Here is a 115,343-nt window from a genome sequence, read left to right on the forward strand (position 1 = left end):
GCCGGAGTCGTCGGCCACGGCGGGCAGGCCGGTCTCTTTGGCGAGGGCGTGGGCCTTGAGGAGGGCGTTCTCGGCGAAGGTGACGCCGGTTTCCTTGACGTCGGGGATGTGGGGGTAGGCGTCGGCGCCGACGAGGTCGATATCGAGCGCGGCGTCGGTGAGGATCGAGCGCAGCTCGGTGATCTTGTGGGCGTTGCGGGTGGCGAGGATGAGGCGCTTCATACGGCTGATTATCCGGGTCAGCCGGGGCTGCAGACCTTGGTGAGTTCCTTGGCCGCGTCGCCGACCGGTGACAGGTCGGGGTTCCTGTCTTCCTTGATCGCGACGCGCACGTTGTCGAGGGCCTTGTCGAGGTGGTCGACGGCCTTCTCGACGTCGGCGTTGTCGGTCCTGTCGCGGAGCTTGTCGATGTCCTTGTTGAGGTCGTCGAGGATGTCGTCGGCCTTCTCCGGGTTTTCCGCGGAGTCGGTGACGGCTTGTTGCAGGTCGTTGACGTCCCCCGAGATCGATACGCCCAGCTGCGCGCAGTCGATCGCCTTGTCGACGTCGTCGCATCCGGTCATCAGGGGCACGGCCAGTGCGAGGGCGGCGACGCTGACGGCGGCGGTCGTGAGGCGGCGCATGGCCATGGAACGGGTCCCTCCGCGGCGGGTGTGTACGAGTCCACGGCGGTGCGTGTGCCCGTACCTGTCACCTGACTAAACGCGCGCGGGGCCGTGCATGGTTGCTTCCTCCGCCGGGGTCCCTGTTGTTTCTCCCGGTCACTTCCCCGGGAACCCAAGGGAGGGCGTCCGTTCGCTTCCCCGGGAGCCCAAGAGAGGGCGTCCGTTGGGGAGATCGGGCGGGGACACAGCGGCGGGGGCGGGGCGGGTGTCACCGCCCCGCCGTGCGGCGTCAGTTGGTGACGGCCAGCGCTTCCCGCTGGAGGGCGGCGAGTTCGTCGCAGCCCGCCACCGCGAGATCGAGCAGCCCGTTGAGTTCGTCGCGCTTGAAGGGCTCGCCTTCGGCGGTGCCCTGGACCTCGACGAAGCGGCCGTCGCCGGTGCAGACGACGTTCATGTCGGTCTCGGCGTTCACGTCTTCCTCGTAGCGGAGGTCGAGGAGCGGGACGTTGTCCACGATGCCGACGCTGATGGCGGCGACGGTGCCGGTCAGGGGCTTGCGGTTGGCCTTGATCAGCTTCTTGCCCTGGGCCCAGCCGATGGCGTCGGCGAGGGCGACGTACGCGCCGGTGATGGCCGCGGTGCGGGTCCCGCCGTCGGCCTGGAGGACGTCGCAGTCGAGCACGATGGTGTTCTCGCCGAGCGCCTTGAAGTCGATGACGGCGCGCAGCGAGCGGCCGATGAGGCGGGAGATCTCGTGGGTGCGGCCACCGATCTTGCCCCGTACGGATTCACGGTCGCCACGCGTGTTCGTGGCGCGCGGGAGCATCGCGTACTCGGCGGTGATCCAGCCTTCTCCGCTGCCCTTGCGCCAGCGCGGTACGCCCTCGGTGAAGCTGGCGGTGCACAGCACGCGGGTGTCTCCGAAGGAGACGAGGACGGAGCCCTCGGCGTGCTTGCTCCAGGAGCGTTCGATGGTGACAGGGCGGAGCTGGTCGGGTGTGCGGCCGTCGATACGAGACATGCTCCGACCCTATCGGCAATGCGGCGGGCCTCGTTCCGTACGGAGTGCCCGGGTGCGGCTGTCCGTACGGAACGAGGCCCGTCGTGGTCTCGGCGAGTGGTGGCTCATGTCGCTGTGGTGGCGGGCCACTTGTGGTGGGCCGACGTCGGCGGCTGGGTGCCGTGCTGCCGTGGGCGTGTGGCGTCACCGGACGCGGGTGGCCGCCGGGTGGTGGGCGGCGGCCGGTGTGCGGCGGGCGGGCCAGGGCAGGTCAGGGGCTGAGACGCGCGGGTGAGCGGGTGCCGGGTGGGGCGTGGCTCACATCATGTCTTCGATGTCGGCGGCGATGGGGTCGGCGTCGGTGCCGATGACGACCTGGATCGCCGTGCCCATCTTGACGACGCCGTGGGCGCCCGCGGCCTTCAGGGCGGCTTCGTCAACGAGGGAGGCGTCACTGACCTCGGTGCGGAGGCGGGTGATGCAGCCTTCGACCTCTTCGATGTTGTCGATCCCACCGAGCCCGGCGACGATCTTCTCAGCCTTGCTGGCCATGTCCACTCCTGTTTTCTCGGCCCTTCGGCGGTCCCGCCGAGCGTTTGTCATACCGTAACGCACGTTTAGACCAACTTCGCGGGCATATGTCCGTTACCTAGCGAAGGATGGCGATCACCTGCCGCCACCGTCGGGCTCACCCGAACGGCGGCACAAGAGGTCTACACCAGTATGCGGCAAGCGTGATGGCCAACTGCCGCCGGGAGGACGGACATGAGCGTGAGCAGCGCCGCGGCACCACGGAAGAAGTGGACATCGGTCTTCTTCCAAGGGCTGCAGAAGATGGGCCGCAGCCTTCAGTTGCCCATCGCGGTGCTGCCCGCCGCCGGCATCCTCAACCGGCTGGGCCAGAAGGACGTCTTCGGCGCTGACGGGCTCGGCTGGGACAACGTGGCCAAGGTGTTCGCCGGTGCGGGCGGGGCGCTGCTCGATCCGGTGCTCGGGCTGCCGCTGCTGTTCTGCGTGGGTGTCGCGATCGGCATGGCGAAGAAGGCGGACGGCTCGACGGCGCTGGCCGCGGTCGCCGGATTCCTCGTCTACCACAATGTGCTGGCGCAGTTCCCCGAGGACGGTGAGCCGCAGAACCCGGGCGTCTTCGGCGGCATCGTGCTGGGGCTGTTCAGCGCGTGGGTCTGGCGGCGCTATCACCGGACGAGGCTGGTGGACTGGCTGGGTTTCTTCAACGGCCGCCGACTCGTGCCGATCATGATGTCGTTCGTGGGCCTGGTGTTCGCGGCGGCCTGCCTGTGGGTGTGGCCGCCGGTCGGTGACGCGCTGGTGGACTTCAGCGACTGGCTGACCGGGCTCGGCGCGGTGGGCTCCGGCATCTTCGGCATCGCCAACCGGGCACTGCTGACGATGGGGCTGCACCAGTTCCTCAATACGTTCGTGTGGTTCCAGTACGGGGACTACACGGCGCCGGACGGCAAGACCTACCAGGGCGACATCAACCGCTTCCTCAACGGCGACCCGAGCGCGGGCATCTTCACCACGGGCTTCTTCCCGATCATGATGTTCGCGCTGCCCGCCGCCGCACTCGCCATCGCGCACTGCGCGAAGCCCGAGCGGCGCAAGGAGATCGGCGGCATGATGCTGTCGGTCGGGCTGACCTCGCTGGTCACCGGCATCACGGAGCCGATCGAGTACTCCTTCCTCTTCGTCGCTCCCGCGCTGTACGCGGTGCACGCGCTGCTCACGGGCGTATCGATGGCGGTGACCTGGGAGCTCGGCGTGCACGACGGTTTCAGCTTCTCGGCCGGACTGATCGACTACGCCATCAACTGGGGCCTCGCCACGAAACCGTGGCTGATCATCCCGGTCGGGCTGTGTTTCGCCGTGGTCTATTACTTCCTGTTCCGTTTCCTGATCAAGAAATTCGACCTCCCGACACCCGGCCGCGAACCTGATGCGGAGGAGTTGGAGGAGGAGAACGTGAAATAGGGCGGCGGGGAGTGCGCGGAGGCGGGCGTGCGGGGAGGTGTGGGGCGCAGGGGTGTGAAACGGAGGGGCGTGAAGCGGAGGGGCGTGGCGACGCAGGGGCGCGGGCGTACGTCGGCGGGGTACAGCGGCGGCTGCCGGTGAGGGCGGGGCTCCGTCGGGTCCCTGGGCCCGGCCCTCGGGCGCGGGCTCGCTCGCTCCGGCGACTCCCAGAGCCTCAGCGATCACTGCGGCCTCAGCGGCCACTGCGGCCTCCACGATTCCCCCGCCTCTGCCGCCTCAGCGGCTTCTTGCGGCTTCTGCGGTTCCTGACGAGCGGGCCGCCGCCCCGCCCCACCCCCGCCCCGGTGCGGGCTCCGGCCGCGGCGGCCGGACATGCTCTTTCCTCGCAGGTCAGGGCATGGCTCGTACGATCTCGGGAGGCAGCCGCGGGAGATGATCACAGCCCACCCGGGCCCCCTTCTGATCGCCCATTTGCGCAACTCGGCGGACATGTGGTCCAGTCCACTGGCAGGAGAGGATTCCATTCCTCCGTAAGGCCGTGTTAAAACTGGTCTAAACCACTTGTGGTTTAGACCAGGCAGCGGGCCATTCCCCCTTTGAGAGCCCGCCTCACCAGGAGGAATCCGATGGGCACGGCCACCGCCAAGGCGGCTCCCGCAAAGAAGCGGGGCGCAGGCGCCATTCAGGGTATGCAGAAAATCGGCCGCAGCCTCCAGCTGCCGGTGGCCGCCCTGCCTGCCGCCGGCATCCTCAACCGGCTCGGTCAGGACGACGTCTTCGGCAAGACGGGGCTGGGCTGGAACAAGGTCGCCGAGATCTTCGCCCATGCGGGCGGCGCGCTCTTCGACAACCTCGCTCTCCTCTTCTGCATCGGTGTCGCCATCGGCTTCGCCAAGAAGTCGGACGGCACCACCGCCTTCGCCGCCGTCGTCGGCTTCCTCGTCTACAAGAACGTGCTGACCGGGTTCGTCAGCGACGTCACCGACAAGCCGCAGGACCCGGGCGTGCTCGGTGGCGTCGTGGTCGGCATCACCGCCGCCCTGCTGTGGGAGAAGTACCACCGCACCCGGCTCCCCGACTGGCTGGGCTTCTTCAGCGGCCGCCGTCTCATCCCGATCCTCATGTCCTTCGCGGGTCTGGCCTACGGCGTCCTCTTCGGTTACGCCTGGGCCCCGATCGGCGACGGGCTCAACAACTTCGCCGAGTGGCTCTCGGGCAACGGCGCGCTGGGCTCCGGCATCTTCGGCGTGGTCAACCGGCTGCTGATCCCGGTCGGCATGCACATGCTGCTGAACTCGTTCGCCTGGTTCCAGTTCGGTGACTTCACCGCCGCAGACGGCAAGACGTACAACGGCGACATCGCGCGCTACTTCCACGACGACCCGTCGGCCGGAATGTTCATGACGGGCTTCTTCCCGATCATGATGTTCGCCCTCCCGGCCGCCGGTCTGGCCATCGCGCACTGTGCACGCCCCGAGCGCCGCAAGGCCGTCACGGGCATGATGCTCTCCATCTCGCTGACCGCCTTCGTCACGGGCGTCACCGAGCCGCTTGAGTTCTCGTTCATGTTCCTCGCCCCGGTGCTGTACGGCATCCACGCGGTGCTGACCGGTGTGTCCATGGCCCTGACCTGGGCGCTCGGCATCCGCAGCGGCTTCACCTTCTCCGGCGGGCTCTTCGACTACCTGCTCGGGTGGTCGCACAGCGAGAAGGCGTGGCTGCTGATCCCGATCGGGTTGGCGTTCGCGGCGGTCTACTACGTGGTGTTCCGCTACGCGATCTTGAAGTTCAACATCCCGACGCCGGGCCGCGAACCCGAGGACACCCTCGACGACGCGGCCGCCGAGGACGCGGCGGAGGAGCTCAAGCAGGCCAAGAAGGCGGCGCGCGCCGAGGAGAAGGCGCGGGTTCCGGCGCAGGCCGGGGAGTCCCCAGCCGACTCCGCGGCGGACGGCAAGCCAACGGCCTGATCCCCGGCCCTGGCCGCCACGGCCGCTCACAGCGACGGCGACGGCGACGGCGACGGCGACGGCGACGAGTGACTGTCTGAAGCGACGAAGGTCCCCGTATCTACCGGATATCCGGTAGATACGGGGACCTTCTCTTGTATGTACCGCGCCCTGCTGCCGCATGTCGGCCCGGCTACGGGTCTCCGACGGATGGGCGATATGCCGGATGGGGTCCGTCCGCCACGCCAGGTGGTGCGCTGCGCGTTCCGCGCTACAGCTCGTACGTCGCGCCCGACTTGGCCAGCTCCACCGGGCCCTCGAACGCGGCCTGCGCGTCCCTGAGGTTGACCTGCGGGTCGGTCCACGGCGGGATGTGGGTGAGGAGAAGGCGCCCGACTCCGGCCCGCTCGGCGGCTTCGCCCGCCTGCCGCCCGTTGAGATGCAGTTCCGGGATGTCCTCTTTGCCGTAGGTGAACGCCGCCTCGCACAGGAAGAGGTCGCAGCCGAGGGCCAGCTGGTGCAGCGCCTCGCAGGGGCCGGTGTCGCCGGAGTAGACGAGCGACCGGCCGCCGTACTCGACGCGGAAGCCGAACGCCTCGACGGGGTGGCAGACCCGTTCGGTCCTGATGGCGAACGGGCCGACGGTGAAGGTGCCCGGGGTGAGGGTGCGGAAGTCGAAGACCTCACGCATGGACTTCTCGTCCGGCACGTCGTCGTACGCCGTGATCAGCCGCCGTTCGGTGCCCTCGGGCCCGTATACGGGGATGATGCCCGCCCGCCCGCCGTCATGCCGGTAGTAGCGCGCCACGAAGTATCCGCACATGTCGACGCAGTGGTCGGCGTGCAGGTGCGACAGGAGTACGGCGTCGAGGTCGTACAGACCGCAGTGGCGCTGCAGCTCGCCCAGGGCACCGTTGCCCATGTCGAGCAGCAGCCGGAAGCCGTCGGCCTCTACGAGGTAGCTCGAACAGGCCGATTCCGCGGAGGGGAACGACCCTGAGCATCCGACGACGGTGAGCTTCATGAAGCAGGAACCTCCTTGGGGGTTCGCCATACCGAAGTTCCCAGCCTTCGGCATGGGGAACCCCAGGGGGCGGAGACCGGGGGGTCATGCGATGCCCATGAGCGTAAGGCGCGCAAGGGCTGGTCGCTCCTCCGCGCACTCGCGTTGTGTGCGGAATCACCAGGACGGGCGGGCGGCTGTGAGACGCGTGTGCGGTCGGCCGACAGGCGGGCTACGCGCGGGGCGGCGGGGGCCGGTCGCGGCCATCACGCTCAGTTGGGGGCGGCCCAGGAGGAGCCCACGGGGGCGGTGCGGCTCAGGAAGGGGCGAGCCCGTGTGCTCCGGGCGGGCTGGGTCGTCCAGCCCGCCCGGAGCACACGGGCAGCGGCGCACGCGCCGGGGGGTTCGGCTGGGTGGGGGTTACGCCCAGAGCTGGCCGTGCAGCGTCTCGATGGCCTCTTCCGTGGTGGCGGCCGTGTAGACGCCGGTGGACAGGTACTTCCAGCCGCCGTCGGCGACGACGAAGACGATGTCCGCCCGCTCGCCCGCCTGCTGGGCCTTGCGGGCCACGCCGAGCGCCGCGTGCAGCGCGGCGCCGGTGGAGACACCCGCGAAGATGCCTTCCTCGGAGAGGAGTTCACGGGTGCGGGTCACGGCGTCCTCGCTGCCCACCGAGAAGCGGGTGGTGAGCACGGACTCGTCGTACAGCTCGGGCACGAAGCCCTCGTCGAGGTTCCGCAGGCCGTAGACGATGTCGTCGTAGCGCGGTTCGGCGGCGACGATACGGACGCCCGGGACGTTCTCGCGCAGGTAGCGGCCGACGCCCATGAGGGTGCCCGTGGTGCCGAGACCGGCGACGAAGTGGGTGATGGACGGGAGGTCGGCGAGGATCTCCGGCCCTGTGGTGGCGTAGTGCGCGCCCGCGTTGTCGGCGTTGCCGTACTGGTAGAGCATGACCCAGTCCGGGTGCTCGGCGGCCAGTTCCTTGGCGACGCGGACGGCGGTGTTGGAGCCGCCGGCCGCGGGCGAGGGGATGATCTCCGCGCCCCACATGGCGAGCAGCTGGCGGCGCTCCTCGCTGGTGTTCTCCGGCATGACGCACACGATGCGGTAGCCCTTGAGCTTGGCCGCCATGGCGAGGGAGATGCCGGTGTTGCCCGAGGTGGGTTCCAGGATCGTGCAGCCCTGGGTCAGCCGGCCGCTCTTCTCGGCCTGTTCGACCATGTGGAGCGCGGGGCGGTCCTTGATCGAGCCGGTCGGGTTGCGGTCCTCCAGCTTGGCCCAGACGCGGACCTCGTCGGAGGGCGAGAGCCGGGGCAGCCGGACCAGCGGGGTGTTGCCGACGGCCGCCAGCGGGCTGTCGTACCGCATCAGGCGACGTCGTCGCGGACGGAGGCCCCGCCCGCGACGGCCGGGAGGATGGTGACGCTGTCACCGTCGGAGAGCGGGGTGGTGATGCCGCTCAGGAAGCGCACGTCCTCGTCGTTGAGGTAGACGTTGACGAAGCGGCGCAGCTCGCCACCGTCGACGAGGCGGTCGAGGATGCCCGGGTGCCGCGACTCAAGGTCGGCGAAGAGCGCTTCGAGGGTGTCTCCGCTGCCCTCGACCTTCTTCTGGTCACCGGTGTAGCTGCGGAGGATGGTCGGGATGCGGACCTCGATGGCCATGGGGAAGTGCTCCTGTCGGAGTGCGGGACTGCGGGATGACGACTGATCTGCACGCGGCGGCGTGGGCGTGCTGCGGGGCGTGACCGCGTGGGTCAGGCGGCGGCGCGGTGCGGACAGATGGCGCTGGCGAGGCGGCACAGATCGACGTGCAGCCGCGCGACGAGCAGGATGCCCGGCGTCCTGGCTGGGTACACGGGGCTCACCCCCCGGGAGATCGCGGCGCTCACGTCATGGACAACCATGCGCTCATCGTATCGATTCCCGCTCTCGCTTCCGGTAGCCCGTCCCATATCCCGGACTTTTCTGTCGCACGAAGTGAGACGGAAGCCGCACCCCGGGTGCTCTAGTACGCGTCGACGACCTGGACGTCTTCCTCGGTCACGACGCCGTCCACGATGCGGAACGAGCGGAACTGGAAGGGCCCCGCGTCGTCGGTGTCGGCCGTGGAGACCAGGACGTAGTGGGCGCCGGGCTCGTTCGCGTACGAGATGTCCGTACGGGACGGGTAGGCCTCGGTGGCGGTGTGCGAGTGGTAGATGATCACGGGTTCTTCGTCCCGGTCGTCCAGGTCGCGGTAGAGCTTGAGCAGGTCGCCCGAGTCGAACTCGTAGAACGTGGGCGACCGGGCCGCGTTGAGCATGGGGATGAACCGCTCGGGGCGGCCTGCGCCCTCCGGTCCTGCGACCACGCCGCACGCCTCGTCGGGGTGGTCGGCGCGGGAGTGCGCGACGATCTGGTCGTACAGGGCCTGGGTGATGGTGAGCATGGCGACAGCATAAGAGGGGCGGTTCGCGCCGGGCCGGGGGCCTCGTGCCGATACGGTACGGCGCCCAGGCCGTCTCCGGCGGGGCGTGCTGGGGCGGCAGGGAGAGCCCTTGTCCGTGCGTCGCGGACCGCGGGTGCGTCGTGGGCTGTTCGCGCGGCTTTCCGCGCCCCTGGCGGGGCGCCCGCCGCTCATCGGCCGTGTACGACGCAGGGCCCGTCCGTATCGTGGCGGTACGGACGGGCCCTGCGCCGTTTCACTGGCCGCGAGGAGCTACGAGGGGCTGGGGTCAGCCCTTCGTGCCCTTCGTGTCGCCGTCGCTCTTGGTGAGCGGGTCAGCGGCGGCCTCGGGCTCGGAGTCACCCCAGTCCGCGTTCGCGGCGGCCATGGAGTAGTCCTTGCGCGCCACGGCCTCCGGGTTGCGGGCCTTGAGCACGTAGTAGCCGATGATCAGTATCAGCGCCCAGATCGGGGCCGCGTACAGCGAGACCCGCGAGTCCTTGTCGAAGCCCATCAGCACGATGACCATGAAGATGAAGCAGAGCGCGAAGACGCTCGTGTACGGGGCACCGGGCGCCCGGAAGCTGGACTGCGGCAGCTCGCCGCGGTCGGCCTTGGCGCGGTAGCGCAGCTGCGAGCAGAGGATCATGATCCAGGCCCACATGCCGGAGATGGTCGCGAAGGACACGACGTAGTCGAACGCCTTCGACGGCCACTCGTAGTTGATCCAGACGCCGACCATCATCAGGGCGGCCGAGACGCTGGTACCGAGCAGCGGCAGGCCGCTCTTCGTCAGCTTGACGAAGAACTTCGGGCCCTGGCCGTTGAGCGCCAGGTCGCGCAGCATCCGGCCGGTGGAGTACATGCCGGAGTTGCAGGAGGACAGCGCCGCGGTGAGGACGACGAAGTTCACGATGCCCGCGCCCGCCGGGAGGCCGATCTTCGCGAAGGCGGCCACGAACGGGCTGGTCTCAGGGACGAACTCGGTCCAGCTGACGACGGACAGGATGATGATCAGCGCGCCGAGGTAGAAGACGGCGATACGCCACGGCACGGTGTTGATGGCCTTGGGGAGGGTCTTCTTCGGGTTGACCGACTCGCCCGCGGTGACGCCGACGAGTTCGACGGCGAGGAAGGCGAACATCACGATCTGGAGGGTCATCAGCGTGCCGCCGATGCCCTTGGGGAAGAACCCGCCGTCGGACCAGAGCAGGGTGAAGGACGCGGTGTCACCGGCGTCGGAGAAGCCGAGCATGATCACGCCGAGGCCGATCAGGATCATGCCGATGATGGCGGTGACCTTGATCATGGAGAACCAGAACTCAAGTTCCCCGAAGAGTTTCACCGAGATCAGGTTCGCGGCGAACAAGATGACGGTGAAGACCAGCGCCGAGACCCATTGCGGGATGTCGTCGCGCCAGTACTGCACGTATTTGGCGGCCGCTGTGACTTCGGTGATGCCGGTGACGACCCAGAAGAGCCAGTACGTCCAGCCGGTGACGAAACCGAAGAACGGGCCGAGGAATTCGCGGGCGTACTCCGAGAAGCTGCCGGAGACGGGGCGGTACATGAGCAGCTCGCCGAGCGCCCGCATGATGAAGAAGATGACAAGGCCGGCGATGGCGTAGGCCAGGATGAGACTCGGACCCGCCTTGGTGATCGCCTTGCCGGCGCCGAGGAAGAGCCCCGTGCCGATGGCGCCACCGATGGCGATCATCTGAATCTGACGGCTGCCAAGCCCGCGCTGATAGCCCTCGTCCGACGCGACTTCCGTGGCCTCGCCGCCGTCGTCGTTTCGCGTATCGACCTGCGCTGAGGTCATGAGTGGTGCGCCTTTCTCCATACCGACCCGGATCGTCCGGATCGGGTCCCGATCCCCCCGGATGGAGTCCTGCACGCCGACGGTCGGCCGGCTCAGCGCTCCCGGCCGCGACAGGGGTGGCGTCGCGGACGGCAGGTCGTGAAGATTTATCACGAGGCGCCAAGTGATCAGTAGCGACGCTCGTGGCGCAGGCCACCCGAAAAATAGGACAAACATCGCGACATAGGCCGATAAGCACGGGCGCGGTAATGGGATCGTTATCCGGATTTGAGCGTCCGTTGAGCGAACGGCAAGTCAGGATGTATGCCGACTTGCCACCACACGGCTGCGGGGCGCGACCGGACCAGCACCTCCGCCGGGCCGACCGGCGAAGCGGCCCCCGTCGACCGGCGGGGGCCGACTGGAGTACCTCACCAACCGCACCGGACCGCGCGAGCACGGCGGACATCGCAGGCACAGCGGACATCACAGATATCCGCAGACACCGCAGACACGGGTGGGCGAGGGTGGGCGACGGGCATGGCGGGCGCAGCCGGGCACGGCGGGAGCGCGCGGGCACGACCCGGCCGGGGCTCACCCCACCGCCCGTCCGGCCCCGCCCGCTGCACCCGGCCCCGCACGGTTACGGCATCAGCGTCTCGATCAGTGTTTCCTGCATGCCGCCGAGCCAGAGGTACGCCATCACCATCGGCTTGCGCGGGTCGGGGTCGGGCAGTTCGTACAGCCCGCCGCCGTCCTCCTCGTCCGAGATCTCCAGCCGGGCGCCGATCGCCAGCCGGAGGTCGTTCAGGGCGCCGAGCCACTGCCTGGCCGTGTCCGGGTCCAGCTCCAGGACGGCGCTGCCCTTGCCGAGCGCGTCCAGGGCGTGCACCATCGCCAGCGCGTCCTCGCGCTTGCGGGTGCGCAGGTCGGTCTCCGTGTAGCGGCGGAACTCGGCGGCGGCGGCGCGGGTCGCCTCGTCGTCGGGGGCGTCGGGGCCGCCGTATCCGTCGGGGAAGAGCCTGGCCAGCGCCGGGTCCGAGGGCGGGCTGCTGGGCCCCTCGGCGAACATCGCGGCGAGCGGGTCATCGCCTTCCGCGGGCTCGTCACCGGGGCCGATCAGCTCCAGCAGCTGGACGGCGAGACTGCGCAGGATGGAGATCTCCACCTCGTCCAGGGCGACGGCGGCGCCGCCGCCCGGCAGCGGCTCGAAGTGCCCCGGCATCAGCGGTCCTGCTGAAGGGTCGCCCAGAGGCCGTATCCGTGCATCGCCTGCACGTCGCGCTCCATCTCCTCGCGGCTTCCGCTGGAGACGATCGCGCGTCCTTTGTGGTGGACATCCATCATCAGCTGGCGGGCCTTGTCCTTGGGGTAGCCGAAATAGCTCTGGAAGACATACGTCACGTAGCTCATCAGGTTCACCGGGTCGTTGTGCACGACGGTGACCCAGGGGACGTCCGGCTCCAGCACTTCGACGGGAGCCTCGCTCGACTCGGGGCGTTCGATCTCGGTGGGAGCGACGCTCAGCGCCGTGCGACGGATGGCACATGCGGGCGGAGACGGAGGGGCAGTCACCTTTCCCATGCTGCCACCCGGCGTGGCCCGGCGCACAAACGCCCCTAGAAATCGTCACTCTGACGAATAATGGGGGTAGCATCGCCTCAAGCCGCTTACCCGAGATGTGAGGTGCCCCGTCATGGACGCTGCTGTGAACCCCGCGGATGCTGTGAACACCGCAGACCTAGGGCTCCCGGTGGCCGTGCCGTCGACGGCGCTGTTCACCGACCGGTACGAGTTCACGATGCTGCAGGCCGCACTGCGGGCCGGCACCGCGCACCGCCGGTCGGTCTTCGAGGTCTTCGCCCGCCGCCTCCCCGAGGGCCGCCGCTACGGCGTCGTCGCCGGCACCGGGCGGGTGCTCGACGCCGTGGAGAACTTCCGCTTCGACAGCGGCATCCTCGGCTTCCTCGCCGATCACCGGATCGTGGACGGCCCGACGCTCGACTGGCTCGCGGACTACCGCTTCAGCGGCGACATCTGGGGCTACCCGGAGGGCGAGGTGTACTTCCCCGGCTCGCCCCTCATGCGGGTGGAGGGCAGCTTCGCGGAGGCGGTGCTGCTGGAGACGGTGATCCTCTCGATCCTCAACCACGACTCGGCCGTCGCCGCGGCCGCCTCCCGGATGTCGGTGGCGGCCGGGGGCCGCCCGCTGATCGAGATGGGCGCCCGGCGCACCCACGAGCTCGGGGCCGTGGCCGCCTCCCGCGCCGCCTACGTCGGCGGCTTCGCCACCACCTCCGACCTGGCGGCGGGCTTCCGCTACAACATCCCCACCGTCGGCACCAGCGCCCACGCCTTCACCCTGCTGCACGACAGCGAGCGCGACGCCTTCACCGCCCAGGTCGACTCGCTCGGCAGCGGCACCACGCTGCTGGTGGACACCTTCGACGTGACCGAGGCCGTCCGTACCGCTGTGGAGGTCGCCGGACCCGGCCTCGGCGCGGTCCGCATCGACTCCGGCGACCTGCTTCTCGTCGCCCACCGGGTGCGCCAGCAGCTGGACGAGCTGGGCGCGACCGATACCCGGATCGTGGTGACCAGCGACCTGGACGAGTACGCCATCGCGTCGCTGGCCGCGGCGCCCGTGGACGCGTACGGGGTCGGCACCCAGCTCGTCACCGGCAGCGGGCACCCGACCTGCTCGATGGTCTACAAGCTGGTCGCCCGCGCCGAGTCCCAGGACCCGACGGCGCCGCTGGTGCCGGTCGCGAAGAAGGCGATGGGCGGCAAGACCTCCATCGGCGGCCGCAAGTGGGCCGCGCGGCGGCTGGACGCCGACGGGGTGGCCGAGGCGGAGGTCGTGGGTTCCGGTGCCGTCCCCCCGGAGCTGGCGGACCGGCAGCTCCAGATCGAGCTGGTGCGCGGCGGCGAGGTCGTCGCGCGCGAGCCGCTGGACGCGGCCCGCGACCGGCACACGGCGGCGCGGGCGGGCCTTCCGATGTCGGCGACGCAGCTGTCCCGGGGGGAAGCGGTGCTCCCGACGGAGTACGTGTGACGGGTGCTGTCTGTGTGACGGATAGTGTGATCAACCAAGCTGTCGGTCGGCCCGGCCAAACCAGGCCCGCCCGGCGTTTGAGGGCGACAGGGCTACGGGGTCGGCACCTGGGGCGTATGCCCACTCCCGCAATGACCTCGCAGTGTCTACCCTCGGTTACATCGGGTCGGGGTGCGCACCGATCCCTCCTCGTCCCCAGCCGGAAGGCACGCGCCATGCACCGGGCACTGATCGTTGTTGACGTGCAGAACGACTTCTGTGAGGGCGGCAGCCTCGCTGTCCAGGGCGGCTCCGATGTGGCCGCCGCCATCACCGATCTGATCGGGCAGGCGAATCCGGGGTACCGCCACATCGTCGCCACCCGCGATTACCACATAGCCCCCGGCGATCACTTCTCCGACCAGCCCGACTACGAGCACAACTGGCCGGTGCACTGTGTGGCGGGCACCGAGGGCAGCAGCTTCCATCCGAACTTCGCGCCGGTCATCGGCGCGGGGTCGATCGACGCGGTCTTCGACAAGGGTGCCCACTCCCCCGCGTACAGCGGCTTCGAGGGCACCGACGAGAACGGCACGCCGCTCGCCGACTGGCTGCGGCAGCGCGACGTGACCGAGGTCGATGTGGTGGGCATCGCCACCGACCACTGCGTGCGGTCCACGGCGCTGGACGCGGTTCGCGAGGGATTCGCCGTGCATGTGCTGCTCGATCTGACGGCGGGGGTCTCTGAGCACACGACGGAGCGGGCGCTCAAGGAGATGCGGGAGGCTTCCGTGCATCTGAGTGGCAAGCCGTTGCTGGGGGCGGGGTAGGGGCGGGGGGCTTGGGCTCAGCCGCTGGTCGCGGGCGGGTCGTCGCGATGTCCTCAAACGCCGGACGGGCTGTTTTTTGCTGGGCGGGCCAGTTCTGCCGGGCGGCCCGCTCCGGCTGACCCGCTGTCCTCAAACGCCGGACAGGCTGTCTTCGCCGGACGGCCCGGGGTCGCGGGATGGGCCGGAGCGGCGCCCCGACGGGCTGGTTTTCCCACGCCGGGCCGCGCCGTCCGGCCGGAGCGGCCGACCGCTCCGGCCGCTCCGGTGGCTTCAGGACGGGGTCGCGGGTGAGCGGACGGTGGATCTCAGGAGGGCCCGGATCGGGTGCCAGGACTCGGTGTCGTCGTCGGGTGCGGCGCGCCAGACCAGGCCGTCGGGGTGGTGCAGGACCGCGGTGATCTCGTCCGGTGTCGGCGGTTCGGTGTTTCCGCGCAGGTAGACGGCGCGGAGCCCGAGGTTCCGCAGTCGGGTAAGCGCCCGCTGCCGGTTGGCCGCGAGGACCAGGATGCGGATGCGCGGGCCCATGGCGCCGGAGCCGCTGAGCGCTCCCGTACGAGGGAACGCGCTTGCTGTCCGGGCCGTCGCCGTGCCGCCGCCAGGGGCACCCGGGCTGCCGCCGCCCGCCGTGCCCGCCCCGTTGCCGAGCGTGCCGTAACCGCCGGTCGCCGTGGTGCTGCCGAGTGGGCTCGGCAGTGAGACCGCCACGACCACTTTGCCGCCTGGAAGCTTGGTGTATCCGCCACCGGCCATGCCGTTCATCGCCCCCGTGAGACGTCGCGTCAATAAGAACCTTGCAGGGGCATCTAAACGCGAACGGCCGCCGCCCGCTAGGGGGCGACGGCCGACAACGCTGTGACCTGCGGTGATGTCTTTACTTCTTCGAGGGGCCGACCCGGACGGTCACGGTGGACCCGTCCTTGGCCTCCTTAAGGATCTTGATCTGGGTGTTGGTGTCAGGAACCTTAACGCCACCGGTCGGGTTCGTGTCGTACCAGTAGGTGCCCTTCTTGTCGTCGAAGAGCGAGACACCCTTCTTCGACTTCACCTTCGTCGCCTTGCCGTCCTTGTGGACGGTGTAGCCGTCGGAGCGGAAGGTGCTGAACGGCGAGTCGTACGCCTGGAAGCGGTTGCGCATGATGCTGCCGTCCGACCACTTCTCCGGTTTGGCGTGCGCGTCGACCGGCAGGATCTGCCCGGAGCCCGGGTGCACGCTCACGTTGTTGTCCGGCTGCGAGGTGTCCCACAGCCACACCAGCAGACCGTTCTGGTACGGGAAGTGCTCGACCCAGTCCGGCTTCGTGGACGCCCAACCGAAGTTGTACGGGCCGACCTTGAGGGTCTTGTCGTACGACACGTACTGCCGGTTCTCGGCGATGTAGTACTGCGGGTAGCTCTTGGTGAAGGACTCGCCGATGCGCGAGAAGCCCTTGCTCGTCCACCCGTTGTCGTCGCCCTCGGCGCCGTCCTCGAAGAGCGGCTTGCCGTCGGCGCTGACCGCGAGGGAGTCGGCGGCGAAGCCGTTCTGCGCGGCACCGCCGTCGGTCTGGTAGCGGAAGCGGAGGTCGATCTTCTTGCCCGCGTAGGCGTCCAGGGAGTACGAGAGCTGCTTGTACGTCTCGGACTTGCCGTGCAGCGCGGGCTTGTCGCCGCCGTCGCGCGGGATCTGCTTCCCGTCGGCGGTGCCGTCCACCGGCGTCCAGTTGGCGCCGCCGTCCGTGGAGACCTCGGCGTAGAGGTAGTCGTAGTTCTCCTCGATGTCCCACCAGCCCTGGAGGTCCAGCGACGCCTTGGACTTGCCGGTCAGGTCGACCGGGCGGGAGAGGGTGTTCTTCAGGTCGTTGCCCATGCCGCTCCACCACTGCTTGGTGCCCGCGGCGGGCTTCACGATCGTCGTGGTGCTCTTCTTGGCGGGCAGCTCGACCATGAGCGCCTGCTTGTTCTTCGTGTTGTACTCGGCCACGCCCAGCTTGTGCGTGGACTTCTTCGCGGCCTTGGCCTTGCCGTAGTTGAGCCAGCCGAGCTGGAGCTTGTCCCAGGCGTTCATGTCGCCGGGCAGGTCACCGATGGAGTTCTTGCCGGTGCCGAGCCAGGAGCCGGTGGACATCAACGACCAGAAGGCGACCGAGGATTCGCCGCCACCGGTGGTGTCGTACTCGTCCGGCAGGCCCAGGTCGTGGCCGTACTCGTGGGCGAAGACGCCGAGACCGCCGTTCTCCGGCTGCATCGTGTAGTCGCCGACCCAGATGCCGGTCCCGGCGACCTGGGCGCCGCCCGCCTTGTTGCCGTCGGGACCGGTCTTGCCCGCGTCGCTGCCGTACGCGTACCAGCGGTGCGCCCACAGCGCGTTCGTGCCCTGCGCGCCGCCACCGGCCGACTCGTCCTCACCGGCGTGCACGATCTGGAAGTGATCGATGTAGCCGTCGGGCTCGTTGAAGTTGCCGTCTTCGTCGTTGTCGTAGCGGTCCCACACGTCGTACTTCGACAGGTCCGCCTTGATCTGGGCGTCGGTGCGCCCCGCGGCCTTCTGGTCCTTCGCCCACTGGTTGACCCCGTCGCGGATCAGGTCCCAGGCGTTGGCGCAGTTGGTGTCGCCGCAGTAGTTGGAGCCGTAACGGGCCTCGTTCGACTGGACCTTCACCCAGTCGGAGACCGCGCCGTCCACGGAGTAGCGGCCCGAGGACTGCTTCTCGTAGTACTTCTTGAGGGACTCCTTGCCCTTGGCCTTCGAGAAGTAGAGGTCCTCGAAGTGCTTCCGGTTGAAGTCCGCCTGCCAGGCCGTGCTGTTGTCCTTCGCACGGTCCGGCTTGACTATCTCGTTGTGCGCCGGGCCGGGCTCGCCGCCGTACTTCTTGACTGGGGGCTTGGGGCCGTCGGGGCCATCGGGGTCGAACATGGTCGTGTCGTCGACCGTGTCGCCGAACTCGACGAGGATCGTGAAGATCTTGTCGGTCTTCTCCCGGCCCAGCTCGACGTACTTGCCCTTGTCGAGCTTGACCACGTTCGAAGCGCCGCGCCGCTCGGCCTTCACGTCCCCGGAAATGAGCTGGCGCAGCGCGTCCTCGCGCTGCGCCTCCCGCTGCTCGCTGAACGGGCCCGCCAGGTCGTGGTCGACGTTCTTCTCCGGCGCCGCCGGGTCGTGACTCGCCGCCCCTGTCGCACCGTTGGCGGCGCTGCTACGGTCGTCGGCCTGTGCCGCCCCGACCGTCAATGCGGCTGCTCCGAGCGCTCCGATCACTGTCGCCACGGCGACGGATCTGAGTGCCCTCCGTTGAGTTTTCACCTGAGTACTGCCTCCCCAGTCAAATGAGTGTCGCTATTTGACCGGAGTTAATGCTGAAAAGACAGACCTTGACTCGAACACGGCAAGCCAGTACGTTTTTCGGTTTTCTAGTTCCGGATATCGGACGCCAACGGGCGCGTCTGTCTCGCCTGTTGGATGGCCGAATGAATCCGTGCGCCCCCCGTGCCGCGGCACCGTGCGTTAGGTCACGCTTACTTGAAGTTCCTCCAGGGCATTCAGCACCGTAGAGTCATTTTGCCGGTACGCACGTGTGTGACTTACTCCCCCAAATCGTCGCCATTGAGGACGGATACCGCCATGCCGCGTCCGACTCCAGCACAGCTCATATACGGTTCGGCCACCGTCGTCTTATCGACCCTCGCCATGCTCCTGCTGTCCGAAGCGACCTCAGCGACCGCGGTAGCGGTCGTCTCCGTGGCCGGGCTCGTCCTCGGCCTCCTCGTCGCGGCAACGGTGGCCCCGCCCCGCGAAAGCCGCATCTCCCACCTGGTGCGAGCGCATCAGCCGACGTCGGCGCCCTCCCTCCTCACGCGGGTGCCGGTGCCACGTTCCGAGCCCCGCCCGAGCGAGCACTCCCTGCGCAGCTGACACCCGGCCGCGCGCCCGTGCGGCGCGTCAGCCGACCCCGTTCCGGCCCGGAGACCCGGGCCGGTTCCGGTGTCTCAGGGCACCTCTTGCCCCCTGAACCCCCTGGTCCCCCGGCATGGCGTACGCCGATGGCCGCGCACACGGCGGGTGCGCGGCCATCGGCGTACGGAGACGAGCGCGGGCCTACACGGAGGCAGACGCGGAGGCAGACGGAGCCGAGCGGGTCAGCGGGCCTCGACGACGACCGTCTTCGCCACCTTGTCGTGCAGACTCTGGTGGAAGGGCTTGTCCCACAGCTGCCACAGCGAGTTCAGCAGCCAGAACAGCATGCCGAGCGTCGGGATGGCGCCGGGCAGCGCGTACACCGCGGCCCTGATCCAGCCCTTCGCGCGCGGCAGGTCGCCGTCGGCGAGCATCGCGACCCGGATGCGCGCGGCCATCTTGCCGAGCGTCTGCCCCTTGTACGCGAGCATCGCCCCCTCGTAGAGGAAGTAGAGGGGGAAGGCGATCACTGAGGCGAGCAGCGTCGGGCCCGGGTCCGGCTGCTCGCCGGGATGGTCCATGGCCTGCTGGAGCGCTCCCGTCGCGGTGAGAGCCAGCGTCCAGATCACGCCCAGCAGCAGGGTGTCGAGCAGCCGGGCCAGAAGGCGCTGGCCGGGAGTGGCCAGCGGGGCCATGCCCTCCGGGATTCCGGCGGGCTGCTGTGCGGAGTACGGGTGGTTCGGCTGCCCGTACTGGGGCGGCGGCTGGTTGGGGCTCATGCCCTGATTACATCAGCGCGCGCTCCGGCAGCCCAGTTCGGGCCGGAAGGTCACGCCGGGTCGTTACTCCGCGGAGACCACGACGGTTTTGGCCGCCTTGTCGTGCAGGCACTGCCGGTACGGCCTGTCCCCCGTGCACCACAGGACGTTGAGCAACCAGAAGACGAACCCGCAGCAGGGGATGATCTGTGGCAGCGCGTAGGTCCCGGCACGGAACCAACCGGGCTGACCCACCGGATTTGAGCCATTGTCGAGCATCGCGACGCGCAGCTTCATCAGCTTCTTGCCGACCGTCTGGCCCCGGCTGGTGAGCATGAGCCCTTCGTAGATGAAGTACACCAGCGCGTAGACGATCTGGAGGGCGCTCGACTTACCGGTGTCGTCGGCGTCGGTCGGGTCGTAGCCCCCCATGGCCACCACCATGATCACGGTGACGGGGACCGCGACGATCAGCCCGTCGATGATCCTGGCGATCAGTCGGCTGCCGAGCCCGCCGAGCGGCGGCATCCCGGCCAGCGGGTCGGCGGCGCCGTACTGGTCGCCGTAGGGGCTGCCGTACGAGGGCCCGCCGCCGGGCGAACCGTTGTAGGGGCCGCCACCGCCGGGAGCACCGCCGCCGGGACCACCACCGGGACCACCACCGGGTTCGCCGCCCGGGCCGCCGCCGTACGGGACGCCGGGTCCCGAACCGTACGGATCGCCCGGTCCCGCGGCGTAGGGCCCGCCCGGCCCCGCGCTGTGGGGCCCGGCGCCCGCCCCGCCGTAGGGCTCGCCCGTGCCGCCGCTGCCGTACGGATCACCCGCGCCGCCGTTCCCGTACGGCGGGGGTGAGGACGCCTCGTGCGGCGGCTCCTGCGGCTTCTTCCGGAACGGGTCGTCCTCCGGCGGTTCGCCGGAGCCGGGCGGAGGCTGGTCACTGCTCATGGCCCGAGTCGAACCCGCCGGTCCGCTACCCGCATCCGGCGAGCGCCGTTCGGGCGACCGGACTGGCCCGTACGGGCGCCGACGGCGGGCGCCCGCCCGCTTGAGCCGTCACCGGCCGGGGAGTCCCCCGGACCGGCCGGGCCGCCGCCGCGAGCGCGGGCGCCCGGGGTCAGCCGCTGTTCGTCGCGACGAACGTACGCGCCGCCTTGTCGTGCCAGCACTGCCGCCACGGCCGGTCGACGAGGCACCACAGCACATTCACCAGCCCGACGACCAGCACGCCCAGCAGCCCGTACACCAGCCAGCGGCGCAGCGCGGCGGAGAACGTCGGGGTGTCGTGGTCCTCGATGCCGAGCACCCGCACCCCGCACAGCCGCTTGCCCAAAGTGCGGCCCCACTTGGCGGTGGGCAGCGCCTCGTAGACCACTCCGAGCACGAGCAGGAGGACGAGCGCGAGCGCGAGGCAGGTGCCCGTGGTGCCGTCGAGCAGATAGACGGTGACGGTCTCACCGCTCTGCTTCGCGTTCTCCACCTTCTCGTCGATGTGGTCACTGGCCTTCGACCACAGCGGGAAGGCCCCGGCGCCGAACAGCGCACCGGAGACCAGCGTGTCGATCAGCCGCGCGCCGAGGCGGCGGCCGAGCGGGGCGGGCCTGCCCTCGGTCCGGGCCGACAGCAGGAACGGATTGTCGGCCGGCGGCTTCCACGGGATGACGTCGTCGGCGCCGGGTGCCGCGTTCCCGGGAGTGCCCGGTCCCGCGCCCGGCGCCGCGGGCTGCGCGAGGTCGTGGACGCGCTGCGCCCAGTCCGGCTGGCCCGCGCCGGGGCCCGGCGCGCCCGCCGGTGCGGGCGCGGGCGATCCGGGCGGGGCCTGCGCGGGAAGCCCGGCCGGTGCCCGTACGGGAACGCCCTGCGCGGGGATCTGGGTCCCCGGCACCGGCTGCGGATGCGCGCCTTCGGCGGGGACCGCGGGCGCGGGCCGGGCCGGTGCGGCGGCCTGAGCGGCAGGCGGCGCGGGCTGTGCCGGTACGGGCTGGGCCGGTACGACGGGCGGCGCGGAGGAGGCGGCCTGGGCGGCGTGCGCGGTGCTGTCGGCAGTGGCGCCGCGCACGACCGCACGAATCGTCAATGTGCCGTCCCGCTGTCCCCCGGTGGCCGGAGCGGGCACGGGAGCGGACCCACCCGCGGAACCCGCGCCGGACGCGGGCGCGCTCTGCCCGGTGCGCGGGGCGGCCGTCGCGGCCTGGCCTCCGTCGCGGCCACCGGTGCGCTGGATGGCCCGGATCGTCATCGTGCCGTCGCGGCCACCCGGAGCGCTGCCGACGCCGCCGCCGGGACCAGCGGCACCAGCCGGGGAGCCGGCTGCCGGAGCCGGTCCGCTCGCGTCGGCCGCACCGCCTTGCCGGGGTACGGCGGGGCCGTCGCCCACGGGGAGCGCGGCGCGGGGCTCGGGGCCCCGGTCGAGTTCACGGGCCGGGGCCGCGCCGTCGGCGGCGGGCGCGGGACCCGCCGCTGCCGGGTCGCCCGCGGTCCCCGAAGGGGGCGCGACGCGGGGGTCGGCGGGGGCGTCGCCCCATGCCTCGGCCGTCGCGGGCTGTCCGGCCGGGGCGTCTTCCTGGCCCCAGGAGACGCGCTGGTCACCGTCGCCACCGAAACCGGCCTGCCGGCCCGCGTCGGCGTGCCAACCGGAACCCGCGTCGGGGTGGCCGCCGTGCAGCCGCCTCGGGTCGTCCCAGTCGACGCCGCCGGGAGGCGGTGCCTCAGCGCCGGTTTCCGGTCCTGACTGAACGGCGCCCGGTGACCCCGGCCGTACGCCCACCTCGCCGCGCGGCCGCAGCTCCGGCAGCCCGCCGGACTCGCCCGGCTGCGGCTGCTCGTCGAAGAACATCGGCCCCGTGTCCTCCGGGACCACCCCCGCGATCTGGGTGGAGACGGAGGCGGGATCCCCGCGCTGCGCGAGCTGCGGGGCCGGGTACACGCCGGGCGGGGGCGTGGGCATGGCCTCCCCGTCGTCCGGGGCGGGCCGACTGGTGCCGGGCACCCAGGCGGCACCGTTCCAGTACCGGATATAGCCGGGGATGGAGGGGTCGGGGTAGAAGCCCTGCGTGGGGCTGCTGTCGCCGGACCCTGAGGAAGGCGCGCTCATGGTCTCCGATGTCCCGTATCCGCCCGGCCGGGTCCGGCCGGGCTGTGTGTGCGGTGAGTGGCGTACCGCAGTCTGCCGCACTCGCGCGGCGCGGTGTATAGCAGCTCCGCGGCCTCGCGGTACCAGCGCGACCCGGAACGCGGCCCCTAGGTCTACCAGACAGCCATCAAGGTCGTGCGCCGCATACCCACGCACCACCCTCACGCGCCGGGGTTCAGAAGAAATTCCGACTGATTGTGTGAAGTCGCGTAATGGTGCATGGGGTAGCGCGCTCTAACCCGTGCGGACCCGCCGTGCGCGGCCCGTGGTGAGCGAACAGAACCAGCGAGAAGCAGAGCAGAGAGGGCGCACCGCATGCACACCGTGGTGGAACGAGAACTGGAGCTGAACCTGGTGCTGTCGCCTGAGCGCAGCATCCCCGTCCCGGCCAGACTGGTCTACCGTACGGACGAGCCGTACGCCGTCCACATCACCTTCCACACCGGGTCGCACTCCCCGGTCAACTGGACCTTCGCGCGTGAGTTGCTGGTCGAGGGGGTGTTCCGGCCGTGCGGGCATGGGGATGTGCGGGTCTGGCCGACGAAGGTGGACGGCCGCAGCGTCGTCTGCATGGCGTTGAGTTCGCCGGATGGTGAAGCCCTGCTTGAGGCGTCGGCCCCGATCGTTTCGGCGTGGCTGGAGCGCACCCTGCGGGTGGTGGCGCCGGGGTGTGAGGGGGACCGGCTCGCGCTCGACGAAGCGCTGAACGAGCTGCTGGCCCCGACCCCCCGTGATGATCTGTGGCTGCGCGACCCGTGGCCTTCTGACGAGTCGCCGGAGGGCCACGGGGTGTGACGGCGCGTGGCCGGCCGCGGGGTGCCGCCGCGGGGCGCGGTGACACGGTCCGCGTCGGTGCGGCCAGGCGCGGCGGGCGCCCGCTGTGGGCGGTGACTCCCTTGTGGGGCCGGTCTCTTGCGGCCCGTGGTGGTACGGCGGCCGCCGCTCGGTCTCGGGCTTCCGCCGTACGCTCGCAGGTTCCCGCCCGCTCGCCGGTGGGCCGGAACGGGCGGAAGCCCAGCACTCACCCGAGGTGGGTGCTGGGCTTCAGATCAAACGCGGCTCACAGGCTACCCGGGATTCCGCGGTCGACGTAGACGTTGTCCTTGGCGAGCGACTTGTTGTGAACCTTCGAGTTCGTGGTGGCGTGGGACTTGTTGTGAACCTTGGTGTTCACACCGTCGTCGATGAAGCTGGGGGCGACGATCTTGGTGGGCGCTACGACCTTCGTGTAGACGTCGTCGACGTACGAGGTCGAGATCGAGTTGGCGTGGTCGCCGTGGTCGATGTCTGCGGACGCGGTGGTCATGGCACCAGCGCCGGCGATCAGCGCAAAGCTGGTGGCGGTTACAGCCAGGATCTGACGGATGCGCATTTTTCAGGCTCCTCGTCGAGGCGAAAGGGGAACGAGCCCACATAAACATCCCGGCCGACTGATAAAGACGCACAACACGACAGATCTCGCAACTTATGCTCGTTTGGCCTAACCGCCCGACGGCCCGCGTGCCCCGGCACCGTCCCGGAACCATTCCGGCGCCGTTCCGGCGAGGAGCCGCGTCGCACCGCGCCCCGTCGCGCCGCTTCGGCGCAACGACCGCCGATCAGAAGAGCTTTCCGGGGTTGAGGATGCCCAGCGGATCGAAGACGCCCTTGATCCCGCGCTGCAACTCAAGGCCGACCGGGCCGATTTCGCGGGCCAACCACTCCTTTTTCAGGACGCCGACGCCGTGTTCGCCGGTGATCGTGCCGCCCAACTCCAGGCCGAGGGCCATGATCTCGTCGAAGGACTCGCGGGCGTGGCGTGACTCGTCGGGGTCGTTGGCGTCGAAGCAGACGACGGGGTGCGTGTTGCCGTCCCCGGCGTGGGCGCAGACCCCGATGGTCAGCCCGTGCTTCTCGGCGATGGTGGCGGTGCCCTCGATCATCGCGGCGAGCTTGGACCTCGGCACGCAGACGTCGTCGATCATGGTGGACGACGTGAGGGCTTCCAGGGCGGGCAGGGTCTGCCGCCGCGCCTGGAGGAGGAGTTCGGACTCGGCGGCGTCGTCCGCGGGGACGACCTGGGTGGCTCCGGCGGCGGTGCACACTTCTGCGGCCGCCGCGAGATCGGCGGCGGGGTCGGGGGTGTCGAAGGCCGCGAGCAGCAGTGCCTCGGTGGTCTCGGGCAGGCCCATGTGGGTCATCGCGTTCACGGCACGGACGCAGGTGCGGTCCATGAGTTCCAGCAGCGACGGGGCGTGACCGCGCTCCATCAGCGCGCAGACGGCGTCACAGGCGGCGGCGATGGACGGGAACTCGGCGGCCAGTGCCAACTGCTCGGGCGGCGCGGGGCGCAGCGAGAGTATGGCGCGTACGACGATGCCGAGACTGCCCTCGGAGCCGACGAAGAGCCGGGTGAGGTCGTAGCCCGCGACTCCCTTGGCGGTGCGCCGGCCGGTGGTGAGCAGGCGGCCGTCGGCGAGGACGACGTCGAGGCCGAGGACGTATTCGGCGGTCACCCCGTACTTGACGCAGCACAGGCCGCCGGAGGCGGTGCCGATGTTGCCGCCGATGGTGCACTGCTCCCAACTGGACGGGTCCGGCGGGTAGTACAGGCCGTGTTCGGCCACGGCCCGCGAGAGAACCGCGTTGACCACGCCGGGCTCGACGACCGCGATCCGGTCGACAGGGTTGATCTCCAGCACCCGGTCCATCTTGGCGAGGGACAGTATGACGCAGCCGTCCGACGCGTTGGCGGCGCCCGAAAGGCCCGTGCGGGCGCCCTGCGGCACGACGGGGACGCGCAACTCGCTCGCGGTGCGCATGACGTGCTGGACCTCCTCGACCGTCCGGGGCAGGACGACGACGGCGGGGGTGCCCGCCACGCAGAAGCTCGCCATGTCGTGGGCGTAGGAGCCGGTGATGTCGGGGTCGGTGAGCACCGCGGCCGGCGGGAGTCCGGCGCGCAGTCGCGCCACGAGATCGTTCATGTACCCAGCCTCGCACCGGTCCCCCGCCTGTGGAAGGTGGCCGCTCATGGCGGCCTGCCGCGCTCCGGGGCGGCGCGGGAGACCCAGGTGCGGAAACGTTCGTGCCGGTCGGCGGCAGTGGCCTGCGAAGCGCCCTCTCTCATGGGGCGGCTACGTCTCACCGGCCGGAAGGTCACGCTGCCACACCCAGTTGGCGGGCAGAAACGGCGCTATGGGGTGAATGAGCCACCTCGCCGACAACTCCTGCCGAGCGCCGCAGTTAGTGACTGTGCTGGCGCCTCCACGGCGCCTCGTGCCCAACGCATACTAAGGAAGGTCACTTCATGAACGCCAAGAAGGTGCTCGCCGGCTCCATGCTCAGCCTCGCCGCTACCGGCATCGCCGTCAGCCCGGCGGCCGCCGACGATGATGAGCGCCAGGGTGCGTACTCCCAGAACATCCAGATCATCGACGACCTTTGCCCGACGATCCAGGACATCGACGTCATCGTCATCGTCGAGGCGCTGGATGAGGCCCGTACGAACCAGTGCAACAGCATCGAGGACCAGGCCGCCCAGGTCGACAACTCCGAGGCCCCGAGCCTGCCGGTCGGCCTCCTGGGTGCCGCTGACTCCTGACAGCGCTGAGCCGCCAGCGCTGTCTGCCCCCGAGGCCTCTGCCTCGGGAAGATAACTCCGGGCCCCGTGGATTCTCTCCACGGGGCTTGGAGTCTTTTCGTGCGTCTTGTCGTGTGCGCCGCGGCGGGTCTTCTCGTGACTCCCCGTGTGCGCCACGGCCCGTCCGCCGCCGTCCCCCGGGGGACGGCGGCCGGTGGGCTCAGAGGTTTCCGCGCCGCTCCTGCTCGCGCTCGATGGCTTCGAAGAGCGCCTTGAAGTTGCCCTTGCCGAAGCCCATGGAGCCGTGCCGCTCGATCATCTCGAAGAAGACGGTCGGCCGGTCCTGGACGGGCTTGGTGAAGATCTGGAGCAGGTATCCGTCCTCGTCGCGGTCGACGAGGATCTTCAGCTCGCGCAGGGTCTCGACCGGCACCCGGGTCTCGCCCGCCCAGTCACCGAGGGTGTCGTAGTACGAGTCGGGGGTGTCGAGGAACTGGACACCGGCGGCGCGCATGGTCCGCACCGTCGAGACGATGTCGTTGGTGGCGAGCGCTATGTGCTGGACGCCGGCGCCGCCGTAGAACTCCAGGTACTCGTCGATCTGCGACTTCTTCTTCGCGATCGCGGGCTCGTTGATCGGGAACTTGACCTTCAGAGTGCCGTCGGCGACGACCTTCGACATGAGCGCGGAGTACTCGGTGGCGATGTCGTCGCCCACGAACTCCTTCATGTTGGTGAAGCCCATGACCTTGTTGTAGAAGGCCACCCACTCGTTCATCTTGCCAAGCTCGACATTTCCGACGCAGTGGTCGATGGCCTGGAAGGTGCGCTTGGCCGGGGGCGCGACGAGGGGATTGGCGGCGACGAAACCGGGCAGGTACGGACCGTCGTAGCCGGAGCGGTCGACGAGGGTGTGCCGGGTCTTGCCGTAGGTGGCTATGGCGGCCAGCACGACGGTGCCGTGCTCGTCCTTGATCTCGTGCGGCTCTTCGAGGCCGGTGGCGCCGTGCTCGACGGCGTAGGTGTACGCGGCGCGCGCGTCCGGCACCTCGATGGCGAGGTCGATGACGCCGTCGCCGTGCTCGGCGACATGGTCGGCGAGGAAGCGCCCGTAGTCGGTGGCGGGCTTGATGACGGAGGTCAGCACGAATCGGGCGCCGCCCGAGGTCAGGACGTAACTGGCGGTCTCGCGGCTGCCGTTCTCCGGTCCGGAGTAGGCGACGAGCTGCATGCCGAACGCCGTCGCGTAGAAGTGCGCGGCCTGCTTGGCGTTGCCGACGGCGAAGACGACCGCGTCCATTCCCTTGACCGGGAAGGGGTCGGCCTGCCGGGCGGTTCCGGGGGAGTGATCGATGGTCTCAGTCATGTCGGCAGACTCCCTCTGAACCACAAGATGCGCAATAGTATGTTTATATGCTAGACAATCTGTACAGCTTCTGGTCGGTACGTCCGGACGATCTGTGCAGGATGACCACTGTGGAGGTGAGCGGGTCGCATGGGCATAACACGCCGGAAGCGTCACCTGGGCACGGAGGGCCGCGATGGGGATTGACGAACTGGACGGCCGATTGATCGAACTGCTCGCCGAGGAACCGCGGATCGGCGTCCTTGAGGCGTCCCGCCGGCTGGGCGTGGCGCGCGGCACGGCGCAGGCACGGCTGGACCGGCTGCAGACCAACGGAGTGGTCAGGAGCTTCGGCCCGCAGGTGGACCCGGCGGCGCTGGGCTATCCGGTGACGGCCTTCGCGACGCTGGAGATAAAGCAGGGGCAGGGAGCGGACATCCGCGACCACTTGCGGTCCGTGCCGGAAGTGCTGGAGCTGCACACCACCACCGGCCACGGCGACATGCTCTGCCGCCTGGTGGCCCGCTCCAACGCCGACCTTCAACGGGTGATCGACAAGGTGGTGGGCTTCGAGGGGATCATGCGGGCCTCTACGGCGATCGTCATGGAGAACCCCGTTCCCCTGCGCATGATCCCGCTGGTGAAGCAGGCCGCCGATGACTGACCGGGGAGAGACGCCATGAGCTTCTGGGAGTACCTCGGCAACCGGCACTCACAGCTGCTGATGGACACGTATCAGCACGCCAGTGCCGTCTTCCAGTGCATGGTCGTGGCCACCGCCCTCGGTGTCCTCGTCGGTGTGCTGACCTACCGCGTCGAGTGGGCGGGAAACCTCGCCATCACCATCACCTCGACCATCCTCACCGTCCCCTCGCTCGCCTTGATCGGCCTCCTCATCCCCATCACCGGCCTCGGCGTGGCGCCGACCGTGACCGCACTGGTGCTGTACGGGCTGCTGCCCATCGTGCGCAACGCCATCGTCGGGCTGCGGGGCGTCGACCCGGACCTGGTGGACGCCGCCAAGGGCATCGGCATGCCGCGGCTCACCCGATTGATCAAGATCGAGCTGCCGCTCGCCTGGCCGCCCATCCTCACCGGCATCCGGGTCTCCACCCAGATGCTGATGGGCATCGCCGCCATCGCCGCTTACGCCTCGGGCCCCGGTCTCGGCAACGAGATCTTCCGGGGCATCTCCTCGCTCGGCAGCGCCAACGCGATCAACCAGGTCACCGCGGGGACCCTCGGCATCGTCATCCTCGCGCTGCTCTTCGACGCCGCGTACGTGCTCATCGGACGCCTGACCATCCCCAGGGGGATTCGTGCCTGACACCGCGCCAGCGAACAGTGGCAGCACCACCTCGGGCGGGGCCGCCGCCCCGGAATCCCCGGCGGGTGGTGGCACCGGCGCCACCACCGGGGCGACCATCCAGCTGGAGAACCTGACCAAGCACTACCCCGGCACTGCGGCGCCCGCCGTGGACAGCGTGAGCATGGACATCAAGGCGGGCGAGATCGTGATCCTCGTGGGCCCGTCCGGCTGCGGCAAGTCCACCACCCTGAAGATGATCAACCGGTTGATCGAGCCGAGTGGCGGCCGTATCCGCATCAACGACGAGGACGTCACCGGAATCGACCCGGTCAAGCTGCGCCGCAAGGTCGGCTACGCGATCCAGTCCTCCGGCCTCTTCCCCCACATGACCGTCGCCCAGAACATCGCGCTCGTGCCGAAGATGGTCGGCTGGTCCAAGAGCCGCATCAAATCGCGGGTCGAGGAGATGCTCGACCTGGTCGGGCTCGACCCGCGCGAGTTCCACGGCCGCTACCCCCGGCAGCTCTCCGGCGGCCAGCAGCAGCGGGTCGGCGTCGCCCGGGCGCTGGCCGCCGACCCGCCCGTCCTGCTCATGGACGAGCCCTTCGGCGCGGTCGACCCGATCACCCGCGACCACCTCCAGGACGAGCTGATCCGGCTCCAGCACGAGCTGCACAAGACCATCGTGTTCGTCACCCACGACTTCGACGAGGCCATCAAGCTCGGCGACCGGATCGCGGTGCTCCGCGACCGCTCGCACATCGCGCAGTTCGACACCCCCGAGGCCATCCTCACCAACCCCGCCGACGACTTCGTCTCCGGCTTCGTCGGCGCGGGCGCCGCCCTCAAGCGGCTCAACCTCACCCGGGTGCGGGATGTGGGGGTCGTCGACTTCCCGACAGCGGCCATCGACGACCCGTTGCAGTCGATCTTCGACCTGCTGCGCTCGGGCTCCACCAACGAGGTGCTGCTGCTCGACCGGAACCGGCGCCCGTACAAGTGGCTGCGGCGCGGCGACCTGAGCCGGGCCAAGGGGTCGCTGGCCCGCGCCGGAACGCTGGTGCACGACACGGTCACCCGTGACGCCACGCTGCGGGACGCGCTGGAGGCGGTCCTCACCGACAACGCGGGCCGGGTGCCGGTCACCGGGCGGCGCGGGGAGTACACCGGCGTCGTGGACATGGAGACGCTGATGAACTCCGTCCACGAGCTCCTTGAGGAGGACCGGCTCGAAGCGCTGGAAGGCCAGCACCAGCTCCAGGAGCTCCGCGCCCATCAGACGCACCTGGAACAGGAGGGCGCACCGGGCGCCACCCCGGGCAGGCTGCCGAAGGAGGGGGACGGCGCATGAGCCCCGAGCGCGACGGCGGCGACGGCCAGGACCAGCCGCGCGGCCACGATCACGACAACGGCGCAGGCGGCGCCCCGCTCGCGAGCCGCAGCGGCAGCAGCGCCGACCGCGTCGAGCGCGGCCGCAGCCAGCGCGTACGCCCCGAGCACACGGCTGGCGGCCGGCCGGCCGGCGAGCACGAGGTGCGCGGCCTCGCCTTCCGCGACGACGTGCGGATGGAGGAGCCCGAGGTCCTCGCCCCTCCCCCGCTGCTGAATCCGCCCAGACTGACCTGGCAGAAGCTGACCTTCCTGCCCCTGACCCTGGCGGTGGGGCTGCTGGCGACCTGGCTGTGGTTCCGCGGCGCGGAGCTGGACTCGATCGCCCGTAACTCCCTCGCTGACGGCAACATGTGGCTGCGGCTGCGGCAGCACATCGAGCTCACGGCCATCTCGACGTTCTTCGTGCTGATCATCGCCATCCCGCTCGGCATCCTGCTCACCCGCCGCAAGCTGCGCATGGCGGTGCCGTTCGTGATGGCCCTGGCCAACATCGGCCAGGCCACGCCCGCGATCGGGCTGCTGGCGCTGCTGGTCATCTGGATGGGCATCGGCATGAAGGCCGCCCTGTTCGGCATGGTCATCTACGCCACGCTGCCGGTGCTCTCCAACACCATCGCGGGCCTGAAGGCCATCGACCCGACCCTGATCGAGGCGGCGCGCGGCATAGGGATGTCCACGCTCGGAGTGCTCAGGAAGGTGGAGCTGCCGCTCGCCGTGCCGCTGATCCTCGCGGGCGTACGCACCGCCCTGGTGCTCAACGTCGGCACGGCGACCCTGGCCTACTTCGGCGGCGGAGGCGGGCTCGGCGACCTGATCGCGACGGGCATCACCAACCAGCGCATGCCGGTCCTGGTGCTCGGCTCCGTACTGACGGTGGCACTGGCGCTGCTCGTGGACTGGCTGGCCTCGGTGGTCGAACTGCTGCTGAGGCCGCGCGGCCTTGAGGGGGACGCATGAGGACGGAGCACACCGGAAAACGGCGCACCGGCAGCCGACCCGTAGGACCACGGCGCGGCCGCACGGCCCGTACGGCGACGGGGCTCGCGCTCGCGTGCGCCGTCTTGTCCCCGGCCCTGCTCAGTGGCTGCGGGCTGCACAGCGGCAGCCAGATGGTCGACGACGTGAAGCCGGGCACGATAGGGCAGGGCGAACCGCTGAAGGGCGCCAATCTGACCGTGACCTCCAAGGAGTTCACCGAGCAGATCATCCTCGGCCAGATCATGGGCATCGCCTTCCAGGCGGCCGGGGCCAAGGTGCTGGACCGGACGGACATTCAGGGGTCGATCGGCGCGCGCGAGGCGGTCAAGTCCGGTGACGCCGACGCGATGTGGGAGTACACCGGCACCGCGTGGATCACCTACCAGGGCAACGAGAAGCCGATCACCGACCCGCTGGAGCAGTGGCGCGCGGTGCGCGACGCGGACCGCGAGAACGGCATCAGCTGGCTGCCGCCCGCCGAGCTGAACAACACCTACGCCCTCACGCTGAACCAGGCCAACGCGAAGAAGCTCGGGACGAAGAACCTCTCCGAGGTCGCCGCGCTGTCGAGGAAGCAGGGTTCCAAGGTGGAGGTGTGCGTGGAGAGCGAGTTCGCGGTCCGCAACGACGGACTGCCGGGCATGTGGAAGGCGTACGGGATGAACATCCCCGCCTCGCACGTCAAGAAGATGGACGCCGGAATCATCTACACCCAGGTCAAGAAGGGCTCGGCCTGCACCTACGGCGAGGGCTACAGCACCGACGGGCGCATCGAGGCCATGAACCTGGTGGTGATGCAGGACGACAAGCACTTCTTCCCCAACTACAACGCCGCCCCGGAGATCAACAGCAAGGTCCTCAAAGAGCACCCGGAGATCGCTGACGTCCTCGCCCCCATCACCAAGAAGCTGACGAACAGCGTGGCCCGGCGGCTCAACGGCAAGGTGGATGTCGACGGCGAGGACCCCCACCAGGTCGCACTCGACTGGCTGGTGGACGAGGGATTCATCGAGAAGGGATGAGGGAGGGACGGGGCCCGGGGTGCCGGCACCGCGGGCTCCCCCGGCTCGTACGTCAGCGCGCCGTGCGAGCGGAAGGCGCCGTAGGCGGGCGTGCCGCGCGAGGTCAGCGCCCGAGAAGGCTGCGGATCGCTGTCCGGTCGCTCAGCAGCTCGGGACCGGCTTGTGCGCGGCGAGGGCCCGGAGCGAGGACACCGCGTCCGTCAGCTTCTTGACCGGGATCAGCCGCATGCCCTTCGGCAGCTCGGCCTCCGCGTCGGAGCACTCCGACTTGGGGACCAGGAAGACGGTCGCGCCGTCCCGCTTGGCTGCCTGCGTCTTCAGCGCCACGCCGCCCACCGGGCCGACCGTGCCGTCCCGCTCTATCGTGCCCGTACCGCCGATGCTGCGGCCACCGGTGAGGTCACCGCCGTGTCCGTCGCCGTCCAGCTTGTTGATGACGCCGAGCGCCAGGAACAGCCCGGCGCTGGGACCGCCGATGTCGCCGAGGTCCAGCTTGATGTCCATGCCGCGCGGCGAACGGTGCAGATAGTTCAGCGCGGCGTCCACGGAGGTGTCCTGCGACTTCTTCATGTCCTTGAGGTTGTGCTTGTCCACTTCCTCGGGAGTGTCGCCGACCGGGTAGACGGAGTCGCGCGGCATCACCGCGCGGCCGCTGTCGAACCAGCCTCCGATGACGTCGCTGAGGTACACGTCCGCCTGCGGACCCGTCGCGACGATGGCCGTCATCCGCAGCTGGCCGGTGGTCTTGCGGGTCTCCGCGCCGGAGATGGAGATCACCGGGTCGCCCTTGTCCGAGCCGAGGACGTCCACGGTCCTGCCGGGGTAGGCGACCGAGAACGGCAGCGGGGCGAACGCGGCGACGGCGAGCAGGGCGACGACGAGCGCGGAGCAGACCGCGAGGATACGAGCGCGAGGAGACACGTCAGCCACCCTAATTGACGTACGCCACGGCCCTGACGGGCGCCGGTGCCGCACGCCTCGCGCGAGGCCGTGCGCACGTCCGCCGGGCAGGCCCCTGCTCACGCCTCGTACGGGCGTACGGATGTACGGAGGGCCGGTGGCCATGCGGAAAGAGCGGAGTCGCAGACGGGACACCCGGCAGCGCGCCCACGGATACCGGCGACACACCGGCGGCACCCGCTGACGGTCCTGGCCCGCGTCGGACCCGGCCCCTGCGCCCAGGCCCCGCCCTCAGGCCCTTGCCTCAGCGCATCAGCGCAGTGCGTCCGAGACCTCCTGGGCCGCCTCCATGACGCGGGGGCCCACCCGTTCCGGTACGGAGTCCGCGAGCATCACCACTCCCACGCTGCCCTCGATGCCCGTCACCCCCGTCAGCGGAGCGGCGGCGCCGCTCGCGCCCGCCTCCAGCTCGCCGTGGGTCAGGGCGTATCCCGGTTCGGTGATGCCGGTGCGGGCGGTGAGAATGGCCCGGCCCGCCGCGCCCCGGTCCAGCGGGTGGCGGAACCCGGCACGGTAGGCGACGTGGTAGTCGGTCCAGGTCGGCTCGACGACCGCGACGGCGAGCGCCTCCGTTCCGTCAACGAGGGTCAGGTGCGCGGTGGCACCGATGTCCTCGGCGAGTGAGCGTAGCGCGGGCATCGCCGCCTCGCGGACGAGCGGGTGCACCTGGCGGCCGAGCCGCAGCACCCCGAGCCCGACGCGCGCACGGCCGCCGATGTCCCGGCGTACGAGCGCGTGCTGTTCGAGCGTGGCGAGCAGGCGGTAGACGACCGTGCGGTTGACTCCGAGTTTGTTGGACAACTCCGTCACGGTCAGCCCGTGATCGGTGTCGGCGAGCAGTTTGAGGACACGCAGTCCTCGATCGAGCGTCTGGGAGGTCTCCGCGGTCACGACGCCCCCTCCTCGGGTGAGTGGCGGCTGTATCCGGCTCAGCGCCGCCGGTCCCATCGGCAGCGCGCGGAAGAGGCCACCGGTCGCGGTTCACACGTACCGGCCGCGCTCCGCGGCGGCGCTGCCACGGGGCGTGTGCGTGGGGGAACGCTAGCGAGCCAGTCCGCTCAGCGGAAGACTTCGTCCACAATCCGGTCACGGGACTTCCGTGAAGCGGCGTGGTCACTGCCCCGTTTTTGCGCGAAATCCCCAGGTTCGAGCACCACCCCGGCACGAGGGAGCCACCAGGACGGGGGCGTCGCAGCGATGTCCTCACGCTGCCGGAGGTCCCGCGTCCCTGAATGCCCGGCGGTCCCGCGAAGAAGCGCGCCCCGCCAGGGGCGCGGGGAACTGCGCGCCCAGCCACGACACACCCGCGGTCCGCGACGCACAGACAGGGACCCACACCCCAGCATGATCCGCCGAACGCGCGTCAGCGCATCCGCGTGGCCCACTCGCGGACCTTGTTGATCCGCTCCCGCAGCTGCCCCGCCGTCGCCTCCGCGCTCGGCGGCCCCCCGCACACCCGGCGCAGCTCGGTGTGGATGACACCGTGCGGTTTGCCGCTCTGGTGGACGTACGCGCCGACCATTCCGTTGAGCTCCTTGCGCAGCGCGAGCAGGTCCTTGTGGCTGACGACCGGGCGGCGCTCGGCGGGCAGCTCCAGGAGGTCGGCCTCCTCGTCCGGCTTCTTGCGGCTGTGCGCGATCTGCCTGGCCTGCCTGCGTTGCAGCAGCAGCTGCACCTGGTCCGGCTCCAGCAGGCCCGGGATGCCCAGGTAGTCCTGTTCTTCCTCGCTGCCCGGATGGGCCTGCATGCCGAACTCGGCGCCGTCGTAGAGCACCCGGTCGAAGACCGCGTCCGACTCCAGGGCCTCGAAGGGCAGCTGGTCCTGGTCGCCGGTGTCCTCGTCCTGCTGCTTCTCCGCCTCCTGGAGGAGCTTGTCCTCCTCGGCGTACGGGTCCTCCTCGCTGTCCTTCTTCGGCTTGTCGAGGACGTGGTCGCGTTCGACCTCCATCTCGCCCGCGAAGCCGAGCAGCGTGGGGATGGTCGGCAGGAACACCGACGCCGTCTCGCCGCGCCGCCGCGACCGTACGAAGCGGCCGACGGCCTGGGCGAAGAAGAGCGGGGTGGAGATGGTGGTGGCGTACACGCCGACGGCCAGGCGGGGCACGTCCACACCCTCGGACACCATGCGGACGGCGACCATCCACCGGGTGTCGGACTTGCTGAAGTCGTCGATCCGCTGCGAGGCGGCCGTCTCGTCGGAGAGCACGACGGTCGCCGACTCGCCGGTGATCTTGCGGATCAGCTTGGCGTACGAGCGGGCCTGGTCCTGGTCGGTGGCGATGACCAGGCCGCCCGCGTCGGGGATGCCCTTGCGCACCTCGGTCAGCCGCCGGTCCGCGGCGGCCAGCACGTTGGGCATCCACTCGCCGCTCGGGTCGAGGGCGGTGCGCCACGCCTGCGAGATGGCGTCCTTGGTCATCGGCTCGCCGAGCCGGGCCGCGATCTCGTCGCCCGCCTTGGTCCGCCAGCGCATGTTCCCGCTGTACGAAAGGAAGATCACCGGCCGGACGACGCCGTCGGCGAGCGCGTTGCTGTAGCCGTAGGTGTAGTCGGCGGACGAACGGCGGATGCCGTCGTTGCCTTCCTCGTACGCGACGAACGGGATCGGGTTGGTGTCGGACCGGAACGGGGTGCCGGTCAGCGCGAGGCGCCGGGTCGCCGGGTCGAACGCCTCGGCGCACGCCTCGCCCCACGACTTCGAGTCACCGGCGTGGTGGATCTCGTCGAGGATGACCAGGGTCTTGCGCTGCTCGCAGCGGTTGCGGTGGAGCATCGGCCGTACGCCGACACCCGCGTACGTCACGGCGACGCCCTGGTATTCGCGGCTCAGCGGGCCCGCCGAGTACTCGGGATCGAGCTTGATCCCTACCCGGGCGGCCGCCTCCGCCCACTGCTTCTTGAGGTGTTCGGTCGGTGCGACGACCGTCACCTGCTGCACCACGTGATGGTGCAGCAGCCAGGACGCCAAGGTCAGCGCGAACGTCGTCTTTCCGGCGCCCGGGGTGGCGACGGCGAGGAAGTCGCGGGGCTGGCTCTGGATGTACGCGTCCATCGCTCTCTGCTGCCAGGCGCGCAGCTTGTTCGCGGTACCCCACGGGGCCCGGCCTGGGAAGGCAGGTGAGAGATGGTGCTGAGCGGCGGTAGTAGTCACGGTCTCCGTCGGGCTGGCTCGGGATCTGCAACCGCGTCAGCCTACCTGTGCCGCCGTTCACGCCTGGGGGTTATGGGGCGGGTGCACCCCTGGGTGGGAGTTAGCTCACATCGGCGTCCCGCAAGGCGCGCAGTCCGTCCGCGATCGTCTTGACCTCGTCCATGTCGCCGGACGCGACCGCGATGACCAGGCGTTCGGCGGCGTCGATGTCGGGACGGAGCTCCACACCGTTGATCGCGAGGAAGGACACACAGGAGATCCACGCCGTGCGCTTGTTCCCGTCGAAGAGCGGATGGTTGATCGCGAGGGACTGCAGGAGTGCTGCGGCCTTGTCGAGCAGGTCCGGGTACGCTTCCTCGCCGAACATGGCCGCCGAGGGGCGGTGGACGGCGGACTCCAGCAACCCGGCGTCCCGGACCACCACCTCCGTGTCACCGCAGGCGATCTCGGCGATGGCCAGGACATCCTCGGCCGTCAGATAGACGCAGGTCACTTAAGTCGCTCCAGAAGCTCGCTCCACTTGGCCGTCTGCTCCTGAGCGGTCTTACGCACCATGACGTCCTGCGCCGTGCGGGCAAGGTAGTCATCGACAGCCTTGAGCACGATGGCGTGCATGCTCGCGCCCTCCTGCTCGGCGCGGCGCTTGAGGGCATCGGTCTGGTCGTCACGAAGACGCAGGTTCATAGCCATACCAAAATGGTACCACCAGGTGGGGTCATTCTGATACCACCGCCTCACGCGGCCGCAGCCGCGTCGTGACCAGCGCACCGACCACCGCCATCGCCGCCATCGCGAGGAAGACCGCGACGAAGGCGGCCGGGTGGCCGGACGAGCCGGAGGCGGCGCCATGCGAACCGGCCGCCGCCGATCCGCCGCCGAAGGCCACGAAGAGCGTCCCGCTCAGCCCGACCAGGGTGATGTTGCCCAGGGCGTCCGAGACCTGGAGGGAAGCGGCGTTGCTGCCCGCGTCCTCCGGGCGGGAGAGCTTGAGGAGCAGCACGCTGCCGCTGGAGATCGTCAGGCCCATGCCGAAGCCGCCGATGACCCACGAGACCGCCACGATCCAGGCGGGCACGCCGTCGATCAGCGCCGTCGCGACCAGGCCGATGGCCGCCGCTATCAGCAGCATGCCGAGGCCCATCAGCCGTTCCCGGTGGGGCTCAAGACGTGGGCGGCTCTGGGTGTACGAGCCGAGGGCCCAGGTCAGACCGCCGCCGGTGAGCGAGAGGCCCGCCGCTGTCGGGGACAGGCCGCGCTCGCTGACGAGCATCAGCGGTACGAAGCTCTCCGCCCCGAGGAAGGACCCGGCGGTGATGCCGCGCAGCAGCACGACCGAGGGCAGCCCGCGCGCGGCGCGGAACGTGCCCTTCGGCAGCAGCCGCAGCACGCAGGGGACGAGGAGCGCCACCCCCGCGACGCCGGGGAGGAGGGAGAGCCAGTGGAGGTCCTGCACCGCGTACTGGAGCAGACCGGCCCCCGCCGCGACGGCGAGCGCGAGCAGGATGCGGCGGCGGTTCATCTCCGGGGTGCGCTCGCCCGCCGGGAGTTTCCGCAGCGCGGGCAGCATCACCGCGAGCGGCAGCAGCACCAGGACGGGGATGGCGAGGAACACCCAGCGCCAGCCGACCTGTTCGGTGACCGTTCCGGCCACGACGGGCCCGACGATCACCGGCAGCACCCAGGCGGCGGAGAACGCGGCCAGCACGGACGGTTGCAGCCGCTGCGGGTAGGCGCGGCCGACGACGACGTACAGCGAGACGATCACCAGTCCGCCGCCGATGCCCTGTATCCCCCGCCCGGCGACGAACATCCACATCTCCTGGGCCGCACCGGCCACCAGCAGCCCGGCTCCGAACGTGGCTATGCCGGTGAAGAGGGGGACGAGCGGGCCCTTGCGGTCGCACCACTCGCCGGACAGCGCCATCGCGAACAGGCTCGCGGTGAAGTAGCCGGAGAAGGCGAACGCGTACAGCTCCACGCCGTTGAGGCTGTCGGCGGCGACCGGCATGGCCGTGTTGACGGCGCTCGCCTCGAACGCGATGAGGGAGACGACGGAGATGATGCCGAGGGTCAGCGCCCGGTAGGCGCGGCCGAGCACCGTCTCGTTCTTCCCCGGAAGGCCGCCCTCGCCCGGCGCCCCGCCCGACGCCCCGTCCACCGTGTCATCCGACACCCCGCCTGGCGGACCTTCAGCGCTCCGGGGCTCCTCGGACGTGACCGTGGCGGCGGCACCGGGTCCGGTCGCGGGACCGGCGGGAACGGAGGCGGCAGCAGGCGCTGCTCCCACAGTGGCGGTCAGGGCGGCGGCAGCGGCCCCTTCCGCGTCGGCGGGGCGCGGATCGGCATCGGTCATTGCGCCAGCGTAAGAGTCATTCCGCGGTTTGACCCCTGTCGCAAGATGGTGGCCGCCTCGTCCATCCGGCCTACGTCCTCTCGCGCAGGGAGCCTCTCGGGCAGGGCGGGTAGGGCAGGCAGGGAGCCGCATGGCGTCAGGGACACGCGCGGACGGGGGCGGGTCCAGTCCGATCCGGGCCACTCCAGTCCGATCCGGGACGGGGTGGTCCGATCCGGCCCGGACCGGTGACCGGTGGCGGCCTGGTAACGACCGGGCTGGCCCGCCGTCCCCGCCGTCTCCGCCGTCCTGGGACGTCGTCCGCCGTCCCGTTACATCGTCAGCAGCACGCCCGCGTACGACACCCCGGCGACGACGACCCACGAGCACAGCCCGAGCGCGGCGACGCGCCCGCCCGTGCGCGTGAGTGACGGCAGGTGCACCGCGCTGCCGAGCCCGAACAGGGCGGCTGCCAGCAGGAGTTCCTGGGCGTGACCGGCCGCGTCGATCGCACCGCCCGGCAGCCAGCCGGTGCTGCGTACGGCGACCATCGCCAGGAAGCCGAGCACGAACAGCGGCACGAGCGGTGGCCGACGTGTCTTCGGCTCGCTTCCGGTCGGCGCTCCGGAGCCGCCACCGGCCGCTTCCGCGGTGCCGTCGGCCCGTAGCGCCGCGGCCTCGGCACGCGTGTGGGCGCGCGCCCGTGCCCGTACGGACAGGGCTACGGCCGCCACCAGCGGCGCGAGGAGCGCCACCCGCATCAGCTTGACAAGGACCGCCTCGCTCAGCGCCCCTGACCCGGCCGTCTGCGCGGTCGCCACGACCTGCCCGACGTCGTGCACGCTTGCCCCGGCCCAGCGGCCGAACTGGCCGTCGCTGAGACCCAACGGCTGCTGGAGCAGCGGGAGTACGGCGATGGCGAGCGTGCCGCACAGCGTCACCAGCGCCACCGAGGTCGCCACGTCGCGTTCGTCGCTGTCGGACGCGTCGCTGACAGCGCCGATCGCGGAAGCGCCGCAGATCGAGTAGCCGGTGGCGATCAGCAGCGGCTGATCGCCGGGCAGGCCCATGGTGCGGCCGAGCCACCAGGTGCCGAAGAAGGTGGCCGTCACGACGGCGAGCACCATGGCCACCGTCGCCCAGCCGATGCCCAGCACGTCGTCCAGGCTGAGCTTGAGGCCGAGCAGCACGATGCCGAGCCGCATCAGCCGCTTACCCGCGTACGAGAGGCCGGGGCGGCAGGCCCCCCGGACCATGCCGCGCGAGCCGGGGACATGGGCGGCCGCGATGCCGAGCACCACGGCGATGGTCAGCATCGGTATGACGGGCAGGAGTTGGTGCGCGGTCCAGGCGATGGCGACGCCGGTCACGGCGAGCGCGAGCCCGGCCACCCTGCCCGTCCGCGCACCGCCCGCGCCGCCGCGCTGGCCCCCGCCCACGCCGGCGCCGGGTGGTGGGGGCGTCGGCGCCGCGGACGTGGGCGGTGCGACGGCCGGTGCCGTCCTAGCGCGCGGAGGCGGCGGGGCCAGGGCGCCCGCCGCCAGCGCCAGCCCGCCGGGCGGCGTCCCCGCCTCGTCACCCGGCGGACTGGGAGTCCTGGTCAGGCCCGGCCGACCGCCGGGCGCGGTGTCGAGAGCGGCTGCGGCTGCCTGGTCGCGTACGGGCGCGCGCGTGCCGTTCCTCCCGGCGTCCCGCGCGGCGTCCCGTGCCGTACGACGGGCGATACGAGGAAGAGGAATGCGTGGGATGTGCGGGAGAGGCGGAAGGTGGGGGAAGTGGGGCGCACGGGTCCAGCTCACAGCTCGTCCGCGGGCAGCTCGTACACCCGGCGCACGCTGGTGCCCAGACGCGAGATGTCGGCCCCGTAGATGTGCAGCGAGATCGCCGTGTCCGTACCGGCGTTGCGGACCCGGTGGATGTCACCGGGCGGCGCGAAGCCACACACCGCGCCCTGCGGATTGACGACGTCCTGGGTGGCGACGAGCCGGGAGGTGGCGCCGTCCGAGACGAGGCGGTAGCGGCGTTCGCTCTCCTCGCCCTCGTGGACGCCGGTCACACACCAGGAGACGTGATCGTGGATGGAGGTGAGCTGGCCGGGCATCCACACCAGGGCGACGACCGAGAAGCTGCCGTCCCGCTCGGCGTACAGCAGGTGCTGGCGGTAGTGGTCGGGGTCTGGCTCGCACTGCTCGTCGGTGAGCAGATCGGCGGCGCCGAGATGGGGGCCGAGCCGTTCACCCACCAGATAGGCCGTCAGGTCGGGAGGCAGGCCGCGTCCAACGGCCTCACGCACGTCCTCAACAAGTGAGTCGAGACGCGCGGTCGTACATGCGGCCCGGTAGGGCGTGAGGGCGGTCGGAGTACTCATATGTGAAGAGTCGCGCGATCAACCTATTACGTCTAACAACAGTCCATTGACTCTTTGCCCACGTCTGCTTATGGACGACCCGAGCGCGCGGCGCGTGGCGGGCTCAGCAGCCGACGCGCCGCTCCGCGACCGCATTCAGCTCGTCGAGCACGAGCGCGGTCGCGGGGATGCGCAGATGGTCCCGGAGTACGTACGCCGAGACCTGACGGCGCGAGGCGGGGTCCAGGGCCCGCCCCGTCACCTTCTGGTGGCACAGGAAGGAGAGCACCAGGGCGGGCATCATCGCCACGCCGACACCGGCGGCGACCAGGCTCTGGACGACGAGGTTGTCGTCCGTGGTGAACGCGATGTCCGGGGCGAAGCCCTGCTCCGCGCACTCGTGCAGGAAATTGGCCCGGCAGCGCAGGCAGCCCGCGATCCAGCGTTCCTCGGCCAGGTCGGCCAGCTTCACCGCCCGCCGCCGGGCCAGCGGGTGCCCGGTGGGCAGCAGCACGGTCAGCTGATCTTCGAGCAGCTTCACCTCGACCACGTCATCCGGGACCTCTTCATGCAGGCCGGGGTAGGTGAAGGCGAGGGTGATGTCACATTCGCCACGGGCCAGCCGCCGCAGCGAGTCGGGCGGTTCGCCCTCCAGGAGTTCCACGCGCACGCCGGGGTGCCCGGCGGCGAGCCGGGCCATGGCCTCCGGAATCAAGGTGGCGTTGGCGCTGGGGAACGCGCAGACGCGCACCCGCCCTGAGCGCAGCCGGGTGATGGCGTTCATCTGCTGCTGGGCGGCGGACATGCTGTCGAGGATCACATCAGCGTGCCGGGCCAGCGCCTCCCCGGCCTCGGTGAGCCGCATGCGGCGGCCGACGCGCGTGAACAGCGCGGTGCCGACATCCCGTTCGAGAGCCTTCATCTGCTGGGTGATCGCGGGTTGCGTATAGCCGAGCGAGCGAGCGGCCGCCGAGTAGGAACCGGCCGTGACCACTTCGCGGAAGGTCTTGATGTGCCGGGAATCGAACACCCACGAATCATAAGCGGAGGTTGGGAGGCCCCAACATCCCGTGCGGCGCGGCATGCGCTCCTCACCGTGACACCCCTCTCACCCCCACCCCTCCCGCACACACCGCACCGAGTACGGCAAGCTGGACGAATGCCGCATGACACCGCACTTGCCCTGCGCCACGGCGCGCACCAGTACGTCTCGTACGACGGTGCCGAACTCGCCTACCGCGTGCTGGAGCCCCGCGACGGGGCCGCCGTCCCGCCGCTCATCTGCCTCGCGGGCGGGCCGGGCAGGAACGCCGCGTACCTCGGCGACCTCGGCGGCCTGGACTCCCACCGCCGCCTCGTCATCCCCGACAGCCGGGGCACCGGCGCCTCGCCACCCGCAGCCGAACCCAGCGGCTACGCCTTCCCCAGCCTCGCGCAGGACCTTGAGGCCCTGCGCCGGCACCTCGGCCTCGAACGGTTCGCGCTGCTCGCACACGACGCGGCAGCCGCCACGGCACAGGCGTACGCCGCCGCCCACCCCGAGCGGCTGAGCCACCTCATCCTGGTCTGCCCCGGCGCCCGGATACAGGGCGAGCTGCCCGACGACGCCCGCGAGATCTTCGACGCCCGGGCCATCGAGCCGTGGTGGGAGGACGCGTACGTAGCCGTCCAGATGCTGCCGCTGGCGACCGACCTGGACGAGATCCGCGACCTGCTGTGGCGCGCCGCCCCGATGGCCTACGGACGATGGGAGGAACCGCAACGCATCCACGCGCGAAGCGAGGGTGCCCAGCTGGGCCCGGTGCCGCGGGCCGGCTTCTGGCAGGGCGTGGACGAGGCGTCCCGACTGGCGGTCCTGGAACGGCTGCGGGCCGTGGACTGCCCGGTACTCGTCGTGACCGGCGACCGCGACGCGGTAACGGGCATGCACGCGGGAGAACTGGTCGCCGCCTGCTTCCCCAACCCCCGCGTCCGCCCCCTGCACGACGTGGGCCACTACCCCTGGGTCGACGAACCGCAACTCTTCCGCCCGGTGGTGGAGGACTTCCTACGGGGGGCGTAGGCGTTGCCGCGGCCCCCGCCCGCACCCGGCGCCAAGGGGGCGGCGGCGGGCCGGGGACGAGGGCCGGTTCATGACGGCGGCATTGCGGTCACATGGCGACCGCGGCCCAAGCGTTGACCGACCCCACCCTCGTCGGCCATGGTCGAACCAGCACACCAACTTGGCCGTGTGCCCGAGTGGTTGAGGGGCTCGCCTGCAAAGCGAGTTACGTGGGTTCGATTCCCGCCACGGCCTCTGTTCTCAGTTGTTCTGAGCTCACCAACGTGATGGGCGGTCCCCCCAGGGGCCGCCCATCACGCGTGGTCGTCCCCGTCGCCGCCTCCGTTGGTCCAGCGAGAGCCTGCACGGAATGGACCACGCGGCTGAGGCCGACCGAGGCCGACCTCCGCCGTGACGCACGACCGACCGTTTCAGTTGTTGCGTTTATTTCGGTTACTGCGGATACTGGACCGGCGAGACGACGACAGATACCACCAGTCCGCCCACACACACCGCTACCGCCGCTCACACACCGCCTCAGATCGGCCGGGCTGGTGCAGGCCAAGTGGACGGACCAGAGATCCTGGACGAGACGTTCCGGAACCTGAAGGCCAACCGGCCGGACCTGGCGCAGGCCGGGCTGGACAAGACCCGCCGCCTCATGGCCGCCTCCCTCCGTGACGTGCTGGTCAAGGGGTACGAGCCGCTCATCGACATGCCCAAGCTGCCCGACCCCGATGACCGGCACGTCTTAGCGGCCGCCATCAGAGCCCGGGCCCAGGTCATCGTCACGTCCAACCTGAAGGACTTCCCCGCCGACCAGCTCGACCCGTGGGACGTGGAGGCCGTGCACCCGGACGTGTTCCTGGAGGCGCAGGTCGATCTGTCGCCCCAGGTCGTGTATGCCACGCTTCAGCAGATCGCCGACCGTTGGAAGCGCCCGCCCAATGCCGTGGTCGGGGACGTCATCTCCTCCCTGGAGCGGGAGGGGCTGGTGGCGTCGGCCGCAGCGTTACGCGCGCTCACGTGAGGCTCGTCGCCTCGCCGCCTCGCCGCCTTGTTGGTGCGGTACGTCGCTTCGACGCCTGAAGCTGGCCCAGTGTGGGCACGGAGAGGTTCGCCGCCCATCGGACGCTCAACCGGACAGTTCGCCCCGCTTGACCGCGGCCACGAACGTGGCCCAAGCGGAGGGCTCGAAGACCAGGGCCGGGCCGCTGGGGTCCTTGATGTAGTGGCGGATGAGGTCCAGCGAGTCGGATTCCGGAAGCGCCTGCGATCGAGCTACGTCGAACCGCTGCACCAAGTCGACGACCAGTCGCGGCGCGTCGATCGCCTCTCCCGTCCCGAAGGATTCCACCAAGGCCCTGGTGGTTCCGTCTGCCATGGTCAGCAACGTCAAGCTACCCCCTTGGAGAGGGTGAAACGCCTGTGCGAACGGTAGTACTTGGACCCGCGCTTGCGGGTTGCCAGCCTTCTGCAGCACCCGTTCCAGCTGGGTGATCAGGACCTCTCGCGAAGCCGTGGGGCGCTTGAGTGCCGCCTCATCCATGATCGCCCAATACAGAGGTGGGTCCGCGCGTTGCAGCACCCGCTGTCGGTGCATCCCGGCCCCCACACGGGCATCGACTTCGGACAGCTGGTTACTTGGTAACCCCGTGACGAAGACCTCGCGGGCGTAGTCCGGCGTCTGCGACAGTCCCGGGACCAGGCTGCTTGTGAAGACCTGGATGCGGACGGCCCGCGCTTCCCTCTCGATGAACTCCTGGGAGTACTGCGCGACCAAGGAATCCTGAGCAAGGACAAGCAGCTCGGCGAAGAGCCCGTCCGTCTCGAAGTGGGCGTCCAGCGCTTCTGCCAGAGCCATGCTCGGAAGTTGCTCATGCCGCTCGACGCGGCTCACGTAGGTGTGAGGATATTTGATCTGTTCCGCAAGCGCGCGCTGGGAGATCCCCGCTTGTTCTCGCATACGCCGCAGCCGCTGACCCAGCAGCGTGCGCGGCGTCGCCTTCCATCCGTCCTCGTGCAACTCCACCAGGTACACCGACCTTTCTGTGCCGCTGTCACCAACAGGCGCCTGGTGACAGGTCCACCGTGGACGCTACGCCTTCTCGCGACGACGCTGTAAGCACTCGACCACAGTCGGTGATCAGGCTGGTTGGACAGCACATGAAGGACGAACCCCACGTGATCCACACGATGACCTTCTCGACCTCTCGGCATCCCTCCGGAGAGAACCCCCACACCGCTGGGGCCATGGCCGTCGCCGCCGAATACGTGCAACCACCGCACTCGCCCCCCCGCCACGGCCCGCACCACGGAAAGGCGGCACTCCGATGAGCGACACCCCCGCCCCCGATCACCCGGACGCCAAGCTGCGGACGGTCGTGAGCGAGCACGACGCGGAGGCCGTGCAACTCGCCATGGGCACCGCCCTGTTGGGGCATGTACGCGATGTGCTGGCCGACCCGCGTACGTCCGTACACGTGCTGTGGTACGCGTGCGCGCGCCTGTCGGAGAGCCTGGCCGACGCGCTGCGGATCGCCGCGACACGAGGCGGGTTGGCCGCACCGCCTCCCGCCCCGGCGGTCCGGCGGAGGCATTCCGATGAGCCATGACGCGGCGTACCCGGCCCGGTCAGCCCACAGCCGCACCACCGTGCGCTTCGTCCAGCACACCATCCGCCAAGCCCCGGAGTCGGGTGTGTCCTTCGAGGTGTTCTGTATGACGGTCGGCTGCCGCGCCGAGTCCGGCGGCCGGGAGCGGCAGGCGGACGCGCAGGGCTGGTGTCTGCGGCACGCTGGTCGTCACGCCGGGCATGACCTGTTCCGGCGTGTGGTCACCGACTACGCGCGCGTGCTCCGAGACGCTGATGACGGCGGCGAGCCGGCCTCGGTATGAGCCGCGTCCGCAAGGCCGTGCGGCTACGACCGTCAACCGTGACGCGGAGCGCCATCGCCAGGCACATGCGCCGAGTGCGCCTCCGCTAAGCTCCGCGTTCCCGGTACCGCCAGTCGAAGGGAATAGGCCCGTGACGGACATTCGGCGAGCGACGGACATTGATGAAATCATCGGCGCGGAGCATCTGTTCGACGGTCCGGCGCGTGCGGAGGCGGCGGCTCGCTTTCTTTCCGAGAGTGGGCATCACCTTCTGCTGGCGTATGAGGAGAAGGCCGTGGCCGGAATGGTCACCGGGGTGGAGATGACCCATCCCGACAAAGGCACCGAGATGTTCTTGTACGAGCTTTCGGTGGCTCCTGAGTTCCAGCGGCGGGGCATTGGCTGGGCGTTGGTGCGGGCGCTGGCCGATCTCGCGCGCGACCGGGGGTGTTACGGAATGTGGGTCGGCACGGAGCGCGGTAACGCGGCGGCTTTGGCGGCCTACCGGGCGGCGGGTGCGGGTGCGGGTGATGGCGAGGATTTCGTGCTGCTCTCGTGGGCTTTTCGCGACGACGCCTGAACCCCTGCGGACACCGCCGCTCACGGCGGGGCAGCCGCTCGGGTGGAGGGCCCGGCGGCACTCGGCCAGGGTGCGAACAGTGGTGACTGCCGGTGAGCGGACCCCCTTGACACCCCCCTATCGCACCCCTATCCGGGACCTCCGCATTAAGGAGAGGTGAACGGCGTTCACGCGAGCATCACCTCGTTGTTTCACAGCCCCCTTATCGCGTGGGGTGGTTTTTGGCCGCACCCCCCACGTTTCACTCACGTCCCCCAGGCTCCACGTTTTCGTCACACCTTCCTCTTAGGATCGGCGGGACGGCTCGCAGCCGACCAACGGCTGGCCTGACACCCTCCGTTTCGATAGTGCACGAGGTGGAAAGTCTTGCGATCTCAGAATCGCGGTGCCCGACTCCCGTTGTCTACCGGCCAGAGCGAAATCTGGTTGAGCCAGCAACTCGATCCGGACAGCAATATGTTCCTGATCAGTGAATACGACGTCATACACGGACCGGTCCATCCCGAGATATTCGAAAGAGCCCTGCGACAGGCCGTCGCTGAAGCCGAGCCGTACAACACGCGATTCGGTGAGGACGACGGGGTGCCGTGGCAGGTTTACGATCCGGTGACCGAGTGGGATTTCCCCGTCCTCGACCTCACCGCCGAGGAGGACCCCTGGGCATCGGCCGAGGAATGGATGCGCGCCGATCTCGACCGGGTCATGGATATGACGAGCGGCCCGCTGTTCCGCTACGCGCTGCTGAGGACCGGGCCCGAGCGCTGGGCCTGGTACCAGGTGACGCACCACATCGTCACGGACGCCGCGGGCGGTCCCCTCATCGCCCGGCGGGTCGCCGAGCTGTACACCGCGCTGATGGCGGGCGATGACCGTCCGCCCGCCCGGTTCGGGTCGCTGCGGACGCTGCTGGACAAGGACGCGGCGTACCGTGAATCGGTGGACTTCGCCGCGGACCGCGCGTACTGGACCGGGCGTTTCAGCGACTGCCCGGAGCCACCCCGGCTCGCCGGACGCGCGCCCACCGTCTTCACCTCGCGCATACGGGAGACCATTTCCCTTTCCGAGGAGGAGGCGGTCCGGCTGCGCGGTGCCGCGCGGGCGGCGGCCACCCACTGGTCGGCGCTGATGATCGCGGCGACGGCCGCGTATCTGCACCGGATGACCGGTGAGCCTGACATCGTCCTCAGCCTTCCGGTCGCCGCCCGTACCGACGCCGAACTGCGCACCGTGCCGGGGATGTTCGCGAACCTGCTGCCGCTGCGGGTGACCGTGTCCGGCGAGTCGCGGGTACGCGACCTGCTGCGGCAGGTCGCCCGCGAGGTGCGGACGGCGCTGCGGCACCAGCGGTACCGCCGGATCGACCTCGCCCGCGATCTTCATCTCCCGGACGGCGGGCGGGGCCTGGTCGGCCCGCAGATCAACGTCATGTCCTTCAACTACGACTTCGACTTCGCCGGTCAGCGGTTCACCGCGCACAACCTGTCCAACGGCCGCGTCGAAGACCTGTCGGTGATGGCGTACGACCGCTCCGACGGCACCGGCATACGGATCGACCTGAACGCCAACGCCGACCTCTACAGCGCCGACGACCTCGCCGCCCACCGGCGCCGCTTCCTCGCGCTCGTGTCCGCCTTCGCCGACGCCACCGACCAGGACCGCACCGTCGGCGGCATCGAGCTGCTGGGCGACGAGGAGCGGCACCGCGTCCTCTACGCGTGGAACGGCGCCACCGCACCGGAAGCGGAACCGCGACCGGAATCGGCACCGGCCCTGGTGCCGCCACCGGCACACCCGGACGGCCAGGCCGCCGCCGCACTGTCCGCCCTGGTCTCCGGGCCCGACGTCGCACCCGCCACCCTCCCGGAGCTGTTCGCCGCGCAGGCCGCCCTCACGCCCGGCCGGGAGGCCGTCGTCTTCGACGGCACCCGGCTGAGCTACGCCGCGCTGGACGAAGCGGCGAGCCGTGTCGCCCGGCTGCTCGCGGAGCACGGCGCGGGCCCCGAGCGCACCGTCGCCGTCGCCCTGCCCCGCTCCGCCGACCTGGTCGTCGCGCTGCTCGCCGTGCTCAAGACCGGCGCCGCGTATCTGCCGCTGGACACCGACCACCCGGCCGAGCGGCTGGCGTACCTCCTCGACGACGCGGCGCCCGCCCTCGTCCTCACCCGCTCCGGCAGCGAGCCACCGGCCTCCGCCGCGCCCCAGGTTCCCCGGCTGCCGCTGGACAGCCCCGGCGTCAGGGAAGCGCTCGCGGCCGTCGCCGCCGACGGACCGCTGCCCCGCGCCCTGCCGCAGAACCCGGCGTACGTGATCTACACCTCGGGCTCCACCGGGCGGCCCAAGGGGGTGCCCGTCCCCCACCAGGCCATCGTCAACCGGCTCCAGTGGATGCAGGGCACGTACCGCCTGACGTGCGACGACCGGGTGCTGCAGAAGACCCCGGCCGGGTTCGACGTGTCCGTCTGGGAGTTCTTCTGGCCGCTGCTGACCGGCGCGACACTGGTCCTCGCCCGGCCCGGTGGCCACAAGGACCCCGTCTACCTGGCGCGTACGATCCGCGCCGAGGCCATCACCACCACGCACTTCGTGCCGCCGATGCTCCAGGTCTTCCTCGCCGAACCGGCCGCCGCCGACTGCACGGGGCTGCGCCGGGTGTTCTGCAGCGGCGAGGCGCTGGCTCGGGAGACGGCCGAGCGGCTGCACGCGGTGCTGCCGCAGGCGCGGCTGTACAACTTGTACGGGCCTACCGAGGCCGCCGTGGATGTGACGCACCATCCACTGGAGCCGGGCGGCACCGGCCCGGTGCCGATCGGCAAGCCGGTGTGGAACACCCGGCTGTACGTCCTCGACCACGGCCTGCGGCTGTGCCCGCCCGGCGTACCGGGTGAGCTGTACCTGGCGGGAGCGCAGCTCGCCCGTGGCTACCAGAACCGGTCGTCCCTGACCGCGGGGCGCTTCGTCGCCGACCCGTACGGGCCGCTGTTCGGCGCGGCGGGTTCCCGCATGTACCGCACCGGCGACCTGGCCCGCTGGCTGCCTGACGGCAGCGTTGAGTATCTGGGGCGCACCGACGACCAGGTCAAGCTGCGCGGTTTCCGCATCGAGCTGGGCGAGATCGAGACGGCGCTGCGGGCGCTGCCCGGGGTCGCGCAGGCCGTGGCCGTCGTACGGACCGAGGCCACCGGTGACCAGCGGCTGGTCGCCTACGTGACCACCGAGGACGCCGGTGCGTCGCTGGACGCCGCCGAGATCAGGGAGCGGCTGGGTCGTGTCCTGCCCGAGTACATGGTGCCCGCCGCCGTCGTCACCCTCGACGCGCTGCCGTTGAGCGTCAACGGCAAGGTCGACCGCAAGGCCCTGCCCGCGCCCGCGGTGACGGCGGGCCCGTCGGGCCGCGCGCCGCGCACACCGCACGAAGAGGTGCTGTGCGACCTGTTCGGCGAGGTCCTCGGCGTCGTCGGCGTCACCATCGACGACGACTTCTTCCAGCTCGGCGGGCATTCGCTGCTCGCCTCCAGGCTGGTCGCCCGGGTCCGCGCCACGGTGGGCGTGGAGCTGACCATCAGGGACCTGTTCGCCGCGCCGACCGCGCAGGGACTCGCGCTGCGGCTCGACGCCGCCGTGGCGGCGGGCGAGGACGGGGCAGCCCCCGCGCCGCAGTACGGGCTCGACCCGCTGCTGCCGCTGCGCGCCACCGGCGACCGCGCGCCGCTGTTCTGCGTCCATCCCGGCGGCGGCCTCAGCTGGCTCTACTCCGGGCTGCTGCCCCATCTCGGCCCGGACCAGCCCGTGTACGCGCTCCAGGCGCGCGGCCTGAGCGAGCCGGATATCCACCCGGCGCGGGTGGAGGAGATGGCCGCCGACTATCTGCGGCAGATCCGCGCGGTGCGGCCGGAGGGCCCGTACCACCTGCTCGGCTGGTCCTTCGGCGGGCTGGTCGCACACTCCATGGCCACCCAGCTCCAGGAGAACGGGGAGGAGGTCGGCCTGCTGGCGGTGCTCGACGCGTACCCGGACAACGAGCGCGCCTTCGACGACCTGCCGCAGCTGAGCAAGCGCCAGTGGCTCGGGCTGCTCCTCGACAACATCGGCGGCCGTGACCTCGTCGTCCCCGCGGCCGACGACGCGCGGCGCGCCCCCGGCGCTGAGGGGCAGGCAGCCGGGCAGGCGGAGGGGCAGGCAGCGGGGCAGGCGGCGGAGCTGGCGGCTGACCTGAGCCGCGAGTCGGGGCTGCCGGCGCACCTCCTGGAGGGGCGGTCGAGCTTCCCGCTGCTCGACATCTTCCGCAACGACCTGGAACTGATGCGGAAGTTCACCCCGGGCGTCTTCCACGGCGACATGCTGCTGTTCACCGCCGACCTGGACATCCCCGGTTACGAGCGCGACCCCGCCCACACCCCGGACGCCTGGCGAGCCCATGTGGACGGCGGGCTTGAGGTCCATCACGTGCCCGCCCAGCACTACCACCTGATGCGCGCCGAACACGTCGCGCACATCGGCCCGGTCGTGGCGGCCGCCCTGAGCGAGCCCGCACGGGCCGCCCAGCCCGCCCCGGCCTGACCGCTCCCGCTCCCGCTCCCCGGATCTCCGGTTGCCCCTGGCACAGGCACCCGGGGACCTGGGAGGCTGGGCTCATCTGTTCGCGTCAGCCCGACCCGTAGGAGAACGACGATGACCAACCCGTTCGACGACGAAGACGCCCGCTTCCTCGTGCTCGTCAACGACGAGGGACAGCACTCCCTGTGGCCCGTCTTCGCCGAGGTGCCCGCCGGCTGGACCGTGGCCCACCCGGAGGACAGCCGCGAGAACTGCCTGGCGTACATCGAGACCAACTGGACGGACATGCGGCCGGCGAGTCTGGTCCGGGCGATGGCCGAGCAGGGCTGACACGAGGCCGGTCGAGCGCCGGGCCCCCGTTCGCCGTCTCCGGCGAACGGGGGCCCGTTCGTGCTCTCGCGCGCTCGGCCGCGGGTCCCCGCGGCCGAGCGGGCCACGCGGGCCAAGCGCTTAGAAGGCGCTTGCTCTTTGTCTCCCGCGCGGGGCCCGTTCGTTCTTCCCGCCACGCGCGGGGCGCACGCTACGCCTTGTTCGGCGGGCTGACGGCCGACTGCGCGCGGATCGGCAGCCGCCCCACCGGGCGGCCCGTGGCGGCGCGGACCGCCGAGGCGACCGCCGCCGGGCAGGTGACGACCGGGACCGCGCTGACCGCCTTCGCACCGAACGGCGCGACCACGTCCCGCTCCTCCACCAGCTTCACGATGCGGATGTCGGGTACGTCGAGCGCGGTCGGCAGGGCGTAACCGGTGAGGTCGGGGTGGCGGACGATGCCCCGGGAGGTCCGCAGGTTCTCGGTGAGCGCGGCACCGATGCCCTGCGTCACGCCCGCCTCGATACGGGCCCGCAGCTGGCGCGGGTTGAGCGCCCGGCCGATGTCCTGCGCCACCGCCAGCTCGACCACCCGCACCGAGCCCAGCTCGATGTCGACGTCGACGACCGCCCGGATCGCACAGAACGCGAGGCCGACGAACGCGTCGCCCTGGCCCGTCTCGTCCAGCGGCTCCGTCGGATGCGGGCGGCACTGGGCCGTCGCCCACAGTTCCTTGCCCTCAAGCGCCTCGTCCACCGTGGTGCTCAGCACCCCGTCATACGAGGTGATCTTGCCGTCGGCGATGGTGAGCAGTTCCGTGGACATGCCGAACTTGTGGGCCAGCGGCTGCAGCAGCTGCGTACGGACCATCTTCGCCGCCCGCTCCACGGCGCCACCCGACACCCAGGTGTGCCTGCCCCGCGCGGCGGGCCCCGCCGGGGGCTGGTCGGTGTCGACCGGGGCGACGTGGACTTCCTCGACTCCCAGCGTCTCCTGCACGATCTGCCGGGCGAGCGTCGCGAAGCCCTGGCCGGTCTCGACAGCCGCGCAGATGACGGTGGCGACCGAGCCCTGCACCTTCACCGTCGCTGTGGACACCTCGTCGGCGCCCTCGGCACCGAGCATGTGCACCATGCCGATCCCGTAGCCGACGCCTCGCCGCACCGCGTCCGGGTCACCGGCGCCGTCCGGGCCACCCGGCAGCAGCCAGTCCTGGGCGTCCCCGTCCGCGTCGTCGCCGGGGAGCGCGGGCAGCGGCTCGTCCCGTACGGCGCGCAGCAGTTCGGCGACCGGCGCGGGGCAGGTGACGGTCTGCCCGGTGGGCAGGAGGTCCCCGGTGGCCATGACGTTGCGCAGCCGCAGCTCGGCCGGGTCGACGCCGAGCTTGGCGGCGAGCTTGTCCATCTGGCCCTCGTACGCGGCGCACACCTGCATGGCGCCCTCGCCTCTGACATGGCCGGAGGGCGGGTTGTTGGTGCGTACGGCCCAGCCCTCGATGAACGCGTGCGGCACGACATACGGGCCGCAGGCGAAGGAGACAGCGGCGGCGAGGGCGTCCGACGAGGAGTCGGCGTACGCCCCGGCGTCGAGCAGGATCTGCGCCTCGACCTTCAGCAAGGTGCCCTCGCTGTCCGCGTGGTGGCGGTAGCGGAGCAGCGTCGGGTGCCGGTGTGCGTGGCCGAGGAAGGACTCCTCGCGGGTCGCCGCGAGCTTGACGGGGCGGCCGGTGCGCAGGGCGAGGAGGCCGAGCGGCAGTTGCATGCCGGGGTCCTCGCGCTCACCCATGGCGCCTGGTACGCCGGTCACCACGACCTTCACCAGCTCGGGAGCGAGCCCGAAGCAGGCGGCGGCGAGGTCGCGGTCGGCGTGCGGGTCGGTGGAGGCGGTGTAGATCTCCACGCCGCCGTCGGGGCGCGGCACGGCGAGACCGGCCTCGGCGCCGATCGGCGCCGGGTCCTGACGCCCGATCCGGTACAGGCCCTCCACGATGACGTCGCCGACGACCTCGGGGTCGCCGAACCGCAGCGGGATGTGCCGGACCAGGTTGCCGTCCGGGTGCAGCGGCTCCGCGCCGAACGCCTGCTCCGGGTCGGTGACCGGCTCAAGCACCTCGTAGTCGACGGCGATGGCGGCGGCCGCCAGCCGGGCCGTGTCGGGGTGGTCGGCGGCGACGGCGGCGATCGGCTCACCGTGGTGCCGCACCAGCTCCTTGGCGAAGACGGGGCGGTCGGCGACTCGTCGCCCGTGCGCGGCGTCTCCCGGCACGTCCGCGTGCGTCAGCACCGCCTGGACGCCCGGCATCGCGGCCGCCGCTGAGGTGTCGATGGAGACGATGCGGGCGTGCGGGTGCGGGGAGCGCAGCACCGCGGCCCACAGCAGGCCCTCGGCCCACAGGTCGGCGGCGTACGGGAAGATGCCCTGCGCCTTGGCGGTGGCGTCGGTCGGCGGGACGGACACCCCGAGCCCGTGCGGCGGGGGCGGCCCCGGGGGTACGCCGCCGACGCCGGGAGGCGCGGTGACGGCGCTGGCGCCGTCCGCGGTTCCAGTCATGCCGATTGCCTTCCACTGCCGCCGTCGTCGTCGCTGTGGCCCTGGCCGCTGCCAGGCTGTCCATCACCGGGATGACCGGTGCCGTTGCCCATCGGACCGCCCGGCTGGCCCATGCCGCCGTGCGCGTGGCCCATGTCGTGCGGGCCCGTCTGGTGGGGGATGCGGGCCGGGTCCTGGCCGCCGCCATCGGCGCCGGAGTACGCGTCGTCCTCGGCCGCTGCCGCCGCTTCGCGGCCCGCCACGACCTCGCGCACCGCGTCGAGCACGCCCCGGTAGCCGGAGCAGCGGCACAGGTTGCCGCAGATCGCCTGCCGGGCCTGCTGCTCGGTGGGCGCGTGGTTGCCCTCCAGCAGGTCATGGACGGTCATCGCGAAGCCGGGCACACAGAATCCGCACTGCACGGCGCCGGAAGCCGCCAGCGCGCGCTGCACGTCGCACGGCTGTCCGTCCGTGGCCAGGCCCTCCACCGTGCGCACCTCGGACCCGGCGGCGGTGGCGGCCGGGACCAGGCAGGACGCCACGAGACGTCCGTCGACCTGTACGGAGCACGCCCCGCACTCGCCCTGTGAGCAGCCGTCCTTCGCCCCGGCGAGGCCGAGGCGCTCGCGCAGCACGTAGAGCAGCGACTCCCCGACCCACGCGCCCGTCACCGGGCGGTCGGTGCCGTTTACCCGCAGCACGTACGAGGCACGCGGGTGCTCGCTGTGCGCGGCGGCCCGCCGGTCCGCTTCGGCCGCCGCTTCGTCGGCTTCGGCTTCGTCGTCTCCCGCGGCGAATCCGTCGTGCCCGCCGCCGTGCTCGCCGGGTTCGCCGGGTTCGGCACCGGAGAGGTCGTCGGGACCGGCCGGACCGACCGCTTCGGAGCCGTCCGCCGGGGTGACCGACTCCGGTGGACCGGGTGGCTCGGATGACTGCGGGGGGCCGGACAGGTCGGCTGGCGCGCCGTCTGCGGCCTCGGCCTCCGGGAGGCTCAGGACAGCGACGGGGCCGTCTTCGGGGCCGTGGGAGCCGGGGACATGGGCGGCGGGGTCATGGGGGGCGGAGCCGGGGTCGTCGGCGGTGAGACCTTCGCCGGGGCCGCCGGAGTCCGTGGTACCGGCGCCCGTGCCCGCCAGGTCGGCGCCGAGGGTGGCGACGCCGTTGGCGTCCACACCGATGACGCCAGGACTGGCGACGTCAGCGCCTGCCGCGGACGGCCGGGCGTCCGGGCCGTCGGCGCCGTCACCAACGGGTCCTTCGGCGGCGGGCGTTCCGTGCGGCGGCGCCGTGCCACCCGTCGCGGGGCGGAGGTCCGCCCCGCCGGAGGCGTCGGCCGCCTCGTCCGACATGCCGGGAGCCAGGGCCGCGAACGCGTCGCTGGCAGGCAGCCCCCCACCGGCGGTGCCATCGGCTTCGCCCACGGCGGCGGAGTCCGCTGTTCCGGCAGCGGCACCCGTGCCGGTTCCGGGGTTCTCGATGATCAGCGCGCCGGAGTCCGCGCGCGCCAAGGTGGCGTACCGCCCCGTGCCCTCGCTCCCCGTGCCCTCAGGCGCGGGCGGAAGTCCTTCCCCGGCAGCGGGCGACGCGTCGCCGTAGGCACCGGCTTGCGGTTCCGCGCCACCGGCGGGGCCGGGGACGGAACCGGTGGCGCCATGGCCCGCGTTGTCCGCGCGCGCCGCGTCGGGGCTCGCTTCGCCGGGCAGCGCGTCCTCGTGTGTCCGCCCCGCCGGGTCACCGCTGTCCGGACGGCCGTCCTGAACCTGCGGCTGAACCCGCTGACCGGGCGCGCCCTCGACCGGACCCACGGGCATCCCCGTGGAAGGAGCCGGAGCCGACGCCGTGGCCGCGGACGCGGGCGGGTCGGTGGGCAGGCCGCCGTCGCGCTGCGCGTATCCGGACCCGGGTGCGCCCGGTGCGGGCTCCCGCGCGCCGGAGCCCGGAGCGCCGGGGGCGGTGAACTCGCCCGTGCCCTCGGACAGCTCGCCGTCACGCGCGGGCGAGGGCCACATGACGCGCGTCCCGCCCGGTGAGGCGTTCGCGCCACCGGCGGCGCCCGGGGCGTCGTCGGCAGCACTGTCCTGGTCCCCCTGCGAGTCGGTGTCCCGCCGCGCGCCGGGGTCGTGCTGACCGGGGCCGTGCTGGCTGTAGTCGTGCTGGCCGCCGGGCACGCGCTGGGTGAGGACGCGTCGGCCGGGGCCGCGCCGACCGCCGTCCTGCCGCTCCGGGGCCTCCGGCGTGAAGTCGTGCGACCCCGTGTCGTGTACGGCGGGGCGCGGCGTCACATCGCGTGCGGTGTCGGCCTGCGGCGGGATGGTGCCCGAGGTCCCGGGGAACGCCGCCTGCGGTACGACGCCGTGCGGGGGCGTGCCGTCCGGGGTGTGCCCGTCGCCCGGCGCGCCCGGCCACTGGTCGGCCGCCGCGGGGCCGCTCGGCGCGTCCGCCGGGTCGTCGTGTTCCTTGTCCTGGTCGGGCGCGGGGCGGTACGGGGCGACCAGCCGGTCGCCGAGCGCGTACGCCCCCGGTCCCTGGGTGCCCTGGTCCGGCGCGCCCGTAATGGCCCACTGTCCGGTGGTGACGTCCCCTGAGGGCGCCGTCGGCCACTGCGGCGCGCCCTGCGGGCGGTGCGGGTCGTGCGCGTGGTGCCCGGGGTCGCGGTGCGCCGTGTCCTGGTCGTGCGGCTGCCCCGGGTCGCCCTGTCCCAGGTCGCCCTGGGGCGGGTGCTGCTGCGGCGGGGTCTGCTGGTGCGCCTGCCGCTGGTCGTGCGGGTCCTGCGCCGCGGCCCCGTACGAGTGCTGCGCCGTGCCCGGCTGGCCGTGGCCGCCGAGGTGGCCGCGCGCCGGGTCGAAGGGACCGGGGCCCTGCCCGCCGGGCCCGGCCTGATACGGCGACAGACCGGCCGGATAGCCACCGAGCGAGTACTCGCCAGTCTCGTCCGCCGCGTCGTCGCCCGCCGTGGGCAGCGTCCACTGGCCCGTGCCGGTACCGCCCGAGGAGAACGGCATGGGCCACTGCGCCGTCGTCTGCGGGTCGTCCGGGTCGCCGGGGTGGTGCTGCTCGCCCGCGCCGTTCGCGGCGCGCGCGCCGTAGGGCATGCCGGGCCCGGCCTGGCCGTGGGCCTGCTGCCGCGCGCCCGGTCCGTACGCGGCGGGCGCCTGCCCGCCGAGGGGGAACTCGCCCGACTCGTCGAGTCCGTCGTCCCCGGCGACCGGGATCGCCCACTGGCCGGTCGTTCCCGCCCCGGTGCCCGCCGTGGGCACGGGCGTGCCCGTGCCCGGGTCCGCGCCGAACGGCAACGGCCACTGGCCGGTCGCCCCCGGGTCGGTGCTCGCCGCCGGTGTCATCGGCGGCCGTGCCTGGTCCTCGGTGTGCCGGCCGTACGGCTGCCGCTGGTCGTGCGACTGCTGCTGGTCGTGCGACTGCTGCTGGTCGTGCGACTGCTGCTGGTCGTGCGGAGAGCTGAGCTGCGGGGGCGGTGACTGCCACTGGTCGCCGGGCGGCGGAACGTACCCCGTACCGGGCGCGGCGAGCGGGTCCCAGCCGTGCGGCAGCGCCCCGTGGTCGGCGAGACCGGGCGGCAGTTCCACGAAGGCCGTGCCCTCGGCGTCGTACTCGGGACCGCTCGGGATCGGCTGCCAGCCGATGCCGTGGCCGGTTCCCGGGACGCCGGATACCGACTCGTCCTCGGGCCGCGGCTCGGACTCGTGGCCGGGCTGCGGCGCGGACCGTCGCGGTTGCTGTTCAGAGGTCATGCGAGCGCCCTCCCCAGTGCTCGGCGGGCCAGTGCCGCCACGGTACGCCGTAGGTGCAGCGCGGCGGGCGGCAAGGGGGCCGGTGGCTCGCCACCGGCCTCGGCACCCGGTTCTCCCGTCCCGGAGGCGGGGGCGGGGTCGGGGATGCAGGCGGCGGCGACGTACTCGCCGAAGGCCGCGCACGCCTCGGGGGCGAGTCCGCGCGCGCCGTCCCAGTCGATCAGCGAGGCGACCCACTGCTCGGCTTCCAGCGGCCGCAGCGGCATCGGCGCGACCGCGCCCACCGCGCAGCGCACGTTGCGCCGCGCCGGGTCGAGGACGACGGCGACGGACGCGGTGGCCCGGCCGGGTCCGGTGCGCCCGGTGGCCTTGAGGAAGGTCTGCGGGGCGTGCAGCAGCGGAACCCGTACAAAGCCGATCAACTCGCCCGGACGCAGCATCTCGACGCCGACGAGCAGATGACTGACCGGGATCTCGCGGCGGGAGCCCTCGGGGCCGATGATGACGAGGGTCGCCTCCAGGGCGGCGAGCACGGGCAGGGTGTCACCCGTGGGCGCGCTGGTGACGACGTTGCCGCCGAGCGTGCCCGCGTTGCGGATCTGCGGCGTTCCCGCCAGGCGTGACGCCGCGGCGAGCGCCGGAATGAGCGCGGCGAAGTCGGGCCGCCCCATGCGGGCGTGGGTGAGTCCCGCGCCGAGCAGGGCGTGCCCGTCCTGGTACTGCCAGCCCCTGATCTCGCTGATGCGGCCGAGCCCGACGAGCGCGGCGGGCCGCAGCAGGCCGGAGTTGACGGCCGCCATGAGATCGGTGCCGCCGGCGACTGGCACGGCAGCGGGCATGGCGGTCAACGCCGCCACGGCCTCGTCGAGCGAGCCCGGCAGCGTCACGGTCTGCGCCGCCTGCGGTGCGTGCGTGGTCAACCCAGCTGCCCCTTCCCCGGTGTCCCGGCTGTTCGCCGTACGGTACGTGGTGACAGCCCGGACGTGGCAACTCTGGCACACATCACAGGTCCGCCGCCGCGAGGGTCCACGAAGCGCGGTTCCGCCCAACACGTGCGGTTAGTCCGATTTCTGCGCTGTCTCCACTCCGCGCGGATTGTCGGTGGATTACCACTCTTCGGGGACCCTTGTGCGACTTATGCCTTGGTAGCGGAACCACCGTCCCAGGGGCGGACGGTGCGGGCGGTCACCTTGCGGGGGGACTCACACGATCGGGGGCGGCCCGTCGATCGGGCGTCCGAGATGGCCCGTCATGCCTGGCGGGGCGGGGCGGCATTGCCCGGCTGCGGCCGCCTGGGACCCGGGCGAGACCCGGGTGCGATCCAGTGAGCCCCCGGTGGAGTGCCGCCGGAGGGGAGAGTCGCCCCGCCCGCGGACCGCGACACGCCCGCGCGCCCGGGGTGGCGGACGGTGGTGCGGCGAGGACGGCGGGGGCCGCGAGAGCAGCGGGGCGAGCCGTCGGCCGCGTCGTACGCCCCGTGGACCCGGCGTCGGTCCACGGGGCGCACGCACCGGGCGTCGTCCGCCGCCGCCATGCCGTGCGGTGCCCGGCCCGCCCGCGCCCCTCGTAGGCGTCCGCGCGGCACGGGTCCTGACGCGGCGGCAGGGCCGTCGTCCCTCGGACGCCCCCTCCGCCGGACCCGCGCTCCGTTCAAGCGGGCGAACGAACGAGCGGGCGGGGCCGGAGGGCGGGGAGCGGGGAAGGTCCCGTCCACTCACGGTCCAGCCGACCAGCCAGTCGGCTAGCTAGCCGACTGGGTAGCTGATGGGGTAATCGACATAGCCCTTGGGTTCGCTGGTGTAGTACGTGGCGGGGTCGCCGGTCGCCAGCTCGTGGCTCAGCGCGAACCGGGTGACGAGGTCGGGGTTGGCGATGAAGTGCGTGGCGAACGCCACCGCGTCGGCGACGCCCGCCTCGATGATGGCGTTGCCGGACGCGCGGTCGAATCCGTTGTTCGCGATCAGCGGCCCGTCGAACCGCTGCCGATAGCGCGCGATCGCGGCGAAGTCGGGGGTGGCGCCCGGCCCGGCGAGGTCCGCACCGCGCAGGTGCAGATACGCCACGGGGCGGTGGTTCAGCTCCGTCACGAGCGCGTCGTAGTCCGCGAGCGTCGGCTCGTCGGGGATGAAGCGGTCGCCGGTGGTCCAGTAGGGCGACAGGCGTACGCCGACGTTCCGTCCGCCCCACGGGGCGGCGACCGCGTCGATGATCTCCAGCAGCAGGCGCCGCCGACCGGCCGGGCCCGCGCCGTAGGCGTCGGAGCGCTGGTTCAGCCGCCGGTTGAGGAACTGCGGGATCAGGAACTGGCCGACGGCCTGGATCTCGACGCCGTCGAATCCGGCGCGCCGGGCGTTCGCCGCGGCGGCACCGTAGTCGGCGACGGTGCGCCGGATGTCCGCGGTGGTCATCTCCCGGGGGGTGAGGGTGTCCTTGAACCCGCTCGCCGTGTACGCCCGTTCGTGCGGGTTGACCGGCGAGGGACCGGCGGGCAGCTCTCCCCCGAGGTAGTCGGGGTGCGACACGGCACCGACGTGCCAGAGTTGCAGCACGATGCGGCCGCCGAGCGCGTGCACGAGGTCGGTGACGCCCCGCCACCCGGCGACCTGCTCCTCGCTGTAGACACCGGGGACGTTGACGAAGCCCCTCGCCCGCTCGCTGACCCAGGTCCCCTCGGTGACGATCAGCCCGGCACTGGCGCGCTGACCGTAGTACGCGGCGTGCAGCTCCGTCGGCAGGAGTCCGTCGTTGGCCGCGCGGGCCCGGGTGAGCGACGCCATCACCACGCGGTTGGGCAGCTGGAAGTCTCCGAGATCCGCCCGCCGCAGCAGGGGCTGGGTGAGGGCGGTCGGCTGAGCCGTGGTCATCTGGCGTTCTCCTATTACTTGGGACGCGACGGGTATGTCAAGGAATTGACGGGGCCCAGTGAGGAAAGGTGACCGATGGATGAGCAGGGCGAGCTGGCCGAACGATTCGAGACACACCGGGGCCATTTGCGAGCGGTCGCCTATCGGATGCTCGGCTCTCGCGACGAAGCGGACGACGCCGTTCAGGAGGCCTGGCTGCGGCTCAGCCGCGCCGACACCACCGGCGTCGACAACTTGGCCGGATGGTTGCGTACGGTCGTGTCCCGCCTGTGCCTCGACATGCTGCGCTCACGTACGGCCCGCCGCGAGGAGTTCACCGGGCTGCGGCAAGTGCCCGGCCGGGGCGGGAGCCAGCGGGACAGGGGCGACAGAAGTGACACGGGAGACCCCGAGCAGGAGGCGTTGCTGATCGACTCGGTGGGCCGTGCCCTGCTCGTGGTGCTGGACACGCTGGTTCCCGACGAGCGGGTCGCCTTCGTGCTCCATGACATGTTCGCCGTGCCCTTCGGCCAGATCGCGCCCATCGTGGGGCGCTCACCTGTCACCACGAAGAAGCTCGCCAGCCGCGCGCGTCACAAGGTCCACGGCACGCCCGTGGTCACCCGTGCCGAACTGGCCCGGCACCGGCACGTGGTCGAAGCCTTCCTCGCCGCGTCGCGCGGCGGTGACCTCGGCACGCTGCTCGCCTTGCTGGCACCCGACGTCGTGCGCCGGGCCGACCCCGCGGCGCTTCCGGCGGGCGCGGCGACGGAGGTCCGCGGAGCGCGCGCCGTGGCGGCGGATGCCGTCGCCTTCAAGCGGAGGTCCCAGTTCGCGGAACCCGTCCTCGTCAACGGTGCCGTGGGCGTCGTCGTGGCCCCGCGCGGACGGCTGCTCATCGCCCTCACCGTCACGGTCGAGGGCGGGCGGATCGCCGGTTTCGACGTGATCGCCGACCCCGCGCGCCTCCAGCGGCTCGACCTGGCCGTCCTTGACCGCGCGGACCGCGTTGACCACGCGGACCGCGCAGACCGCGTTCCGGCACCGGCGGCTGCCTCCGGACCACCACTCGCGCGGCCCCGGTGAGGCGATGGCGCGGCAGCCTCCCCAAGCTCCCTACACAGTCGGGGGTGCCCCCTCGATCGGGCGTCCGAGGTGGCCCTCCATGCCAGGTGGGGCGGGGCGGCGTTGCCAGGGGTGCGGTCCGGCCGGTGGCCGGTAGCCGACGCCGACGGCGTCCAGTCGCGCGTAGTGCGCCGTCATACGGGCCTCGAATCCGGCCACATCGCGCTCCTCCGGGGCGGGCAGCCGGGACCAGGCGACCTCGGCGAAGGCGGCGAGCCGGGGGAAGACCTGGTAGTCCACGCGCTGCTGGTTCTCCATCACCTCGGTCCACACATTGGCCTGGGTGCCCACCACACGCGCCGCCTCGGCCGCGCTGAGCCGCGGCGGGACCGGCTCGAAGCGGTAGACGTCGGCGAGCGTGCGGACGTAGCCGATGGGCATCGGCTCGTCGTCGCCAGGGGCCTGCCGGTGGTCGAGGTAGACCTGCTGCTCGGGGCACATGATGACATCGTGGCCCGCGCGGGCCGCGGCGATGCCGCCCGCGTAGCCGCGCCAGGAGGACACCGTCGCGCCTTTGGACAGGCCGAATCCCGTCGTCTGCCCGCCGGTCGCCGCCTGCTGCTCGTCTCCGGCCTCCAGGATCTCGTCCCAGCCGACCAGGCGGCGGCCGCGTTCGCTGAGCCAGCGGTCGAAGTGCCGGATGAACCAGAGCTGCAGTCCGTCCTCGTCCGCCAGGCCCTCCGCCTCGATCCTGGCCCGCGCCGTTCCCGACGTCTTCCACTGGTCCTTGGGGCACTCGTCGCCGCCAACGTGGACGTACGGGGCGGGAAACAGCTCCAGTACCTCGGTGAGGACGTTCTCGTAGAAGCGGAGGGTGTTGTCAGTGGGGGCGAGTACGTTCGGACTGACGCCCCAATCAGTCCAGACGGAGAGTGAGGACGTGTCGATGACGTCGGTGTTGCCCAGTTCCGGATACGCGGCGATGGCCGCCTGTGAGTGCCCCGGCATCTCGATCTCGGGGATCACGGTGATATGCCGCTCGGCGGCGTAGGCGACGATCTCGCGGATGTCGTCCTGCGTGTAGTAGCCGCCGTGCGGTCGTTCGTCCCACAGCGGTGACGCGCGGTGCCCGTAGCGGGTGCGCTCCCGCCAGGCGCCCACCTCGGTCAGCTTCGGATAGCGCCTGATCTCCAGCCGCCAGCCCTGGTCGTCGGTCAGGTGCAGGTGCAGCACGTTGAGCTTGTGCGCGGCGAGCAGGTCGAGATAGCGCAGCACTCCGTCCTTGGGCATGAAGTGCCGTGCGACGTCGAGCATCACACCGCGCCAGGCGAAGCGGGGCGCGTCCTCGATGACGAGCGTCGGGACCTGCCAGTAGTGGGGTGCGGTGACCGGCGCGCGGCGGAAGGCGTCAGCGCCGAGCAGCTGCCGGAGGGTCTGCGCGCCCCAGAACACCCCGGCCGCGCTGCCGCCGTCGATGCTGATCGTGTGGCCGTCGACGACGAGGCGGTAGCCCTCGGGCCCGGACTCGCGTGCTGTCGCGGGGTCGACGCGCAGCACGATGCGGTGGCCACCGCCGGGACCATCGGCGATGTCGGCCCTATCGGTGCTATCGGCGCCGACGACGCTGACGGGCAGCGGCAGCCCGGTGGCGGCGCCGACAGCCGAGTGCAGCCAGCGGGCGACGCCCTCGGTGCCTGGCCACGCCTCGATGCTTGTCTTCCCGCCCAGGATGGTGGGTCCATCGGGCGACACCCGCGAGGCGGTACGCGGCGCCGGGATCAGGCCAACTCTTGCGTAGGCCGTACCCATATCCGTAGGCGTGCCCGTGCCCATATCCGTAGCCGTATCCGTACAGCCCTTCCCGCTGCCGTCGTCCGTCATACGGTCGTCTGTCATACGGTCGCCAGTCGTCCCGTCGCCAGTCGTCCCGTCGCCAGTCGTCGTCCCCTCTTTGGTCGGCCCGCCGTCAGCCATGTAGTCGTCTGTCACGCCGTCGCCCGTCATGCCGTCATCCGTCATGCCGTCAGTCCTTTACCGCTCCGCCGAGGCCCGAGACGAGCCGCCGCTGTACGAGTACGAAGAAGACCAGTACCGGGATCGTCATGATGGTGGAGGCCGCCATGATCCCGCCCCAGTCGTTGCCCTCATCCTTGAAGAACACCAGCAGCGCCATCGGCAGGGTGGAGTTCTCCGTCGCGCTGATGATGAAGGACTTGGCGAACAGGAAGTCGTTCCAGGTGGAGATGAACGAGAACACACTGGTGGCGATGAGTCCGGGCAGCACCAGCGGGAAGAGGATCTGCCACAGGAAGCGGGACCGGCTGGCGCCGTCGAGGTAGGCGGCCTCCTCCAGGGACTCCGGCACGGCCTTGACGAAGCCGCGCAGCATCCAGATCGCGAACGGCAGCGAGAACGCGATGTGCGGCAGGATCAGCGAGCCGAGCGTGTTGAGCCCGACGCCGGGCACGCTGTCGCCGAGGTCCCGCATCAGGAAGAACATCGGGATGGTCAGCGCCTCGACCGGCACCATCTGTGCGACGAGGAACATGATGAGCACCGTCGTCCGCAGCTTGAACCGGAAGCGCGTGACCGCCGTCGCCGCGAGGAAGGCGATCAGCGCGGAGGCGATCACGACCGTACCGGCGACGAGCAGGCTGTTGAGGAAGTAACGGCCGAAGTCCTGCTGGTCGAAGACGCGCCGGAAGGCGTCGAGCGAGGGGTTCATGGTCCATGGCCTGGGCTCGCCGGACTGCACCTCGCCCGCCGGTTTGAACGCGGACAGCACCATCCAGTACAGCGGGAAGGCGACGACGACGGCGACGAGCAGCGCGGTCGCCTCGGCGGCCAACCGCCACGGCCTGCGGACGCGCAGCCGGATGCCCCGGCGAGGCCGGGCGGAGGGCAGGCTCACAGCTCTTCTCCTTGTCTGCGCAGCAGCCGCAGGTAGATCAGGGTCACGGCGAGCAGGATCAGCAGCATGACGACGCCGATCGCCGAGCCGAGGCTGTACTGCGAGGAAGCGAACGCCTTCTGGTACGCGTACACGTTCAGGGTCAGGTTCTGCCCGGCGATGCCGCCGCCGTTGGTCATCACGTAGATCTGGGTGAAGACCTTGAAGTCCCAGATGACCGACTGGATGGTGACGACGATGAGGATCGGCCGGAGCATGGGCGCCATGACACTGCGCCAGGTCCGCCAGTTGGAGGCGCCGTCGAGCGAGGCCGCCTCCAGCACCTCGCCCGGTATGGCCTTGATGCCCGCGTAGACGGTCACCATCACCAGCGGGAACGAGCACCACACGACCTCGAACAGCACGAGGGCGAAGGCGCTGTAGCGGTCGTACGTCCAGGAGAAGTCCTCGAAGCCGGACAGCCCGCACCACACGAGCACCCTGTTGACGGGGCCGAAGTCGGGATCGAAGAGGAAGACCCAGACCGTCGAACCGGTGATGGCGGGGGTGGCCCAGGCGCCGAGCGCGGCGAGCATGAGCGCGAGCCTGGGCACCGCCCGCACCCGGGTGAGCAGCACGGCGAGCGCGCAGCCGACCGCGAGGGTGGCGATCACGCAGACGGCGGCGAAGACGAGAGTGGCGACCAGCACATCCCAGAACTGGCTGTCCCGGAACAGTTCGGCGTAGTTGCCGAACCCCTGGAAAGTGGTCGGTTCGCCGCCGCTGACCTGGGCCTGGGTGTACTCCAGGAAGGAGATCAGGCCGAGCTGGTAGATGGGGTAGACGAGGAGCCCGGCGAGGACGACGAGGGCGGGTGCCAGGTAGAGCCAGGGCGTCCAGCGGGAGCCGCCGCGCGCGCCGGGCCTGGCGGGGCGTGGCGCTCTGGTTCCGGTACCGCCCCCGCCCTCTTTGGTGACCACGGCGGGCGGGGCGGGGGTGGGGGCGGCACTGGCGGCCGGGGCGGGAACGGGGTCAGGAACGGGGGCGGGTGCTGGGGAGGGTGCGTCTCGCGGCATCGCTGACCTCACTCATCCCGCGTCGGCGAACGCGTCGTCCATCTTCTCGCGCGCGTCGCCCGCCGCCGACTTGACGTCCTTACGGCCGCTCACGACCTCCTGGAACATCGTCGGCAGCACCAGGGAGGCGTCGATGGACGCCCATCCGGGCGAGGCGGGCACGAACTTGGCCCCGGCGTCCAGGGTCTTCACGAACGGCGCCACGAACGGCTGCCGCTTCGCCACGGCCGCGCGCACGTCGGTGTAGGTGGGCAGGAATCCCATCGCGTCGAAGAGTTCACCCTGGGTCTTCTTCGCGGTGAGCGACCGCATCAGCGAGAGCCCGAGCGTCCGGTGCGAACTGCTCTTGAGCAGCCCGATGTTGTTGCCGCCCGCGAAGGCCGGGGCGATCTCGCCCGCCTTGACGCCGGGCAGCGGCACGACCGCGTACTTCCCCTTGACCTTGCCGTCCTCGATCGCCTGGTGGCTGAAGTCGCCGCCGATGGCCATGCCCGCCTTGCCGGAGGCGAACGCCTCGACGGTGTCGTTGCCGCCCATCTGCGCGCACTTCCTCGCGGGGCAGTTGTCGTCACCGAACAGCGAGGTGTACGCGGTGATCCCGGCGCGGGACCGCTCGCTGTCGATCGCCGAGCGGTACGTACCGTCCTTCTTCGTGGCGAGTTCGCCGCCGTTCGCCCAGAGGAACGGCATCGCCCCGTAGGTGTACGCGCCGCCGACGGCGAGCCCGTACAGATCCGGCCGCTCCGCGCGGATCTTCTTGGCGGCCCTGGCCAGTTCCGCCTGGGTCCTGGGCACCTTGAGCCCTAGATCCTTGAACACGTCCGTGCGGTAGTAGAGCGCCCGGACCCCGACGAACAGAGGCGCCCCGTAGACCTTCCCCTCGACCGTCACCGACTCCTTGGCCGTCGCGTCGACGTCCTTGGTCTGCGGCCAGCCTCCGAACTCCTCGCTGATGTCGGCGAGTCCGCCGTCCCGCACATACCCGGCGGTGTCCGTGTTGCCGTACTCGATCAGGTCCGGAGCGCTCTTGGGGTCGTTGAACGCCGCCTTGATCTTCTGTGCGCGGGTGTCGATCGGGATGTACGTGACGTCCACCTTGACGCCCTTGTTCCCCTTGCGGAAGTCGGCCACGGCCTCGTCGACGACCTTCTCCTTGGGTTCGTTGCTGACCTCCCGAAAGAGCCAGACGCGCAGCGTGCCGCCCCTTTCGTCCTTCGTCGCCTTGTTGTCGGAGGTGGACGGGGCGCAGGCGGTGGCGGTGAGTCCGGCGGCGACAAGGGCCGCCAGCGGGGCGGCGATTCGGGCGAAGGCCTTCATGACGGGTACCCCCACGGAATGGCGACGCACGGACGTTGCATGCTGTGCAACGCCCGTTTCGCTTTGCACAATACGCAGGAGGTTAAGGGCCGTTGTCCGGCCGTACAAGAGGTCTCGACCAGTTGATGGATGAGCGAGTTCCGCGAACGGGTGGACCGGCCATGCGCGCAGCACTCCGGAAAGCCGTCAGCCGCCTCACCGTGAGTCAGCTCGCCGTGAGGCGGCTCGGCGAGGAGCGGGCGGACGGACCGGGCGCGGGCGCGCGCCGTCGCCGACGAGGACGCTATGTCAGGGGAAGGCCAGGCCAGAGGAAAGCCAGGTCAGGGGCACGCTACGGCAGCGGGAACCGCTCGCCCGGGTAAGCCGGTTCGGGGAACGGCACGGTTTCCAGCCTGGCACCGGCGGCGTCCAGCCGGGTCACGACCAGATCCCAGTCCGGCCAGGCGTCACGCATGCGTTCCAGCAACCGGGGGCTGGCGACGAGCACCACATCACATCCCGGGTCGTCGGCCCATTCCATGAGCCGGTCCATGGACGCCTGGAGCACCGAGAACACGCTGCTGCCCACGGGCTGGTAGCCGCGCTCGGCCGCCAGCCGGCCGCACTGCTCCAGCTGTGCGTCCCAGTCCTTGTCGAACTGGCAGAAGGCGGCAGTCCCCTCGTCGGTCTCGTCGACCTCCCGGGCCCCGAACACCAGATACGCCGCCCGCTCCACACGCCCGCTCATGGCTGTGACCTTACTGCCGCTCCAGCTCGAACAACACCGCGCGCCCGGCCCCTATCCGTACGGGATATACGGGACAGGAGCCGGGCACGTGGGCTGTCTCCTGGCGCGGACCGGCGTCAGACCGACGCGGACCGGCTCGGACCGGGGAGACACGATGTGAGCGAAGCGAACGAGGCAGCAGACCGAACGCGGCAGACGACGAAAAGCTGTCAGAGCCAAGGAGTGAAGCGAGGTGCGGCGGGGTTACTTCTTGCCGCCGCCGTCCTTGCCCTTGTCGCCTCCGATGCCCATGCCTTCGAAGATCTCCTTGCACATCGGGCAGACCGGGTACTTCTTCGGGTCCCGGCCCGGGACCCAGACCTTGCCGCAAAGTGCCACAACGGGCGATCCGGAGAGCGCGCTCTCCATGATCTTGTCTTTCTGTACGTAATGGGCGAAGCGCTCGTGGTCGCCGTCACCATGCGACACCTGCGGTGTCGGCTCAACGAGGGTCCCCGTACCAGCGCCGCGCTCGGGCTCAACAGTGCTCATACAGCCCAAGGGTACTCACGCGCGCGAAGTGCGGTGGCCGCTACCGTCCACAACGCCGTGCGCGCCCGCCGTCGCGGCACACGGCTCTTTCCCGTCTTCCCCGCTCTCCGCATCCTCATGCACGGCCCGGCCCGCACCCGTGTCGGGGCCCGCGCCCGCCACGCCTGACCGCCGCCCGGCGGCCCGGGTGGTCACGCCGTGCAAGGCCAGGCCGAGGGCCGCGACCCCGGCCGCCGCCCAGGGCAGGGCGCGGCCCGGGAGCCCCGCCGACAGGGCGAGGCCGCCGAGGGCGGAGCCGACGGCGCTGCCGAGGTAGAGGGCCGAGTTGTTCAGCGCGAGCGCCACCGTGCCGCGCTCCGCGCTCAGCGCGAGCAGCCGGTGCTGCTGCGGCACCTGGAGCGCCCAGCCGCCCGCGCCCCACAGCACCAGCGCCAGGCCCAGCAGCAGCGGCACCGGGGCGAGCGTGGGCAGAAGCGCCTGCGCGAGGACGATCGCGGCCAGCACCAGGGCCACCAGCGCGCGCACCCGGCCCGTACGGTCCACCAGCGGGCCGATCAGCACGCTGCCGAGCACACCGCCGATGCCCCAGGCCCACAGGTACGGGGTCAGCTCGCCGACATCACCGGCGGACTCAAGCACCGGGGCCAGATACGTATAGAGCCCGAGGCTCGCGACGGCGGCCAGGAAGGAGACGCCCACCACCGGGGCCACCGCCCGGTCGGTGATCGCTCCCAGCCGGTCCCGTACCGGCACCGGAGGTTCGGCGGGCACCGGCGGAAGGAGCGCGGCGAGGCCGCAGAGCGCCACCGCGCCGAGGGCCGTGACCAGCCCCATTGTGGCCCGCCAGCCCGCGTGCTCGGCCAGCAGCACGCCCAGCGGGACGCCCAGGACCGTTCCCGTGCTCATACCGCCCATCACCAGGGCGAGCGCCCGGCCGCGCTGCTCGGGCGCCACCAGGGCGGAGGCGGCGGCGGTGGACAGCGCCGAGTACACCCCGGCCCCGGCCCCCGCGATCACCCGGGAGGCGAGCAGCAGCCCGAGGGAGGGCGCGAGCGCGGTGAGGCCGTTGCCGAGCGTGAAGACGGCGAGCGCGACCAGGATCATCACGCGCGGCCTGAGCCCCGTCAGGAGACCGGCGACCAGTGGCGCCGAGAGCGCGTAGGCGAGGGTGAAGACGGTGACCATCTGTCCGGCGAGCGACACGGTGGTGCCGATGTCGTCGGCGACGACGGGGAGCAGCCCCGCCATGACATACGCGTCGATGCCGAGGGTGAACGCGCCCAGGGCGAGGAGCAGGACTTTGCGCACGGTACGCCTCCTTGATCTGCCGCGTGAGTGGTACGCGGGCTGGAAGCGTAGGCAGTCTCCGGATCGGCGCGGAAATGCCTCAGGGGACCCATTTATGCTGGGGCGGCATGAGTGACCCGCAGCCGCCGAGCCGGCATCAGAACCACCACGAACCGGCCATTCCCGACGTCGCCGAGGCATCCGGACCGCCACTCGACGGGTCTGGCACGCGGCCCCTCGCGGCACCCGGCGCACCGCTCGACGGGCTGGGGCTGCCCGGTGGGCCCGATGTGGAGCTCCGGCATCTGCGCGGTTTCATGGCCGTCGCCGATGAGCGCAGCTTCACGCACGCGGCGCACCGGCTCCGAGTCGGCCAGCCCGCGCTGACCCGCACCGTCCGGGCGCTGGAGGAGGCCGTGGGCGCGCAGCTGCTGGAGCGCAGCACGAGGCACGTCGCCCTCACGGAGGCGGGCCGCCGGCTCCACGGCGAGCTGGGCGTCCTGCTGCCCCGCCTGGCCGAAGCGCTCCGCGCGCCCTGCCAGCACGCCACACTGCGGCTCGGCTTCACCTCACTCCTGCCGGTGGCGTGCGCGGCTCTCAACTCCGCCTTCGAGTCGGCGACCGGGGCCCGGATACGGCTCGTACGCAGGGACACGCCACTGGCCGGGCTCGACACCGGGGACTGCGATGTGGCGGTGCTACGGGGCGACGCGCCCGAGGGCCCGGTCCGCAGCAGCCTGCTCGGCCACGAGGCGCGGGTGGCCGTGGTGGCGCGCAGCGCCGCCGGGGCCGCAGCCGCCGTCGCGCGGCGCCGCGTCATGGACTGGTCGGAGCTGGCGCGGCTGCCGCTGGTGGTCAACACCGTCACCGGCACGACCCGCCCCGAGCTGTGGCCGGAGGGCGCGCGCCCTCGGCTCGCGTGCACCAGCGGCAACTTCGACGAGTGGCTTGAGGCGGTGGCCGCCGGTCACGGCGTGGGGGTGGCACCGGAGCCGGTCGCCCAGCGGCACACGCATCCGGGCATCCGCTTCATACGCCTGAAGAACGCCCCACCGGTAGCCGTACACCTCACCGTCCCCACCCGCGGGGCGCACCCACTGGCCGCCCAGTATTTCGCGCTGGCGGCATCACATTGGCCGGGGCCGGGGCCGGGGCCGACAGCGGGATAGGGGCGGTTGTCGGTGGGTGGGGGTCCGCTGGAGCTTTCCCCTACCCGCCCCTTCCTGCATTTGTCCTCAATCGCCGGACGGGCTGGAGTCTCAGCCCCATCAGCCACTTGAGCACGAGCCCCCCAACCCAGCAGTGAGAGCCCGCCCAGCGACTACGAACACAGTCAGCCCGCCCGGCAAAGAAAGCCCGCCCGGCGATTGAGGGCGATCACAGCCCGTCCGGCGATTGAGGACACCCACCAACCCACCGGCACAGGAAAACCCACTTCGCCAAAGAAAAGCCCGTCCGGCGATTGAGGACACAGTCAGCCCGCCCCGGCAAAGAAAGCCCGCCCGGCGATTGAGGGCGATCACAGCCCGTCCGGCGATTGAGGACAACAGCCCCACCGGCCCCAGCCACAGGCACCAGAGCCAGCCACGACCACCGCAGCCGCAAGCACCAACACCACCACCAACAGCCACAGCCAAATACCCCCGCAGCCAACCGCAGGCACAAGCACAGGCCCAAGCTCAAGCCCGAGCTCAAGCCCGAGCTCAAGCCCTAGTTCAGCGACGCGTCGTCCGGATACGTGGCGACCATGGCCAGTTCACTGCGCTGCCGCCGCAACACCGACCGCCACAACCGCTCCGGGTCGGGGGACGACACGTCCCCCGGCTCGGACTCCACGACGTACCAAGCGCCTTCCACCAGCTCTTCCTCCAGCTGGCCCGGCCCCCAGCCCGCGTACCCGGCGAAGATCCGCAACGAGCCCACGGCCGCCGCCAGCAGCTCGGGCGGGGCCTCCAGGTCGACCAGGCCGATCGCACCGTGCACCCGGCGCCAGCCGACGGGATCGCCCCGCTGCGCACGCGGCCCGGAGCCACCGGGGTCAAGGGGGGGACCGCCGCCCGCCGACGGCGACCACGCACCGGCCGCACGCCCGCTCTCGGCCACCGGCTCACCAGGCACGACGGCCACACCGAGCGCCGAGTCGAGCGACACGGGCCCGCCCTGGAAGACCACCCCCGGCTCCCCGGCGAGCGCGGCCCACGCTTCGAGGATGTCGCCGACGACGACCGGTGTGGGGCGGTTGAGCACAACGCCCAACGACCCCTCCTCGTCGTGGTCGAGCAGCAGCACCACCGCACGGTCGAAGTTCGGGTCAGCCAGCGCCGGCGTCGCGACAAGCAGCCGTCCTGTGAGCGAGGACACCTCGGTCATGGACACATGATCCCGCATTTCGGGCCCCGGCGGGGGGCGGAACGCCACTCCCAGGCGAGAGCAGGTGGGGCGTACGACAGCAGCGGCGGCGCACATCACTCCACGTTCCTGGGCAGGCACGGAGCGTGCCGGTGGCCATCCGGCCCGTGGCCGAGAGCCGTACGGCCTTATGGAACGGCCCCCGCTGGCCATTACTCTTTCCTTTTGCCCCCCTTGCCCATCCCAGGCCCATCCAGGAACGCGAGACATATGACCGGCACCGACGATGTACTGCTTGTCCACGGCGGCACCCCGCTGGAGGGCGAGATCCGTGTCCGGGGCGCGAAGAACCTCGTGCCCAAGGCCATGGTCGCCGCGCTGCTCGGCAGCGGGCCCAGCCGCCTGCGCAACGTCCCCGACATCCGCGATGTCCGCGTGGTGCGCGGTCTGTTGCAGTTGCACGGAGTCACGGTGCGTCCGGGCGACGAGGCCGGCGAGCTGGTGTTGGACCCGTCACACGTCGAGAGCGCCAACGTGGCCGACATCGACGCGCACGCCGGTTCTTCCCGCATCCCGATTCTGTTCTGCGGCCCGCTGCTGCACCGTCTCGGCCACGCGTTCATCCCCGGCCTGGGCGGTTGCGACATCGGCGGACGGCCGATCGACTTCCACTTCGAGGTGCTGCGGCAGTTCGGCGCGACGATCGAGAAGCGCGACGACGGCCAGTACCTGGAGGCCCCGCAGCGGCTGCGCGGCTGCAAGATCCGGCTGCCGTACCCGTCGGTCGGCTCGACCGAGCAGGTGCTGCTGACCGCCGTGCTGGCGGAGGGCGTCACCGAGCTGTCCAACGCGGCCGTGGAGCCGGAGATCGAGGACCTGATCTGCGTACTGCAGAAAATGGGCGCGATCATCTCCATGGACACCGACCGGACGATCCGCGTCACCGGTGTCGACAAGCTCGGCGGCTACAACCACCGCGCCCTGCCGGACCGCCTTGAGGCGGCCTCGTGGGCGAGCGCGGCGCTGGCGACCGAGGGCAACATCTACGTCCGGGGCGCCCAGCAGCGCTCGATGATGACGTTCCTCAACACCTTCCGCAAGGTCGGTGGCGCCTTCGAGATCGACGACGAGGGCATCCGCTTCTGGCACCCGGGGGGCCCGCTCAACGCCATCGCGCTGGAGACCGACGTCCACCCCGGCTTCCAGACCGACTGGCAGCAGCCGCTGGTCGTCGCCCTGACGCAGGCGTCCGGCCTGTCGATCGTCCACGAGACGGTCTACGAGTCGCGCCTGGGCTTCACCTCCGCGCTGAACCAGATGGGCGCGCACATCCAGCTCTACCGCGAGTGCCTCGGCGGCTCCGCCTGCCGCTTCGGTCAGCGGAACTTCCTGCACTCCGCGGTCGTCTCAGGCCCCACCAAGCTCCAGGGCGCCGACCTGGTCATCCCCGACCTGCGCGGCGGCTTCTCGTACCTGATCGCGGCCCTGGCCGCCCAGGGCACGTCCCGGGTCCACGGCATCGACCTGATCAACCGCGGCTACGAGAACTTCATGAGCAAGCTGAACGAGCTGGGGGCCGACGTGGAGCTGCCCAACGGCGTGCCCAAGCACTGACGCCGCGCCCGGGCCCCCGTCGGGAGCCCAGCGGCATCCACGGCACCCACTGACGCCGTACGCGCCGGGTGGCCCCGAGAGGGCCGCCCGGCGCTCGTGTGTCCAGGGCGGCGCGTCCAGGGCGTCAGAGCCACCGGCCAGCCGGTCGGATCGGCCGGGGCAGCGCCGCCAGGCGATAGTTTCAGCCAGCCTGCCGACCTGGCCCCGGGTGCGCGGCGTGGCGGCGTCGCCGACCAGCAGGCCGAGGCCACTCGTATGGCGGTCCGACCGGCATCAGGTGGTGTCTCCGGGAAGGCGTACGGAGCGGTGTGCCGCCCCTCCGAAGCCCCCCGGCGGCCACCCGCCTCGCAGGCCCGTCCCCGCGCTCGGCGGCGTACTGCTGGGCGCGTGGTCGGCCGGAGTGCGCTGATCGTATCCACGGCCCTGACGCGCACCGAAACGATTTTCCGCACCGCCACCAGCACCAGCGCGGGCGTGAGCGACGTGAGCAGCGACACACCCGCACCGCACCCGCACGCGCCCATACGAAAGGGCGGCCACCCTCCCGTGGGTGGCCGCCCTTGTCGTCTAGGACTAGTTGCCCTTGGCGGCTTCCTTGAGCTTGGAGCCCGCGGAGACCTTCACGCTGTAACCGGCCGCGATCTGGATGGGCTCACCGGTCTGCGGGTTACGCGCGGTGCGAGCGGCACGGTGGGTGCGCTCGAAGGTCAGGAAGCCGGGGATGGTGACCTTCTCGTCGCCCTTGGCGACGACCTCTCCGACGGTCTCGGCGAGGGCGGCCAGCACGGCGTCGGCGTCCTTGCGGGTCACCTCGGCACGGTCGGCCAGCGCGGCCACCAGCTCACTGCGGTTCATGTTGTACTCCCGTGTTCTTCTTGCCAATGAGGCGTGAGATCGAAGCCGATGCTGCCAGGGTCCTCGGACAGTCCCCGGACCCGGGTCTGCCGTTCAGACCCTCGCGCCCGGAACGCATCCTGCCCGCACCTATGGCGGGAAAGCCAATCCGGCACCCTGGGGAGTCACACGAAAAGCGCCACTGCCTCATTGTGATGACGCTCCGTCTGCTCCCGGCAGCGCACCGCAGGGTTCGCTTCGAGTCTTGTTCAGGGGCTGCGGCCGTTATGCTGCCCGCCACCCTACGGCCGTCTCGCAAGCCCTCAGGGCCACGACGCGCCGTGCCTAGACCGCCGTGGTACCGGTCACAGGCTTGGCCGCGTTCCTGACGGCACCGGCGACAGCGCCGGCGACCTTGTCGTTGAAGACGCTCGGGATGATGTAGTTCGCGTTGAGCTCGTCGTCGAGGACGACGTCGGCGAGCGCGCGGGCGGCGGCCAGCATCATCTCGGTGTTGACCGTGTGTGACTGTGCGTCAAGCAGACCGCGGAAGACACCCGGGAAGACCAGCACGTTGTTGATCTGGTTCGGGAAGTCGGAGCGGCCCGTGGCGACGACGGCGGCGGTCTGCCGCGCGACGGCCGGGTCGATCTCGGGGTCGGGGTTGGCGAGCGCGAAGACGATCGCGCCGTCCGCCATGGCCGCGACGTCCTCGCCGCCGAGCACGTTCGGCGCCGACACGCCGATGAAGACGTCCGCGCCGACGACGGCCTGCTTGAGGGTGCCGGTGACGCCCTCGGGGTTGGTGTTGTCGGCGATCCAGCGCAGCGGGGAGTCGGGGTCGGCGTCGACCAGGTCGGCGCGTCCGGCGTGCACGACGCCGTGGATGTCGGCGACCACCGCGTGCCGGACTCCGGCGGCGATGAGAAGCTTGAGGATCGCCGTGCCGGCGGCGCCCGCACCGGACATGACGACCCGTACGTCACCGGCCTTCTTGGCCACGACGCGCAGCGCGTTGGTGAGCGCGGCGAGCACGACGATGGCCGTACCGTGCTGGTCGTCGTGGAAGACCGGGATGTCCAGGGCCTCACGCAGCCGGGCCTCGATCTCGAAGCAGCGGGGCGCGGAGATGTCCTCCAGATTGATGCCCGCGAAGCCCGGCGCGATGGCCTTGACGATCGCGACGATGGCGTCGCTGTCCTGGGTGTCCAGGCACAGCGGCCAGGCGTCGATCCCGGCGAAGCGCTTGAACAGCGCGGCCTTGCCCTCCATCACGGGCAGCGCGGCCATGGGGCCGATGTTGCCGAGGCCGAGGACGGCGGAGCCGTCGGTGACGACCGCGACGCTGTTGCGCTTGATGGTCAGGCGGCGGGCGTCCTCGGGGTTGTCGGCGATGGCCTGGCACACCCGGGCGACACCCGGCGTGTAGATCATCGACAGATCGTCACGGTTGCGGATGGGATGCTTGGACGACATCTCGATCTTGCCGCCGAGGTGCATCAGGAACGTCCGGTCGGAGACCTTGCCCAGCGATACGCCCTCAATGCCCCGCAGCTTCTCGACGATCTCGTCGGCGTGACCCGTGGAGGTGGCCGCGATGGTGACGTCGATCCGCAGCGCCTCGTGGCCGGAGGCGGTGACGTCAAGGCCCGTGACCGAGCCACCAGAGGACTCCACGGCGGTGGTGAGCTGACTGACCGCGGTCCCGCTCGCGGGGACCTCCAGCCGGACCGTCATCGAGTACGAGACGCTAGGCGCCGTTGCCATGGCCGACTTCCTCTGCTTTCCCTTGTTCCTTTGGTGCGTGGCCTAGGTACCGCTGCGCCACATCCCCTGATGCTCCCACCTACCAGCGGGTACCCGGTAACCACCCCGAGCCCGCGCGGGACGTGGAAAGTCTTTTCCACCATACGAGATTGCCCAGGCCGGGCGTAACCCCCGCAAGAACTTCCGGGGTGAACCGCTGGGACGGGATTGGCATCCGCGCCGAGTTTGTTAGCCTGAATATGGCACCGGCCCGATCCAAGCCCCCGGGCCCAACCTTCGTCGCTACGAGCGACCACTTGCCGCGAGGCGAGCATGGCGGGTCGGTGTCATCAAGCAAGGCAGCGGGCGCCCCACCACTGGTGGGGCGCCCGCTGTGCGTGGCAGGCGGGCGCCGGGCCCGGCCGGGGCCCGCGCGCCGTGGGAACACGCCGCGAACGGCCGTGCACGGGCCCGTCGGCGCCGCCAGACCGGCAGCCCACTGGCCGGCCCGCTCGGAACAGCGTGAGGCGTCAGTCCCGCAGCAGGTCGGGCACGCCCGCCGCGTCGGGGTCGTCGCGCTTGCCGGAGAGCACCGTCAGCTGCTGGGTCGCCCGGGTGAGGGCCACGTACAGCACGCGCAGACCCGCCGGTGACTCGTCGGCGATCTCGGCGGGTGAGACCACGACCGTCGCGTCGTACTCAAGGCCCTTCGCCTCCAGGCTGCCCAGGACGACCACCCTGGACTGCGGCTCCGGGGTGTCCGCCGGGTCCCCCGGGCCCGCCTGGGTCTGAGTGCCCAGGGCGGCGTCGCCCGTACCGGCCATGCCGGTCAGTCCGGCAAGCCACTTCCTGGCCCGCGCGCGGCGCTCCATGGCCACGACCACGCCGATCGTGCCGTCCACCTCGGCGAGCAGCCGCCGCACCTCGTCCCGCAGGGCCACGCTCGGGTCATCCCCCGCCACCACGAAGCGCGGTTCGAGCCCCGTCGAACGCACCGCTGACGGGGAGGGCACCCCCGGCATCGCCAGCGCCAGCACCTTCGCGGCCAGCTCGGCGATCTCCGCCGGGTTGCGGTAGTTGACGGTCAGCCGGAAACGGCGGCGCGGCCGGGTGCCCAGCGCCTCGTCACGGGCGGCTGCCGCCTCCTCCGGCTCTGACCAGGAGCTCTGCGCCGGGTCGCCGACGACGGTCCAGGTCGCCTGCCGGCCACGGCGGCCGATCATCCGCCACTGCATCGGCGTGAGGTCCTGCGCCTCGTCGACGATGATGTGCGCGTAGTCCGTACGCGCCTCCTCGCGCAGCCGCTCCAGCCGCTCCGCCCGGCTGGGCCTGGACGCGGTGCGGTCGGCGTGGGTGGTCAGCTCGTCGAGGCCGGTGAGCTGGTCCAGCGGGTCCGCCTCGCGCCTGCGGGGGCGAGCCGGGGCGCCGAGCAGGGTGTGCAGCTCGTCCAGCATGGCGACGTCGTGCACCGACAGCGGCCCTTGGCCGTCGGCGTCGAGCCGCCGCAGCGAGCGGGCCACCTGCCGCACCTCGCGCTGGTTCAACACCCGCCCCCTGGCTCCGCCGGAGGCGCCGGACCAGCGGCTGAGCCGCTTCTCGTCGGCCATCGCGGCGAGTACCCCCCGTGGCGTCAGCTCGGGCCACCACGCCGCGAGGAAGCCGGTGAAGGCGTCCTCGGACGAGATGTCCTCGTCGAACGCCTCGCGGGCCTCGACGGCCAGCTCGGGGTCGGTGTAGCGGCGGGGCCCGCCGGAGGCGGACCACAGCGCGTCGAGCAGCAGGCGGCGGGCGCGCGGGCGCATCAGGTTCACGGGGGCCGTGCCGCTGAGCACCGCCTGCCGGATCTGCCGCAGCTTCGGCGCGTCCAGCTCCACCCGGGCGCCGAACGCGACGACACGCAGCCGGTCGGGGACATCCGCGAGGCCCTCCCCGGCGCTCTCGCCGAGGCCGTCGAAGCTGAGCTGGCCCGCCTCGTCGTCTTCGCCGGTCCCGTCGCCGGTCCCTGGGCTGACGCGCGGCAGGGTGAGCGCGCCCCTGGCGGCCTTGCGCAGCACCTTCACCATCCGCGCGGAGCCCTTGATCCGGGCGACGGCGGGCTCGTCGTACGTGGTGGCCTCCGCCGCCTCGACCAGCGAGCCGACAGCACGGATCGCGACCTGCCCCTCTTCGCCGAGCGACGGCAGCACGCCCTCGGTGTACGAGACGAGCAGCGGGGTCGGGCTGACGATGAGGATGCCGCCCGCGTAGCGACGCCGGTCCTGGTAGAGCAGGTACGCCGCGCGGTGCAGGGCGACGGCGGTCTTGCCGGTGCCGGGGCCGCCCTCGACCTCGGTGACGGAGTTCGCGGGGGCGCGGATGACCATGTCCTGCTCGGCCTGGATGGACGCGACGATGTCCCGCATGGTGTGGCTGCGGGCCTTGCCGAGCGCGGCCATCAGCGCGCCGTCACCGATCACGGACAGCGGCTCGCCGTCCAGCGTCGCGGTCAGCTCGGGGCGCAGCAGGTCGTCCTCCACGCTGAGCACGCGGCGGCCCTTGCTGCGGATGACACGGCGGCGGACGACGCGGCCGGGCGCGACGGGGGTGGACCGGTAGAAGGGCGCGGCCGCCGGGGCCCGCCAGTCGATGACCAGGGGCGTGTACTCGGCGTCGAGGACGCCGAGCCGCCCGATGTGCAGGGTCTCGGCGATCTCGCCGTGCGTGGCGCCCGCCGCGTCGGTCCGTACGGCGTCGTCCGAGGGCTCCACGGAGGTGTACGCGCCGTCGGGGCCGCGCTTGCCGTCCTTGCCGGGCAGCAGGTCGATCCGCCCGAAGAGGAAGTCCTCGAACTCGCTGTTGAGCCGGTTGAGGTGCACCCCGGCCCGGAAAACTTGTGCGTCGCGCTCGGCGAGCGCGCCGGGAGTGCCGACCTGGCCGCTCCTGACCGCGTCGTTCATGAGGTACTCGGCCTCGTGGATCTTCTCCTCAAGGCGTCGGTACACCCGGTTCAGATGTGTCTGCTCGACACGGATCTCCCGCTCGCGTGTTCCCCCCGGCTCTGACCCGGCGGCCGCGTCCATTGTGGCCGCCGCCTTCCCGGGTCTCGCCGACTGTGCGTGCGTGGCGTTGTGCGCGGCCACCCAGGCCCCCTTCTGGTGTGCGTAGGGCAGCCGTCAACCGTACGCGAACCGGGGCACTCCGCGCACCTGCCAAGACGGCCGTATGTGAACGGGTCGCCCTGGCGGACACGCCTGGCGACCTGCGCTCCGACGTCCCCGGGTCCCCGGGGGGCGCGCCCGCCTCGGGGCCGGGCGCGGCGGTCGGGGGCCCGGCCCCGCCCGCCGCGCGGGCCGGCCTCCCCCCGGACGGCCCAGGGCGCCGGGGCCCGGCGGGGCGGCCCGCACGGGAACTGCCGGGGGAGCCCGCGAAGGGCTCCGCCCCTCAGCCGGTCACGCGCCGACCGTCACCAGCCGCTCGCCGTCCAGCGTGCGCACCTCGAAGTGGTCGATCTCCTGCGGGCTCATCGCGGCGCCGCCGTGCGCGTACAGCGGGGCCCTGGCACTGGCGTGGGTGCTGTCCGGGACGCCGTACCCCCAGCTGGGGACGGACCAGGTGGTGACCGTCTGCCGTTCGCCGTCCTTGCCGACGGCGATGAGCCGGCACTTCAGCGGCCCCTTGACGTTCTTCAGCTCCAGGACGGCGTGGGTGCCCCAGCCCTTCCGCTCGGTGCCGACCGTCGCCGACACCTTGGTGACCGGGTCCGTCGCCTCCACCTTCCGCCGCATGTCGTGGAAGAACGCGTCCTCGGCCGGGCTGGTCGAGTGCGGGTAGCCCGGCCGTGCCACCGGCTTCGCCCCGTCGGAATCGCCGGTGAGCGCCACGGCGGCCAGCGGTCCGCCGACGATCAGCGCGGCGGCGGCCGCGATCAGGACGAGGCGGCGCCTGCGGCCCGCGCGCCGGGTCGCGGCCACGTCGCCGATCACCCGGTCGAGCAGCGCCGGGCTCGGCTGCGGGGCGCCGACCAGGCCCGTGGCCGGGAAATCGGCCGCCAGCTCGGCGAGCAGGGGCTCCATTCCGGCGAACTCCTCCAACTGCCGCCCGCACCACCCGCAGCCCGCCAGATGTTCCTCGAAGCGGGCCGTGTCCGCCTCGTCGAGCACTCCGAGCACATACGCGCCGACAGCCTCGTGCTCGGGGTGCCGAGGGTCGTGAAGGTGCTTGTCCTGCGCCGTCATGCCGTCTCTCCCCTCTCCTCCAGCGCGAGCTTCATGGAGCGCAGCGCGTAGAACACCCGGGACCGCACGGTCCCGCTCGGAACGCCGAGTGCCTCGGCGGCCTCCTGGACCGTACGGCCCTTGAAGTACGTCTCGACCAGCACTTCCCTGTGGGCATCGCTCAGATCACCCATCGCGTCGGACAGCGTCATCAGCCGTAGCGCCTTCTCGATCTCGTCGTCGGCGGGCATCACTTCGAGCGGAGCCGCGTCCACCTCCTGAGGGCGGGCCTGACGGCTGCGGTGGCCGTCGATGACGATGCGCCGGGCGACGGTCAACAGCCACGGCCGGACCGATCCGCTGGCCCGCTGGAGCTGGTCGACGTTGCGCCAGGCGCGCACCAGCGTCTCCTGCACCACGTCCTCGGCGCGGTGCCGGTCGCCCGCCACCAGTCTGAGGACGAAGCCGAGCAGCGGGCCCGCGTGGTCGCGGTACAGGGCGCGGATGAGCTCCTCGTCCGGTGTCGCGCTATCGGCCACGATGGCATTCTCGCGCACCCGTAACCCCCAGGTCGATACGGTCAAGTCAGCTCGCTTCAGGGCCGGTTAGCGTCCGGTTCCGTACGGTTTCCGCCGCCGGGCGACCCTGGTCGCGCTCGGGGGTACGGACGCGGGGCGCACATGACTCAACCGCCGGGGTGTGAGGCAGCTCTCTTTCTCAAATACCGGGCTGATACACGTACTTGATGTGGCGTCAGCCACGAGCGGCGACCGCGCGCCGACGGTGCCTCGCGACCCGCTCGCGGTTGCCGCACACCTCGCTTGAACACCAGCGGCGACGGCGGCCGCGCGAGGTGTCGAGGTAGATCAGCGCGCAGGTCTCGCCCTCGCACTGCCGCAGCTGGCTCCGGGCCGCCGCGTCCGTGAGCAGGTCGATGGCGTCCCGGGCGATCTGCGCGAGCAGCGCGCCGCAGTCGGGTGGCGTGGCGAGCGTACGCGTCAGGGCGCCGTCGGCGCCGCGTACGGCACGCAGGGCGAGCGGCGCGGTACAGGCGAGCGCGTTGACCCGTTCCAAGTCGGCGCCCGTGGCCCGGCCTTGGAGCTCCGCGTGGACCACTCGGTAGAGGAGGTCGCGGGCCGCGTGGAAGCGGCCGAGCCAGGCGGCGTCCACCGCGTGCGGGGGCATTCCGGGCACAAGACCGGCCCCCACCAACCACTGGCCGAGCCGCCCTGGTCCGTCAAGCCGCTCCACGGGCTCCTCGCTGAGCCTTCCGCTCACCGTGGCCATCAGATCCAGACACATCCGCCCGGCATCGAAGCGAAGATCGTAGGAGGCCGCGACAGCCGTCATCCACCTATCACTCCCTCAGTCGCTGGGCGCGCCGGCGCCCACAGGGAATCCCTGCTTCCAGAGTGCCCGCCGCGCCCGCTCCCCGGAACCCTTCCGGCGCCGACCGGACCGCGTCCCGGACACATCGGGGACCACTACGGGCACCGGAGCGGTGGAGCACGGGCGGATGGGCGGACGGGCGGACGGGCGGACGGGCGGACGGGCGGACGGGCGGACGGGCGGCAACGGCTACGCGTCGTCGCCGTACTTCGTATCGGCCACCGGGTCGAGCGCCAGCCGGTATCCACGCTTCACCACCGTCTGAATCAGCTTGGGCGCGCCCAGCGCGCCGCGCAGCCGTGTCATCGCCGTCTCCACCGCGTGCTCGTCGCTGCCCGCGCCGGGCAGCGCGCGCAGCAGCTCCGCGCGGCTGACGACCCAGCCGGGGCGACGGGCGAGGGCCGCCAGCAGCGCCATGCCCGCCGGAGGGACGGGCCGCAGCTCACCATCGACGATCACCGCGTGCCCGCGAATCTCCATCCGCCGCCCGGCGACCGGCAACGGCCGCACCCGGGCGGGGAGTTCGTAGGACAGCAGCTGGACGAGGGGGCCGAGGCGGAAGCGTTCCGGCTGGCTGGTGGCGATGTCGTGCGCCTCCAGGGGCAGCGCGGTCACCGGGCCGACGCAGGCGGGCAGCACGTCGTCGCGGAGCGCGTCGAGGAACTCCTCCTGGATGCCACGCCGCTCCGCCCGGTCGAGCAGGCTGGCCGCGGCGGGGGCGCTGGTGAAGGTGATGGCGTCCAGCGTCCGGGCGATCGTGGCGTCGAGCAGCCGGTCGAGCGGGGCGAGGTCCTCCGGCGGCATCCACCGGTACACGGGCACCCCCACGACCTCGGCGCCCGCGGCGCGCAACGACTCCACGAAGCCGGGCAGGGGCTCGCCATGGAGCTGGACGGCGATGCGGCGCCCCTCGACCCCCTCCTCCAGCAGCCGGTCGAGGATGTCGGCCATCGACTCGGAGGCAGGGGACCAGTCCTCGGTGAGCCCGGCGGCCCGGATCGCGCCGCGCACCTTGGGACCGCGGGCGAGCAGTTCGACGGCGCCGAGCCGGGCGAGCAGTGCCTCGCCAAGACCCCAGCCGTCGGCCGCCTCCACCCAGCCGCGGAAGCCGATGGCGGTGGTGGCGATCACGACATCGGGGGCGTCGTCCACCAACTGCTTGGTGGCTTCGAGGAGTTCGCTGTCGTCGGCGAGCGGGACGATGCGCAGCGCGGGGGCGTGCAGGACGACGGCGCCGCGCCGTTGCAGCAAGGCGATCAGCTCATCCGCGCGCCGTGCGGCGGTGACGCCCACGGTGAATCCGGCGAGCGGGGTGGTCCCACGCGCGGCCATCCGCTCCCGCCCCGCGTCGCGAACGGCGCCGGGCGCGGGTTCCTGCCGCGCCGGCTGCTCCTGCTGGTCCGACTGCTCCGGCGCCGGGCCCGGCTCAAGACCGGGCATCCGGGCCCGGCCCCGGTCCGGGCTCTCGCCCTGGCCCTGGTCGGGGCCCTGGTCGGGGCCCTGGTCGGGGGATGTCTCCCGCTGCTGACCGCTGTCGTCCTGCCCGTCACCGCGCCGTGTCCGGTCTCGCCCTGACTGGTACCGCTCTCCGTGCATGAGTGTCGCCCCGCTCGTGGTCCTCGTCCCGCGCCGCCCCGCAGTGCTGGTCCGGTCCGCGGTCGTTCGAGCCTGCCAGCGGCTGGTGACGGAATCGGTTCGTCAGTATTTCCCGGCTGTTACGCATCCGCACCCTCCCCCGTCACCCCAGGCTCACACCTTGGCGTAATCCGGCCTCGGTTCCGGCGTCCGCGCCGGTACGGGACCGGCCGCCGGCTCCCGCAGGTATACGAACCAGGTGACCATGAAACACAGAGCGTAGAAAGCGAGGAAGGAGACAAAGGCAGGCGTACCGCTGTGCCCAGTGAGGAAAGCCTGGCGGAATACCAGGTTGATGGCGAGGCCGCCCAGTGCGCCGACCGCACCGATCAGGCCCATCGCCGCGCCCGAGAGCCGCCGTCCGTACCCGGCGGCGTCCTCCCCCGTCATGCCGAGCGCGACGGCCTTCGTCTGGAAGATGCCGGGGATCATCTTGTACGTGGAGCCGTTGCCGAGCCCGGTCAGGACGAACAGCGACACGAAGCCGACGAGGAAGACCGCCAGCGACTTCTGGTTGGACGCGTAGACCACCACGAGGGTGGCAGCGGACATGGCGGCGAAGTTCCACAGGGTGATGCGGGCACCGCCGTAGCGGTCGGCGAGACGGCCACCGACCGGGCGGATCAGGGACCCGAGCAGCGGCCCGATGAACGTCAGCGAGGCGGCCTGGAGCGGGGTCCGGTCGAACTGGTTCTGCAGCACGAGGCCGAAGGCGAAGCTGAAGCCGATGAAGGAGCCGAAGGTCCCCACGTACAGCAGCGCCATGATCCACGTGTGGCCGTCGCGCGCGGCGTCCTTCGCCGCCCCGGTGTCGTTGCGTACCGGCGCGAGATTGTCCATGTACAGCGCCGAGAGCACCGAGGCGAGCACGATGAGCGGGACGTAGACGGCGAGCACGAGGCGCGGGTGCGCGGCGCCCGCCGTGCCGATCACGAGCAGGCCGATCAGCTGGATGACGGGCACGCCGATGTTGCCGCCACCCGCGTTCAGGCCCAGGGCCCAGCCCTTCTTCCGCAGCGGGTAGAAGGAGTTGATGTTGGTCATGGAGGAGGCGAAGTTGCCACCGCCGACTCCGGTGAGGGCCGCGACCACCATGAACGTGGTGTACGAGGTACCCGGCTCCATCACGAGGGCGGCGGCCGTCGTCGGCAGGAGCAGCAGCAGCGCGCTGAACACCGTCCAGTTACGGCCACCGAACCGGGCGACAGCGAAGGTGTACGGCACCCGCAGCACCGCGCCGACCAGGGTGGGCATGGCGACCAGGAAGAACTTCCCCGCCGGATCGACCCCGTACTCGGGGCCCATGAACAGGACCATCACCGACCACAGGCTCCAGATGGAGAAGCCGATGTGCTCGGACAGGATCGACAGGATCAGATTGCGCTTCGCGATCCGCTCCCCGTCGCGCTCCCAGAAGCTCGTGTCTTCCGGGTTCCAGTGTTCGATCCAGCGCTTGCCCGTACGGGCCTTGGTCGGGGCTGCCATCGCACGCCCTGCCTTCCTGTTCGGGGGTGTCCGGGTCCGTTCGACGGTAGGGACCGTGCGTTTCAAGCCGATGGCGTGACGTGACACAGACGAAACCTTGCACTCACCTGCGAGCGCGGAGGGCGGTGAGCAACACTGATCGACGATCAACGCCGAAAGCTCTTTCACGGGGGTAATCCAGTGCAGAACTCTCGAATCCGCTTACGCCGGGACTTACGCCGGGGCGTAGCCGCCCTGACCGTTTCCCTGGCGCTCGCCCTGACAGGCGCCTGCTCCGACTCCTCGGCCGACGGCGACAAGGCCGCGAGTCTCACCGAGCGGACCGTGCCCAACGCCATCGCCGCGTTCCAGGCCGCTCAGTCCACCCAGGACACAAAGTGCGGGAAGGCCGACTGCACCGAGCAGCTGCGCCGCCTGGTCGGCGACATCCGGGCGCTGGGCAAGGCCATGCGGGCGGCCCCGGACGGCGACGGCACCTACACCCAGCCGCTGAAGACCATCAAGGCCATGGAGGAGGAGATCCCCGGGGACGAGACCGCCGGGGTGGACAACCTCGCCCGCGAACCGGCCCTGTCGGCGGCGCGGTCGCTCCAGGGATGGATAGGGGACCATCCCGAGGCCGGCCGCCAGCGGTAGATCAGCGTCCGGTGGCCATCAGCTCGGCGTCCGTTTCCGGAAGCCAGGACCCGGCGGGCCGCTCCAGCCAGCGCCGCGCGTCCGCGAGGCTGCGGGCGGCGGCGTGGAGGGCGTCCAGGCCGGGATGGCGCAGCCCACGGCGCCAGACCATGGAGATGGGCGAGAGCGGCACCGGGTCCACCAGGGGCCGCAGCACCGTGTCCGGCATGTCGATGAACTCCACGCTGGCCAGCACCGACCAGCGGTGTTTCGCCACCACCCTGGTGAACTCCGCGCTGCCTTCGATCTCCGGGAACGGCTCGGCCATCGCGATGCCCCGCCCGGCGAACAGCCTCTCGGCGAGGTCCGTCCACTCGGCGGTGCTCGCGTTGCCCGCTCCGGCGTACAGGGTCTCGCCCGTGAGCGCGTCGAGCGGTATCCGCGGCAGGCGGGCGAGCGGGTGGTCGGCACGGAGCACGACCGCCAGCGGCTCATAGCGCACCGGCAGGTGCTCAAGCCGGGCGCGCACGCCCGGCGCCAGCCCGCCGACCCGGCCGAAGGACACATCGAGGGTGCCCGCGAGGAGACCCGCCGCCGCACCGGTGAGCCCGCTGTGGAAGCGGGCCACCAGCTCCGCTTCTGGTGCCAGTTCCCTGGCTTCGACCAGCACCCGCTGCCCCGTGCTGACCGGCGCGCTGACATCGACGAGCAGCGGACGCCCCGGCTCCTCCCGCCGCCCGAAGGCGGCGGCCAGCTCGTCCTGCGCGGCGAGCACCCGCCGGGCGTACGGCAGCAGCCGCTCGCCGGTGGCGGTGAGCGACACCTGCCGTGTGATCCGTACGAAGAGATCGGCGCGCAGCTCGCGCTCCAGGCGGCGGATGTCGCGGCTGAGGGCCTGCTGCGCCACATACAGCCGGGCGGCGGCCCTGGTGAAGTGGAGTTCGTCGGCGGCGGCGACGAAGGCGCGCAGCAGGCGTGGGTCCAGGTCTCGTGGCACCCGCACAGTCTGCCGCCCACCGGCTGACAACAAAAGTGCGTTAATGGCTACTGATCAGGTGTTGGACCGCGCTGGGGTGCAGCGGCGACCGTAGTCCCATGATCCTCTTCCTCGCTTCCCGCCCGGTCGTCCGCCGCCCCGCCCCGCGCCCGGCCTCCCTCCCCCGGCAGGCCACGCCCGGGTCCGTCCCGCGCCAGGCCGCCGTGCCCCGACCCGGCGCGCCCGAGGGCCCTGGCGCGCGGGCCGAGCCGACCGGCACACGCAGACCGGAAGCCGACGCGCATCCGCCACCGGAGCCCGGCCCACCGCGGCGGCTGTTCGGCCCGTACGGGCGGCTGTTCACCGCGCCCGGCGCGCTCGCCTTCACCCTGGCCGCACTCATCGGCCGCCTGCCGATGTCCATGCTCGGCGTGAGCAACGTCCTCATGATCGCCACGGTGCGCGACTCGTACGCCCTGGCCGGGGCGGTGTCAGCGACGGGCGTCGCCGTCACCGCGGTCGCGGGACCGCTGCTGGGACGGCTCGTTGACCGGCATGGGCAGGCGCGGGTGGCGCTACCCGCCGCCGGGGTGTTCGTGGCGGGCGCGGCGGCGATGCTGCTGTGCGTCCGCTACGACGCCCCCGCCTGGGCACTGTTCGTGTGCGCGGTGGGCTCCTCGGGTGTGCCGAGCCTCGGTTCGATGACCCGCGCCCGGTGGGCGGCCCTGTACCGGGACGACGCGGCCGCCAGGCACACCGCCACCTCCTTCGAGCAGGTCGTCGACGAGTTCTGCTTCATGCTCGGCCCGGCGCTCGCGATGGTGCTGTGCACGGCCGCCTTCCCGGAGGCGGGGCTGCTCACCTCGGCGTCGCTGCTCGCCGTGGGGACCGCGCTGTTCGCGGCCCAGCGCCGTACGGAACCGCCACCCCACCCGCGAAGCGGCACGCCCGCTCGTTCACCGCTGCGCGTACCCGGGCTGAAGGTGCTGCTCGGCACGTTCCTCGCGACCGGCGCCGTGTTCGGCTCCATGGAGGTCGCCACCGTGGCCACCGTGGACGCGTGGGGTGGCGGCTCGGCGAGCAGCGCCGTGCTGGCACTCCAGGCGGCCGGGTCGTGTGTGGCGGGGCTGGTGTTCGGCGCGCTGCCGGTGCGTGGCTCCGGCTCGGCGCGGTTCGTGGCCGGGGTCGCCGGGATGGCGGTGTGCGTACTGCCGCTGCTGGCGGTCGAGAGCCTCGGGGTGCTGGCGGTCCTGCTGTTCGTGGCGGGCGTGGCCACCGCGCCGACGATGATCACCGGCATGTCGCTGGTGCAGCGCCTGATTCCGCCCGCCCAGCTCAACGAGGGCATGACGACCACGTACACCGGCCTTCTCATCGGCATCTCGGCGGGCGCGGCGCTGGGCGGCTGGACCGTCGAGCAAGTGGGCGCGGCCGGTTCGTATCTGACGCCCGTACTGGCTGCCGCGCTCGCTCTGCTGATCGCGGCGGCCGGGAGGCGACGTCTGGGCGTGGCCGGAAACTAGTCCCTCCATGACCACATTCGTCCCGCCCGTTGCATTGCAACGGCGCCGTCTCAAGCTCGTTCCGGCTATGCCATCGGTCCTGACCTGGGCTTTTCACCGGGCCATGATGTTCCGGCAATCCACACCGCACACGTTCACACCACGGGGGCCACACACCATGCGTACGCGACATGTCACCGCCATCGTCGGCCTGGCCGCGCTGACCCTGCTCACCACCGGCTGCCGCGAGGACGCCGCAGCGGGCGGCGATTCCCCGTCGAAGAAGCCGAAGCAGGAGTCTCCGACGGCGGGGCCCAAGGAGAAGAAGGTGGACAGGGACTCGGGCAAGACGCTCGCCTTCGGCGAGACGGCCCGGATCGGCTACCAGCGGACCTCCGACAAGCAGGCCATCCTGGACGTCACGGCGAAGAGCATCGTCAAGGGCTCGCAGGCCGACCTGGGCTCGGTGCGGCAGGACGCCGACGAACGCGCCATGCAGCCGTACTACGTCACGATGACCGTCAAGAACACGGGCAAGAGCACGCTGGAATACCCGTCCCTGCTCTCCCCCTCCCGGCTGCGGGACGACCGCGGCGAGGACGCGAAGTCCCCTTACACCGGGAACGACGTGAAGAAGTGCGTCAGCGACGACCCCGACAAGTTCACCCCCGGCACCTCGGCGACCCTGTGCAAGGTCTACCTGCTGCCCAAGGGCCAGAAGCCGTCCGTGGTGCTGTACACGGGCGACTACGAGAAGGAGCCGGTGTACTGGAAGGCCACGAGCTGACCGCACGGCACCGCCCCAGACACGACAACGCCGCAGGCCGCACCGCCGAGAACGACATAACGGTGGGGCCTGCGGCTCATCACATGCGGCAGGGGGCGCAGCCCCCGCCAGGCCCACCCAGGAGCGGCGAAACTCAACGCCTCGGCCCAGCCCCGCCCAGGGGGGCCGCGGGTGGCGGAGCCCCCGCCGCGCACGGGCGGAGCCCGTGCGAAAACGACGAAAGGCGAGGCCGTCTGCGCTTTCCGCAGACACACCTCGCCCATCGCTTTCGTGGAGATGGCGGGAATCGAACCCGCGTCCAACGGTGCAAAAACAGGGCTTCTCCGAGCGCAGTCCGCTGCGATTTTCTCGGCCCCGGAGATCACGCGGACAAGTCTCCGACGGGCTCAGTCACTGTTTGATTTCCCACTAGATCCCGTGACCGGACCTAGTGGTTTAGTTCCCTAAATGATGCCAGGGTCCAGGTCGGGAACACCCCTGGGCTGACACTTCGCAAGTCGCTACTTAGGCAGCGAGGGCGAAGGAATCGCGCTTGGAATCGGCGATTATTGGTTGCGACATATGGTTTACGAGATCATTGCCGCTTCCTCGGCTCGCTTCCCCTGCTTCGACATCCGCTGTCGAAACCGATCATCCCCATGTTGATTTATCAAGGTCGTGCACACACCCTCGCGGGGTGCGGTTGCCATCCTACGTGAACAGCGTCGGCGGGTGCCAGCTTATTCCTGCCGGGGGCATCCGGAACCGGCTGCCCGCTCCGGGAAGTCCTCCGGGAGGCCCGGACCGGGCCCGCCGCCGCGGCCCGCGGCTCAGGCCCCGAGCCAGTGGCTCAGGCTCACGGCCCAGACATACGACTCAGGCCCGCTGCCGTCGGCGTACGGCGGAGATCGCCCGCTCCGTCTCGCGCTGGTCCTGCTTCTCCCGCAGCGTCTGCCGCTTGTCGTACTCCTTCTTACCCTTGGCCAGCGCGATCTCGATCTTGGCTCGGCCGTTGGTGAAGTACAGCACCAGCGGCACGATCGTGTGGCCGGTCTCCTGCGACTTCGACTCAAGCTTGTCGATCTCGACCCGGTGCAGCAGCAGCTTGCGCCTGCGGCGGGCGGAGTGGTTCGTCCACGTCCCCTGGGCGTACTCGGGAATGTGCACGTTGTGCAGCCACGCCTCGTGCCCGTCGATCTGAACGAAGCCGTCCGCCAGTGACGCCCGTCCCTGGCGCAGCGACTTGACCTCGGTCCCGGTCAGCACCAAGCCGCACTCGTACGTGTCCAGAATGTGATAATCGTGCCGCGCCTTCTTGTGCTGCGCGACGAGTTTGCGTTGTCCCGTCTCTTTATCTTTAGCCATAGCGCCGCCATTCTCGCACTAGGCCCCGCCCCCCGTGCCAGTCAATACTGAGCGGGCCCGGTCCTCGGCGTCGTCAGCGGCCGTCAGATCCGGGGTGATGCCCACGCCGTCCACGCTGCGGCCCAGGGGGGTGCGGTAGTGGCCCACGGTCAGCTCGGCGACCGAGCCGTCCGGCAGTTCGCTGGGCATCTGCACCGAGCCCTTCCCGAACGTCCGCGTGCCGACCACGACCGCGCGGCCACGGTCCTGCAACGCGCCGGTCAGCAGTTCGGCGGCGCTCATCGTGCCACCGTCGACCAGCACCACCAGGGGCGTCTGGGTGTCGCCACCGGACTCGGCGTTGAGTACGCGCTGGCGGCCGTGCTCGTCATAGGTGGCGACGAGGCCGCCGTCGAGGAAGGCGGACGCCGCGGTGACCGCCTCGGTGACAAGACCGCCGGAGTTGCCGCGCAGATCGAGCAGGACCGCGTCACCTTCCGGGGCGGCGCGCACCGCCCGGCGCACCTGGTCGCCTGAGCCCTTGGTGAATGCCTCGACCTTGATACGGGTGGCGCTGGGGAGCCGGCCGGTCAGCCGGTCCACGCTCACCGTCTCCGTCTCCAGCCGCGAGCGCCGCAGGGTCTCCCGCCACTTCCGGCCGTCGCGCTCCAGACCGAGTACCACCTCGCTGCCGGGAGCTCCCTCGGGGCCGCTGTCCCGGGCGGCGTCACCGGCCGAGCCGTCCGCCGGGTCCCGCTCCGGCCCGCCGGCGGGCCCACTTCCCGAGCCGTTCTTGGCGTCGACGCCCGAACTCTCGCCCGCGTCCTCGCCCGCGCCCGTCTCCGGCTCCGCGCCCGAGTCCGCCACGGCTCGGCGGCCTGGAGTCTCGCTGTTTCCCTTGGGCTTGTCGCCCGCACTGGCCTCGCCGTCGCCCTGCGATGGGGCGGCCGGGGCCTTGGTGTCCGTCGCGTCCTGCTCCCCCGCCGACACGTCAGCGGCGTCGCCTCGCAGCCGCGAGACGACCTCGGTGATGGGCCGGCCCGTCACCGCTACCCCGTCGATGGATCTCAGTCGGTCGCCGACGCGGATGTTCGCCCGCGCGGCCGGGCTGCCGGGCTGCACCCGGTCCACTTCGATGGTGCCGTCGGACGCGAGCCTGGCCCACAACCCGACGCCGACGTACTGGCCGTCCAGGTTGCGGCGGAAGCCCTCGTACTCGTGCGGCGAGTACACGGCGCTCCACCGGTCGCCGCTGCGGCTCACCTCGTCGGCGGCCGGGCCGTAGCCGGGGACTTCGCCCGCCGCGCCGGGCGCCGCGTCGGCTCCGGCGGCGGCGAAGGTGCTGGCAACGGTCCCGGACGGTATCCGCGTTGTTGTCGACCGCTGGTCGCGCTGCGCCTGGTCACCCCAGGAGCCGGTGACGGCACCGGCCGCGAGCACGCTGACGAAGACCACTGTCAGGGCAGCCCCGCGGCAAGTGCGACGGGGCCGGGGCTCGGCGTCCACGGGCTGCGTCAGAGCCAGAGCGGAGCGGAGCGGATTGTTCATCCACAGGCCCGACATGTCGGTGAGTCTAGGCCACGCCAGGGCGCCGCACGGGGTGTTGGCCGTACGACGCCCTAGGCGTATGTCACACCTTGAGATACTTGCGCAACGCGAAGAACGCGGCCAACGCGGGCATCAGCAAGCCGATCGCGAGCACCAGGGGGAGCTTGGCGATCACGGCGTCCCAGCCGATGAAGTTGATCACGTCGATGCGGTCCACCAGCCAGCCGTCCACGAGGAACTGCTGACCGGAGATCAGCAGCACGCAGGCGAAGACGGCGCCGATCAGACCGGCGATGGCGGCTTCCATGATGAATGGCAGCTGAATATAGAAGCTGGACGCGCCCACCAGCCGCATGATGCCGGTCTCTCTCCGACGGCTGAATGCCGACACCCGCACGGTGTTGACGATGAGCAGCAAGGCCACGACGAGCATGAGCGCCATCACGCCGAGAGCGGCGTAGTTCATACCGTTGAGAAGGTTGAAGAGGTTATCGACGACATCTCTCTGGTCTTCCACGGCCTGAACTCCAGGCCGTGCCGAGAAGGCTGTTTTGATCACCCGGTACTTCTCCGGGTCCTCCAGCTTGATCCGGAACGACTCCTGCATCTGATCCGGCGTCAGCGAGCTGGCCAGCGGAGAGTCGCCGAACTGCTCCTTGTAGTGCTTGTAAGCCTCTTCACTCGTCTCGAACACCACCGATTCGACGACGTTCATCCGCTCCAGCTCGGCGCGGATCTCCTTCTTCTGCTCGGCGGAAGCCGCACCCCTGTCGCAGTTGGACGAGGCTTCCTTGTCGTTCTTGTTGCAGAGGAAGATCGAGACGTTGACCTTGTCGTACCAGTAGCCCTTCATCGTGTCGACCTGCTCGCGCATGAGTAGGGACCCGCCGAACAGGGCGAGTGAAAGGGCGACAGAGACGATCACCGCGAAGGTCATGGTGAGATTACGGCGGAGACCGACGCCGATCTCCGACAGGACGAACTGGGCGCGCATGGCGTCCTTTCAGTGCTGGTAGCCGTAGACGCCGCGCGACTGGTCGCGTACGAGACGGCCCTTCTCAAGTTCAATCACGCGCTTGCGCATCTGGTCGACGATCTGCTGGTCGTGGGTCGCCATGACCACGGTGGTCCCGGTCCTGTTGATCCGGTCCAGCAGCTTCATGATGCCGACGGAGGTCTGCGGGTCCAGGTTGCCGGTCGGCTCGTCCGCGATCAGGAGCATCGGGCGGTTGACGAACGCGCGGGCGATGGCCACCCGCTGCTGCTCACCGCCGGACAGCTCACCAGGCATGCGGTCCTGCTTGCCGCCGAGCCCGACCAGGTCGAGGACTTCGGGGACGGTCTTGCGAATGGCGCCACGCGGCTTGCCGATCACTTCAAGCGCGAAGGCGACATTCTCTCCCACTGTCTTGTTGGGGAGCAGCCGGAAGTCCTGGAAGACGGTGCCCAACTGGCGGCGCATCTGCGGCACCTTCCAGTTGGACAGCCGCGCGAGGTCCTTGCCCAGCACGTGTACGGCACCGTGACTGGCCCGCTCCTCACGGAGCAACAGGCGCAGAAAGGTGGACTTACCCGAACCCGAGGAGCCCACCAGGAAGACGAACTCGCCCTTCTCGATCTCTAGCGAGACATCGCGCAGCGCGGGGCGGCTCTGTTTGGGGTAGGTCTTGGAGACGTTGTCGAATCGGATCACGAATGCACCACGGTCGACCTGAATAGGGGGCACGGGCTGCCACTGGCGCGGCTCCCGTCGGTGAGCGTGACCCTACGCGAACCGCGTGCGGCCGCGCAGTCGGCGTCCGGGGTTGGTGCCGTTATTCACGGCATCACCCGGACAAAAGGACGACAACCTGGGCGCCGCGCGGCTCGCACGCCGGAGCGATGAGCATGGAGCGGGCTGAACCCGACGCAAACTGGCAGAGTAGAGAGGAGAGGAGAGGAGCGTAGACGCGCAGACACGGAAACGCTTGGACACGGAGACACGTGCAAGCGCGGTAGACAGACGCGGGAGACAGAACAGAACAGACGGTGGAAACCGAAGCGGGAACAACCACCCGTCCCGGTGCGTTTGCCCCATGGAAGACGACAGCGGCTCCGCCGCACGGGAGTGAGGAGAGCGCATGACGTACGACAGGCTCGTCTGCGCCAACTGCGCCAGTCCCGTCAGCGAAGGCCGGTGCCGAGTCTGCCGGGCCCTGCGACGTACGGAGCAGGACGGCCCGTTCGCCGGATTGACGCCCGCGGCGCTGATCGTGCTGCTGATGGCCCTGATAGCCGTGGCGGCCCTCGCCCACGAAGTGGCCGCATAAGGCGCTCGTCACTGGGCGCGCCATCGCGGCACGCCCAGCTGTCAGCACGCGTACACCCGCGAGGGGTACGCGGCCGAGAGCGCGCCGCTGTAGAACGGCCGCACAGAACGTCGTCGCTGGTGAGCCTGTGTGCGTGTACCCACCGGGTGTGAGTGTGCCGCGCTTGCGCGTGTCTCTGCGCCCGCCCGTCCGCCCGTCACTTGCCTAGCGCGTTCGCCGCGTTACACACCGTCGCCCATGCCGCATGTCCGCATGCCCTCCCCGCTCCACCGCCCGGACGGTGCGGCCGATGGCCGAGCCGCGGTGCCCTGCCTCGCCCCTGCCTCATGCTGAGCGCGGCACGCCGGGCGCAGCGCGAGGGGCCCGGAGCTCTGCAGCGCTCCGGGCCCCTCGTCATGCTCGTTTCGTCAGATCCGCTCAGCCGCTTCTACGGGCTGGGTCAGGCGACGGTGTTGCGGCTGACCAGGCGCGGCACGAAGCGGAAGCCGATGCCACCCGCGATCATGGTCGCGGCGCCGATGAGCAGGAACGTCGTCTCAGAAGCACCGGTCTCGGCCAGCTCCTCCTTCGGCTTGTCCTGCTCCACCGGCTTGCTGCCGGCGCTGTCCGTGTCGGTGTTGTCCTCGCAGTTCGCACCGTCGAGGTCGACCGGGCAGGTGTCGGAGTCGCCGTCGTCGGTACCGGGACCAGTCGTCGGCTGGTCACTGGGCTGAGACGGGTCGGTCGGCTCGCCGGTGGGCGGGTCCGTGGGCTCACCGGTCGGCGGGTCCGTCGGCTCACCGGTCGGCGGGTCCGTCGGCTCACCGGTCGGCGGGTCCGTCGGCTCACCGGTGGGCGGGTCCGTGGGCTCGCCGGTCGGCGGGTCCGTCGGCTTGTCGGTGGGCGGGTCCGTCGGCTTGTCCGTCGGCGGGTCCGTGGGCTTGTCGGTGGGCGGATCGGTCGGCTTGTCGGTGGGCGGGTCCGTCGGCTTGTCCGTCGGCGGGTCCGTCGGCGTCGTCGGCTTGTCCGTCGGGGCGGTGGGGATCGTGGTCGGGTCGTCGGTGGGGTCGGGCTTGCCGACGGCGACACCCACACCCACACCGGTCTCGTCGGCGTCGGCCTTGACACCCACCCCGCCGACGTTGACGTCGATACCGACCGCTGAAGCGGCGCCCGCGGCGGTGAGGGACGCGCCAGCGGCGATCACCGCGCCGGCGACGATCCGCGCAACGCGCAACCGCGTCTTTTTGGTCATCTGCCTGCTACCCCCAGTAGCTGTACTCGTCAATGGAGCAGCTATGTACGGGGCTACGGCCCGGGGTCCGACTTCTCGGCACCAGCCTCAACAGGCTTCTTGCCCGCCCCCGTTCGCACGCGCCCCAGTTCATACGCATGCCGCGCGCCAGCTTTCCCATTTTTCACATCACCGTCAAGGTCATTCCGTACGGGATGTCCGCAATGCAGTCAGTTGACGGTCACAGGAGGGTGTAACTGTGACCTAAAAGCGGGCCAGGACGGCCACTCACACGCAAAAGAGCCGGGCGAACGGTCCGTTGAGGACCGCGGGGCCCGGCTCTCCACGCGAACTGGTCGTTCTTACTACGCCTGCTGCTCCTGCTGCTTGCGCCAGCGGATGCCCGCTTCCAGGAAGCCGTCGATCTCACCGTCGAGGACGGCCTGCGGGTTGCCGACCTCGTGGCCCGTGCGCAGGTCCTTGACCATCTGGTACGGGTGGAGGACGTACGAACGCATCTGGTTGCCCCAGGAGTTGCCGCCGTCGCCCTTGAGCGCGTTCATCTTCTCCTGCTCCTCCTGGCGGCGGCGCTCAAGCAGCTTCGCCTGGAGGACGTTCATCGCGGACGCCTTGTTCTGGATCTGCGAGCGCTCGTTCTGGCAGGAGACGACGATGCCGGTCGGGAGGTGGGTCAACCGCACGGCGGAGTCCGTGGTGTTGACGCCCTGGCCGCCGGGCCCCGAGGAACGGTAGACGTCGATGCGCAGGTCGGACTCGTCGATCTCGACATGGTCGGTCTGCTCGACGACCGGCAGCACCTCGACGCCCGCGAAGGACGTCTGACGGCGGCCCTGGTTGTCGAACGGCGAGATCCGCACAAGGCGGTGGGTGCCCTGCTCGACCGAGAGGGTGCCGTAGGCGTACGGGATCTTGACGGCGAAGGTGGAGGACTTGATGCCCGCCTCTTCCGCGTACGAGGTGTCGTAGATCTCGGCCTTGTAGCCATGGCGCTCGGCCCAGCGCAGATACATCCGCTGCAGCTGCTCGGCGAAGTCGGCGGCGTCGACTCCACCGGCCTCGGCGCGGATGTTGACAAGGGCCTCACGGGCGTCGTACTCACCGGACAGGAGGGTGCGGACCTCCATCTCGTCGAGCGCCTTGCGGACCGAGGTCAGCTCGGCCTCGGCCTCGGCACGGGCGTCCGCGTCGTCCTCCGCCTCGGCGAGCTCGAAGAGCACCTCGACGTCGTCGATCCGGCCGCGCAGCTCCTCGGTCCTGCGCAGCTGCCCCTGAAGGTAGGACAGCTTGCTGGTCACCTTCTGCGCGTTGTCCGGGTCATCCCAGAGGGAGGGGGCCGCGGCCTCCTCCTCAAGCACGGCGATGTCGGCCCTCATCTTGTCCAGGTCGAGGACCGCCTCGATCGACCCCATGGTGGAGGAGAGGGACTTCAGCTCTTCGGATACATCGACGACTGCCACGCCCCCAGCCTAACGGCTACACGCCGCAACCCGACCCGTGCGCCTGACCGGACCGGCGTCCCGCCGCTCCCCGCCTGCCCGGGGAGCGGGCCGAAGTGCCTGACCGGCGGGCGTCCCGGCGAGCCAGGGGCAGCCTGGTATCCGACCGGCGCGGCCGCTGAAGGAGAGCTGGAGGAGACCGGCCGGGGCCCGGCCCCGTGTGACCGGGGAGACGCCCCCGCCCCGGTCACACGGGGGCGGGCGCGAGATCGCGAGCCCGGACACCGCACACCAAGGGGTGACGCATCGCACCACGCCCATCGGCGCCCATCGGCGCGAGAACCCGTACCGGCAGCCAGGCGGGCTGAGGGTGGCGCAGAGCACAGCCCACAGGCACAGCCACGAACCCAGCCCGCCGCGCCGCACGCCCCGGCCGATGGGAGCGGCCCATGGAGCGGGCCATGGAGCGGGCAGCGAGCGGGGATGCCGGGTGAGGCGCGCGTGAGGGAGCAGGCGCTACGGGGTGGGTTCCGACTGGTGGACGCCGGGGGCGTCCGAGTCGCCGTCGTCACCATTGCCGACCGCGAGCCAGCCGCCCACACCCGCGGCGAGCAGCGCGGCGGCGGCCGCGGCCCCCAGCTTGACGCGGCGGCGGCGCAGCGCCTCGGGCCCCGACCGGTGGCGTGCGGAACCCGCGCGACGCTGGCCGGCCGCGCGTGGGGCGCGCGCCGTGCCGTGCGCCCCTCCCGCCAGCTCGTCCGTACTGGGCGCCCGCATGCTGGTGTGGGTGTCACGGCTGGAGTCGGCGACAGCGCCGGGCACCAGGGGCACAGCGCCACGCCGTCGGGGCTCCCCCGCGGCTCCGGGCAGCCCGGGCGCTCCGCCCACCACGGTCGGCGCGCCGTCCTCGTACCCCGCGGCGAAGCCGTCCTCCGCCTCGTCGTCCGGCTCGTCGATGTCCAGCGGCGGCATGCCCGCCAGGCTGGGCAGCAGTTCCCGCAGCCGGGCGGCCAGCTCGGCTGCGCGCAGCCGGGAGGCGGGCGCCTTGGCGAGGCACTGCACCATCAGCTGCCACAGCTCGTCGGGGATGCCGGGCAGCGGCGCGACGGTCTCGGTGACGTGCCGCCGCAGCACGGCGCCGGGATGCCCGCCGCCGAACGGGGTGAACCCGGCGAGCAGCTCGTAGAGCACGGTGGTGAGCGCGTAGACATCGACGCTCGCGCGGGGCGGCAGGCCCTCGATGATCTCGGGCGCCAGGTAGTCGGGGGTGCCGATGACACTGCGGGCGGTCGGCGAGCGGCCGCTTGAGCCCTGCTGGGCGCGGGCGCGGCCGGGCGAGTCCACGAGGCGGGCCACGCTGAAGTCCGTGAGCAGCGCGGAGTGCGCGCCACCGGGGCCGAGCGGCCCCTGCATGTCCAGGAGGACGTTCTCGGGCTTCACGTCGCGGTGCACGATCTGGGCCGCGTGCGCGGCGGCGAGCGCGTCGGCGATGTCGGCGACGATCGCGACGGCGGCCTCGGGGGCGAGGCGGCGTTCGTGGTCGAGCCGGGTACGCAGGTCGGTGCCCCGGATCAGGTCCATGACCAGCGCCAGGTCGTTGCCGTCGACCACGAGGTCACGTACACCGACCACATGCGGATGGTTCAGGCTCAGCAGCGCCGCGCGCTCCTGGACGAACCGGCCGACGAGATCCTGGTCAGAGGCGAGTTCCTCGCGCAAGAGCTTGATGGCGACCGGGCCATCGGGCCCCTCGCCCAGCCACACCGTGCCGACGCTGCCACGTCCAAGGACCTGGCCTGCGGTGTACCGGCTACCGATCTTCCGTGCCAAGACTGCTCCGACTTGTCGTCTGAGGGTGTCCAACGTCTTACGCGGCGTCACCCGCGTCTCGGCGCCAGAAGGCTGGCGTCCGCAACAAAGTTACGCGGCTCACGGCCGATTGAGGGGGCCAGAGCCTACTCGCTGTCCGTTCTGGACCGGAATGCACCCTTCGGGTGTCGACAAATCTCCAGAGTCGCGCATCATGATCGCCGCGCGAGGCGGAGAACGATCGCGTTCGTACGCCACCTCCTACGTCACCTCGTACGCCACCTGGCTCCGTGCCCTCGTACGCGAGCGCCCAGCCGGGCACCAGGAGACGTCGCGAGGCCACGGCTCGGACGGTCGCGCGGGCTCGGCGAAAGCCACCGCTGAGGGACGCGGCCTCACCGATCCACCCGGGGTCGCGGTCGACGAGCGCGAGCGGGCGGGCGGGAAACAAGACTGCCTGCCCCGCGGGCGACGCGGGGCAGGCAGCCCGTCCGGGCGCTTACGGGCGACCGCTGCGGCGGCCGTGGCCGACGGCGCCGGTCACGGGCGTCAACTCGGGCCGCCGAGGTCGGAGACCCAGCCCTTCACGTCGGAGATCCAGTCCGAGGTGGCCTGCCAGAAGCCCTTGCCGTCGGCGATCCAGTCCTGGAGCGGTGTGAGTTCCCAGACCAGCCAGGCGCCCACGACCAGGATGATGATCATGAACAGGCAGCCCTTGAGGCAGCCCAGGCCCGGAATCCGCGTCCGGTTGGGGCTGGGCGCGCGGGGCTCCCGGCGCGGGGCGGCGGGCTCCGGTGCCGCCGGAGGCGCGTACCGCTGGGGTTGCGGCTGCTGACGGCGCGGCTGCCGCTGGGGTTGCTGCGGCGGCGCGTACGGGGCGGGCGCGGGGCCGCGCTGCTGGGGCTGCCGCTGCGGGTACTGCTGCTGCCCGTACGGCTGCTGCGGCGGCTGCTGCTGCCGCTGGGGCGGCCGCTGCTGCTGCGGCGGCTGCGGAGGGGCGGCTCGGCGCGGCGGGCGACGGCGCAGCGGGTCCTGGTTCGGGTCGAGGTACTGGACCTGGGTCTGGTCGTTGCGGTCGCGGGCCGCGCGCATCTGGTTCTGCCAGGGATGCGGGCCGTCTGGGTCCTGCCCGCCCTGCGGTCCGCCGGGCCCGGGGGGCACCGGCGGCATGGCGCGGGTGGCGCCGGCCGCGTTGCCCGGCCCTGAACCCGCGGGCAGCACCTGCGTGGGGTCCGCGCCGGGACCGGCGCCGGGGCCGCCCGTGGAGGGCAGCACGCTCGTCGCCGCGGCCGGGTCGTAGGAGCCCGCGCCCGACGGCAGCACCTGGGTCGGATCGGCGTCCCCACCGGTATCGGGGACCGTCGCGGGGGCCGGGTCGGGGGCGAGCAGCGCGGCGACCCCGAGCGCGGCTTCCGCCTGGGCGGCGGACGCGTGCACGCCGACGCCGGCGGCGACGGTACGCAGCGCACGGGCGAGGTTCTCCGCGCTCGGCCGCTCCTCGGGCCGCTTGCGCAGGCAGCGCTCTATGCACGTCCACAGCGGCTCGGGGATGGTCGTGGGACGGCGGGGCTCCTCGCTGAGGTGCCGGTGCAGCACCTCAAGGGCGGTGTTGCCCGCGAACGGGGGTCGCCCTGTGACGAGCTCGTACAGCAGGATGCCCGCGCCGTAGATGTCCACCGCTGAGGTCTGCGGGCGGCCCTCGGCGGACTCCGGCGCCACATAGTTGGGGGTGCCGACGAATTCGTGGGTGCGGGTCAGGCCCGGGGAGTCGGCGAGGCGCGCGATGCCGAAGTCGGTGAGCATCGGGTGCATCTGCTCGCCGTCCTGGCCGACGGCGACGAGGACGTTGGCGGGCTTCAGGTCGCGGTGGACGACGCCGTCAGCGTGGCTGGCGGCGAGCGCGTCGGCGATCTGGGCGGTGAGCAGCGCTGCGGCGACCGGTGTCAACGGGCCGTTGTCCCGCAGGTAGCGGTGCAGGTCCGGACCCTCGATCAGGTCCATGACCAGCGCGAGCATGTCGCCCTCGACGACGAGGTCGCGGGTGCGGACGATGTTCGGGTGGGTGAGTCGGAGCAGCACGGACCGTTCGCGCAGGAAGCGCATGACGATCTCGGCGTCGTGCGCCAGCTCCTCCTTGAGGACCTTGATCGCGACGGTCTCGCCGGGCTGCCCGGCCACGGCGGCCTCGGCGCCCGCCGTCTCCCGCTGGCGCGCCCGCCAGACGGTGCCAGTGGCTCCGCGTCCGAGCGGCTCCTCTAGCAGGTACTTGCTGCCTACCGGCCGCACGTCATGCGCTCCCTGATCGTGGTCAACCTGATCGTGCTCAATTCCTCGCTATGGCCTGTGCTCGGCCCCGTCCGCCCACTCTAGTGCCGTAGCACAGGCCGCCGATGAGCCGCTTCCCGTGAAAGACCCACGGGGCTTGGAGGGAAGACGCAGGATCTGGCCGGATGGTTGCGGTGAAGGCGGGCACCGTTTGCGAGCGTCCGCTGATGACCTCCGCGTCCACATCGCCACGCCCGCTGTCCTGTGCCCACTGTCCACCCTCCGCTGTCCAGGTGTGCGGACCGGGGCTGCTCCGGCGTCCCCGGAAGTGGCGAGATTCGGCGGAAATCACACCCCCCGCCACGGTGCTCGGCCCGGCCCATGAGGCACGCCTTCCCCCGGCCCAGCGCGGCCGGTGGACCGCGAGAACCAGCCATGCGGCTTCCGGCTGCCCTGTACGGAACGCGGGCCTGCCACCCGCCGCGTACGGCCCGCCCGGCATGCGTGCGACCGGCTGCGACCGGATGTGTGCGCCCGGTGCATGGCACGTACGGGAGGCGCACGGCGTGCGCCACGGGACCCGCGCCCGCCGCGCTTGCGCCGCTCGCTCAGCCTGCTCCCCGGACTGGAGCGGACCAGCGGCTGGGAAGGCGGGCAGTGCGCGGCTCGCAGGGCGTGGTGGGGGCGCGGCGGCGGGGTGTGAGCGCCGGCCGAGTCCCCCACGACCGGGGCGGTTGTCCGTCAGGTGCCGGTGGCTTATGCCGGGCCCTCTGCGGATGGACGTACGCGGGAGCGGCGGGCCGCCGGGGAGGAGTTGACATCTGGCCGGTGAGCAACTGGTGGGGGCTGGCGAGCCAGTCACCGGAAGGAGCCGGCGTCGATACGCCACGAGTGCGCCCGGCGGCTCATGCCGGGAGCGCGCGCCGTGCGGGAAGGAGCAGAGTGCCCACGGTGCCCGGTCTTTCGCGCACGTTTCACGCAACCTTTCGCGCACGCTCTGGGCACACTCCGGCCACCTTCTTCGCCATAACGGCGTCATAAGAACAAGAGAAGGGCCTACGCCGACGTCATCGCCGAACCCAAGCAGGCAGTTTTGGCCATCTACGCGACCAATCAAGATCACGTATCCGCACTCACCGGGCGCGTTGTCAGTGGCGGGTGCGAGGATGCACGCAGCACATGTGCAGCGGGAGGAGGGGCCCGCGCTGTGTGTCCTGTACGTGCCGACGCGCCTGGGGGCGGTAGGGGGAACGGCATCCCTGCCGGGTTCCGGGGCAGAAGGGACCGCTGACGGCGATGCAGATCCGGCTGACCGTCCTCGGGCCGCCCAGCGGCCTTCCCGGCCACCCCGCCGCGCACGCCTGCGATGTGCTCGTGACGGCGCCCGTGGGCACGGCCCTCGCCTCGGTGACGAGCGGCCTCGCAGCCGCCGTGGCCGCGACCGGTTCCGACATGGGCAGCGGCTCCGTCGTGGTGTACGCGGGAGCGGAGCGGCTTGACGCGCGGCGCTGCGCCCTCGGCGAACCGCCGCTCATAGATGGCGCGGTGCTCTCCCTCCAGGCCCCGGCGGCCCCCGCCGAGCAGCCGCATCCGTACCCCACGCTGTGCTCCGACGCCCCGGCCCGGCTGCATGTGGTCGCCGGTCCCGACGCGGGCGGCGTCCACCTGCTGCACGGCGGGCAGGCGCGCGTGGGCCGCTCCGCCGACGCCGACGTGCCGCTCGACGACCCCGACGTCTCCAGGACGCACTGCGCGGTGACCGTCACGGCCGACGGCCGCGTCACCCTCGCCGACCTCGGCTCGACGAACGGCACCGCGCTGGACGGCGCGCCAGTGGGCGGCCAGCCGGTGCCGCTTCCCCCGGGCGCACTGGTGCGCGTCGGCGAGTCCGCGCTGCGGCTGCACGCCCCGCCGCGTCGGCCCGCGCCGGACAGCCCCCCGCCCCACGATCCGTACGCGGCCCCGGCCAGTGCGTACGCGACGCCGTACGCCGAGCACGGCCAACCCGCCGCGCAGAACGGACACGGGGAGCGCGGCGGCAACGCCAGTCTCAACGGTCATGGCGGCAACGCCGGTCCCAACGGCCACAGCGAGGGACCCAGGCACAGTAAGAACTCGGGGCATGGCGACAGCCATGGCGGGGCCACGGCCGGCCACGGCGCGCCGACAGCCGGGGAGAGCGGCGCGGGTGGCACGCGCGGCGACGGGTGTGGCCCGGCGCCGCTGGCCATCCACCCCGACGGCGAGGGCTATCTGCGCGTCGCACCGGGTGGTGGCGGCCTCGGCGCCCCTCAGGGCGGCGCGGCCCCGGCCGCCGCGCACACCGCGCCGGTCCCGCCGGGCGCGGGCGCGACGGCCAGGACGCACGGCACCTGGGCCGGTGCCGGTGACTCCTCCGGCGACCAGGGCATGCCCGCGCGCGGCCAGACAACACGGGTGGACGGCTGGCAGAGAAGCGGTTGGCAGGAGGGCGGCCCCCGTGCGGGCCAGCCCTCAGGGGCGGACGGCGGCGGGTTCGGCCATGCCCCGTACGCAGGCCCCGGTGGCCAGGACGCCACCCGGCTCGGGACCCGCCAGACGGGTGCCAACGGCGCGGCTCGCCCCGCCCCGGGGAGCGAGGAGGCCGGCCCCTTCGTGTACCACCAGGACGGTGCGCGGCCAGGGGACGCGGGCCCCGCGCGCGGTGAGCGGCGGCGCGGGCTCGGCGCCTGGGCCAGGCGGCTCGCCGGCGGCAGCCGCGCCACCGACCGCGCCATGCCCGGGGCCGAGTGGGCCGTGAGCCCGGCCGAGGCGGAGCGGGCGGCCGCCGAGGCGGCCACGGCGCTGGACCAGAGATGGCCGGACCCGGCCGCCGTGCTGCTGACCGCGCTCGGCCCCGACGCCCGGCTGTGGGAGCGCTCCGCGAGGCACCCTGACGCGCTCGTGGTCCGGCTCGGCACCGCCGATCAGCCGCTGGCCGGTGTCATCGGTGCGTCCGCCCTCGGCGCGGCGCCCGGTTTCCCGCCGTCCGCGCAGCCGGGCGCGCCGCGCGCCGCCGCGCCCGGGACGGCGCCCGCCGCCCCGCCCGTCGTCTTCGCCCCGGTCGTCGTCAGCCTGCGGCAGGCCGGAGCGCTGGGGCTGGCCGGTCCGAGGCCCCGGCTGGCCGGTCTCGCCCGGTCCGTGATCGCGCAGCTGGCGGCGGCGCACCCGCCCACCGCGCTGGAGATCGTGCTGATCAGCGCGGACCACGCGCGCCCCGTCGAGGACCGGCTCGCCGACTGGTCGTGGCTCGGCTGGCTGCCGCAGGTGCGGCCCGCGCACGGCCAGGACTGCCGCCTGCTGCTGGCTTACGACAGGGACCAGGCCACGGCGCGCGCCGGCGAACTCGTACGACGTCTTGACGACGGGCCGCTCGGCCCGGGCTGGGCGACCTCCTCCCCCGCCGCCGTGGCCACGGCGGCCGAGCGGCACAAGGGCCCGCTCACGGTCGTGGTCGTGGACGGCGACCCCGGTTCGGCCGCGCTCCGGGAGACCATGGCCCAGTTGGCGTCGGTCGGCCCGGCCGCCGGGGTCCATCTGCTGTGCCTGGCCGAGGCGCCGCCGGCCGCGCCCGCCTCCCCGCTGTCCGTCGGCTACGAGGCGGCTCGCTCCGCTTCCGCGCTGATCGACGAGTGCGGGGCCGTCGCGCTCCTCAGCGGCGACGTCGCCACCGAGTTGAAGATTCTCTACCGGGGCTGGGACGGCGACCCGGGACGCGGTCACACCCCACCGGGCCAGGACTGTCCGGCGCCGCCGGACGACCGTCACGTAGGACGGTTCGAAGCGCAGTTCATGCCCTCGGCTGAGCCCCCCGCCCCGAGCGCCTTGTCCGCCCCCGGCGGCCCGGCCGGTCAGGGAGTGGCGACCGCCGCGGGTGGCGCGGCCTCCCCCGAGGCGGCTGCCCGAGCGGGGCTCGGGTCGGCGGTGCCCGAGCCGGTCGGCGGCCCGAGGTACGGATCGGCGTACGAGTCTCCCCCGGGGACAGCGGCAGCGGGGGCGTACGGGACGGCCTTCGGGACGATGCACGGAGCGGCGCACGGGACACCCCACGGGGCCGGATTCCCCGCCGGTGGCGGTGGTGTCGTCAGCAGCGCGACCGTGGACGCCGTATCGGCGGCGTGGGCGGAGCGGTTCGCCCGGGCGCTCGCCCCGCTGCTGCCCACCGACGCGACCGCCGGCGGCGACGGCGGCCAGGGTCCGGCGCGCGCCGCCGTCCCCCTCCCGGACAGCGCGCGCCTGCTCGACGAGCTGGGCCTGGCCCGCGCCACGCCCGCCTCACTGCTGGCGCGCTGGGCGGCGGCGGCCGACGAGGTCGCGTTCGGCGGCCGGACGCTGGCCGTGCTCGGCGCGGGCCCGCGCGGCCCGCTCGCCATCGACCTGGCGGCCGACGGCCCCCACCTGCTCATCGACGGCGCTCCCGGCACCGGCAAGACCGAGCTGCTGCGCTCGCTGGCAGCCTCGCTCGCCGCCGCGGAACGGCCGGAGCGGATGTCCCTCGTCCTCGTTGACGGCGGCGGCACCGAGCGCGGCGAGGGCCTGCGGCCGTGCACGGACCTGCCGCATGTCTCGACGTATCTGGCGGCGTCCGACCCGGTGCGGATGCGGGAGTTCGCACAGGCGCTCAGCTCCGAGCTCAAGCGCCGCGCCGAACTGCTCGGGGCCGGTGACTTCCTCGCGTGGCATGCCAGGAACAGCAGATCCTCCCAGGTCGTCGCGCCGCGTCGGCCATCGGAAGCCACAGCGGCACCGGCAGCGGCAGCGGCGGCGCACGGCGGCTCTCCGGGCGCGGCCCACGCCGCCAACGGTGACCTGGACAGCGCCCCGAGCGGCACGCTGAAGCTCCGCGTCCCCGGCACCGGGAGCGGCAGCCACGGCGGACCGCAGGGGGGCGCGCACGCGGCGGCGGCGAACGGTGCGGCGCTGGGTATGCCGGGCCCCACGCACCTGCCCCGGCTTGTCGTCCTCGTGGACGACTTCGACGCGCTCGTGGCGCCCGCTCTCGGCAGCACGGGCCGCCCCTCGGCCGGTTCGGTGGTCCGCGCGCTCGAAGCGGTCGCCCGCGACGGCGCCCGGCTCGGCGTGCACCTCATAGCCGCGTCCGGCCGTCCGGACCGTACGGCGGACACGGCGGCCGTGGAGCGCGCCGGGCTGCGCGTCATCCTGGAACAGCCGTCGCCCGGCGCGGCCCGGGAGTCGGCCGCGGACGGTACACCCTCGCCCGGCAGAGGACGGCTGAAGCGGCCCGACGACGGCGCGGTGACACCGTTCCAGGCGGGGCGGGTCACCGGCCGCATCCCCCGTACGGCGACGGCGCGGCCCACCGTCGTGCCGTTGGACTGGCAGCGCATGGGCGACCCACCGACCCGCCGCCCCCTGCGCGAGCTGGGCAACGGGCCCACGGACCTGGCCCTGCTCGCCAGCGCCCTGCAACGCGCCGCGCAGTCATCCGGCACCCCCGCGCCGCCCCCTCTCCTCTGACCCCGCCCGTACGCCTGCGCCTGCGCGTATGCCCATGCCCCGCGCCCGGGCGCCGGCCGGGCACCAGGAGCCGACGACCGGCCCCCTAGCCAACCCCCATGGCTGGGCCGTGTCCGGATGGCTGGGCCGTGTCCGGCGGATCGTGCTGGGGAGGGGGAGCCCTGGCCGTGCGTCGCGGACCGGGGTGCGCCGTGGTTGGTCGCGCAGCTCCCCGCGTCCCTGACAAGGGCGCACCCCTGGCAGGGGCAGCGCTGCTTCCTCTGGACTGGGCCTGGCGGTGGAGGCCCTATGTGCAGGCCGATGCCGGTCGCGCACCGGGCACGCCGACCGGGCGCCAGGCACGCCCCGCGGGCGGGGGGCGCGAGCGGGGTGGGACTCGGCCGTGGGCGGGACGCGAAACTGCCCCATCTGCCCCGGAGGCATGGCATCGGTGGATGCCCCAGGCGGCGCTCGCCCCACCTCCGCACCAGGGGCCCACCAGGACCTCACCAGTGCCACCAGGCATACGAATTCTCCTGGTCAGCACGCGAGTTGGGCTTAAGGGGCACGGCGGGCACTGAAGATCACGGCACCATCACGATCAGCTCCTTGGCGCTGATTCCGGTATTGCGGCTCACGGTTACCCGGCGTAGGACTGTGCCCACGGGGCACGGCCGTACGACCGGGGTGACATGACGTACGGCGCGGCCGTCCGCCGGGGCCGGGCAGACCGGACAAGCCGGGTACGGGGAGGGACGGCAAGAATGCGCATACCGCTTGACGCACCAATTCGCGGAACGCGCGCCAAGACGGGCAGGCCGCGCACAACAGGGCGGGGCACGCGTACGGCACGCACAGTGCTGACATTCGTCACCGCGGGGGTGGTGGCTCTCGCGGCCACCGGCTGCGGCGGTGACGACTCCGAGGACAAGAACGCGACACCGATACCGAACACCGTGAAGCTGCCTCGGCTCGACGGGCAGAGTGTGCGGGTGGCCGCCGTGTGGACGGGCACCGAGCAGGAGAACTTCACGAAGGTCCTCGACGAGTTCGAGAAGCGCACCGGAGCGGACGTCTCCTTCGTGCCAAGCGGTGATGACATGTCCGCCTTCGTCGGCTCGAAGATCGCGGGCGGTCAGCCGCCGGACGTCGCCATGCTCCAGCAGGTCGGTGTGCTCAGGGAGTTCGCCGACAAGGGCTGGATCAAACCGCTGGACGAGGCCGCGGCGGCGGAGCTCAAGCGGAACTTCTCCAAGGGCTGGCAGGACCTGGGCTCACACAAGGGCAAGCCGTACGGCGTCTACTTCAAGGCCAGCAACAAGTCGCTGGTCTGGTACAACACGCGGGCCTTCGACTACGCGGGGGCCAAGGAGCCCAAGACGTGGAAGCAGATGATCGAGCAGGCCCGGCTGGTGGCCGACTCGGGCGTCGAGCCGGTCGCGGTCGGCGGTGCCGACGGCTGGACGCTGACCGACTGGTTCGAGAACATCTATCTCTCGCAGGCCGGTCCCGAGATGTACGACAAGCTGTCCACCCATGAGATCGAGTGGACCGACGACTCGGTGAAGCGGGCTCTGACGACGCTCGGCGAGCTGTTCGGCGACAACGATCTGCTGACGGACGGCAACGAGGGGGCGCTGCGGACGGAGTTCCCGAAGTCGGTCGCCAAGACGTTCGCGGGCGGCGAGCCGAAAGCGGCGATGGTCTTCGAGGCGGACTTCGTCGCCGCCAACATCGCGGACGCCGGGGCCGACCTCGGTGACGACGCGAAGGTCTTCCCGTTCCCGGCCGTCGGCGAGAAGCCGCCGGTGGTGACGGGTGGCGACGTCGCCGTGGCGCTGAAGAACAACAAGGCGGCGCAGGCCCTGCTGACCTTCCTCGCCTCGCCCGACGCGGCGCACATCTGGGCCTCGCAGGGCGGTCTCATCTCGGCGAACACCAAGCTCAGCCTCGACGCGTACCCGAATCCCGAGCTGCGGGCGATCGCCAAGGCGCTGATCGACGCGGGGGACGACTTCCGCTTCGACATGTCCGACCAGGCACCCGCCTCGTTCGGCGGCAAGCCCGCCCAGGGCGAGTGGAAGGCCCTCCAGGACTTCCTGAAGAACCCGAAGAACGTGGCGGGAATTCAACGCCAGTTGGAGAAGGACGCCGACAAGGCGTTCAAGAACTGATCCGGCCAAGGGACTCACACCATGTCGACACCGACAGCGGGTGGCGCTGCCCAGCCGGGCCCGCCCCCCTCACCCACTCCCAGCGCGGGCGGCGGCGCGAGCCTCCGTACGGGAAAGCGCGGCGACGGCAAACGCAAGAGCCTGATGGGCACAAAGCCCTGGCTCGCGGCGCTGTTCCTGCTGCCCGCCCTGCTGCTCCTGGGAGCGCTCGTCGTCTATCCGATCGGCTATTCGCTGTGGCGCAGCTTCTTTGACGCTGCCAACAACGGGTTCGTCGGTCTGGACAACTACCAGGAGATGTTCACCGACGACGCCATACAGAAGGCCGTCCGGAACAACGTCATCTGGATCGTCGTCGCGCCGACCGTCGCCACCGCCCTCGGGTTGATCTTCGCTGTGCTGACCGAGCGCATCCGCTGGGGCACCGCCTTCAAGCTGGTGGTCTTCATGCCGATGGCGATCTCCATGCTCGCGGCGGGCATCATCTTCCGGCTGGTCTACGAGCAGGACCCGGACCGTGGCGTCGCCAACGCGATGTGGGTGACCGTGCATGACACGTTCGTGGAGCCCGCACCGTTCGAGCGGGCCAACCCGGGCCGCCAGTCCGGTCTGACCGAGTCGGCGGGCGGTGCCATCAGCGACCCGAGGACGCTGCGCTCCGGGTCACCGTTCAACGTTCCGCTGGTCGGCATCCCGCGCGACCAGATCGAGGGCGCCGACGACGCGGTCGCCGCCAAGCCCGAGGAAGGCAAGATCACCGGCACCGTCTGGCGTGACTTCACGCGGGGCGGCAAGGGCGAGCCGAACAAGATCGACAAGGGCGAGGAAGCGCTCGCCGACGTCAAGGTCGAGGCCGTCAAGGACGGCAAGGTGGTGGCGAAGGCGACCACGCGAGGCGACGGCACCTACACCATGCCGGGCGCGGCAGAAGGTGCCACACTCCGGCTCCCCTCGTCGAACTTCGAGGCCCCGTACAACGGGGTCGACTGGCTCGGCCCGTCGCTCGTCACCCCGGCCATCATCGGGTCGTACGTGTGGATGTGGGCGGGCTTCGCGATGGTGCTGATCGCCGCGGGTCTCGCGGGGCTGCCACGCGAACTGCTGGAAGCGGCACGGGTGGACGGCGCCAACGAGTGGCAGGTCTTCCGGCGTGTGACGGTCCCGCTGCTCGCACCAGTGCTCGGCGTCGTCCTCGTCACGCTGATGATCAATGTGCTGAAGATCTTCGACCTCGTGTACATCATCGCGCCGGGTGCCAGCCAGGACGAGGCGAACGTGCTGGCCCTCCAGCTCTACAAGTCGTCGTTCGGCACCGACGTCAACCAGGGTGTCGGCAGCGCCATCGCGGTGTTCCTGCTGCTGCTCGTGCTGCCGCTGATGTACGTCAATGTCCGCCGGATTCGTAGGGAGCGCCGTCGATGACCAGTACGGACACCGTCGTACGGGCCAAGCAGCCGCTCGCTGCCCGGATCGCGGCACGCGCCGGAGGCGCCGGGATGCGGATCTTCCTCATCCTCATCGCGCTGTTCTGGCTGACCCCCACCGCCGGGCTGCTGCTGTCGTCGCTGCGCGACCCGGCGGAGGCCGACCTCACCGGGTGGTGGGAGGTCTTCACCAACCCGTCGCAGCTCACCGTCGACGGCTACGACCAGCTGCTGAACAACGAGGTGATCACCGACTCGCTGTTCACCACCGTCATGATCACCGTGCCTGCCACGGTCCTCGTGGTGCTCATCGGGTCACTCGCCGGCTACGCGTTCGCCTGCATGGAGTTCCCCGGGCGTGACTGGTGGTTCCTGCTCGTCGTCGGCCTTCTCGTGGTCCCCGTGCAGGTCGCGCTGATCCCGGTCTCCAAGCTCTTCGGCGAACTCGGCATCTTCCAGACCACTCTGGGTGTGGTGCTCTTCCATACGGCGTTCGGCCTGCCCTTCGCCGTCTTCCTGCTGCACAACTTCTTCTCGCAGATCCCCCGGGAGCTGCTGGAAGCGGCCCGGCTGGACGGTGCGGGCGAACTGCGCCTCTTCTTTCGCGTCGTGATGCCACTGGCGGGCCCGGCCATCGCCTCCCTGGCCATCTTCCAGTTCCTGTGGGTATGGAACGACATGCTCGTCGCGCTGATCTTCGCCGACAGCGGCAACCCACCCATCACGGTGGCGCTCCAGCAGCAGGCCCGGCAGTTCAGCAACAACATCGACGTGCTGGGCCCTGGGGCCTTCGTGTCGATGGTGATTCCGCTCGCCGTCTTCTTCGCCTTCCAGCGGCAGTTCGTGTCGGGCGTGATGGCGGGAGCGGTCAAGTAACGGTGCGGCGCACGGGCTGGTAGCCGGGCCGGGGCTCTCATCCGGCAGCGGTCCGGTACCGGCTCGCTCCGCACCCGACGGCTCTCTCTGCTCAACGGCTCTCGCTACCCAACGACGACGAGGAGTCCGGCTCTCCGGGGCCGGGCTCCTCGTCGTCGGGCTCGCCGGTGACTGGAAGGCGTGGCCCGCCCCCCCGTCACTGCGAACGCGGACCACGATCCACGGCCAAGTGGCCAAGCGAGGGCCGGGGGGGGCTGGCGCCGACGGCTCAATTCCGCCCCTCGCCGCCTCGGTGACCACCACCAAGGCCAGCATCTCCGATCAAGGGAACCCCACGTCAAAGAGGTTCTGGCTAGAGAAAACGCCTTTCCGGCCACCTGCTGAACGACGTCTCCGGACGCAGGAGCGGCAAGAAGATGACCGGGGGACCCTGACTGACGGGCGGTCGGGGAACGATGGCCAAGGGCGCGTGAGGCAACCGATACGGGTTGCCTCACGCGCCCTTGGTCGTCGTGCGGCAAGCCATCCCCAGACCTCGGCGGCACCCACAGCATCGGCACTCGCGTCCGCACGGGAATTCCGCGCTGGAATCAGGTCAGGCGCGTCCGCGCTGGAATCAGCAGGACACGAGCCTTGACCCGTCCCGGGCACGGGACAGGCGGGCGCCCCGCCGGGGGGCGCCCGCATCGCGCCAGCCCCGCCGAGCCCAGCCCAGCCCAGCCCAGCCCAGCCCAGCCCAGCCCAGCCCGCCGCATGATGGCGCCGCGCGGGCCCTCCTGTGGCACATTCGGCCCCGCCCGCCGGCAAGGAACACCCGCACGACGACCGAGGCGGGACTGCCGGAGCCGCCCGCCACCCGACTCGCGCCATCCCCCACCCGTCATCCGCCATCCGCCGCCCAACCCCCGGTGCGGACGAGTCCGCCCGGTGCGGACGAGTCCGAAGGCGCTGCGTTCGACAGATTGTCATCTCATGACTACCGTGAGTTTTCCAGTGCCTTTTCGGGCGTAACCCCACAAAGGCCGCATTTTGGCCCTGCCTGGGTGCGCGCTCGACTGCCCCTTGGGATGCGTCTTGCCACGGTTCAGCGTCATCGTCCCCGCGCACAAGGTCCAGGCATACATCGACGAGTGCCTGCGCTCCGTGCTGCTCCAGGAGTTCACCGACCTGGAGCTGATCGTCGTCGATGACTGCTCACCGGACGCCTGCGGCACGCTGATCGACGAGGTCGCCGCGAGCGACAGCCGGGTCAAGGCCCTCCACCTCACCGAGAACGTCGGCCTCGGCCGTGCGCGCAACGCCGGACTCCAGCGAGCCACCGGTGAGTACGTGCTGTTCCTGGACGCCGACGACACCCTCATGCCCGGGTCGCTCCAGGCCATCGCCGACCGGCTGCGCGAGACGCACGACCCGGACGTGCTCGTCTACGACTACGCACGGCAGTACTGGACCGGCGACACCGAGCGCAACGCGCGCGCCGCCCTGCTCGCCGAACAGGAGCCCGCCGTCTTCCGGCTGGCTGAGCGCCCCGCGCTCGTCCGGCTGCTGATGGTCGCCTGGAACAAGGCGTACCGCAGGGACTTCATCGACCGCGAGGGGTTCACCTTCCCACCCGGCTACTACGAGGACACCCCCTGGACCTTCCCGGTGCTGCTGTCCGCCTCACGGATCGCGACGCTGGACCAGGTGTGTGTGCTCTACCGGCAGCGGCGGCACGGCAGCATCCTCGGCACCAGGAGCCGGGGGCACTTCGACATCTTCGACCAGTACGACCGGGTGTTCGCCTTTCTGGACGCGCGGCCCGGACTCGATCACTGGCGGCCCGTGGTCTTCCAGCGGATGCTCGATCACTTCACCACGATCTTCACCTCGCCGGACCGGCTGCCGCGCGGTTCCCGCGCCGAGTTCTTCCGCCAGGCCCGCGCGTACTACCGGCGGTACCGCGCCGGTTCAGGCCCGGTACCCGCGCTGCCATCGGCGGCCGGCGGCCGCACCAGAGCCCGCCACCAGCTCATAGGTCTCGGCACCCGCCGCGTCTTCCAACTGCTGTGGCACCTGGAGCGGCTGCGCCACTGCTCCGGCACCGGCTGCGCCGCCGCCTACCGGGCCCTGCGGTCGGCGGCCCTGCGCGCCCACTACCGCCTGCAGCGGCTCCGCCCGCTCGACCCCGGCCTCGCCGTCTTCGCCGCCTACTGGCACCGGGAGTACGCGTGCAACCCGGCGGCCATCGAGGCGAAGGTCCGCGAACTCGCCCCCCACATCCGTACCGCGTGGATCACCACTCAGGAGCACGCCCACACGCTCCCACCAGGCGTACGACGGCTCCAGCCAGGCTCCGCCGCGTACTGGAGCGCCCTCGCGCGCGCCACGTACCTCGTCAACAACGTCAACTTCACCCGGCGACTGCGCAAACGCCCCGGCCAGATCCATCTCCAGACCCACCACGGCACACCGCTGAAGCACATGGGCCTCGACCTTCAGGAACATCCCGCCGCAGCGCGCGACATGGACTTCGAGCGGCTGCTCCGCTGCGTGGACCGCTGGGACTACAGCCTCTCGGCCAACCCGCACTCCACCGTCGTCTGGGAGCGCGTCTACCCCTCCGACTACGTCACGCTCCCGTACGGCTATCCGCGCGACGACATCTTCCAGCGCGCCACCGCCGAGGACGTGCTGCGCGTCCGCGCCGAGCTGGGCGTGCCGGTCGGCGCGACCACCATCCTCTACGCCCCGACCCACCGCGACTACGAGCGCGATCACCCGCCCCGGATCGACCTCGGGCGGGTGGCCAGGGAGCTGGGTCCCGGGTTCGTCCTCCTCGTCCGAGGCCACTACCTCGCGCCACCGGGCAGCGCCGTCGCGCGAGTCGTCCCGCACCACGGCGCCCCCGGCCCCAGTGCCCACACCGGCCTCGGCACCAGTCCAGCGGGCCACGGCGACACCCCGGGTGACGGTCTCCGGGACGGCACCGGTGGCGGTGGCGGTGGCGGTGGCGGCTGGGACCGGGTGTACGACGTCTCGGCGCACCCGAGCGTCGAGGAGCTGTGCCTGGCGGCGGACGCGCTGCTGACGGACTACTCGTCGATCATGTTCGACTACGCCAACCTCGACCGGCCGATCGTCATCCACGCCGACGACTGGAGCGCCTACCAGGCGGCTCGCGGCACCTACTTCGACATCACCGCCACCCCGCCCGGCCTGGTCTCCCGCACCGAGGACGAGTTGATCGACCTCTTCGCGACCGCGGCCTGGCGAGGCCCGCGCTCGGCCGAGCTGCGTGCCGCGTTCCGGGCCCGCTTCTGCCCGTACGACGACGGGAACGCGGCCGAGCGCACCGTACGCCGCGTCTTCCTCGGACAAGGCGCCGAGGCAGAGACCGGACGTGCCGGGGCCGAGCCGGAGGCCGCGCCGCAGGCCCCGCCCCCGTGCCCGTATCCGCTCCCGCCAGTCGTCCCGCTGGCCGAACGGCGGCCCGCGCCCACCGCCGAACAGGCCGCGCTGCTGGCGACCAGGGCGCCCGCGAGCGAAGACCAGGGCACGGACCGGGCCGCCGACCGGGACGTTGGACAACACCCCGTCATGACCGAGGACGACGCCTCATGACCGCCTCAGCTCCCCCCACCCCGCGCCCCCCGCGCCCCGCCCCGCCTCCCGTGGGTGAGCCCCTGCGCGCCGAGTCGCCGTCCCTCGTACGCGCCTACCGGCGGGCCCTCCCGCTGCGGCTGCGCCGCAAGATCGTCCATGTGACCGGGGCGAACACCCGGACCCGGGTCAAGCTCGCCCTCGACGGACTGGCCGCCGCCGTCAGCGGGCTGCGGCACCGGCGCGCGAGCGCGCGGCTGCGCCGCAGGGGCTGGCTCGCCGCCTCCGACAGGCTGGTCGTCGCCACCCGGGGCGGAGTGCGCGTAGCGACCGTCTCGCCCGCGCCGAATCCGCTGTACGCGCGCGGGGAGAACCTGCGCCTGGTGTGTGAGGCCCTGGAGCGGGCGGGAGTGGACTACTTCGTCGTACGCGGCTACCACAACGTCTCCTCCGCCGTCGGGGTCAGCGCGGACGACCGTGCGGCGGCCATCGCCGCACTCGCCGAGCTGTGCACCCGCAGCGCCGGATACGCGTCGGCCGCCGACACGCGGCACCGCTCCGGCTCTGTGGTCCAGCCGGGCGCCGGGCGCCGCGCGTGGCGGCGGGCGCTCGCGGACGCCCAGGTCATCAAGTTCACCCAGTACCAGGCGAGCCCCCGCGGGACCCTGGTGCTCGGACCGGCGCACGGCTGCGAGATCGAGTTCTGGAGGCGGGAGGGGGCTCCCGAGGCGCGGGCCGCGCGGGGAGGCCCGGAGAGCATGGGCGAGACCGGAACCCACCCCCTCCCTCCCGGCGCCTCCGACACCGACACCGACGACACCGGTACGGACACCGACGCCGACGCGGAAGCCGACATGGAGTCTCGGCCGGGTTCCCAGATCGGTGCGGTCGCCGGGGCGGGCGGCAGGCTGCTCGCGCCGCGCTTCAACCGGTCCACCGAGTCGGTACCGGCTTCGGGCCCCGGCAGCGCGTCAGTGCGGGCGCCGGGCGCGCTCTTCACCCGGCTGGCCGCCGCCGACGGGGACAGGACGCCGCTGCCGCCGGTGCGGACCCGCGCCGAGTTCACCGCCCGGCTGCCCGACGAGATCCGCTTCCCCATCGACGCCGTCTACACGTGGGTCGACGGCGCCGACCCCGCCTGGCAGGCGCGCCGCGCCACCGTGCGCGGTGTGGCGTACCACGAGCAGGCGGCCAACGAGGCGCGCTACCTCAACCGCGACGAGCTGCGGTACTCGCTGCGGTCGCTGCACATGTACGCCCCGTGGGTGCGGCACGTGTACCTGGTGACCGACCGCCAAGTGCCCAGGTGGCTGGCGGACTCCCACCCGGGCCTCACCGTCGTCGACCACAGGGAGATCTTCGCCGACCCGCAGGCTCTGCCCACCTTCAACTCGCATGCGATCGAGACCCGGCTGCACCACATCGACGGGCTCGCCGAGCACTTCCTGTACTTCAACGACGATGTGTTCCTCGGTTCCCCCGTCGCACCGCAGGACTTCTTCCTGCCCAACGGGCTCACGAAGTTCTTCACCTCGCGCGCCCAGGTGCCGCTCACCGCGCGCGAGGCCAACAGCGTCGCGGACGCG

At 71.4% G+C, this 115,343-nt stretch carries 91 protein-coding genes, 1 tRNA gene and 1 other RNA gene (2 of these 93 cut by a window edge); 33 read left to right on the forward strand and 60 right to left on the reverse strand.

What is annotated here, in order from left to right:
• From rdgB to AC5P1B_RS03870, 4 genes are all read right to left on the reverse strand, one after another.
• Nucleotides 1-222 carry the 5' portion of an RdgB/HAM1 family non-canonical purine NTP pyrophosphatase gene (gene rdgB, locus AC5P1B_RS03855; RefSeq protein WP_493884731.1) on the reverse strand. It extends 381 nt beyond the left edge of the window, so only the first 222 of its 603 coding nucleotides appear in the window; it begins with the start codon at nucleotides 220-222; its stop codon lies off the left edge, out of view.
• A gap of 17 nt (nucleotides 223-239) precedes the next feature.
• Nucleotides 240-629, reverse strand: coding sequence for a hypothetical protein (locus tag AC5P1B_RS03860; protein ID WP_493884732.1), 390 nt, complete (start codon nucleotides 627-629; stop codon nucleotides 240-242).
• Nucleotides 630-894: 265 nt separating this feature from the next.
• Complete coding sequence (gene rph / locus AC5P1B_RS03865) at nucleotides 895-1,626, reverse strand: ribonuclease PH (RefSeq protein ID WP_493884733.1); 732 nt, start codon at nucleotides 1,624-1,626, stop codon at nucleotides 895-897.
• Nucleotides 1,627-1,923: 297 nt separating this feature from the next.
• Entirely contained in the window at nucleotides 1,924-2,208 is a 285-nt protein-coding gene (locus AC5P1B_RS03870; RefSeq protein WP_493884734.1) for a PTS sugar transporter subunit IIB, read from the reverse strand.
• A 162-nt stretch (nucleotides 2,209-2,370) separates the two neighbouring features.
• Between AC5P1B_RS03870 and AC5P1B_RS03875 the strand changes: the two genes are divergently transcribed.
• Together AC5P1B_RS03875 and AC5P1B_RS03880 are read left to right on the forward strand one after the other, a co-directional pair.
• Nucleotides 2,371-3,597, forward strand: a complete 1,227-nt coding sequence (locus AC5P1B_RS03875) for a PTS transporter subunit EIIC (protein WP_493884735.1) — start codon at nucleotides 2,371-2,373, stop codon at nucleotides 3,595-3,597.
• 626 nt (nucleotides 3,598-4,223) lie between these two features.
• On the forward strand, nucleotides 4,224-5,567 hold the full coding sequence (locus tag AC5P1B_RS03880) for a PTS transporter subunit EIIC (protein ID WP_493884736.1): 1,344 nt from the start codon (nucleotides 4,224-4,226) through the stop codon (nucleotides 5,565-5,567).
• A 250-nt stretch (nucleotides 5,568-5,817) separates the two neighbouring features.
• On the opposite strand, the gene AC5P1B_RS03885 is transcribed toward AC5P1B_RS03880, so the two are convergent.
• The 8 genes from AC5P1B_RS03885 to clpS all read right to left on the reverse strand — a co-directional run bounded on the left by AC5P1B_RS03885 (nucleotide 5,818) and on the right by clpS (nucleotide 12,307).
• Entirely contained in the window at nucleotides 5,818-6,570 is a 753-nt protein-coding gene (locus AC5P1B_RS03885) for an MBL fold metallo-hydrolase (RefSeq protein WP_493884737.1), read from the reverse strand.
• 399 nt (nucleotides 6,571-6,969) lie between these two features.
• Nucleotides 6,970-7,920: a PLP-dependent cysteine synthase family protein gene (locus AC5P1B_RS03890; protein WP_493884738.1), complete on the reverse strand. Its 951-nt coding sequence runs from the start codon at nucleotides 7,918-7,920 to the stop codon at nucleotides 6,970-6,972.
• Nucleotides 7,920-8,216, reverse strand: coding sequence for a MoaD/ThiS family protein (locus AC5P1B_RS03895; RefSeq protein ID WP_493884739.1), 297 nt, complete (start codon nucleotides 8,214-8,216; stop codon nucleotides 7,920-7,922). The genes AC5P1B_RS03890 and AC5P1B_RS03895 overlap by 1 nt, the downstream gene beginning before the upstream one ends.
• A gap of 92 nt (nucleotides 8,217-8,308) precedes the next feature.
• The gene (locus tag AC5P1B_RS03900; protein WP_493884740.1) at nucleotides 8,309-8,458 is read right to left on the reverse strand and encodes a putative leader peptide; all 150 of its coding nucleotides are present in this window, start codon (nucleotides 8,456-8,458) and stop codon (nucleotides 8,309-8,311) included.
• 101 nt (nucleotides 8,459-8,559) lie between these two features.
• The gene (locus tag AC5P1B_RS03905; protein ID WP_493884741.1) at nucleotides 8,560-8,982 is read right to left on the reverse strand and encodes a M67 family metallopeptidase; all 423 of its coding nucleotides are present in this window, start codon (nucleotides 8,980-8,982) and stop codon (nucleotides 8,560-8,562) included.
• A gap of 286 nt (nucleotides 8,983-9,268) precedes the next feature.
• Nucleotides 9,269-10,801 carry an amino acid permease gene (locus AC5P1B_RS03910; protein WP_493884742.1) on the reverse strand — a complete coding sequence of 511 codons (1,533 nt, stop codon included), beginning with the start codon at nucleotides 10,799-10,801 and terminating at the stop codon, nucleotides 9,269-9,271.
• Nucleotides 10,802-11,423: 622 nt separating this feature from the next.
• Nucleotides 11,424-12,005 (reverse strand): DUF2017 domain-containing protein, encoded by a 582-nt coding sequence (locus tag AC5P1B_RS03915; RefSeq protein WP_493884743.1) that lies wholly within the window; start codon nucleotides 12,003-12,005, stop codon nucleotides 11,424-11,426.
• Entirely contained in the window at nucleotides 12,005-12,307 is a 303-nt protein-coding gene (gene clpS / locus AC5P1B_RS03920; RefSeq protein ID WP_493884852.1) for an ATP-dependent Clp protease adapter ClpS, read from the reverse strand. The genes AC5P1B_RS03915 and clpS overlap by 1 nt, the downstream gene beginning before the upstream one ends.
• Before the next feature lie 199 nt (nucleotides 12,308-12,506).
• Between clpS and AC5P1B_RS03925 the strand changes: the two genes are divergently transcribed.
• Both AC5P1B_RS03925 and AC5P1B_RS03930 read left to right on the forward strand, forming a co-directional pair.
• Nucleotides 12,507-13,835, forward strand: a complete 1,329-nt coding sequence (locus tag AC5P1B_RS03925) for a nicotinate phosphoribosyltransferase (RefSeq protein ID WP_493884853.1) — start codon at nucleotides 12,507-12,509, stop codon at nucleotides 13,833-13,835.
• A 215-nt stretch (nucleotides 13,836-14,050) separates the two neighbouring features.
• Nucleotides 14,051-14,644 carry a nicotinamidase gene (locus AC5P1B_RS03930; protein WP_493884744.1) on the forward strand — a complete coding sequence of 198 codons (594 nt, stop codon included), beginning with the start codon at nucleotides 14,051-14,053 and terminating at the stop codon, nucleotides 14,642-14,644.
• A gap of 270 nt (nucleotides 14,645-14,914) precedes the next feature.
• Here AC5P1B_RS03930 and AC5P1B_RS03935 read toward each other — a convergent pair whose 3' ends face one another.
• Nucleotides 14,915-15,169, reverse strand: a complete 255-nt coding sequence (locus tag AC5P1B_RS03935; protein WP_493884854.1) for a hypothetical protein — start codon at nucleotides 15,167-15,169, stop codon at nucleotides 14,915-14,917.
• A gap of 346 nt (nucleotides 15,170-15,515) precedes the next feature.
• The gene (locus AC5P1B_RS03940; RefSeq protein WP_493884745.1) at nucleotides 15,516-17,924 is read right to left on the reverse strand and encodes an immune inhibitor A domain-containing protein; all 2,409 of its coding nucleotides are present in this window, start codon (nucleotides 17,922-17,924) and stop codon (nucleotides 15,516-15,518) included.
• A gap of 318 nt (nucleotides 17,925-18,242) precedes the next feature.
• Here AC5P1B_RS03940 and AC5P1B_RS03945 point away from each other — a divergent pair, with 318 nt between their 5' ends.
• The gene (locus AC5P1B_RS03945) at nucleotides 18,243-18,533 is read left to right on the forward strand and encodes a hypothetical protein (RefSeq protein ID WP_493884746.1); all 291 of its coding nucleotides are present in this window, start codon (nucleotides 18,243-18,245) and stop codon (nucleotides 18,531-18,533) included.
• 224 nt (nucleotides 18,534-18,757) lie between these two features.
• Here AC5P1B_RS03945 and AC5P1B_RS03950 read toward each other — a convergent pair whose 3' ends face one another.
• The 3 genes from AC5P1B_RS03950 to AC5P1B_RS03960 all read right to left on the reverse strand — a co-directional run bounded on the left by AC5P1B_RS03950 (nucleotide 18,758) and on the right by AC5P1B_RS03960 (nucleotide 22,364).
• Nucleotides 18,758-19,294 carry an RDD family protein gene (locus tag AC5P1B_RS03950; RefSeq protein ID WP_493884747.1) on the reverse strand — a complete coding sequence of 179 codons (537 nt, stop codon included), beginning with the start codon at nucleotides 19,292-19,294 and terminating at the stop codon, nucleotides 18,758-18,760.
• 63 nt (nucleotides 19,295-19,357) lie between these two features.
• A complete protein-coding gene (locus AC5P1B_RS03955) occupies nucleotides 19,358-20,218 on the reverse strand; it encodes an RDD family protein (RefSeq protein WP_493884748.1) in 861 nt (286 codons plus the stop codon).
• 169 nt (nucleotides 20,219-20,387) lie between these two features.
• A complete protein-coding gene (locus AC5P1B_RS03960) occupies nucleotides 20,388-22,364 on the reverse strand; it encodes an RDD family protein (protein WP_493884749.1) in 1,977 nt (658 codons plus the stop codon).
• A 354-nt stretch (nucleotides 22,365-22,718) separates the two neighbouring features.
• On the opposite strand from AC5P1B_RS03960, the gene AC5P1B_RS03965 reads away from it, so the two are divergent.
• Nucleotides 22,719-23,198: an SsgA family sporulation/cell division regulator gene (locus tag AC5P1B_RS03965; RefSeq protein WP_493884750.1), complete on the forward strand. Its 480-nt coding sequence runs from the start codon at nucleotides 22,719-22,721 to the stop codon at nucleotides 23,196-23,198.
• Nucleotides 23,199-23,463: 265 nt separating this feature from the next.
• On the opposite strand, the gene AC5P1B_RS03970 is transcribed toward AC5P1B_RS03965, so the two are convergent.
• Together AC5P1B_RS03970 and AC5P1B_RS03975 are read right to left on the reverse strand one after the other, a co-directional pair.
• A complete protein-coding gene (locus AC5P1B_RS03970) occupies nucleotides 23,464-23,775 on the reverse strand; it encodes a hypothetical protein (RefSeq protein ID WP_493884751.1) in 312 nt (103 codons plus the stop codon).
• A gap of 226 nt (nucleotides 23,776-24,001) precedes the next feature.
• Nucleotides 24,002-25,369 (reverse strand): FAD-binding oxidoreductase, encoded by a 1,368-nt coding sequence (locus AC5P1B_RS03975; RefSeq protein WP_493884752.1) that lies wholly within the window; start codon nucleotides 25,367-25,369, stop codon nucleotides 24,002-24,004.
• A gap of 323 nt (nucleotides 25,370-25,692) precedes the next feature.
• On the opposite strand from AC5P1B_RS03975, the gene AC5P1B_RS03980 reads away from it, so the two are divergent.
• Nucleotides 25,693-25,986, forward strand: coding sequence for a hypothetical protein (locus AC5P1B_RS03980; RefSeq protein ID WP_493884753.1), 294 nt, complete (start codon nucleotides 25,693-25,695; stop codon nucleotides 25,984-25,986).
• Nucleotides 25,987-26,185: 199 nt separating this feature from the next.
• On the opposite strand, the gene hppD is transcribed toward AC5P1B_RS03980, so the two are convergent.
• On the reverse strand, nucleotides 26,186-27,331 hold the full coding sequence (hppD, locus tag AC5P1B_RS03985) for a 4-hydroxyphenylpyruvate dioxygenase (protein ID WP_493884754.1): 1,146 nt from the start codon (nucleotides 27,329-27,331) through the stop codon (nucleotides 26,186-26,188).
• 175 nt (nucleotides 27,332-27,506) lie between these two features.
• Here hppD and AC5P1B_RS03990 point away from each other — a divergent pair, with 175 nt between their 5' ends.
• From AC5P1B_RS03990 to AC5P1B_RS04010, 5 genes are all read left to right on the forward strand, one after another.
• A complete protein-coding gene (locus AC5P1B_RS03990) occupies nucleotides 27,507-27,974 on the forward strand; it encodes an Lrp/AsnC family transcriptional regulator (RefSeq protein WP_493884755.1) in 468 nt (155 codons plus the stop codon).
• 15 nt (nucleotides 27,975-27,989) lie between these two features.
• Nucleotides 27,990-28,637, forward strand: coding sequence for an ABC transporter permease (locus AC5P1B_RS03995; protein WP_493884756.1), 648 nt, complete (start codon nucleotides 27,990-27,992; stop codon nucleotides 28,635-28,637).
• 97 nt (nucleotides 28,638-28,734) lie between these two features.
• Nucleotides 28,735-29,970: a betaine/proline/choline family ABC transporter ATP-binding protein gene (locus AC5P1B_RS04000; protein ID WP_493884855.1), complete on the forward strand. Its 1,236-nt coding sequence runs from the start codon at nucleotides 28,735-28,737 to the stop codon at nucleotides 29,968-29,970.
• Entirely contained in the window at nucleotides 29,967-30,968 is a 1,002-nt protein-coding gene (locus AC5P1B_RS04005; RefSeq protein ID WP_493884757.1) for an ABC transporter permease, read from the forward strand. Before AC5P1B_RS04000 ends, AC5P1B_RS04005 begins: the two co-directional genes overlap by 4 nt.
• Nucleotides 30,965-32,011: a glycine betaine ABC transporter substrate-binding protein gene (locus tag AC5P1B_RS04010; RefSeq protein WP_493884758.1), complete on the forward strand. Its 1,047-nt coding sequence runs from the start codon at nucleotides 30,965-30,967 to the stop codon at nucleotides 32,009-32,011. The genes AC5P1B_RS04005 and AC5P1B_RS04010 overlap by 4 nt, the downstream gene beginning before the upstream one ends.
• A 141-nt stretch (nucleotides 32,012-32,152) precedes the next feature.
• Here AC5P1B_RS04010 and AC5P1B_RS04015 read toward each other — a convergent pair whose 3' ends face one another.
• The 9 genes from AC5P1B_RS04015 to AC5P1B_RS04055 all read right to left on the reverse strand — a co-directional run bounded on the left by AC5P1B_RS04015 (nucleotide 32,153) and on the right by AC5P1B_RS04055 (nucleotide 41,831).
• Nucleotides 32,153-32,932: a S16 family serine protease gene (locus tag AC5P1B_RS04015; protein WP_493884759.1), complete on the reverse strand. Its 780-nt coding sequence runs from the start codon at nucleotides 32,930-32,932 to the stop codon at nucleotides 32,153-32,155.
• A gap of 291 nt (nucleotides 32,933-33,223) precedes the next feature.
• Nucleotides 33,224-33,862: an IclR family transcriptional regulator gene (locus AC5P1B_RS04020; RefSeq protein ID WP_493884760.1), complete on the reverse strand. Its 639-nt coding sequence runs from the start codon at nucleotides 33,860-33,862 to the stop codon at nucleotides 33,224-33,226.
• Nucleotides 33,863-34,334: 472 nt separating this feature from the next.
• A complete protein-coding gene (locus AC5P1B_RS04025; protein WP_493884761.1) occupies nucleotides 34,335-36,122 on the reverse strand; it encodes a DEAD/DEAH box helicase in 1,788 nt (595 codons plus the stop codon).
• 100 nt (nucleotides 36,123-36,222) lie between these two features.
• Nucleotides 36,223-36,615 carry a type II toxin-antitoxin system death-on-curing family toxin gene (locus tag AC5P1B_RS04030; protein ID WP_493884762.1) on the reverse strand — a complete coding sequence of 131 codons (393 nt, stop codon included), beginning with the start codon at nucleotides 36,613-36,615 and terminating at the stop codon, nucleotides 36,223-36,225.
• Nucleotides 36,612-36,812 carry a CopG family transcriptional regulator gene (locus AC5P1B_RS04035; protein ID WP_493884763.1) on the reverse strand — a complete coding sequence of 67 codons (201 nt, stop codon included), beginning with the start codon at nucleotides 36,810-36,812 and terminating at the stop codon, nucleotides 36,612-36,614. Before AC5P1B_RS04035 ends, AC5P1B_RS04030 begins: the two co-directional genes overlap by 4 nt.
• 25 nt (nucleotides 36,813-36,837) lie before the next feature.
• Nucleotides 36,838-38,475, reverse strand: coding sequence for an MFS transporter (locus tag AC5P1B_RS04040; RefSeq protein ID WP_493884764.1), 1,638 nt, complete (start codon nucleotides 38,473-38,475; stop codon nucleotides 36,838-36,840).
• Nucleotides 38,476-38,786: 311 nt separating this feature from the next.
• On the reverse strand, nucleotides 38,787-39,893 hold the full coding sequence (locus tag AC5P1B_RS04045; RefSeq protein WP_493884856.1) for a YeiH family protein: 1,107 nt from the start codon (nucleotides 39,891-39,893) through the stop codon (nucleotides 38,787-38,789).
• Nucleotides 39,894-40,249: 356 nt separating this feature from the next.
• Nucleotides 40,250-40,822 (reverse strand): cysteine dioxygenase family protein, encoded by a 573-nt coding sequence (locus tag AC5P1B_RS04050; protein ID WP_493884765.1) that lies wholly within the window; start codon nucleotides 40,820-40,822, stop codon nucleotides 40,250-40,252.
• Between the two features lie 103 nt (nucleotides 40,823-40,925).
• Nucleotides 40,926-41,831, reverse strand: a complete 906-nt coding sequence (locus AC5P1B_RS04055) for a LysR family transcriptional regulator (RefSeq protein ID WP_493884766.1) — start codon at nucleotides 41,829-41,831, stop codon at nucleotides 40,926-40,928.
• Between the two features lie 129 nt (nucleotides 41,832-41,960).
• Between AC5P1B_RS04055 and AC5P1B_RS04060 the strand changes: the two genes are divergently transcribed.
• The 3 genes from AC5P1B_RS04060 to AC5P1B_RS04070 all read left to right on the forward strand — a co-directional run bounded on the left by AC5P1B_RS04060 (nucleotide 41,961) and on the right by AC5P1B_RS04070 (nucleotide 43,872).
• Nucleotides 41,961-42,863 (forward strand): alpha/beta fold hydrolase, encoded by a 903-nt coding sequence (locus AC5P1B_RS04060; protein WP_493884767.1) that lies wholly within the window; start codon nucleotides 41,961-41,963, stop codon nucleotides 42,861-42,863.
• A 162-nt stretch (nucleotides 42,864-43,025) separates the two neighbouring features.
• A tRNA-Cys gene (locus AC5P1B_RS04065) sits at nucleotides 43,026-43,097 on the forward strand.
• Nucleotides 43,098-43,407: 310 nt separating this feature from the next.
• Nucleotides 43,408-43,872 (forward strand): PIN domain-containing protein, encoded by a 465-nt coding sequence (locus AC5P1B_RS04070; protein WP_493884768.1) that lies wholly within the window; start codon nucleotides 43,408-43,410, stop codon nucleotides 43,870-43,872.
• A 105-nt stretch (nucleotides 43,873-43,977) separates the two neighbouring features.
• Here the strand turns inward: AC5P1B_RS04070 and AC5P1B_RS04075 are convergent, their stop codons facing one another.
• On the reverse strand, nucleotides 43,978-44,874 hold the full coding sequence (locus tag AC5P1B_RS04075) for a helix-turn-helix domain-containing protein (protein WP_493884769.1): 897 nt from the start codon (nucleotides 44,872-44,874) through the stop codon (nucleotides 43,978-43,980).
• A gap of 301 nt (nucleotides 44,875-45,175) precedes the next feature.
• Between AC5P1B_RS04075 and AC5P1B_RS04080 the strand changes: the two genes are divergently transcribed.
• The 5 genes from AC5P1B_RS04080 to AC5P1B_RS04100 all read left to right on the forward strand — a co-directional run bounded on the left by AC5P1B_RS04080 (nucleotide 45,176) and on the right by AC5P1B_RS04100 (nucleotide 51,183).
• Entirely contained in the window at nucleotides 45,176-45,457 is a 282-nt protein-coding gene (locus tag AC5P1B_RS04080; RefSeq protein WP_493884770.1) for a hypothetical protein, read from the forward strand.
• The gene (locus AC5P1B_RS04085) at nucleotides 45,447-45,740 is read left to right on the forward strand and encodes a DUF7848 domain-containing protein (RefSeq protein WP_493884771.1); all 294 of its coding nucleotides are present in this window, start codon (nucleotides 45,447-45,449) and stop codon (nucleotides 45,738-45,740) included. Before AC5P1B_RS04080 ends, AC5P1B_RS04085 begins: the two co-directional genes overlap by 11 nt.
• A 130-nt stretch (nucleotides 45,741-45,870) precedes the next feature.
• Nucleotides 45,871-46,299 carry a GNAT family N-acetyltransferase gene (locus AC5P1B_RS04090; protein ID WP_493884772.1) on the forward strand — a complete coding sequence of 143 codons (429 nt, stop codon included), beginning with the start codon at nucleotides 45,871-45,873 and terminating at the stop codon, nucleotides 46,297-46,299.
• Between the two features lie 366 nt (nucleotides 46,300-46,665).
• Entirely contained in the window at nucleotides 46,666-50,856 is a 4,191-nt protein-coding gene (locus AC5P1B_RS04095; RefSeq protein ID WP_493884773.1) for an amino acid adenylation domain-containing protein, read from the forward strand.
• Between the two features lie 111 nt (nucleotides 50,857-50,967).
• The gene (locus tag AC5P1B_RS04100) at nucleotides 50,968-51,183 is read left to right on the forward strand and encodes an MbtH family protein (protein ID WP_493884774.1); all 216 of its coding nucleotides are present in this window, start codon (nucleotides 50,968-50,970) and stop codon (nucleotides 51,181-51,183) included.
• Between the two features lie 190 nt (nucleotides 51,184-51,373).
• Here the strand turns inward: AC5P1B_RS04100 and AC5P1B_RS04105 are convergent, their stop codons facing one another.
• The 4 genes from AC5P1B_RS04105 to AC5P1B_RS04120 form a co-directional block, all read right to left on the reverse strand.
• Entirely contained in the window at nucleotides 51,374-53,713 is a 2,340-nt protein-coding gene (locus AC5P1B_RS04105; RefSeq protein WP_493884775.1) for a xanthine dehydrogenase family protein molybdopterin-binding subunit, read from the reverse strand.
• Nucleotides 53,710-57,441: a 2Fe-2S iron-sulfur cluster-binding protein gene (locus AC5P1B_RS04110; RefSeq protein WP_493884776.1), complete on the reverse strand. Its 3,732-nt coding sequence runs from the start codon at nucleotides 57,439-57,441 to the stop codon at nucleotides 53,710-53,712. Before AC5P1B_RS04110 ends, AC5P1B_RS04105 begins: the two co-directional genes overlap by 4 nt.
• Complete coding sequence (locus AC5P1B_RS04115) at nucleotides 57,438-58,361, reverse strand: FAD binding domain-containing protein (protein WP_493884777.1); 924 nt, start codon at nucleotides 58,359-58,361, stop codon at nucleotides 57,438-57,440. The genes AC5P1B_RS04110 and AC5P1B_RS04115 overlap by 4 nt, the downstream gene beginning before the upstream one ends.
• A gap of 825 nt (nucleotides 58,362-59,186) precedes the next feature.
• Nucleotides 59,187-60,305 (reverse strand): alkene reductase, encoded by a 1,119-nt coding sequence (locus AC5P1B_RS04120; protein ID WP_493884778.1) that lies wholly within the window; start codon nucleotides 60,303-60,305, stop codon nucleotides 59,187-59,189.
• 75 nt (nucleotides 60,306-60,380) lie between these two features.
• On the opposite strand from AC5P1B_RS04120, the gene AC5P1B_RS04125 reads away from it, so the two are divergent.
• Nucleotides 60,381-61,370, forward strand: coding sequence for a sigma-70 family RNA polymerase sigma factor (locus AC5P1B_RS04125; protein ID WP_493884779.1), 990 nt, complete (start codon nucleotides 60,381-60,383; stop codon nucleotides 61,368-61,370).
• Nucleotides 61,371-61,400: 30 nt separating this feature from the next.
• Here AC5P1B_RS04125 and AC5P1B_RS04130 read toward each other — a convergent pair whose 3' ends face one another.
• The 7 genes from AC5P1B_RS04130 to AC5P1B_RS04160 all read right to left on the reverse strand — a co-directional run bounded on the left by AC5P1B_RS04130 (nucleotide 61,401) and on the right by AC5P1B_RS04160 (nucleotide 69,198).
• On the reverse strand, nucleotides 61,401-63,158 hold the full coding sequence (locus AC5P1B_RS04130; RefSeq protein ID WP_493884857.1) for a beta-N-acetylhexosaminidase: 1,758 nt from the start codon (nucleotides 63,156-63,158) through the stop codon (nucleotides 61,401-61,403).
• 214 nt (nucleotides 63,159-63,372) lie between these two features.
• The gene (locus AC5P1B_RS04135; protein ID WP_493884780.1) at nucleotides 63,373-64,260 is read right to left on the reverse strand and encodes a carbohydrate ABC transporter permease; all 888 of its coding nucleotides are present in this window, start codon (nucleotides 64,258-64,260) and stop codon (nucleotides 63,373-63,375) included.
• Nucleotides 64,257-65,315: a carbohydrate ABC transporter permease gene (locus AC5P1B_RS04140; protein WP_493884781.1), complete on the reverse strand. Its 1,059-nt coding sequence runs from the start codon at nucleotides 65,313-65,315 to the stop codon at nucleotides 64,257-64,259. Before AC5P1B_RS04140 ends, AC5P1B_RS04135 begins: the two co-directional genes overlap by 4 nt.
• A 12-nt stretch (nucleotides 65,316-65,327) precedes the next feature.
• Complete coding sequence (locus tag AC5P1B_RS04145; RefSeq protein WP_493884782.1) at nucleotides 65,328-66,632, reverse strand: extracellular solute-binding protein; 1,305 nt, start codon at nucleotides 66,630-66,632, stop codon at nucleotides 65,328-65,330.
• Nucleotides 66,633-66,963: 331 nt separating this feature from the next.
• A complete protein-coding gene (locus AC5P1B_RS04150) occupies nucleotides 66,964-67,359 on the reverse strand; it encodes a recombinase family protein (protein ID WP_493884783.1) in 396 nt (131 codons plus the stop codon).
• Nucleotides 67,360-67,602: 243 nt separating this feature from the next.
• On the reverse strand, nucleotides 67,603-67,890 hold the full coding sequence (locus tag AC5P1B_RS04155) for a DUF3039 domain-containing protein (RefSeq protein ID WP_493884784.1): 288 nt from the start codon (nucleotides 67,888-67,890) through the stop codon (nucleotides 67,603-67,605).
• Nucleotides 67,891-67,905: 15 nt separating this feature from the next.
• Nucleotides 67,906-69,198 carry an MFS transporter gene (locus AC5P1B_RS04160; protein ID WP_493884785.1) on the reverse strand — a complete coding sequence of 431 codons (1,293 nt, stop codon included), beginning with the start codon at nucleotides 69,196-69,198 and terminating at the stop codon, nucleotides 67,906-67,908.
• Between the two features lie 107 nt (nucleotides 69,199-69,305).
• Here AC5P1B_RS04160 and AC5P1B_RS04165 point away from each other — a divergent pair, with 107 nt between their 5' ends.
• On the forward strand, nucleotides 69,306-70,346 hold the full coding sequence (locus tag AC5P1B_RS04165) for a LysR family transcriptional regulator (protein WP_493884786.1): 1,041 nt from the start codon (nucleotides 69,306-69,308) through the stop codon (nucleotides 70,344-70,346).
• 541 nt (nucleotides 70,347-70,887) lie between these two features.
• Here AC5P1B_RS04165 and AC5P1B_RS04170 read toward each other — a convergent pair.
• Nucleotides 70,888-71,547 (reverse strand): YqgE/AlgH family protein, encoded by a 660-nt coding sequence (locus tag AC5P1B_RS04170; RefSeq protein WP_493884787.1) that lies wholly within the window; start codon nucleotides 71,545-71,547, stop codon nucleotides 70,888-70,890.
• A 249-nt stretch (nucleotides 71,548-71,796) separates the two neighbouring features.
• Here AC5P1B_RS04170 and murA point away from each other — a divergent pair, with 249 nt between their 5' ends.
• The gene (murA, locus tag AC5P1B_RS04175) at nucleotides 71,797-73,140 is read left to right on the forward strand and encodes a UDP-N-acetylglucosamine 1-carboxyvinyltransferase (RefSeq protein WP_493884788.1); all 1,344 of its coding nucleotides are present in this window, start codon (nucleotides 71,797-71,799) and stop codon (nucleotides 73,138-73,140) included.
• A 573-nt stretch (nucleotides 73,141-73,713) separates the two neighbouring features.
• On the opposite strand, the gene AC5P1B_RS04180 is transcribed toward murA, so the two are convergent.
• The 8 genes from AC5P1B_RS04180 to AC5P1B_RS04215 all read right to left on the reverse strand — a co-directional run bounded on the left by AC5P1B_RS04180 (nucleotide 73,714) and on the right by AC5P1B_RS04215 (nucleotide 84,422).
• Entirely contained in the window at nucleotides 73,714-73,995 is a 282-nt protein-coding gene (locus tag AC5P1B_RS04180; protein WP_493884789.1) for an HU family DNA-binding protein, read from the reverse strand.
• Nucleotides 73,996-74,319: 324 nt separating this feature from the next.
• Nucleotides 74,320-75,741 carry an NAD-dependent malic enzyme gene (locus AC5P1B_RS04185; RefSeq protein ID WP_493884790.1) on the reverse strand — a complete coding sequence of 474 codons (1,422 nt, stop codon included), beginning with the start codon at nucleotides 75,739-75,741 and terminating at the stop codon, nucleotides 74,320-74,322.
• A gap of 509 nt (nucleotides 75,742-76,250) precedes the next feature.
• Nucleotides 76,251-78,839, reverse strand: coding sequence for a UvrD-helicase domain-containing protein (locus tag AC5P1B_RS04190; RefSeq protein WP_493884791.1), 2,589 nt, complete (start codon nucleotides 78,837-78,839; stop codon nucleotides 76,251-76,253).
• 309 nt (nucleotides 78,840-79,148) lie between these two features.
• Complete coding sequence (locus tag AC5P1B_RS04195; protein WP_493884792.1) at nucleotides 79,149-79,934, reverse strand: zf-HC2 domain-containing protein; 786 nt, start codon at nucleotides 79,932-79,934, stop codon at nucleotides 79,149-79,151.
• The gene (locus AC5P1B_RS04200; protein WP_493884793.1) at nucleotides 79,931-80,452 is read right to left on the reverse strand and encodes a sigma-70 family RNA polymerase sigma factor; all 522 of its coding nucleotides are present in this window, start codon (nucleotides 80,450-80,452) and stop codon (nucleotides 79,931-79,933) included. Before AC5P1B_RS04200 ends, AC5P1B_RS04195 begins: the two co-directional genes overlap by 4 nt.
• A 214-nt stretch (nucleotides 80,453-80,666) precedes the next feature.
• Nucleotides 80,667-81,263 (reverse strand): CGNR zinc finger domain-containing protein, encoded by a 597-nt coding sequence (locus AC5P1B_RS04205; protein ID WP_493884794.1) that lies wholly within the window; start codon nucleotides 81,261-81,263, stop codon nucleotides 80,667-80,669.
• A gap of 228 nt (nucleotides 81,264-81,491) precedes the next feature.
• Complete coding sequence (locus AC5P1B_RS04210; protein WP_493884858.1) at nucleotides 81,492-82,634, reverse strand: uroporphyrinogen-III synthase; 1,143 nt, start codon at nucleotides 82,632-82,634, stop codon at nucleotides 81,492-81,494.
• A gap of 417 nt (nucleotides 82,635-83,051) precedes the next feature.
• The gene (locus AC5P1B_RS04215) at nucleotides 83,052-84,422 is read right to left on the reverse strand and encodes a nitrate/nitrite transporter (protein ID WP_493884795.1); all 1,371 of its coding nucleotides are present in this window, start codon (nucleotides 84,420-84,422) and stop codon (nucleotides 83,052-83,054) included.
• Between the two features lie 180 nt (nucleotides 84,423-84,602).
• On the opposite strand from AC5P1B_RS04215, the gene AC5P1B_RS04220 reads away from it, so the two are divergent.
• On the forward strand, nucleotides 84,603-85,058 hold the full coding sequence (locus AC5P1B_RS04220) for a hypothetical protein (RefSeq protein ID WP_493884796.1): 456 nt from the start codon (nucleotides 84,603-84,605) through the stop codon (nucleotides 85,056-85,058).
• A 1-nt stretch (nucleotide 85,059) separates the two neighbouring features.
• On the opposite strand, the gene AC5P1B_RS04225 is transcribed toward AC5P1B_RS04220, so the two are convergent.
• Nucleotides 85,060-86,034: a LysR family transcriptional regulator gene (locus AC5P1B_RS04225; RefSeq protein ID WP_493884797.1), complete on the reverse strand. Its 975-nt coding sequence runs from the start codon at nucleotides 86,032-86,034 to the stop codon at nucleotides 85,060-85,062.
• Between the two features lie 98 nt (nucleotides 86,035-86,132).
• On the opposite strand from AC5P1B_RS04225, the gene AC5P1B_RS04230 reads away from it, so the two are divergent.
• Both AC5P1B_RS04230 and AC5P1B_RS04235 read left to right on the forward strand, forming a co-directional pair.
• Nucleotides 86,133-87,536, forward strand: a complete 1,404-nt coding sequence (locus tag AC5P1B_RS04230) for an MFS transporter (RefSeq protein WP_493884798.1) — start codon at nucleotides 86,133-86,135, stop codon at nucleotides 87,534-87,536.
• A gap of 157 nt (nucleotides 87,537-87,693) precedes the next feature.
• Entirely contained in the window at nucleotides 87,694-88,302 is a 609-nt protein-coding gene (locus AC5P1B_RS04235) for a hypothetical protein (protein WP_493884799.1), read from the forward strand.
• 268 nt (nucleotides 88,303-88,570) lie between these two features.
• Here the strand turns inward: AC5P1B_RS04235 and ssrA are convergent.
• The 5 genes from ssrA to ftsE all read right to left on the reverse strand — a co-directional run bounded on the left by ssrA (nucleotide 88,571) and on the right by ftsE (nucleotide 92,866).
• Nucleotides 88,571-88,940: a transfer-messenger RNA gene (ssrA, locus tag AC5P1B_RS04240) on the reverse strand.
• A 217-nt stretch (nucleotides 88,941-89,157) separates the two neighbouring features.
• Nucleotides 89,158-89,646: an SsrA-binding protein SmpB gene (gene smpB / locus AC5P1B_RS04245; protein ID WP_493884800.1), complete on the reverse strand. Its 489-nt coding sequence runs from the start codon at nucleotides 89,644-89,646 to the stop codon at nucleotides 89,158-89,160.
• A gap of 18 nt (nucleotides 89,647-89,664) precedes the next feature.
• Nucleotides 89,665-91,188: a S41 family peptidase gene (locus AC5P1B_RS04250; RefSeq protein ID WP_493884801.1), complete on the reverse strand. Its 1,524-nt coding sequence runs from the start codon at nucleotides 91,186-91,188 to the stop codon at nucleotides 89,665-89,667.
• 67 nt (nucleotides 91,189-91,255) lie between these two features.
• Nucleotides 91,256-92,167, reverse strand: coding sequence for a permease-like cell division protein FtsX (gene ftsX, locus AC5P1B_RS04255; RefSeq protein ID WP_493884802.1), 912 nt, complete (start codon nucleotides 92,165-92,167; stop codon nucleotides 91,256-91,258).
• 9 nt (nucleotides 92,168-92,176) lie between these two features.
• Nucleotides 92,177-92,866, reverse strand: coding sequence for a cell division ATP-binding protein FtsE (gene ftsE / locus AC5P1B_RS04260; RefSeq protein ID WP_493884803.1), 690 nt, complete (start codon nucleotides 92,864-92,866; stop codon nucleotides 92,177-92,179).
• A gap of 427 nt (nucleotides 92,867-93,293) precedes the next feature.
• Here ftsE and AC5P1B_RS04265 point away from each other — a divergent pair, with 427 nt between their 5' ends.
• Complete coding sequence (locus tag AC5P1B_RS04265) at nucleotides 93,294-93,482, forward strand: hypothetical protein (RefSeq protein ID WP_493884804.1); 189 nt, start codon at nucleotides 93,294-93,296, stop codon at nucleotides 93,480-93,482.
• Nucleotides 93,483-93,921: 439 nt separating this feature from the next.
• Here AC5P1B_RS04265 and AC5P1B_RS04270 read toward each other — a convergent pair whose 3' ends face one another.
• The 4 genes from AC5P1B_RS04270 to AC5P1B_RS04285 form a co-directional block, all read right to left on the reverse strand.
• The gene (locus tag AC5P1B_RS04270) at nucleotides 93,922-94,716 is read right to left on the reverse strand and encodes a hypothetical protein (protein WP_493884805.1); all 795 of its coding nucleotides are present in this window, start codon (nucleotides 94,714-94,716) and stop codon (nucleotides 93,922-93,924) included.
• A gap of 344 nt (nucleotides 94,717-95,060) precedes the next feature.
• Entirely contained in the window at nucleotides 95,061-96,173 is a 1,113-nt protein-coding gene (gene prfB / locus AC5P1B_RS04275; protein WP_493884806.1) for a peptide chain release factor 2, read from the reverse strand.
• Between the two features lie 495 nt (nucleotides 96,174-96,668).
• Entirely contained in the window at nucleotides 96,669-97,982 is a 1,314-nt protein-coding gene (locus AC5P1B_RS04280; RefSeq protein ID WP_493884807.1) for a serine/threonine-protein kinase, read from the reverse strand.
• Between the two features lie 528 nt (nucleotides 97,983-98,510).
• Nucleotides 98,511-100,247 carry a serine/threonine-protein kinase gene (locus tag AC5P1B_RS04285; protein WP_493884808.1) on the reverse strand — a complete coding sequence of 579 codons (1,737 nt, stop codon included), beginning with the start codon at nucleotides 100,245-100,247 and terminating at the stop codon, nucleotides 98,511-98,513.
• Nucleotides 100,248-101,522: 1,275 nt separating this feature from the next.
• On the opposite strand from AC5P1B_RS04285, the gene AC5P1B_RS04290 reads away from it, so the two are divergent.
• From AC5P1B_RS04290 to AC5P1B_RS04315, 6 genes are all read left to right on the forward strand, one after another.
• The gene (locus tag AC5P1B_RS04290) at nucleotides 101,523-105,722 is read left to right on the forward strand and encodes an FtsK/SpoIIIE domain-containing protein (RefSeq protein ID WP_493884809.1); all 4,200 of its coding nucleotides are present in this window, start codon (nucleotides 101,523-101,525) and stop codon (nucleotides 105,720-105,722) included.
• Nucleotides 105,723-106,465: 743 nt separating this feature from the next.
• Nucleotides 106,466-107,875 (forward strand): ABC transporter substrate-binding protein, encoded by a 1,410-nt coding sequence (locus AC5P1B_RS04295; protein ID WP_493884810.1) that lies wholly within the window; start codon nucleotides 106,466-106,468, stop codon nucleotides 107,873-107,875.
• Between the two features lie 21 nt (nucleotides 107,876-107,896).
• Nucleotides 107,897-109,297 (forward strand): carbohydrate ABC transporter permease, encoded by a 1,401-nt coding sequence (locus AC5P1B_RS04300; protein ID WP_493884811.1) that lies wholly within the window; start codon nucleotides 107,897-107,899, stop codon nucleotides 109,295-109,297.
• Nucleotides 109,294-110,175 carry a carbohydrate ABC transporter permease gene (locus AC5P1B_RS04305; RefSeq protein ID WP_493884812.1) on the forward strand — a complete coding sequence of 294 codons (882 nt, stop codon included), beginning with the start codon at nucleotides 109,294-109,296 and terminating at the stop codon, nucleotides 110,173-110,175. Before AC5P1B_RS04300 ends, AC5P1B_RS04305 begins: the two co-directional genes overlap by 4 nt.
• A gap of 1,074 nt (nucleotides 110,176-111,249) precedes the next feature.
• Nucleotides 111,250-113,778 carry a bifunctional glycosyltransferase/CDP-glycerol:glycerophosphate glycerophosphotransferase gene (locus tag AC5P1B_RS04310; protein WP_493884813.1) on the forward strand — a complete coding sequence of 843 codons (2,529 nt, stop codon included), beginning with the start codon at nucleotides 111,250-111,252 and terminating at the stop codon, nucleotides 113,776-113,778.
• Nucleotides 113,775-115,343: the 5' portion of a stealth family protein gene (locus AC5P1B_RS04315; protein WP_493884814.1), read on the forward strand. Its footprint extends 570 nt past the window's final position; 1,569 of the gene's 2,139 nt are visible here — the first part of the coding sequence; its start codon is at nucleotides 113,775-113,777; its stop codon lies beyond the right edge, outside the window. Before AC5P1B_RS04310 ends, AC5P1B_RS04315 begins: the two co-directional genes overlap by 4 nt.

The organism is Streptomyces sp. A01, from assembly GCF_059026195.1.

Coding starts and splice junctions, on each gene's coding strand:
- AC5P1B_RS03860 (WP_493884732.1), bottom strand. CDS start 629: ATGGCCATGCGCCGCCTCACGACCGCCGCCGTCAGCGTCGCCGCCCTC.
- rph (WP_493884733.1), bottom strand. CDS start 1,626: ATGTCTCGTATCGACGGCCGCACACCCGACCAGCTCCGCCCTGTCACC.
- AC5P1B_RS03870 (WP_493884734.1), bottom strand. CDS start 2,208: ATGACAAACGCTCGGCGGGACCGCCGAAGGGCCGAGAAAACAGGAGTG.
- AC5P1B_RS03875 (WP_493884735.1), top strand. CDS start 2,371: ATGAGCGTGAGCAGCGCCGCGGCACCACGGAAGAAGTGGACATCGGTC.
- AC5P1B_RS03880 (WP_493884736.1), top strand. CDS start 4,224: ATGGGCACGGCCACCGCCAAGGCGGCTCCCGCAAAGAAGCGGGGCGCA.
- AC5P1B_RS03885 (WP_493884737.1), bottom strand. CDS start 6,570: ATGAAGCTCACCGTCGTCGGATGCTCAGGGTCGTTCCCCTCCGCGGAA.
- AC5P1B_RS03890 (WP_493884738.1), bottom strand. CDS start 7,920: ATGCGGTACGACAGCCCGCTGGCGGCCGTCGGCAACACCCCGCTGGTC.
- AC5P1B_RS03895 (WP_493884739.1), bottom strand. CDS start 8,216: ATGGCCATCGAGGTCCGCATCCCGACCATCCTCCGCAGCTACACCGGT.
- AC5P1B_RS03900 (WP_493884740.1), bottom strand. CDS start 8,458: ATGGTTGTCCATGACGTGAGCGCCGCGATCTCCCGGGGGGTGAGCCCC.
- AC5P1B_RS03905 (WP_493884741.1), bottom strand. CDS start 8,982: ATGCTCACCATCACCCAGGCCCTGTACGACCAGATCGTCGCGCACTCC.
- AC5P1B_RS03910 (WP_493884742.1), bottom strand. CDS start 10,801: ATGACCTCAGCGCAGGTCGATACGCGAAACGACGACGGCGGCGAGGCC.
- AC5P1B_RS03915 (WP_493884743.1), bottom strand. CDS start 12,005: ATGCCGGGGCACTTCGAGCCGCTGCCGGGCGGCGGCGCCGCCGTCGCC.
- AC5P1B_RS03930 (WP_493884744.1), top strand. CDS start 14,051: ATGCACCGGGCACTGATCGTTGTTGACGTGCAGAACGACTTCTGTGAG.
- AC5P1B_RS03935 (WP_493884854.1), bottom strand. CDS start 15,169: ATGGGCCCGCGCATCCGCATCCTGGTCCTCGCGGCCAACCGGCAGCGG.
- AC5P1B_RS03945 (WP_493884746.1), top strand. CDS start 18,243: ATGCCGCGTCCGACTCCAGCACAGCTCATATACGGTTCGGCCACCGTC.
- AC5P1B_RS03950 (WP_493884747.1), bottom strand. CDS start 19,294: ATGAGCCCCAACCAGCCGCCGCCCCAGTACGGGCAGCCGAACCACCCG.
- AC5P1B_RS03955 (WP_493884748.1), bottom strand. CDS start 20,218: ATGAGCAGTGACCAGCCTCCGCCCGGCTCCGGCGAACCGCCGGAGGAC.
- AC5P1B_RS03960 (WP_493884749.1), bottom strand. CDS start 22,364: ATGAGCGCGCCTTCCTCAGGGTCCGGCGACAGCAGCCCCACGCAGGGC.
- AC5P1B_RS03965 (WP_493884750.1), top strand. CDS start 22,719: ATGCACACCGTGGTGGAACGAGAACTGGAGCTGAACCTGGTGCTGTCG.
- AC5P1B_RS03970 (WP_493884751.1), bottom strand. CDS start 23,775: ATGCGCATCCGTCAGATCCTGGCTGTAACCGCCACCAGCTTTGCGCTG.
- AC5P1B_RS03975 (WP_493884752.1), bottom strand. CDS start 25,369: ATGAACGATCTCGTGGCGCGACTGCGCGCCGGACTCCCGCCGGCCGCG.
- AC5P1B_RS03980 (WP_493884753.1), top strand. CDS start 25,693: ATGAACGCCAAGAAGGTGCTCGCCGGCTCCATGCTCAGCCTCGCCGCT.
- hppD (WP_493884754.1), bottom strand. CDS start 27,331: ATGACTGAGACCATCGATCACTCCCCCGGAACCGCCCGGCAGGCCGAC.
- AC5P1B_RS03990 (WP_493884755.1), top strand. CDS start 27,507: ATGGGGATTGACGAACTGGACGGCCGATTGATCGAACTGCTCGCCGAG.
- AC5P1B_RS03995 (WP_493884756.1), top strand. CDS start 27,990: ATGAGCTTCTGGGAGTACCTCGGCAACCGGCACTCACAGCTGCTGATG.
- AC5P1B_RS04005 (WP_493884757.1), top strand. CDS start 29,967: ATGAGCCCCGAGCGCGACGGCGGCGACGGCCAGGACCAGCCGCGCGGC.
- AC5P1B_RS04010 (WP_493884758.1), top strand. CDS start 30,965: ATGAGGACGGAGCACACCGGAAAACGGCGCACCGGCAGCCGACCCGTA.
- AC5P1B_RS04035 (WP_493884763.1), bottom strand. CDS start 36,812: ATGGCTATGAACCTGCGTCTTCGTGACGACCAGACCGATGCCCTCAAG.
- AC5P1B_RS04040 (WP_493884764.1), bottom strand. CDS start 38,475: ATGACCGATGCCGATCCGCGCCCCGCCGACGCGGAAGGGGCCGCTGCC.
- AC5P1B_RS04050 (WP_493884765.1), bottom strand. CDS start 40,822: ATGAGTACTCCGACCGCCCTCACGCCCTACCGGGCCGCATGTACGACC.
- AC5P1B_RS04060 (WP_493884767.1), top strand. CDS start 41,961: ATGCCGCATGACACCGCACTTGCCCTGCGCCACGGCGCGCACCAGTAC.
- AC5P1B_RS04080 (WP_493884770.1), top strand. CDS start 45,176: ATGAGCGACACCCCCGCCCCCGATCACCCGGACGCCAAGCTGCGGACG.
- AC5P1B_RS04085 (WP_493884771.1), top strand. CDS start 45,447: ATGAGCCATGACGCGGCGTACCCGGCCCGGTCAGCCCACAGCCGCACC.
- AC5P1B_RS04100 (WP_493884774.1), top strand. CDS start 50,968: ATGACCAACCCGTTCGACGACGAAGACGCCCGCTTCCTCGTGCTCGTC.
- AC5P1B_RS04105 (WP_493884775.1), bottom strand. CDS start 53,713: ATGACTGGAACCGCGGACGGCGCCAGCGCCGTCACCGCGCCTCCCGGC.
- AC5P1B_RS04110 (WP_493884776.1), bottom strand. CDS start 57,441: ATGACCTCTGAACAGCAACCGCGACGGTCCGCGCCGCAGCCCGGCCAC.
- AC5P1B_RS04120 (WP_493884778.1), bottom strand. CDS start 60,305: ATGACCACGGCTCAGCCGACCGCCCTCACCCAGCCCCTGCTGCGGCGG.
- AC5P1B_RS04125 (WP_493884779.1), top strand. CDS start 60,381: ATGGATGAGCAGGGCGAGCTGGCCGAACGATTCGAGACACACCGGGGC.
- AC5P1B_RS04130 (WP_493884857.1), bottom strand. CDS start 63,158: ATGGGTACGGCCTACGCAAGAGTTGGCCTGATCCCGGCGCCGCGTACC.
- AC5P1B_RS04140 (WP_493884781.1), bottom strand. CDS start 65,315: ATGCCGCGAGACGCACCCTCCCCAGCACCCGCCCCCGTTCCTGACCCC.
- AC5P1B_RS04145 (WP_493884782.1), bottom strand. CDS start 66,632: ATGAAGGCCTTCGCCCGAATCGCCGCCCCGCTGGCGGCCCTTGTCGCC.
- AC5P1B_RS04150 (WP_493884783.1), bottom strand. CDS start 67,359: ATGAGCGGGCGTGTGGAGCGGGCGGCGTATCTGGTGTTCGGGGCCCGG.
- AC5P1B_RS04155 (WP_493884784.1), bottom strand. CDS start 67,890: ATGAGCACTGTTGAGCCCGAGCGCGGCGCTGGTACGGGGACCCTCGTT.
- AC5P1B_RS04165 (WP_493884786.1), top strand. CDS start 69,306: ATGAGTGACCCGCAGCCGCCGAGCCGGCATCAGAACCACCACGAACCG.
- AC5P1B_RS04170 (WP_493884787.1), bottom strand. CDS start 71,547: ATGACCGAGGTGTCCTCGCTCACAGGACGGCTGCTTGTCGCGACGCCG.
- murA (WP_493884788.1), top strand. CDS start 71,797: ATGACCGGCACCGACGATGTACTGCTTGTCCACGGCGGCACCCCGCTG.
- AC5P1B_RS04180 (WP_493884789.1), bottom strand. CDS start 73,995: ATGAACCGCAGTGAGCTGGTGGCCGCGCTGGCCGACCGTGCCGAGGTG.
- AC5P1B_RS04185 (WP_493884790.1), bottom strand. CDS start 75,741: ATGGCAACGGCGCCTAGCGTCTCGTACTCGATGACGGTCCGGCTGGAG.
- AC5P1B_RS04195 (WP_493884792.1), bottom strand. CDS start 79,934: ATGACGGCGCAGGACAAGCACCTTCACGACCCTCGGCACCCCGAGCAC.
- AC5P1B_RS04205 (WP_493884794.1), bottom strand. CDS start 81,263: ATGACGGCTGTCGCGGCCTCCTACGATCTTCGCTTCGATGCCGGGCGG.
- AC5P1B_RS04210 (WP_493884858.1), bottom strand. CDS start 82,634: ATGGCCGCGCGTGGGACCACCCCGCTCGCCGGATTCACCGTGGGCGTC.
- AC5P1B_RS04215 (WP_493884795.1), bottom strand. CDS start 84,422: ATGGCAGCCCCGACCAAGGCCCGTACGGGCAAGCGCTGGATCGAACAC.
- AC5P1B_RS04230 (WP_493884798.1), top strand. CDS start 86,133: ATGATCCTCTTCCTCGCTTCCCGCCCGGTCGTCCGCCGCCCCGCCCCG.
- AC5P1B_RS04235 (WP_493884799.1), top strand. CDS start 87,694: ATGCGTACGCGACATGTCACCGCCATCGTCGGCCTGGCCGCGCTGACC.
- smpB (WP_493884800.1), bottom strand. CDS start 89,646: ATGGCTAAAGATAAAGAGACGGGACAACGCAAACTCGTCGCGCAGCAC.
- AC5P1B_RS04250 (WP_493884801.1), bottom strand. CDS start 91,188: ATGTCGGGCCTGTGGATGAACAATCCGCTCCGCTCCGCTCTGGCTCTG.
- ftsX (WP_493884802.1), bottom strand. CDS start 92,167: ATGCGCGCCCAGTTCGTCCTGTCGGAGATCGGCGTCGGTCTCCGCCGT.
- AC5P1B_RS04265 (WP_493884804.1), top strand. CDS start 93,294: ATGACGTACGACAGGCTCGTCTGCGCCAACTGCGCCAGTCCCGTCAGC.
- AC5P1B_RS04270 (WP_493884805.1), bottom strand. CDS start 94,716: ATGACCAAAAAGACGCGGTTGCGCGTTGCGCGGATCGTCGCCGGCGCG.
- AC5P1B_RS04290 (WP_493884809.1), top strand. CDS start 101,523: ATGCAGATCCGGCTGACCGTCCTCGGGCCGCCCAGCGGCCTTCCCGGC.
- AC5P1B_RS04295 (WP_493884810.1), top strand. CDS start 106,466: ATGCGCATACCGCTTGACGCACCAATTCGCGGAACGCGCGCCAAGACG.
- AC5P1B_RS04300 (WP_493884811.1), top strand. CDS start 107,897: ATGTCGACACCGACAGCGGGTGGCGCTGCCCAGCCGGGCCCGCCCCCC.
- AC5P1B_RS04305 (WP_493884812.1), top strand. CDS start 109,294: ATGACCAGTACGGACACCGTCGTACGGGCCAAGCAGCCGCTCGCTGCC.